Consider the following 115,343-nt stretch of genomic DNA (forward strand, 5'->3'; position numbering starts at 1 on the left):
TATTCCACTCTTCAATCGGGTCAGCAGGCTGAACATCATAGTGATTATAAAATAAAAGGGTCTTTTCACTATCACCCTCTGGTCCAGCTTCAAATAGAACGGAAAGAACAGGAAACCCGCGGTGCTCTGTTAATACTTCAACAGAAGCACCTGCCTGTTTAAACAACTGACTTAATAGATTGATTGCTTTATCTGAACCTTTATTTTGTGCAGCAATCGATGGGATCGCGATTAATTCTTGTAATTCTTGCAGCATATTCTCCCATTGCTTCTCTAATTCAGGTATTTGATCAAACATGTATAACATAACCCCACTCTCTTTACTGAGGACCTGTAACACTCCACTTATTTAAATCATAGTGCATTCCAAGAGGTCTTGGTCCTCCAAAAGTAACATCCTTGGAGACAGCCGCAAAATCAAAATCGGAATATAACGTAATAAATGGTAGCTCGTCCTGCCACACTTCTTGAAGTTCATTATAAATTTGAAGTCTATCCTCTGCATTATCTGCTAATCTACCTGCAACAAGTAAATCCTCTGATTTCGTACTATCATAATTCATAAAGTTATAAGGTCCTTCTACACCTAGTAAACTTGAATAATCAGGATCAAGAGTAAAAGTAAAGCCCATTAGCATTAAGTCAAAATCTCCTGCGTTTGCTCTTTGCATAATGGTTGAGAAATCGAATGTAGATATTTCTACCTCAAAGCCCGCTTCTCTTAAATTTTCTGCAACGATATTCGCTGATTGCTCACGAATTTGATTTCCTGTTGGAACAAGTAACTGAAGAGGGCGATCCCAGTCAGAGCTTTCTAATAAGCTTGCCGCTTCTTCTTTGTCATATCCGATTATGTCTAAGTCCTCATTAAAATACGGGTGAAACGAAGTATATGGACCATCTATAACCTCGCCTGTTCCTTGAAGTAGCTCATCTACTAAGTATTCTCGGTTAATCGCTTTAGCAATCGCTTGGCGAACATTAGGGTCTTCAACCGTATTATGATTGAACATCATGGTTTGGAAACCAAGATTCGGTTCTAAGCTCGTTTCAATATGATCAAGCCCTTCGATTCGACTATAATCCTGAACAGGTATTTTCCCAATACTAGCAGATGCATTCATTTGCACCTCACCTGATTCAATTCGTACAGCAAAGTTCGAACCAGACATTAACTCAATATATAAAGTAGCCAATTCTGGTGCTCCACGGTAATAGTCACTATTTGCGGAGAATTGAATATATTGATCTCTCTTGTAATCTTCGAAAGAAAATGGACCACTTGTAACTGTTGGATTTAACATAAAAGGATGTTCACTTAGCTCAGACTTCTCTACATCCTCTAAAATATGTTTTGGTAATAACATCACATTAACCCCAATTTGTTCTTTCACTAAGTTAGGATCAACGGGTTGCTTTGTTGTAAACGTAAAGGTGTGCTCATCCACTTTAACTAATGAAGGAATATCACTCTCTCCTTCTGGCAACTTTCCATTGTCATCGACGCCTTCTAAAACAGCTATATAAGAACCAATTTGTGATTCTACCTCTTTGTCAGCAGCTCGATTTAATGTAAACAAAAAGTCGTCTGAAGTAATTGGTGTGCCGTCTGACCATACAGCATCCTGATTCAAGCTAATGGTAAAAGTTTGATTATCTTCTGTTTCAAAAGAATCAGCTAGCTTAGGCAAAAACTCTAAAGGCTCCTGCATGTCTAATAATGAATCAAACATAAAAGCTTGAACGAACTTAGAAGCCGCATCTCCACCATTGATCGTATTAAAGGTTAAAGGTGGATTTACTTGAGCCATAACCATTTGACTATTATTACTATCTACACCAGAAGGTGATTCTTCCGTATTTGTATCATTACTACCGCAAGCCGCTAATAGTCCGACACTTGCAATTAACGCTATTATTTTACTAAAATAATGTTTTTTCATTTTTTTTCCTCTATTCTATTGTGAATTTTTTGGATCCATTGCATCTCTTATTCCATCACCGATAAAATTAATCGATAACACCACTATGACAATCATGATACCTGGAGGCAGCCATAACCAAGGCCTATCTGCTAATATAGAAATAGATTGCGCTTCTGATAACATATTCCCCCAGCTTGCAGTTGGAGGCTGAACACCCATTCCTAAAAAGCTTAGAGATGCCTCTGTTAATATAGCGAATGCAACTCCAAACGTTGCGTTTACTAGAATTGGTGCAATAGAATTAGGTAAAATATGATTAAATAATAACCTCCATTTTGAAAAACCTAATGCTATTCCACTTCTCACAAACTCACTATTTTTTAGGGAAAGAACATTTCCTCGTACAAGTCGTGCAACTCCTGGCCACCCTAAAATCCCTAATACTAATATAATATTCGAAAGATTAGGTCCTACAATACTGACTAAAACAAGAATGACCATTAAATAGGGGAAGGATAAAAAAACATCTGTAATTCTCATCACAAGCATATCGAGCCAGCCTCCAAAAAAACCGGCAAGTGCCCCTAATATCGTTCCGATAATAATATAAATAAAGACCGTGCCCACTCCGACAATTAAAGAAATCCTCGAAGCGTATAACAAGCGACTAAACACATCTCTTCCACTTTGATCGGTCCCCAACCAATGCTCACTACCTGGAGGTAAATAAGAGCTATAAATAGTAAAAGGGTGATGGGGTGCAATGAAAGGTGCAATAAGAGCGATTATAATAATAGCTAAAAAAGAAATGCAGCCTACTAAAGCTAAACGGTGCCTCAAAAACCTTTTCAACATTGTACGGCGGTATGAATTCCCTTTTTCAACGCCTTTAGAAGGTAGCGATACTGTCTCCATTTGATTTCCTTTCTTTTAATTGTATTTTATTCTCGGATCGACAACGGCATAAAGCATATCAGTTATGGTATTTACGGAAAGAACGACAACAGCAATTAAAAGATTTAAGGCCATAAGCGTAGAGTAATCTCTCGACCCTATGGATTGAATCATCAGCTGTCCCATTCCCGGCCATTGAAATACTTGCTCTGTTATGACAGCCCCTCCAAACAGCACAGGAATATCTAACCCGATAATCGTTATGATTGGAATTAAGCCATTTCTTAAGGCATGCTTCACAATCACAACCCATTCGTGCAAGCCTTTCGCTCTAGCCGTTCTTAAATAATCCTGACCCAAAACCTCTAATATACTAGACCGCACATAACGAACCATGTTTCCTGCTATGGCTGTCCCTAAAACAGAGGCCGGTAAAATAATATGCTTCAGTAGTTCCCCAAAGCCTTGATTGGACCCTAAGCTATACATCCCTCCTGTAGGGAGTATTTGAAAAGTTAAAGCAAAAACGAATATTCCCATAATTCCTAAGAAAAAGTTAGGAATAGATACTCCTAAAAAAGAAAAAGATGTAAAGAAATAATCCATCCACGAATATTGCTTAACAGCACTAATGACCCCTATTGGAATAGCAATGCTATACGCAATAATGAGAGAAGCAAACATAAGCAAAAGGGTTGGACCAATCCGTTCAGCTACTACCTCAATCACCGGTTGGTAACTGGCTAAGGAATACCCAAAATCAAATTGTATGATGGCCAAAAGCCAACGAAAATACTGTACCCAAAAAGGATCATTTAACCCCATACTCTCCATCCGCATATCAATATCGCCTTGAGACAAGGAAGGATTTATATACATCTCTGCTGGATTACCAGGGGCGAGATTAATGATAAAAAAATTAAATATCGTAATACCGAATAATACAGGAATCGCAATGAACAATCTCTTCATGACAAAGTGAGTCATATTCTTAGGTCACCTCCCTCTCATCTAAGTTCAGTATTGGATAATGGCAAGCTGCTGATTGTCCCTCTGAGCAATTAACCAGCTCAGGCTGCTCTAGCTTACATTTCTCCTGAACATTTGGACACCTGCTCTGAAAGCTACAGCCTTTAGGTAAATGAATAGGATCTGGTAAATCGCCGTCAATCAGTGGGGGCGAGTCCTTCCGTTTACTAGGATGTGCAGGCGGATAAGAGTCTAATAATGCTTTCGTGTAAGGATGGGATGGAGTGTTAAACACTTGCTCGGCCTTACCGATCTCAACGATTCTACCTAAATACATAACTGCTATACGATCGCTGACATATTTAACTGCACCGAGGCCATGTCCAATGAAAATAAGCGTTAGATTAAATTGCTCCTTTAAATCTAGTAGTAAATTTAGAATTTGGGCTTGAACCGACACATCGAGTGCAGACACTGGTTCATCACAAACGATCATGGAAGGATTTAGCGATAAAGCACGTGCAATTCCAATCCTTTGTCTCTGACCTCCGGAAAACTCATGAGGGTATTTACGCTTGTGTTCACTATTTAAGCCTACTAGCTCCAAAAGCTCATCGACCCTCTTATCTAAGCCACCCTCTGGGCTCATTTTATGTACATACATCGGCTCTTTCAAAGTTTCTCCAATAGGTTTTCTTGGATTTAAACTAGAATAAGGGTCTTGGAAAATAATCTGAAGCTGCTTACGCACATCAAACATTTCCTTGGCATGAAGGCTCTCTATTTTTTTATTATTGAAAATCACTTCGCCACTTGTTGGTTTCTCAAGATTCGTTATTAATCTTCCTAATGTTGATTTCCCACATCCTGATTCCCCAATAATTCCCAAGGTTTCCCCTTTTTTCACCTCTAAACTAACATCGCGAACAGCATGAACGACCTCTTTACTTTTAGAAAAAAGCTTCCTTTTCGCACCATAATTTTTAGATAAACCACTAAGCTTCAGTAGGATTTCTTGATGATTACCCATTTTCTAAGCTTCCTTCCTGAACATATTCTTGATCATCAAGTAACCAACAACGAACTTGATGGCCAGTTGTATATTCTCTCAGCTGAGGTTGAATTTTACATTGTTCCATTGCATAAGGACAACGATTTGAAAAGCTACACCCTTCCGGAAGCTTATCGATTGGAGGAACATTTCCTTTTATCGATTTCAATCTAGTCTTAGAGCTAGAATGAAGATGCGGGATGCACTCCATCAGTCCCTTTGTGTATGGATGCTTTGGCCGATCAAATAATGAGTAAACATCCGTTGATTCCACCACTTCACCTGCATACATGACAATGACGCGGTCAGCCATTTCAGCAACAACATTCATATCATGAGTAATTAAAATAATTCCTGCTTCATACTCCTGCTTTAAATTTTTTAATAGATTAAGAATTTGGGCTTGAATCGTTACATCTAAGGCAGTAGTTGGCTCATCGGCAATCAATAGCTTAGGATTACAGGACAAAGCAATGGCTATCATTACTCTTTGTAACATTCCACCTGATAAGGCAGAAGGATACTCATCTAATATCGCTTCGGCCCTCGAAATTCCGACTTTTTTTAGCATCAAAACAGCATAATCTCTCGCCTTTTTTCCTCTCAGACCTAGATGTAATTTAATAGGCTCTAATAATTGATTACCAATTGTATAAACAGGATTTAAAGAGCTCATTGGCTCCTGAAATATCATTGAAATTTCTTTCCCCCTTAATAACCTTTTGTTTTTCGGAGAAAGCTTCATCAAATCTTGTCCATCAAAATGTATATCCCCTTTTGCCACTCTTCCATTTTTGGCAAGCAAGCCCAAAATAGATAATGAGGTCACACTTTTTCCAGACCCCGACTCTCCGACTATAGCAAGTGTTTCTCCCTTCTTCACATGAAAGCTTACATCTCTAACAGTCACAAGGTCTTTTTTATCCCTTTGGAAAACGGTTTGTAATGAATGGACCTCTAATAAGTTCCCCACTTTGCTTGCCTCCTCTCAATTGTAACTAATACTATATATCATATCGTATAAGTCGGTTTAATTAACTAAAGTTACTGAGTATAAGAGAAGAAGCCCTGTGATTGATGTTTGAGATACACACCATAAATAACAATCACGAGACTAGTTTTAAAAAGGCTTCTAGCAATCTCATTCTCCTTTTAACAGACCTCAGTTACTGTTCAATATACTGAAAGTCATTTTACACATTCACACTATCTTCACTCATTTTTTGATAAAAAAATCAAATTCATACAAAACAAATAGAATCGATCAGATATTAGTCAGATAATATTTCAGAATTTTTTATTTGTCAATAACTGAATTTTTATTATTTTGCTGTTTGCTGAGAAATATGAATGAACATTTTAGCGGCTGGTGATAGATGCCTCATGCGCTTATGAGCGATCCCTACTTCTCGAATATATGAGCTAGACAATTTTTTTTGGACGAGTGGTTTTGGAGCATGAACTAATAAGGAGCTCGGTAAAATAGAAATACCTAAACCCTCGTTTACCATCGTTAATATGACTTGGTCTACTGCAATTTCGTAAACGATATTCGGCACGATTTGAGCATCTGATAAAATTTTTGAAACATCACGGTCCGTTTTTCGACTTGGCATAATCCATCTTTCGTTTTTTAACAAGCTCAATTGTAATTCAGATTTTTGGGTTAAAGGGTGATTAGATGACATGATACAAACTAGCTCGTCTGTAAAAACAGAATGGAATTCTAGTGTTTTAGTATTAGGCTTAGTAATAAACCCAAGATCAATCATATCTCGATCAATCCATTCCTCAATTTGATCATAGTCCCCTTCCATTAGTCGAATATCTAATTCTGGATGATGCTCTTCAAAATAAGCTAACACCTTAGGAAGCAATACTAAGGATACACTAGGTAAAGTACCAATAATAATCGTGCCACCAATGACTTTCTTTAAGTTGGCTACCTCTGAATACAATTGCTCTTGTTGCTGTAGAATGTTTTGAATATATTGATAAACAACTTCTCCTTCATTCGTTAGCTTAATATTATTACGACTTCTGATAATAAGTGACAACCCTAAATCTTCCTCAAGTTTATTAATACTATGACTAATCGATGATTGAGTAAGATTTAATTTAAGCCCTGTTTCGGTGAAATTACCGGTCTCAATCAACGTATGAAATGCTAAATACTGTGAAATAGACATCATAAACTCCCCTTAATATGAATTTAATTCATAATAACTATCTATAATATTCATTTGATTTATTATAACATGAAACTTTATAATTAATTCCAAGTAAATCAATGAGCATTAGAAAGAGAGGCCATAAAATGACACAAGAAAAATTAATCATGAAGGCCTTTTCCATGGATGTTATTACAGCCAAAATGTTTAATGAACTTCACCTTTCCATTACGAAAACCTTTAACACGCAGGGAAAGTCTTTAATTTTAAAGGGCTTAGAGCAATTCGGGATTAAAGATGCAGAAAGTATCGCAAAAAAAGCAACTGCTGAAGGTGAAAATCATTATTTTTATGATTACCTTCCAGCTCATATACAAGACATAGAACAGCATGCAGAGCTTACTCCTTTTGCTCGTTTTTCAAAATTGTTTGCTGAAATTACCAAACAAGTAGTCGATACGTTTGGAGAAGAAGGTGAACAAGTCGTAATGAAGGCTGTTGCAAACTTTGGAGAAAACCGTGGGAGAGGCATTGCCCAAAGAGCTTTTGCCAATGGCTTAGAAAACAGCGCAGAAAATTATTTAAGTAATTACGATATGGGTCGTAGTGATTTGTTTGAATATGAAACGATTCAAAAAGAAAATGAAATTGAACAAACCTTCACCAAGTGCCCTTTAGGACAGCAATGGGCAGATGATAACATGGGTAAATACGGTATTCTTTATTGCAGGATGATCGATCCATCTATTGCAAAAGGTTATAATCCAAAATTTGAAGTGGAGCATGATCAATATGTTCTTAAAGAAGGACAATGTCATTTTCAATTCAAAATGAAAGAGTGAGCGTACATGAATGATAATCATTCCTCTTTTGCTAAATCCCTTATCAATGAAGGGCGGTTGATGAATCACCTTGATGAATTAAGTCGAATTGGACTAAACCCAAAAACAGGAGGAATTAATCGTTTTTCTTTTACAAAAGAAGAAGAAGAGGCCAACTCTCTAATTAAGAAATACATGGAAGAGGCTGGGATGACTGTCTCTATTGACGGAATTGGAAATGTTATTGGAAGCTATGGTCAAGGAGATGAGGTTATCATGCTTGGGTCTCATATTGATACCGTTCCAGAAGGCGGGAAATACGATGGAGCTCTCGGTGTTATCACGGCTATTGAAATTGTCCACTCTCTTCACGAACAGCAGATTACCCCTAGCGTAAGAATTGAAGTCGTTTCTTTTAAAGATGAAGAAGGAACTCGATTCGGTTTTGGTCTTATTGGCAGTAAGGCAATGGCTGGCTTATTGACTGACGAGCAATTAAATAATTTTGACGAAAAGGGAAACAGCATAAAAAGCATGCTTCCAAATCACGCTTTTCCACTCAATAAATGGAAAAGAACTAATATTAAAGCTTACCTAGAAATGCATATTGAACAAGGTCGTGTACTAGAAAATCAACATTTACCAGTTGGTGTTGTAACGGGTATCGCTGCACCAATTTGGCAGGAAATTACCTTAAATGGAAGAAGCGAGCATGCCGGAGCTACCCCTATGAATGTTCGCAGTGATGCTTTAACAGCTGCTGCTGAAATGATATTAAAGGTAGAAGAGCTTTTAAATAAATCAGATTCAGCTGCAGTTGGAACGGTTGGGAAGCTGCATGTCACTCCAAATGGCGTTAATGTGATACCAGGCCAAGTGACATTCAGCATTGATTTACGCGACATTGACGAAGAACAACTAGAGCTTTTAAATGGACATATACTTGAGGAATTAAATAAAATCGCCACTAAAAGAGAAATATCCTTCTCCTCTAAGCTTTTACAACGAGTGACTCCTGTTAAAACCGATTATTATTTACAGAAGCTTTTGGAGAGTAGTATTAAAAAACATCATATTGAGCCTTTTTCTTTAATAAGTGGGGCAGGTCACGATGCCATGAACATCGCCCAAATTGCACCTGTCGTTATGCTATTCGTCCGTTCAAAGGACGGTATAAGCCATAACCCACTTGAATATAGCTCACGAGAAGATATTCTTACGGCTACCCATGTTCTTTATGACACCGTTCTTGAATTAATCAATTAATATGAATACAAAAGAACTTTTTTTAATCTAAAATTATTTAAACAATATCTTGTAATATATATCCCCTTTAGTTACCTTAGCCTTACTTTCCCTTTGAAACTGCCGATAAATAACTGGTGTGTTTTTTGGTGAAACGCTAAGATTAGAAGAGAGAGTTTTACGATAAAATTCTATTTCTAAAGGAGAGTTCAAGGATGACACAACCAATACAAACGCCATCAGCACCATTATTCAGAGACCCCATTTTTGACGGAGCAGCAGATCCCACTCTTATATGGAACACCGTTGAAAAGCAGTGGTGGATCATCTATACGAACCGCCGTGCCAACATTAAGTGTGAAGGAGTATCCTGGGTTCATGGAACCGATTTAGGAATTGCCTCTTCATCCGACCATGGTCAAACTTGGACTTATCGCGGAACTATTGAAGGGTTGGATTTTGAACGAGGTAGAAATACCTTTTGGGCTCCAGAGGTTTTTTACCATAATGGACTTTATCATATGTATGTAAGCTATATCCAAGGAGTACCTAATCAATGGAGTGGACACAAGCGCCAAATTGTCCATTATACAAGTGGAAATTTATGGGACTGGAGCTTTCAATCAATATTAAAGTTAAGCAGTGAATTTGTGATAGATGCGTGTGTGCACCCTTTAGAAAACGGGAAATTTCGAATGTGGTATAAAGATGAAAAACATCACTCTCACACTTATGCAGCCGATAGTAACGATTTGTACGATTGGGAAGTCGTTGGACCTGTTATTACGGACTTTCCACACGAAGGTGCAAATGTATTTCGTTTTGAGGGTTCCTATTGGATGGTAGTAGATAAATGGGCCGGACAAGCAGTCTACCAATCTAATGATTTAGAGACATGGACCTATAACAACTCGGTATTTGCTGATGTAGGAATGCGAGAAGATGATCAAACGATTGGACTACATGCAGATGTTCATATTAGTGACGATGCGGCCTATATCATTTACTTTACTCACCCACAAAGGTCAGAAGAAGTTGATCCACAATCTTATGAATCAAAACGAACCTCTATCCAAGTAGCCAAGCTAGAAATGAAGGACCATCTATTAATTTGTAATCGAAATAAGCCATTTTCCTTTTATTTAACATAAAAAAAGTGAAAGTTTCACTAGGACAAAGCTGATTTTTAAATCATCCCATATGAAATTTTAACTGCTGGTATGGAATAGGCTTACACACGAACAGGCCCTTTCTTCTTTTAATAAGAAGGGGGCCTGTCGCATTTAAAGAGGCTCTATGTGATAACGTGAAGTTTAGAACCTTGTTTAATCAAAAAGGTGAAAACCATATTAATTTAATGACTTTGACTTTTCTCTTGCACACTTTATAAGGCTACTTTTAGCTCTAATACACTTCCCTTTTGAAAGCTTGCTAGCTTAGAAACGAATACATCTAATCTATCGAATTCCGTTGTTAGATAGAAATTAGCTTGCAGTTTTTCCGGTACTTCAAGTTTATTGTCTGCACTTACTTCTATCCCAATAACTCCTACCTTGTTCTGTAAAAAGAAACGTAAAGAAAGGAGAGGAGTGTCTTCTGTAAATTCTAGTCTCCAAATAAATTCTTCTTTACCGAATGATTCAATAAAATCCTTCACTCCATCTATTAGTTTCGAAATTTCACTCTCATCTAAATAAGAATCCATGATAATACTACTGTTCTGACCAACAATATTGAAGTTGGCTTCAAAAAAACGCTCATCTTCCCATGTTTTTTTTAATGCAAATAAAGACTCCATCATCATCTTCCTTCCAAATTCAATCCTATTATATTTTATCGTATAAAAAGATAAATTTGTTTATTTGAATCATTTTCATCCTTCCTATCTTCTAATGAAAACGGGACGATTTGGTTTTTGATTTTCACTTTAGGTAGATGCTTTCCCAAGGGCTTGTCTTCAGCTAACTCTGACTACGCTGAGCTTCGTCAGAGTGGATCTTCAGACTGCGCTCTTCCTTTAGGAGTCACTACCTACCGTTTCAATCATCGAGTTAATTCAGAAACATTCGTCTTTTAATAAAGACCGACCAATTAGGGTTTTGATTTTCACTTTTGGTAGTTGCTTTCCCAAGGGCTTGTCTTCAGCTAACTCCGACTACGCTGAGCTTCGTCAGAGTGGATCTTCAGACTGCGCTCTTCCTTTAGGAGTCACTACCTACCGTTTCAATCAACGAGTTAATTCACTTATAGAGCCATTATGAAATTCACTAATTTAATAAAACAAAGCAAAAAAGAGGATGAGACAATACTCATGAACAAACGTTTCCTCCCATGTTAGGTGCCCGGCTGTCCGCTAGCTTACGCCTTTCACAGAGAATCTACCCTATCAAAAAAACCCTCCTTGTTTCACAGTAAGGAGGGTTCGTGATTAGTTCTTAATGTTTGCATCCATTAAACATCATTTCAATTTTTTCTCATGTGGTGATTTTAAAACAGGTTTTGTCCTGGTATCTTTCTCATCAGTTCTTACATTAAAATTTTTCTCTCAATTTTCTATTATAGTAAAATACGGCAGATAGACTAAGTAAGATTAAACCTAACAATATAAATAGATAAGATGATGTAGCGGTTTTCGGTAAAAGAGAATTCGTTTCCTCATTAGGATTTTTATCTGCTACCGGCTCTTCGCCTTCGACTGGCTCTTCTCCCTCAACTGGCTCTTCGCCTTCGACTGGTTCTTCTCCCTCTACCGGCTCTTCGCCTTCGACTGGTTCTTCTCCCTCAACTGGCTCTTCGCCTTCGACTGGTTCTTCGCCTTCGATTGGCTCCTGTTCAAACGCACCATCTTCATATAATTGACTATATAGCTCGTGATCCTTTAAAACCTGCGCATAATACTTTAAAGAAACTTCTGCGAATTCCATTGAAAATTCTGGAATTGCGGTTTCGAGTTCAGCTACTAATTCATTCGCAAAAGCTTGGTTTCCTAAATGATTTGCAGCTCGTACATGAGCATACGCCGTTGCTTCTGCACTTGCTCGTATAAAGTTGTCTAAATCCTCTTTACCACTAAAATCTGATGCCCCCACTTCATCTTTATAAGGAGATCGTTCTTTTACTAAAAAGGATTGTTCACCTTTTTCTAAAACACCCCAATGGATGTCGGGGTAGTTATGCATCGCAAAAACACCCTCAATGGTTCTATATGCATTAGGTCCCATCTCAGATCCATTAAACAAGTCTGAATACTCTACAGCAGAGCGACCTTGAGCTTTAATATCTAAAATAATGTCATCATCTGTAGAATCTGTTTCACCTTCAATTAACACATAATACCGATCATAGCCAAGACTCCCTAACCCAGCCCCTGTTCGACGGGCGATATCCTTAATCGTGAAATATTCCACACCGACCTCATCCAATATATCTTGAGAAAGATTCTCCAAGTAGGTAGACCAGCTTTCTTCTATTTCTTGATATTCAGCTTCTGTAACGGATGCCAATCGATTATTCGTTAAATCAAACCTTCTACCATCCTGAAGAGTTGTCCAACTTATTAATTGATTATTTAAAGGCTCTGCTTGAACGGATGTCGCAAAATCCCCAATAAAACCAGAAAGATTTTCACTAGTAAAATAATGCTCTCGAACTGATACTTCACCAGCTACTACATTTTCCAAAGCACTCTGATAATATTGTGCATAATTTTGAACGATTTCCATAATGTCAGTATCATCTAATTGAAGCCTTGGCCCCACATCATTCAATAAATACAAGCTAGTTCCAAAGTTAATTAAATCCGTATAAAATGGAGCGATTCCTACCTCATCAAAGTCATTTAATTCAAAAACAACCTCTTTAAAACGATTTCCGTAAAAACCTATATTTTCGATATGTAAATCTCCTGTTACCCATGTACGAAAACGAGAAAGACTTGTCCATGACTCTGGTAAATCAACTACTTTATTTTTAATATCAAGGAAAAATAACGAAGCGGTTCCACGATAAAAAGCAAAAGGATTGAAAGCTAACTGCTGTAGCTTTGAATCACGAACGGACACATCATTAATATGCGTATTCGTCTCTATCAAATGTTCGAGCAACGTTTTCATTCGTCCTTCTCCCGCTACAGGATTTAACTCACCAAGATCGATTCCTGGCTTACCAGGCAGGACAAAATCAACATCCTCAATAGCATCATAATAAGAAGCAACAGGTGAGAAATCAGCAATATTATTTCCATCTAAATTAAGCCTTATTAGAAGATTTTCTAGATTAGCAAGTGGACTAATATCAACAATTAGATTATCTCGAATGTTTAAATCTTCTAGAAGTGTCATATTTGCAAGTACTGAAATATCTTCAATTTGATTTCGTCTTACGATTAATGATTTTATTTTAGTTACATTCTCAAGCGGAGACAGGTCTTTAACTTGATTAGAATGTAAGTTAAGATTGATTAACTCTGTCAACTCTTCTAACGCCGTTATGTCTGCAATAGCGTTCTCACGAGCATTAAAATCTTTTAATTGATACAAGCTTTTTAAAGGTGTAAGATCTACAACCCGGTTATCTCGAATATCAAGGTTTTCTAAGCTTGCTAAAGACTGTACTGATTCAATCGATTCAATAGAATTACCTCTTACATCTAAAGTGACTAAATTCACCAAATTCTCTATACCTATTAAGTTTGTCAGGTTATTCTCCCTTAAATCCACTTTTTCTAATAGAGTAAGCGTTGATAATGGTATAAGATCTGATATTTCGTTTGAACGCAATTCAAGCTCCGTTAAATTCGTTAATAGCTCAATCCCTTTTAAGCTAGAGATTCCCTCATTACGTATTTTTTCAAGCTTGGTTACTTGCTCAAGCGCTTCTTTCGTTAACTCTGTATAACCCTCGTTTTCGATGCTACTAATGACCGCTTCTAACAAAGCTGCATCCTCAAATTGGGAAGCTAATTCCTCCTCAGCAGCATCTTCTTCAGCTAACTCCTCAGCTAATCCTTGACTTTGTACATAAAAAGATAAAAAGATCATGACCATTAAAATCAATAAATAATTGCGTTTGAATTTCATCTAGCTCCCTCCTCCTTTATTCCTTGTCCAATATAGCAGTTTTGAAGAATTCGAAGGGGAGATTTACAGATTGTTAATAGAAAGCTTACAAAATTAATAGTCTATTAAAACTACTCAACCAGTATTATAATTTCTTAGAAATATAAGGAAGATAGTTGTTATAAATATTTCATATTTTCCTAGTTTCTTCCTATTATAATAAGTAAAAAAAAGAAGCAGAATCAAAAGTATCCTTAAACTCATGGGAAACCTTCACTTTCATAACAAAATCTCCCCCCTACCTTTGTAAAAAATGGGGCATTACACAAAGATTCTGGCATTATACCTTCATCACTAATTTGGTCATAATTACAAAAAAGTCGCTTTCCCTTGGGCGCGCTTGTTTCAATTTCACCTTCTTTTTCAACTAGAATGCTTTCATTTAACCAACTAAATCGATGCATTTTTTTGCAACTCATATATACGTTTATATAAAGATAATAGTTAGAAAGGATGCGCTGCCAATATAATATTCCTTATTTATCTATATTACTCAAGCTCTTCCACTAATAATTGTTATAACAGACGAAAAATGTAGTAATCCACTCCATACGATTCGTCAAACTTGAATTTAAATTTTATTTTTATATAATAAAATCATCTCAATACGGAAGGGAATGAACGATGCACAGAAATCAATAGCTTAAACTCAGAGTATTTTCAAATACGGAGGTAAGTATATTGATGACAAAAATTGTAACAGAACGATTACTGCTAAAAGAAATGGATAATTCCCATTCCACTAGTCTTTTTAAAATTTGGAGTGACCCTGCCGTCACTAAGTTTATGAATATTGAACGTTTTACAAGTGAAGAGCAGGCCGTTCAAATGATTGAACTACTAAAACAGCTATCTAAAGAAAAAAAAGCGATTCGCTATTCTATTTTCCTCTCCAAAACCAACCAAATCATTGGTTCATGTGGCTTTAATTCTCTCGATTTTGAACACTTAAAAGCCGAAATAGGATATGATTTGGGTAAAGATTTTTGGGGTAAAGGATACGCTGCAGAAGCTCTTGAAAGCTTATTGAATTATGCGTTTCATTCTTTAAATATCCAGCGAATCGAAGCCAAAATTGAGCCTGGAAATACGCCTTCTATAAAATTAGTTGAAAGATTAAATTTTCAATTCGAAGGGACATTAAGACAAGCCGAAAAATCAAAAGGAACATTTATTGATTTAAACATGTATTCAAAACTAAAAACCGATTAAGCTATTTTTAAAGTAGATGGAGTGTGCACCTTACGATGATGACTAAACTAAAAAACTTATCACTGATAAAAAAAATCCTTCTATTATTGCTCCTCATATTGTTCATTTGTGTATCGGGATTTTTAATATGGGCTTCATTAACATTCGATGCTACTTCTGAATTAAAGGAGCAGGTTAATATCGAAGAAATTCATCAAGAAGATAGCTGGATGATATTTGCGAAAGACACATATACCCAGCAAGAAGGAATCATCATTTATCCTGGAGCTAAGGTAGAGCCAGAAGCTTATAGTTATCTTGGGCAAGAATTAGCCAACCAAGGATACTTAGTTGCGATTCCTTCCGTAACATTAAACCTTAGTATTTTTAATTTAAATAAGGCAGAGGAAATCATCTCTGAATATCCTAACCTTGAATGGTATATAGGAGGCCATTCTATGGGTGGTGCAGCGGCTGCCATGTTTGCCGATGAACATCTAGACCTTATAGAAGGATTATTTTTCCTTGGCTCCTACCCTGGAGGTAGTGTAGATTTGTCACAGGAATCTCTACCTGTTCTTTCAATTTATGGTGAGCTTGATGGATTAAGCACGCCGGAAAAAGTAGATGCTGCCGCGCCTTTATTGCCACCTGATACCTTCTATGAAGAAATAATTGGTGGAAATCATGCTCAGTTTGGATGGTATGGTGAACAAAAGGGAGATAACCCAGCTCAAATATCTACGATAGAACAGCAGGATCAAATTATAGATGCCCTCCTTTCTTGGTTAGAAAGCTTAGAAAATGAATAGGATACAAATCGAGAAGCTTACACTTCTCGATTTTTTATTTACTTAAGATTTCCCCTATGACCATTTATTATAAAGGGCATACTTTTCGCTTTCAAAGGTTTGGAAAAGTACCGTTCCTTTCATTAGGGCTCTGGCTTTTGACTCTTCCTCGTTTCACCACGGCTTTTCCTTCCGATCAGACTTTGCTTTTCACTCTTTTCTTGCTCGGAGCTTTTTCTGTCCAATTATTCTAAATGCTGAACATTAAAGAGTCTTTCTTCTTAATCTTTAAGAATGGGTATAAGTAAACTTTATGTTTCTTAAGATTTTCTTTTCTCTTATCTTATTTTTGATATCTATACTTCTTTTTATAAAGGAGTGAATTCAATGTCTAATAAATTATTATTTCTTACTATACCATTTACTATGATCCTTTCTATTTCCATAATTAACGTCACACAAGTGGAAGATGATTTTATTCATCTTCTATTAGATATGAATACAAATACAATTGTAGTCGAGCATCATATTGATTAAGCTGTTCCTATCGCTAGTCTTTCTAAGCTAATGGTTGAATATATTTTGCTAGAGCACATAGAGCTAGGTGCTGTAAATTGGAATGACGATGTTCAAATTAGTTCTCATGCGGTTCGACAAGAAGGTGTGAAGATAGAATTAATCGAAGGAGACTTTGTTTCATTAAAGGATTTATACATGGCTATGCGTTTACCTTCAGCTAACAATGCAACCGTAGCTATAGCAGAGCATATTAGTGGTTCTGAGGAAAGCTTTACCATACTAATGAATGAGAAAGCTCAGGAATTAGGTTTGTCGAGTACACAATTTGTTAACGCAACTGGACTTACTGGTCATGAAAAAAGCAATACAATGAGTGCTAGAGATATTTCTACTTTGGCATCAAAGCTCATTACAAAATATCCAAGTGTGTTAGAGTCCTCTTCTATTCCCTTTTACACGTTAGAATATTTGGACCAGGAAATTGAAACGACTAATCATATGCTAACGAAAAATAGCCTCATGTTTGATGGGTTAGATGGGCTAAAAACAGGATATACAAATGAATCAGGCTTCAGCTTTATTGGAACAGCACAACAAAATGGACAGCGTTATGTGACCGTCGTTTTAGGAACTCCTCATTATGATTCACGTTTTATAGAAACAAAAAAGCTTCTCTCGGACGCTTTTGAAGAAAAATACGTACCTTCTATTGAATCTATTATTGTTTTTTTACAGGAGATAAAAGCAAAATTATGGCTAAACTAAATAGACTTTTTCAAAAAATAAAAAAAAATTTCGTAGGTATATACAGGCGCTTAAAGCATGACCTTTTAGTTAATATGATAGGTAGATCCTTCTTAACGACTAGAAGCGTAAGAAAATTAGTCTATCGACTAGCAGGGATGCAAATCAAAACGAATGAAATTCGTCCTAACTGTACGATAATAGGAAATCAATTAACTCTCCAAAAAGGTGTCTTAATTAATTATAATGTATTTATTGACTGTAAAGAATTAGTCAAAATTGGAGAAAGAACATTCATCGCATTTGGTGTTCATATATGTACGTCTACACATAAAATCGGCCACTCTGAAAAAAGAGCAGGTGATGCAACGAACAATCCTGTATGGATAGGAAAAGGGTGCTGGATTGGAGCAAATGCAACTATTCTGCCTGGTTCTCATATTGGTGATGGTTGTGTCATTGCAGCGGGTTCTTTAGTGAAGGGTAAATGCTTACCAAATCATTTATACGCAGGGGTTCCAGCAAAGCCTATAAAAAAATTACCATAAGGAGATTTTTATGAATCATAAATATAGAAAGTACATGTATAAAATTTTGATCGCATTCGCTGTCTCAGGTGCCGTGACAGGAATCATCATGTCGTTTATTTATTTTCTTTTTCGATTTGGTTATAAAAGTCTAAGTATAAATGCCTTCCTTTACAGTATTGTTGAAAGTATTCAGTTTTTCTCCGACACTTACTTAAATACCGTAACGGTGATTAGTTTTATATTATTTATTTTGATTATGCTCGTTATTCTTCATAAGCACATTTTATATTTAGTAAAAATAGAAGAAGGCTTAGAGAAGATGGCCAGTGGTCAATTAAAAGAAAAAATTGAGATAGTTGAGGATAGTGACTTAGCTCGAATTGCCGAGAAAACAAACCAGCTTTCAGACAAATTAGAACAAACGATAAAAGAAGAAAGATTAGCAGAAGAAGCAAAAACCGAGCTAATAACAAATGTGTCACACGATCTAAGAACACCGCTCACCTCAATATTAGGGTATTTAGAATTAATAGAGCGAGATCAATATAAAGACGAGGTAACTCTTCGATATTATACGGATATAGCATTCCGCAAAACAAAGCAAGTTCATGCTATGGTTAACGATCTATTTGAATATATTCGCACAAAAAATCCAAGCTTAGTTTTAGATAAAAAAGTCATTGATTTGAAAGAATTAATCAAACAATCGACTGAACAGCTAACGATTCAATTTAACAAAGAAGAAATGACATGCAGAATAGAGCTACCAGAACAAGAATCCAAAATAAATATTGATCCCGAAAAAATATCTCGTGTTTTCGAAAACATACTAGGTAATGCCTTAAAATACGGAAAGGAAGGCAAATATGTCGACATCAATTTCCAACAATCTCTTGATGAGGTTAAGATTGAAATTAAAAATTATGGAGATCCTATTTCTAAAATGGATATTCCCTATTTATTTGATCGATTTTATCGGATCGAAAAATCCCGTTCGAAGGATACAGGCGGATCTGGTTTAGGCTTAGCGATAGCTAAAAATATTGTTGAGCTTCATAATGGTAAAATCAAGGTAACTAGTGACCAAACTGGAACAGCCTTTACCATTCAATTACCTAAATCCATTGTGCCTGTTCAATAAAACCAACTTTAATCACATTGAAAAGTTTAAGGATTTAGAGATAAAATGGCATGCTCGAGCCGAAATCCACCACTTCCCACTGTAGTTACGCTTACGTCTTTCACAGGAAATTTACCCATTCAATAGAGCCCTCCTTCTTTCACAAGAAGGAAGGTTCTTAGTTCGTTATTAGTGTCTGCATCCATTACACAACATTATAAAGTTTTGCTTTATGAGACGAAAAAGACTGTGTCCCACCCTTTTTTAAATATAAATTACTTAGACAAGCAACTACTTTGTGTGAAGTTCTTCATTCATGCGCAATATACAAGCTGCTTTTTTAATTATCATCCAGTTTTTCTACAGTTACCTTTTCCCTTTCGTTTATGTAGCCATTTTTATGTTCTTAAGGTTTCTTTAATTTTTCTTTCTTTTTTCTTTAATCTAGTTATGTAAATTAAAGATATTAAAATGACATTAGGAGAGAAACGCTATGAACAAAAAAAATATTGCGGTAATCTTTGGTGGAGTATCATCTGAGCATCAAGTTTCTATTACATCAGCAACTGCTATTATGGAGGGTCTTCCTTCCGATAAATATGACATAACACCGATTATCATTAGTCAAAAAGGAAGCTGGTACTTATTCGATCAACCTTTAAATGAGTTAGCAAATGATGATTGGGAAACTCGACTTTCTTTAAAGAGAGTGCTCATTAGTACAGACCACCAAAAACCTGGATTAATTATTTTTGATAAAGAGCGTCTTCAATATGTATCAATTGATTGCTATTTTCCTGTACTTCACGGAAAAAATGGAGAAGATGGAACTATTCAAGGTCTACTTGATTTAACGAATATTCCTTATGTAGGCTGCGGAACATTAAGCTCAGCTTTATCGATGGACAAAGTATTTGCTTATCAAATCGTAAAGGAATTAAAAGTTAAGATTCCTGAATTTATTTCCTTTCATCAGCAGCAATATAATGATGAGCTACTAGCACAAAAAATAAAAGAAACTTTAGGTTACCCTTTATTTGTGAAGCCTGTAAACTCAGGGTCTTCCTTTGGGATTACGAAGGTATATCAAGAGGATGAGCTCAAAAAAGCAATTGAACATGCGTTCCTTCATGATCAGAAAGTCATTTGTGAAAAAGCCATAGTAGGAACAGAGGTAGGCTGTGCCGTTTATGGAAATGAGAAGCCTGAAACAGGATTGGTTGGGGAAATTTCAGCAAGTCAGGACTATTTGGATTTTAATGATAAATATATTTATGGTCAAATTAAACAATATGTGCCAGCTCGAGTCGATCACGATATACTAAAGCTCGTCCAACAAAAGGCGATTGATATTTATCAAACATTAGGTTGCAGTGGATTAGCTAGAGTCGACTTTTTTATCAAAGAAAATGGAGAAATCATCTTTAACGAGATTAACACAATGCCAGGGTTTACTCCTTCTAGTAGATATCCTAAAATGCTTGAAGCATCAGGGATACAATACTCAGATTTGTTAGATGAACTGATTGAATTAGCTTTGAGCAAAAAGGAGATTGAATATGAGAAATGCTAGAGCTTGGGCACCGGTCTCCTTGTCTAACTTGAAGCATAATCTATCCATCATTCAAGAAATCATTCCTTCACAAACCCAAATCATGGCTGTCATTAAAGCCGATGCTTATGGTCATGGAATAAAAGAAGTCTCTGAACAATTATATCTCTTAGGAGTTAAAGCTTTTGCCGTTGCTACTCTTGATGAAGGAATGGAGGTTCGTAAGACGTTATTACTTCATGACGATATCGAAATTTTAATTTTAGGAAGAACTGATTGTTTCGATGCCAATTTATTAGAAAAATATCGATTAACGCAAACCTTATCCTCTCACTCATACGCTTTGGAATTAGAAAGGTATGCAACCGAGCACTCCTTGACGATTGATGCTCATCTAAAAATTGATACAGGAATGCATCGATTAGGCTATGACTGGGACCAAATCGATATCATCAAACAGACTTTTTATTTAAAACATATAAAAATTAAGGGCATTTATAGCCATTTATCTAGAGCTGATAGCTTTACTCAGGAAGATGTAGATTGGACTCATCAACAGATTGACCGCTTTAACGATTGTCTTGTTGAATTAAAAGATTATCCATACGGGAAAACACATTTACAAAATAGTGGTGGAATCATTAATTATTCTCATCTACAATATGATTATGTAAGACCAGGGATTATGCTGTACGGTTCACCATCAGGAGAAACACATTCGATCGGCTTAAAGCCTACTGTACAGTTAAAAGCAACGATAGCTTCTATAAAGCAGGTCAATGTAAATCAATCGATCGGTTATGGAAGAAGCTATATTTCGAAAAAACCTATGAAAATCGCATCCGTTACGATCGGCTATGCAGATGGATACCCCCGCAGCTTATCGGGGCAAAATGCACCTGTGCTCGTAAATGGGCAAATGGCTTCCCTCATTGGGAACGTTTGTATGGACCAGATTATCATTGATGTTACTCATATTAAATCAGTAAACGAAGGAGATATTGTCACGTTGATTGGTGAGGATCAGCAGCAATCGATTTCTATAGCAGACCTTGCGAATTTAGCTCAAACGATAACCAATGATTTATTGTGTCAATTTTCACTTCGGGTACAGAGGTTATATACTTCAGACAGCTGGAAGGATGTGCAAAGATTTGCCCAAGAAAATTTTAATTGTTGATGATGATTTTGAAATCGCTCAATTAATCAAAATTTCATTAGAAAATGATGGCTTTATTACTAAAAGAGCTGAAAACGGATTAGAGGCTCTTTCTTTGATTACTGAGGAAGAGTTTGATTTAATTGTCCTAGATATTATGATGCCTAAAATGGATGGACTTGAGTTTTGTCAGGAAATCCGTAAAACCAAAACGATTCCGATCTTAATGATTAGTGCCAAGTCTGAGGATATGGATAGAATTAAAGGCATTATGACAGGCGCTGACGACTATATGGTCAAGCCCTTTAATATTCTGGAGTTATTAGTAAGAATAAAAGCCTTAATAAGAAGAGCCTATTACTTTAGACAAAATGATCAAAATGATGGAATCATTGAATTAGGACCGCTTTTGATTAACAAGTTAAAGTACACAGTAACAGTAGGTGAAGTAGAAATTAAATTGACCTCCAAAGAATTCGATATTCTCTATCTATTAGCGAGTCATCCTAAACAGGTCTTCGATTCAGAATCGATTTTTAAGCATGTTTGGAAGGAAAAATATTTTGATTCCAACAATACCGTCATGGTACATATTAGTAATTTAAGAGACAAGCTAGAAAGAATAGTTGGCTATAAAGTCATTCAAACCGTTTGGGGCGTTGGATATAAAATTGAAATATAATGAGATCAACAAAACTACTCATAAACCATCATGAGTAGTTTTTTCTATTTATCGAATCGGATCTTCAAAATTCCAATTTGTAAAAATAGCATCTGCCTTCACTGGGTTTTCATTAGGATTTTCGGCAAATCCTCCAATCAAATTACCTTCTCTAAAAGTTGGTTCAAATAACTGTTCATCCTTTGGTCCAGCAGTCGGTCCATCGATTCCTAATTTAGTCTCTTCGGTCACCACAACCTGCATACCATTATCTAAGGTAAAGCTCAATCCATCCTCGCTCACTTCTGTAATATATCCTTCGATATTAAGCATGACGCTAGCAGCTGGTGCATTAGGATCTACTTCAATCCGATCGGTTAAATCTAAGGCTACCTCATTATTAGCATTATTAAAGAAAATAACAAACGCCAAAATGGCACAAGCAACAAAACTTCCACCCAAAATGCTTACTTTTTTCATAGAGAACCTCTTTTCACTTGGTTTATAGTCGGACATTTCCTTTTTCATCTTCGTCTTAAATTCCTCTGACGCTTTAATTTGCCTCATCGCTTTTTTATAAGCGCTCATTTCTTTAACTCCCTTCCTCTAATATAAATCTCAATTTCATCCGTAATCTTCTTAATTTCGAGCTAACGGTATTCACTTTCATTTCTAAAAGGTTGGCAATTTCAGCAATTTTATAGCCTTCATAATAATGTAAGTAGACTATAGTTGTTTCCTCGAGCTCTAGCTCGAATATTTCAGGCAATATACTTTGTTCTTCTTTTGCCATAAAAGTCATCTCTTCTGTGATCGGGATATTTTTTCTAACACGAGATAATTTAAAATAGTCTTTGCATTTATTGTAAGTCACTTTAATAAGCCAACCCTTTAAATGGGCTTCATCGTCAAAGAAATCCCTTTGTTTCATAAGTGACATATAAACTTCTTGGACAATGTCCTCAGCTTCAGACATATTTTTAGTCTGCTGGATAGCAATGCGAATGAGAGTATCACTGAAATTTTCTACAATATCATGGATACGTAAGCCGGCGAACGTTTTCATATCCAACCTCCTTCACTTATAATACGAATTACGAAAGGAAAATCGTGCAATTCGTCTAAAAAAAAGAGAAAGTGCTTACCTCTTTCAAGGTAAGATCTCTCTCTAAGGATATATTGTACATCGTGCATTGTAATCTTCTTTAGCAATTGAAGTTTTATTTTCTTGCCACATACAACGTCCATCTATCTTTTTCAATGATTTTATCCATATTAGGCAATGACTCGTCTATATAATCCATTAATTGGGCAAGTTCCATGTCAGAAAGCTCGTGAAGTATACTTCTGCCCTTTCTCTTTTTTATATCCTCCAAAAGAGCTTGTTTTTCTTCGTAAACCTTTCTCGTTTCCCATATTTTTAATTCTGATATCACAGTAAATCCTGATTCAGAAAAACTTTTATGAATATCTTTGCTTGTAAACCTCCGTTTGCTCTCTAGCTGCTTTAGCCTTGGAAAACAATCAAAAAAATACCCTCGAATATGTTGATGCGAGCCTTTTACAAAACAGTCCTCTGGTGTTCGATCTTGGATAATCAAGTATCCATCTTGTTTTAATATTCTATGTGCTTCTGCAAAAGCTGGATTAAGTTGATCTAGATGATGAATGAGTGCTCTTTGTAGAACGAGTTCACAACTACTTATTGGTAATGTCGTATTTTTTGCCGTACCAAAACGAAAGGAGATCGTATCATCAGGTTGACAGGTTTCTTTTGCACCTTCCAAATTAGACTTCGAAAAATCTATACCTATCGTTTTTTTAACTCCAATATCAGAAAGAGCTTTACAATAAATCCCACCACCACAGCCAACATCAACAGCGGTTTTCACCATTTTTTCACCGAGAATTCCACTTACGGTTTTTTTCCATTCTGCGTCAACATTTCTAGTTGTATAACTATACTTATGTTCGTTGCTATGAAAATTGATACTCATCCTTCCCCCTCCTCTATACCTATCATTTTATGTCTTAACCAATTAGTTAGTCTAATACAGAAAGGTGATAGCAGAGGATAACAAAGGCTTATATAGATTGTATAATTTTTCAATTTTTAGCAACTACATTCATATGTTTATGAATCCTTATTCCTTATACATTCTTATTTTTTATCGATTTTCCTCATTTCGTAAATCTTTAGCCCAACTATACCTCTTCTTCATTTTATCTTTATTTTGTTTCGATACTCTTTACATGTACAAAATTTTAAATGGAATTGAGGAAGAAGGAATGAAAAAACACTACCAGATTCTAATCCTTTTCTGTTTGATCCTAATGTCCGGATGTCAGCAGAATCATTATGAAAAGGAAATAAGCGAAGAGACCTTACTTTCACAATCAATAACCCTTGATGAAAATAAGGAGAAGGAAGAGCTTACTCATACTGAAGAGAAAATTGAAAATGAAGCAACTAGCGAAGATACAGAAGAATTAATAGATATTGATACTGAGGACAATGTCGTCTATTTAACCTTTGATGACGGACCTAATTTAGCCACTTCTACTATATTAGAAGTTTTACAGGAATATGATGCAGAAGCGACCTTTTTTTTGATGGAGCCTTTAATGAGGGAATACCCACAGCTTGTACAAAACATCTTAGACGAAAACCATGCCATAGGATTACACGGAGTTACTCATAACAAAGATAAATTTTATGAATCCGAACAATCAGCTTTAAATGAAATGCTTCAAGGACAGGAGACATTAAAGGATCTTACAGGTGTTCACACAAACTTAATCCGTACTCCATATGGAAGCATTCCTTATTTAACAGAATCTTATCGAGAATTATTTCAGGAGAACAACTTTAAAATTTGGGATTGGAATGTAGATAGTAGTGATTGGTCATTAACTGGTCAGCAATATGTAGACTCTGTCATTAACCAAATAGAAAAGCTTGATCAGGCAAATATCACACCTATCATTTTATTACATGATACAGCTGAAACCGCCGAGCACCTTCCAACTCTTTTAACCTATTTAAAAAATAATCATTTTACAATGAAGAAACTAACGGACCAATTAAAACCTTATCAATTCAGCTGCCATGAGCGCTGTTATCGATTAAACTCTGGACAGTAAAAAAGTAAATTTTCAAAGGATGAGCGCGATGAAAAAACGTTGGTATATCATCATTTCGACAATCATACTATTAATCTCTTTAATCCCCATTTATAAATGGTATAATGGATCTCTTTTTGAAAACATACCAGACGTTAACATGGAATGGACCAATGAACAAATAAGTGAAAGAACTTTTGAGGAAGAGCATATTGAATATAAGTATAAAGTAGTGATTGATCCTGGTCATGGTGGCTCTGATCCTGGAGCTATAGGATTTAGTGGATCATATGAAAAAGATTTTACATTAAGTTTATCAACCAAAGTGTTTAAATTATTAACAGAAAAATATCAAATAGGCGCTACTATGACAAGAGAAGGGGATCAGCATCTTTCATCGAAAACAAAAGATAGACCGAATATCGCTAATCATTTAGAAGCTGATTTATTTATTTCGATACATGCTAATATTTTTGAAGATTCAACCGTAACAGGTACAGAGACTTTTTATTATGATGAAGATTCGAAATCACTTGCTGATATTATTCATAAACATGTCATAGAGGCAACAGGGTATCATGATAGAGGTGTTAAAGTTGGGAATTTCTTTGTTCTAAAAGATACTGAGATGCCGGCAGCCTTATTAGAATTAGGTTATTTAACAAACCAAGAACAGGAAGAGGACATGCTTTCAGAATCATTTCAAAATCGAGTTGCACTAGCTATCGTAGAAGGAATTATCGAGTATTTAGAGCAATAAAGAGTTCGATTAAGAAAATCGAACTCTTTTTTCTTTTAACTATTAGCTTTTTTTATTATGGACTTGTAAATAAAAATAAAACCTAACTCCAGTCTTTGTATTTTCGACTCCATATTGACTATGATGAAGCTCGAGAATATTTCTTGATATCGCCAAACCTAAGCCAGTTTCATTTTGCGATCTTTCTCGTGATAAATCCCCCCGGTAAAAACGGTCCCAAACTTTTTTGAGCTGCTCATCTTTAATAGAATCTCCTGTATTTTCTACGCTCACCTTTACTAAAGGACCTTCAGCACTCGTTGAAATGGTTATTTTCCCCTTGTTATCTGTGTGACGGATAGCGTTTGTTAAGAAGTTAGTAAGTACTTGCTCAATACGATATTCATTAGCCATTACTTCTAAAGTGAGTAATTCTTTGCCTAGCTGTATTTCCTTTTGATTCATTTCGTAATTAAGAGAGGCAGATATTCTCTCAATTAATTCATTGATAAAGAATGGCTCCATTTCCATTTGATAGGTGCCCGACTCGTACTTAGCTAAATCAAGCATATCTATAATTAAACGATTCATTTTTTCAACCTCTTGTTCTAAAGCCTGAAAATAATAGTCTTTTTTATGCTTAGCTACATCATCCTTTAAAATTGAAATTGTACTTTTCATAATACTTAAAGGTGTTTTAAGTTCATGAGAAACACCGGAAATAAATTCTTTTCGAGTATTCTCTAGCTGTTTTTCCTTTTCAATATCATCCTGAAGCTGATTAATATGCTTATGCAGCGTATTAGAAAGGACATTTATATTTTTCGACAACGTCCCTAACTCATCCTTTGATTTAACCTCCACTCGCTCTGTGAAATCCAAATGAGCAATTTTCTTCGTCGTCTCATTTAACTTTATTAATGGAGTGGTAATGATTTTTGAATAGTAAAAAGAAGCTATGATTACAAGCAGCATCACTAAGATAATTAAATATACATAATAATCTTGTACAATTTGCATCGCTTCATCAACAGGCTGCAATGACGTCATTGCTAATAAATATAACGGCTCATCATTTACAGTTATTGATTTTGATATTAATTTATACTGAATATCATTATGATTAAAATCGCTAATTTGCACCTCAGATTCATTGCCTATCAAATAGCCTTCTTCTATGAGCGATGCTTGGAATTCCTTCATTTTATTTAAAAATAACGTATTGTTCATAATAGAGACATCATTTTGATTAGGAATGTGTACATTTACAACCATCCCCTCCTTAAAAATAATATCTCCATCTTTAGAGTCAACTTCTCTCTCTCTTCTTTCAATTGGTAGTACTTCATCCTCCATCGATTCTGTTGGTACAAATTCATCTTCATATAAGAGATAATGATCATACTCGTACTGTTCACTTAAGAATTCATCCATAAAATTTTTCAGATAATCATTCTCCCAGTAAGATAAATTTTCTCGAGCGTCAAAATACTTTAACTCCGTAGAATAAAGCTTCGCTAGCTGAATCGCTTCAATAGTTCCAGAATAACCTATCAAAGATGGTAGGAAAGTTTTGTTGTAATTTATACCAAATAGTTCAATACCATCATATTCTTGAAAGTTAAAGTCTTCCGATAGTGCATCCTCAAGTGAAATTAAGTAGTGTAAAGGAATGTTTATCGCAAGACTTTCATCTACCGTTTCTGACCATTCGTACAGTATATCAATAGAAAAATCTTCGGCATTTTTTGGATTTCCAATTCCATCTAAAGTCGTAATCCAAGTGCTATGTTTTTGATAAAAATCCTCTTCCAGCTTTCTCTGTGCATCCTTATCTGGGTTAGCTCTTTTATAATCCTCACCGTATTGGTGAAAAGCAGTTTGTATTTCCTCCATTTTTTGATACACATAATAGTGTTTAAAAATAACAGCATGTCCAATAAAAACCGTTGCGAGAATAAATATACAAAGTAAGGTTGTTAAAGTAAATAATTTTATGACAATTCGACTTCTCATGATAAATCCTCAAATTTATAGCCTTGGCGAACCATGGTCTTAATCATCCCCGCCTTCTCCCCTAATTTAGAGCGTAAATTACGTATATGTGTATTAATCGTTCGATCATCTCCTATATATTCGTGACCCCATATCTTAATAATCAATTGTTCTCTTGTAATAACAATGCCGATATTTTGAACGAGATAAGACAATATTTCAAATTCCGTGTTCGTCAGTTTAACAATGGTATCTTCTACCTTCACCTCTCTAGCTGCAAAATCGATGCTTAATCCATTCATTGATACTAGCTGTTCATGTCCAGCACCTTTTTGATTATAATTTTGTAATAATCGCTTGGCACGAGCTAATAATATTGGTGGACTGTAAGGCTTAGTTACATAATCATCTGCTCCTAACTCAAAGCCTAATAATGTATCCTCCTCATCAGAACGAGCGGTCAACATAATAATTGGAACAGCTCCATGTTTCCTTATTCTCCTACAAACAGACCAGCCATCTAACTTCGGTAACATAATATCTAATATAATTAAATCAACTTTATGCTCATCAAATAATTCAAGAGCTCGCTTTCCATCCTTTGCTTCTAGAACATTAAAATTCTCATTTAGAAAATAGTCTACGAGCACTTCTCTTAGTATTTGTTCATCTTCTACTATTAGAATAGTTTCTTTCATAAAAAGGCTCCTCAATTTACTTTATTTGCAGTATAACAAGAAAATGTAAAGATTATGTCAAGATTAGAAGAATGAACAAAAAAACACCAACGACAACCTATAAATGGTGTCGCTGATGCTCTGTCATTGTTTCGTTTAAGCTTCTGCTTTTTCATGCTTATAATGTACGATAATCACAATCGCTAAGCCTATAATGAGTAAAAGAGCTCCAAGGGCAAAAGCTGTAAAATTTTGCGTGGCTGTGCTCGGCAGAAGTTGGTCTGATTCAGTTCCTTTATCATGATCCTGATTGTCTGAATGGTTTTGGTCGTTAGTATGGTTTCCTCCACCACTATTATTCGAACCACTGTCTCCACCATCGGTAGAATCATCGTTCGTGATATCCTCTAAATCTTCATCATCATCTTCCACTGGATTCGGATTTGGATTCGGCTCTGGTTCTGGTTCTGGTTCTGGTTCTGGTGTTGGCTCTGGTTTTTCTTCATCAATTACTCCCATTGTGTCAACGATTCTTCCTTCAAGAACCGGATTAACCACTCCGTTTAAATAAGTTGGAGCTACCAGATAATCTAAAAGCTGCTGCCAATCGATCTGACCAAGATCTCTTACTCTTCCTTCTTCATAGGCTCTTGCGAAGACATCAAATCCATCTCCGCCTTTTGCAGTAAAATTATTGGTCGTAATTAAGTAGGTTTGAGTATCTTGAATTTCTTCGTAAACACCATCATTATCTACTAAAGCTGAAACAATACGGGAGCCTGGCTCCTTCGTACTATCGTAAGTAAATGTCATCCCTGCTACATGAAGAAAAGCACCACTTTCTTCAGGAGCTAAACGAACACTGTGTTCAAGAGCTTCTCTAATTTCCGCACCAGAAAGCTCTACAACGGTCGGGTCGTTACCAAATGGTAAAACTGCAATAATATCACCAACCCTAATCGGCCCTTCTTCAATTGCAGCACGAATTCCTCCACCGTTTTGCATCGCTATTTGTACCTCTGGAACCTGCTCTTTTGCTTTAGCAAGCATAGCATCAGTAATTAAGTTTCCTAATTCGGTTTCGTTTGCTCGGACACTCACTTCACTATCACTAAGGCGTGGGTTGTTTAATCTTTTCTGAGCAATTGCTCCTGTTTCCTGATTAGCTAAAGCTTCGATTTCTTCTTTAAAGGGCTGTAAAATCGTTTGCGCTTCTTGATTTGGCTCTCTTTCATTTGTATCTAAAAGCTGACCGCTATATTCTTTAATAATGCCATCACCGTCAAATGACACCTGTAAATCACCTAAAAAGTTCCCATATTGATACGCTTGTACGATTAAAGTCGGGTCCTTTTCATTACCCTGTAAATCTCTTTCAATCATTACGGGCTCAGATAATCTTGTGTGAGAGTGTCCACCAACAATAACATCAATCTCGTCGACCTGCTGAGCAAGCAATATATCATTACCTACCTGAGGATTACTATCAAAGCCAAGATGTGTTACCGCTATAATTTTGTTAACACCAAGCTCTTTAAAAGAATCTACTGCTCGTTGTGCTTCTTCAATATAATCAGAAAAGGTTACGTTAACTGGACTAGCAATATCAGCCGTTTCTTCTGTTGTTAATCCAAAAATACCAACCTGCTCTCCATCAATCTCTTGAATGATTCCGTCGTAAGCTTGTCCAGCTTCTGGTGCAGCAGTAAAGGTTTTTTGTGCCTTACTACTCATAAAAGCATCTCTTGAAAAATCAATGTTTGTTCCTAGAAAAGGAAAATTAGCACCTTCAACAAACTTAGCTAAAGATTGTTGACCGTTTTCTGAAGAACCTAAATCAAATTCATGATTACCAAAAACCATGGCATCAATATTCATCAAGTTCATTAGAGCGAGGTCAGCCTGTCCCTTAAATTGATTAAAATAAAGAGTTCCCGAAAAAACATCTCCACCATGTAATAATAGAGAATCAGGCCTTTCGTTACGCACCTCTTGTATGGTTGATATTAAACTTGGAAGCTGTTCAACATGTGCATGAGTATCGTTCATATGTAATATGGTTAAAGTAAAATCTTCACTTTCTTTCTCTGCTGCATAACTATTTAATGGAACCAAAAAACTTATTAAAATGAGTAAACCTAACAAATAGGTTATAAAAACTGAATTGAAGTCATTAGTTATTTTCATTAAATGATTACCTCCATTTATCAATTTTTTGTTATCGGCTTCATTCTAAATGAATTTCTTTAACGTAATATTAAGCTATTGTGAAGATATAGTGGGTATTATCAGATTATATAATAGGAAGCCCTATGATAATAGGCAATTAATTAGCTCCCTCATACTGAAATCAAATTTGTCATGGCTACTCGAAAACATTCGTTTGGATTTCTTTCTCCTTTAGAAAGTCCTCGATTTTTTGCTGTTCGCGACCATTTAATATTTCGGGAACATTAGCTAACGACTCAAGTTGCTCAATCGTCATCTCACCATCTGATAACTCATTAAATACTTGGTCTAATTGAATAAGATATTGATTATGAGCAGTTATATAGTGACTGATATGCTCTGTTTCTTCTGCAAAATCTTCAGGTAAAGTATTTTTGGATATAAAATCAGAGAAATTATGATCATTCTGTTCTAATAGAGCATTAATTTTTTCAAGCTTTTCAAGCTCACTTGTATCTAGACTATGCTCTATATCTAAGAAATTTTCAAAGTGAATTCGTAATTCATATAAGTTCGCACTACTATCTAAATAGGTTTGTAGACTTTGCTTCATTTCCTCTTCACTAATAGAAGCATCGGTTTTTTCAGATTGGAAAACCGTATCAGGAATGGTTATTTCCGCTAAATCCACCACCTCATTCGTAGTGTTCTCTTCAGGTTGTGACCCTTGTTGATAGCAGCCAGCTAAAATAAAAATAGCGATTAAGCCCATATACCATTTTCTCATGCTATCTCCCCCTACTCTGTCATCATCATCTATATAATTATTCCTTTTTACCTTTTATGGATTATACTGGATAGCATTATTTTTTCATACCCCTAAATGCAAAGACGCCGCTTATTTAGTAGTTATTACATAAATGATTCGTTTTGCAGGTAGGTATATAGAAGGAGCATGTATAAAAAATAACCACCTTCACTAAAGACTACATAGAAAGTAGAGCTTTGAAGGTGGTTTTGTTCCATTTTTTTATTCTAAATTAGCATGCTTACCATACATTTGCTTTGTGTTCAGCTCTCTCTTCTCCATAAAGCGCAAAATCACTGCATCATAAAAAAGAAGGGAGGTTTGCTCAAAAAGAGAGCCCATTGGTTGAATGGTTTCATATTGGTTACCTTCTTCTCTGTCTTTAGGTGCTCCTGGTAGAATAACCTTCAAATCCGCAAGCTTTCCAATCGTTGAATCCGGAGAAAGAGTTACTGCAGCCACTGTACCGCCAAGGCTCTTCGCTTTTTCAACAATTGGAATTAAGGTTTTCGTCTCTCCTGAGCCTGTCCCGACAATCAATAAATCATTTTCTTCAAGGTTTGCTGTTACCGTTTCTCCGACTGCATAAGCATCAATACCCATATGCATCATGCGCATCACAAATGATTTCCCCATGAATCCAGAACGCCCCGCCCCAGCTACAAAGACTTTTTTCGCTGCTAAAATAGCTTCAACTAGATGGTTCGCTTCATCCTCGGAGATACTGTGCACAGTACCATGCAATTCCTGAATAATCGTCTCAAGATATTGAGTTGTGTTCATTTATTAGCCTTTGTTGATAAGGGCTTTAATTTCTTGTGCAGCTGTTTTCTTATCGTCTTTAGATGTAATTCCTCCACCAACAATTACTAGGTCTGGTTGAGCCTTGATTACTTCTGGAAGTGTTTCAAGCTTGATACCACCTGCGATAGCCGTTTTAGCATTTTTAACAACCGATTTAATTTTTCTTAAGTCCTCGAAAGAATCCTTACCTTCTGCTTGAAGGTCATAACCAGTGTGTACGCAGATGTAGTCTGCTCCTAGCTGGTCAAGCTCTTTTGCACGCGTTTCAATATCTTTTACTGCAATCATATCTACTAAAATTTCTTTACCTTCTTTTTTAGCGGCTTCGACCGCACCACGAATGGAGCTATCTTCAGCAGCACCAAGAATCGTTACGATATCTGCTCCAGCAGCTGAAGCTTGTTGCACTTCATAACCAGCAGCATCCATAATTTTCACATCTGCTAATACTGTTAGATTTGGATAAGCTTTTTTCACTGCACGAACCGCTTCGTGACCTAAGCTATTAATGATAGGTGTTCCTATTTCGACAATATCAATGGAATCTTGAACTTCAGAGACAAGCTCAATCGCTTCCGGTATATTTACAAGATCTAACGCTAATTGTAATTTCATTTGAAAAACTCCTTTATAATCAATTAACAGCTAGCGATACTTTACTAACTGTCTGGATGCAATTATACTAAGTACATTATCATTATGGAAGTACGCACATTTTCCACATATAGTGTAAAAAAGTATACTATGGAGTGCACAATCAAGAAAAGGATGGTTTGATATGCCTAATTTTAAAGACCGAACGTTTAACTGTGAAAAAGAGCTAACATTATCTGTTATCGGTGGGAAGTGGAAGATGCTGATACTTTGGCATTTAGGCAAGGAAGGTACGAAACGGTTTGGTGAATTAAAAGCACTCATGCCAGGTATTACGCAGAGAATGCTCGTCAATCAACTACGAGAATTAGAGGATCATCATATATTACATCGCGAAGTATATCCCGTCGTTCCTCCAAAGGTCGAATACTCTTTAACAGAGCATGGAGAAAATTTATTGCCCATTCTTGATGCTATGTATGAGTGGGGCAAGGATTATATTAAAAATGTTTTAGAGACGGAATAGAACAAAAAGAGTTCATCTACAAAGAGTTATATCTTAGTAGGTGGACTCTTTTTTTATAGTTACTTAAAAAGAAGTTAGTATACATCTAGGCACTATATGCAAAAAAAGTGCGTACTTACTAGAAATGTATATAGGGACTATACTATGTTGGCAGCAGAAAGTAAGTAGATTTTCTAGAAAAAGGATGAGTTTGTTAATGGAGAACATGTCATTTATCTTGTTTGGAGCAACAGGTGATTTAGCTAGAAGAAAAATTTTCCCAGCTCTTTTTAATCTATACAGAAATCAAAAGCTACCAAAAGCTTTTTCTATTATCGGAATTGGCAAAGAGGAACTGTCTAATAAGCAATTTCAAGAATTGGTGATCGATTCCCTTTATGAATATTCAAGGCACTCTGTTAATGATAAAGCTCAGAAAGCGGAGTTTGTAAAAAGTATTACCTATATAAGCTTAGATATAACAAAAGAAACGAGCTATCAAAAATTACTTACATTAGTAAAAAAGGTTGAACGTGAGCATAACCTTCAAGAAAATCGAATCTTTTACTTATCCGTATCTCCGAAGCTTTTTAATGTGATTACCACAAACATTAAGAAGAGTAATTTAAGCAATACTAGTGGATGGAAGAGAGTGATAATCGAAAAGCCTTTCGGTAACGACTTGAAAACGGCTCAGCAGTTAAATGATATCGTTCAAAATGCTTTTCAAGAGGATGAAATCTTTAGAATCGATCATTACTTAGGAAAACCAATGGTCAAAAATTTACTAACGTTTGTTTCAGCCAACCCTATGCTACAACCTCTTTGGAATAAACATATGATCGCAAATATCCAAATTACCGCTAATGAAGAAGTCGGCGTAGGCTCAAGAGCTTCTTATTATGAGCAAGCTGGTGCCGTGAGAGATATGTTTCAAAATCATATGCTTCAACTGATCATGATGACTGCAGTCACTATGTTAGATGAGAGAAACGCTATAAAACTAAGAGCCGAAAAAGTTCAATTAATGGAAACTATTCGAGTAGAGAATCAGCATGATGTGGTTCGTGGTCAGTATACAAAAGCTCCCTGTATTAAAGGCTATAAAGATGAATTGGGGGTTGATTCAAGTTCAAATATTGAAACGTTTTTCGCTGCCTCACTCTTTATTGAAAATCCATTATGGGAGGGAGTTCCTTTTTTCGTTCGTACAGGAAAAAGATTAAATAAAAAAGAGACGAAGATCGTCATAGAATTCAAAAACGTATTAAATAATCATGAAAAAAAGACTAATTCAAAACCAAATTTATTAACCATTCATATAAACCCTGATTACGGGATATCGCTTCAGCTAAATAGCAAAAATCCGATAACTGGTGAACTAGAAACGATTACAATGAATTTTTCATCTAATGATAAAGACATCCCAGAGGCTTATGAATATTTATTAGCTGATGCCATTCAGGGTGATTTATCCTATTTTACACATTGGGATGAAGTCGAGTTAGCATGGAAATCGGTTCAACCGATTATAGAGAACTTCCATACGAATAAGATACCCCTTAATTTTTATCAAGCTGGCTCTAACGGACCAAAAGAAGCTGATGACTTAGTAAATAAACATGGATATAAATGGTGGTAAATTTACTTAAAAAAGGAGAAATGAACATGAATATAGGATTAATAGGTCTAGGGAAAATGGGCATGAATCTTGGTAAAAACTTGATTGACCAAAACTATACAATAACAGCAACTGATGTAAATAAAGAGGCAATACAACAGCTAAAAAGCTACGGAGCTAAAGAAGCGCTGACGATAAAAGACTTAGTGAAATCATTATCTGCACCAAGGGTCATATGGCTAATGGTTCCACATTCCGTTGTTGATTCCATTTTAACTGAGCTACGCCCTTTATTGAGTAAAGGAGATATTTTAATAGAAGCTGGAAACTCTCATTATAAAGAATCGATTCGTCGATATAGTGAGCTAAAAGAGCAAGGAATTCATTTTATGGATGTTGGAACCTCTGGAGGAATGAGTGGAGCTAGAAATGGAGCATGCTACATGGTTGGAGGAGATCCAATCGCTTGGCAAATGGTCGAGCCTATTTTTAAAGATACATCCGTTGAAAATGGATATTTATATGCTGGAAAAGCTGGTAGCGGCCACTTTTTAAAAATGGTCCATAATGGCATTGAATATGGGATGATGGCAGCTATCGGCGAAGGGTTTGAAATTCTAGAAAAAAGTGAGTTTGATTTTTCATATGAAAAAGTGGCAGGAGTTTGGAATCACGGCTCTGTCATTCGTTCATGGTTAATGGAGCTAACAGAAAAAGCCTTTCAAGCTGATGAACATTTGGAAGAAATCCAAGGAATCATGCATTCTTCGGGTGAGGGTAAATGGACCGTGGAAACAGCACTTGAGTTACAAACGGCTACACCTGTCATCGCCATGTCTTTACTTATGCGCTATCGCTCCTTAAATCAAGATACATTCTCAGGAAAGGTCGTTGCCGCACTAAGAAATGAATTTGGAGGACATAGAGTAGAAAAAGCGAACCATAGCCTATAAAAGCCTTTTTAACCTGATGCATATTACTATTTCATTATAACTTCAATTAAGGACCTTCAATTTATTTCAATAAAATAAACTTTGATAAGAAGCTCTTTAAAGCAAAACTTATTTTGGTATGTAATGGTAGCAAACATGAAAACAAACTAAGAATCCTCCATCTTGAAAGAGGGTTCTTTTGAATGAGTAAATTCCCTCTGCAAGAGTAAGATAGCGGTCTCAAGGCACGGAGACTCCAGTGGGAAGTAGTGGCAATGCCGAACCAAACACGAAGTGTCTTGAGGGAGCGAACATCTGAGTACTTTACAACTATTAATTCCTTAATCTAGTGTCTAGTCTCGTCCTTTTCAAAGATCATTATATTAGAATCATAATAACAAAGAATATTGTTACAGTAAGGTTTTCAATATATGCAATAATAAAAGGAAAAAAATGTTTTAAAAAAAGGATAAAAAAACATTTGACGTCGCTTACATATGATGATAAATTAAAGTCATCAATTAAATAATTGGATTGTTACTGATTCGATCAGGCATTACCATGTTAAAAATACGGATTGTCATTTCTTGATTGTTCTTGAAAAGACACCTTTGTATTTTTAAGATGGATTTTTTTGTTTTAAGAGATGGGGGAAGTAAGGTGAGGTATATTAAAGCCTTTAATAATAACGTGGCTTTAGTTATAGATCTCTCTGGACTTGAATGGGTGGTGATGGGAAAAGGCGTAGGCTATCAAAAGAATCAAGGTGACCAGATTGATGAAAATGACATCGATCGCAAGTTTGTAGCAGAGCCTTCAATAGCTCGAAGACCGTTAATGGAGGTCTTAGATAGTATAGACCCTGATGTTTTAGATGTCTCCGTACAAGTGGTTAAAAATGCTGAATTATCAATCGGCAGTACATTTGAGAATAATATTTATTTAACCATGGCTGATCATCTTAATTTCGCTATTAAACGAGCGAATGAACAACTTGATTATATTTCTACAAACCGTTGGGAAGTAAAGAATCTTTATCCAAAAGAATATAAAGCGGCTAAAGAGGCAATTACCCTTGTTTTTGATACTCTAGATGTGCTGTTGCCCAAAAGTGAAGAAACTTTTTTGACTTACCATTTTGTGAATGGCCAGCAGGCGAAAAAGACCAAGATTGAAGAAACACTAAAAATGACAGAGGTCATTAACCGCATTATTGAAATTATTCAATATCATTATCAAATGAAGTTAGATGAAGAATCTTTAAATTATATTCGTTTTATTTCTCATTTACGTCATTTCTTCATCCGGCAATTTCAAGCAAATCAGATAGATGACCAAGAAGTGGATGCAACGATTTTGGATATTGCACAAAAAAAGTATCCGCGCTCTTATGAAGCCGTCGATAAAATTGCGAAATTTCTTGAACAAAAGTACGGTTGGATATTAACGCCAAATGAGAAACTATATCTTGCTCTTCATATTTGGCGTTTAACTAATCAAAACAAAAGTTAATACATGGATTCATTGTGGATTGTTACTGATTTTATAATCAGGCATTACCCAAGCAAAAAGGAGCATACAAGCTCTGTTTGTTTGGGTATTTTTTTTTCAAAAGAGAGGAGAGTTTCGATGAAAGCTCATAAAGATTTAGCCAAACAAATTGTTGAACGACTTGGCGGTAAAAATAATGTAGACCAAGCTTGGCACTGCGTCACTCGCTTACGATTCATTCTAAATGATAAAGACAAAGTAAACATGGAAGAAATTAAAAATTTACAGGGTGTTATGGGTGCTCAGTTCTCAGGTGACCAATTCCAGATCATTATTGGTAATAAAGTAGCTGATGTATTCCTAGAGGTAGAGCCTCTTGTTGAAACGAGTGGTAATAATGAATCAACAGGTGAGAAAAAAGGTCCTGTATCTAGCGTTTTTGATTTTATTTCCGGTGTGTTTACGCCATTAATTCCAGCTCTTGCTGGAGCAGGTTTATTGAAAGGTTTTTTAGCTTTATTTGTAACCGTAGGTTGGTTAGATAATACTGGTGAAGTCTATCAAGTTTTCAATATGATTGGAGATGGACTGTTCTACTTCTTACCATTCTTCCTTGCCGTTTCAACGGCTCGTAAAATAAAAACAAATGAGTATGTAGCCCTTGCTCTTGCCGCGCCATTATTATACCCAACGATGGTAAACGCGGTTGCAGGCGGAGAAATTACGCATTTTACACTTTTTGCAGGCGTTTCAATACCAGTTATTAACTATTCATCTTCTGTTATACCGATCATTATAGGTGTTATTTTACTCAAGTACGTGAGTAATTTTATCAAGTCTTGGATGCCAGGACCTGTTACTCTTATGTTTACACCATTACTTTCGTTAGTCATCACAGCTCCGATTACACTGTGGCTCATTGGACCAGCAGGAACGTTTGTTGGTAATGGAATTGCAGACGGCTTAATTTGGTTATTTGATGTAGCTGGACCTGTTGCAGGATTTTTAATTGCTGGATTTATGGCTCTTTTAATTATGACAGGTATGCATTATGCCCTTGTTCCAATAGCTTTACAAAACTTTGCAACTTTTGGATTTGATCCGATTGTAACTCCTATGATGCTTATTAATAACATAGCACAGTCTGGTGCTGCATTAGGTGTTGCTGTTAAAACGAAAAACTCGAATATGAAGCAATTAGGATTTTCATCTAGTTTATCCGCTTTATGTGGAATCACCGAGCCCGCTATGTATGGGGTTAATATGAAATTAAAAAGACCACTATACTATGCAATGATTGTCTCAGGTATTCTAGGTGCCGTTGGTGCAGGTCTTGGTCTGAAGAAATTCGTAATGGGTGGTCTACCAGGTATATTCGTCATCCCAACCTTTGCGAATCCTTCTGGTGAAGCTTTTAACTTAATACTTGTTTGTATTCTATTTGTTGCTGCTCTTGCTGGAGCGTTTCTACTAGTCGTTTTATTGGGCTTTAAAGACCTTCCTGCAGATGGAAATGAAGCGACTAACAACAAGCAAACAGAATCTACTGAATCAAAAAATACTAATGCAACAACCACATCTACAGATAGCCAAAAAACAGATATTCTTTCACCAATGAAAGGACAGCTTGTACCATTAAAAGAAGTATCTGATCCTACCTTCTCTGGTGAAATTATGGGTAAAGGAATAGCAATAGAGCCTGATGAAGATCGTATTGTTGCACCAATTAATGGAGAAGTAACGGTTTTACCAGATTCTAACCATGCCATTGGAATTAAAGGTGCTAACGGTGAAGAAGTGTTAATCCATATTGGAATTGATACGGTATCACTTAAAGGCAAGCACTTTAAATCTCTCGTAAACGTATCTGAACAAATTAAAGTAGGCCAGCCATTAATTGAGTTCGATCGAAAAGCGATTCGTGAAGCAGGGATACAAACGGTAACGATGATTATTATTACAAATACAAATGAATATTTAGATGTTCTGAATATTACTGAATCTGGTCCTATCTTTGAGGGAGAGCATTTATTAACGCTCATTAAATAAATTTTTCTAGCTTTAGTTAATAAATGAGGTGCGCTTCATTGCGCACCCTCATTTAAAAATGTAATAAAAGGAGTGCAATCGTAATGAACAAGAATATGAATGGATTTCCAGCTAACTTTTTATGGGGTGGTGCTACAGCAGCTAACCAAGTCGAGGGTGCCTATAATATTGGAGGAAAAGGACTTACGACAGCCGATATGGTCCCTTATGTCCCTAAAAGTGAAAGAGGTTTGAATTTCGCCATTGATGTGGATTCAAATTATATCGAGAAAGTATTAAAGGGAGAAATTCAAGATACATACCCTAAACGATATGGTGTTGACTTCTATCATCGTTACAAGGAGGATATTGCTTTATTAGCTGAATTAGGTCTTAAAGCGTTTAGACTTTCTATCAACTGGGCAAGAATCTTTCCAAATGGTGACGATGCAGAACCAAACGCGGAAGGACTACAGTTCTATGATAATGTGTTTGATGAATTAAAAAAATATGACATCGAACCTATTGTTACTCTATCTCACTATGAAACACCTCTTTCATTAACTCTAAAATATAATGGCTGGTATAGCCGTGAAGTGATCGGTTTCTTTACGAAATATGCAGAAACAGTATTCAACCGCTATAGTGATAAAGTGAAATATTGGATTACCTTTAATGAAATTAATATGATCGGACACTCTCCATATACTGGAGGAGGAGTACTGATTGATAAAGTTCCAAATAAAACGAAAGCTCAAATTTCCTATCAAGCAGCACATCATCAGTTTGTAGCGAGTGCACTTGCTACAAAAATAGCCCACGAAATTAATCCTGAAATGAAGATAGGCTGCATGCTTGCTAGAACTCAAACGTATCCAGTTACCAATAACCCAGATGATGTTCAGCTTGCATTACACCAGAACGATTTAAATCTTTTCTATACAGATGTACATGCTACTGGTGAGTACCCGGTTTACATGAATCGTTATTTTGCTGAAAATAACATTGTCATTGAAAAGGAAGTTGGCGATGATGAAATTCTTAAGCAATACCCAGTGGATTACATTTCATTAAGCTATTATATGTCCAAATCAGTTGCTGTGGACCCTGAAAAGCATGAAGTAGTTGCTGGTAATTTAGTATCCAATGCGGTCAAAAACCAATATTTAGATACATCCGATTGGGGCTGGCAAATTGACCCTAAGGGTTTACGTATTACTCTACGTGATATGCACAATCGCTATAAAAAACCACTATTCATTGTAGAAAATGGATTAGGAGCTTATGATAAAGTAGAAGAAGATGGTTCCATTCATGACACTTATCGTATTGACTACTTACAAAAACATATTCAGCAAATGAAGGAAGCTATTAAAGATGGTGTTGATTTAATTGGTTATACATCGTGGGGTCCTATCGATTTGATTTCCATGTCTACATCTGAAATGTCAAAAAGATACGGCTTCATTTATGTTGACCAAGACGATGAAGGAAATGGAACATTAAACAGAAGTAGAAAAGATTCCTTCTACTGGTATCAAGGTGTCATCGCAACGAATGGTTCAGAGCTGTAAGTATATATGAAGGAAGCTAGTGGGAAAAACCACTAGCTTTTTTTTGTACATTTCAACCTAACTTCTCCAAAAGCTTTTTTAATATCTGATCTTCATCGGAAAGGACATCTTCTCTGGTTCTTTCTATTAGAATATCTGGATATAATGCATCTATATGCTCAGGATATGTTTTGGGCATTATGAACTCTTTATGGGAGAGGTAGACCTGAGCGTGAGAATGAGGCAATTCGTACATTAATAAATCACCAAACTGACTATTCCCTCCTTGACCTGCGGGTGATCCCACTATCGTTACCTGCTTAAGATTACTTAAAATTTCTGCAAATAGATAACCAGAACTAAACGTATGCGAGTTAATTAAAACGATGATATCACCGCCATAAAGAGAATCTACTTTCTTATTATTAATAATCATAACTGGACCGTCATTATGCTCATTCTCAATTTCTATAGAATAACCTCTTTGTAATTTTGCTAGTTCCGAGTATTTCACTTTTTGTTAAAAAAAGGATACTCTTCAATATCGAGATATGTGATGAATTCATTAATAACTCGAGAATCTCCACCCCCATTATCCCTTAAATCTAGTATAATCCGTTCAATTGATTGATTATCAACTTCTTTAAAAAAAGATGCTAATTCGTTTCTATATTCATCATTCCATAAACACTGATTTAATTTAAAATATCCGTATCTTATATCATCGTGACTTAACAATTTCCAATCAAACGATTTATTTTGTTTCATAACAAGATTCTGAAAAGTTTCAAATTCTATCAATTCAACTTCAATATCGAGAAATTCTCCTTCTCTTTCTACTCGCACTGCAACTTTCCCATTTTTTAATACTTTTAAATAATCCAAGACAAATTCAAAATTAAGTAAATTACCAATCATCACTTGCTTCCAATATTGATTTTCTGCTGCAACAATTTTCTCCATATGATTAGTCAATTGTTCTAACTCAAGGTCACCTATATTAACAATAAGGTCACCTTTTTTTAGTTGATGATCGAAAGTATCAGAAACAACTAGACCTTCCTTTAACATTTCAATCTTAACAGGGAATATCTTTTCATCATGAATCTCTTTTGGTAGCAAATAGGTATGAGCATCACCTATATTCTGTATAAATGACATTAGTTCTATCATAAATTCGTCTTTTGTTCTAGGTTCTTTTATGCTATCCTGCAAATCTTTTACTAACCTATTCCACTCGGAATCTCCAATATTTCGTTTAGGATCTGGATGAACCTCAATAAGAATATTAATTAATTCTTGCAAATCCTCCTTCTTATCATTTACAGATAAATATTCTACAGATTGTCCCTCATCACGACAGCCTATTAATGAGAAAATAAAAATGCAAAAAAATGCCAATTCTTTTTTTCTCACGAAACTCTACTTCCTTTCTTATAGAATTTAATATTTCAGGAGAAACGTCCCAAAAAGAGTTCTCAATATGCACATCATTATTAATACCTAATATGGTAATATCACTAAATATCGCTTTAAACTGGACTTTTAAGTGATTCAACTAGTCTTTCTAAAAATAGATTAATTATTTCTATTGAGCTTTTTATATATTTATACCTAAGTCCTTTGATTCACTCTTTTTAATTTTAAAAAATGACACGAAAACTTCTCATAAGGTTATAGATTGATTAAATCTTTAAAATTGATCTAAAATTATATACAGTTATTTATTGGTACTTTTTAGGTAATTATAACATTTTTTATAAAATAACAAATTCTTATAATGAAAACGGAACGATTAGGTTTTTGATTTCCACTTTAGGTAGATGCTTTCCCAAGGGCTTGTCTTCAGCTAACTCTGACTACGCAGAGCTTCGTCAGAGTGGATCTTCACACTGTCCTTTGGGAGTCACTACCTACCGTTTCAATCAAGAAGTTAATTCGCAAACGTTTAAATCATATTTTATAAGAAACGTTCGGTTTTATTCGTTTATAGAGCAATGATGAAATTCACTCAATTACCAAAAAACAAGTCTTATTTTAATTTTTTAGAACTGTAAGGAGGATTTTAAAATGAATCATAATGAGCAACCTTCTAAGCTTAAAGTTATTTCATTTGATAAAGAGCAAAATAAAATGGTTGAACTTGAACAAAAACTAGAAACGTTTGCAGATATTGGTGGACTAGAAGAGGTAAAGAAAAAAGTTAAACTAGATTTTATCCTACCGATTCAATCACCGGAAGTTTTTAAAGCCTATGGAAAGGAGTTAAGTGGAGGGTTACTTTTTTATGGTCCTCCTGGGTGTGGAAAAACTTTTTTGGCTCGGGCGATTGCCGGCGAAATTCATGCACATTTCCTACATTTAGATTTACCTTCCATTCTATCAAAATGGTCCGGTGAAGCAGAACAAAATTTACATGAATTCTTTGAGGATGCCAGAAGAAAAACTCCTTGTGTATTATTTATAGATGAGCTAGATGCGGTTGGTGGTAATCGACAAGCGATGAACAGTCATCACGAGCGAACTCTTGTTAATCAATTATTAATGGAACTAGACGGAACCAAATCTAATAACGAAGGGATGTATGTAATCGGAGCTACAAATACTCCTTGGTATCTAGATCCTGCCTTAAGAAGGCCTGGTCGTTTTAACTCTCTCATCTTCCTGCCTCCACCAAACCTAGATGGACGAAAAGAAATATTATCTATAAAAACTGATGGCAAACCACAGGAAGACCTTCAATTAGATTTAATTGCTAAATATACAGAGCACTTTTCAGGTGCAGACTTAGAATATGTCATAAAAGATGCGATAGATTTAGCGATAGCAAAAGCCTTTGAAACAGGTGAAATTCAACCATTAACTAATCAAGACCTGTTAACCTCAATGAAAAAGAGACAACCAACGACGCTCGATTGGTTTGCTACTGCAAAAAATTATGCCGTTTTCAGTGATGCCAACCATGAGTATCGCGATGTGTTAGATTATATATCCGTTCACAATCTACTAAAAGGATGAGTTAAATGTCTTCTGATTACAGTTATTCGTATCGAGGTAAAGTGAATCTAATAAAGTTATATCATTCAAGAGGGGAAAGTGATAGAGCAAAAGCCGAAGCAGAAGAAGTGATTCGTGACACCCCAGAAAGTCCAATTGGATATGCTTTGATGACCTTTCACTATCAACACTTAAATCAAGAAGAGGAGATATTCTATTGGTTACATGAGTCATTAAGGGTAGGACCAGAAAGTGATATTTCAATTGGGCTAGCTCTTAAAATTTATAGACTTTATCAATATAATGTTCAAGCTAGAAAAGAATTACTAGATATTGCATTACGATTATATCCGAATGAGCATGATTTTCACATAGAAGCCGCTTATCTATATATCTTTTTACTAGATTTTAAAAAGGCTGATATGCATTTTGAAGAAGCTATAAAACTCCAACCTCACAATGCTGAGTATTTAGGGTTTTACACAGTCTTTTTGCATTACCATCTAAAGGACAAACAAAAAGCTAGGACTTATGAACAGTTAGCTTTTCAAGCAGATCCAAATCACAATTTACTTAGATTTGCCGAATTAGCCTATGAAGAAAACAAATTTAATAAAGCTAGATTGTTTGTTGAAAATGCGATGGAGATAAATCCTGAGGACGAGAACGTTCGGTATTCTTATGAAAAAATTTACCCTACTATAAATCGCTTTGTTCGGTTTAAACATCGGTTAAACCGTTTCCTAATTCCAGTTGTTAGGATACCTAGTAGCTGGATATTTAAGCTCTCAAAAGGAAAGTGGAATATTCCTATGATTGTCTTGCTTATAGAGATTATTAGCATGTATCTCATCTTCAAAAATCATTTTTTAGTTATTTTCGGATTATTTTTGTTACTATCTATAGCCAGTATGACTATTTCACAAAAAGTTTTAAAGAAGGCTGGCTTCTCTAAGCATGATAAAAGGGATATGGAATCTAAAACAGATCTTGAGAGAAGATCAAAGTTTAGAGAAATTGAACGGACTTTATCTAATAAGGAAAGTGACAATCGAGATAAAAGTGAGCTAGTCAAAAAAGAAAAACCAAAATCTTTAACTCCTGAAGAGCTTGAAGCTCAACTAGCAGAAATTTGGAATTCAGACAATCTTAACGATATTAAAGAAAGTACTCAGCAAAAATTAAAAGATATAGCACCTGATACATCCGTTGATACCTTCGAAGTTACTAACTTGAGTGAAGAGGATACAAGTAGTAAGGAAATAGGAGAGATTACTAACTCGCCTGACTCAGATTCAAAAGTTTTCTCAAGCAATGAAGAAGCAGTTATTTCAGTTGAAAAAAATGAAACTCAACAAAAGTCAAACTCTACCATAATGGAATACCCTAAAGAGTCTAGCAACTGGCCTGTCTATTTATTAATGATTGGTATAAGTCTAGCATTAATCGCTCGTTTTGTACCGACATTCACTGAACAAATTAATCGACCCCAACCCGTTTCATCTGAATTAGTAGAATCTATTCAAGAAAGTAGAGAGCAGATTAATCAAGAAGAGCAGCTTTCCACAATGGAAGCACATTCAGAAACGATCGAGCAATTTATGGCTGCTTTAGAAGCTAGTGACTTAGAGCGAGCTCTACAATATGTAACAGCAGAATACCAAGATGTTATTTTAGCGAAGAGTGAACATCCACTTTTAGAGAGACTAGCCGATTCTCAAATAAGTGTCATTAGCCAACAAGAAATGGGTCTTCCCATTTTTAACTTCTTATTAGTAAATGATACGGAGAATGTAAACATCATCCTTGAGGTGTTTAACGGAAAAATCATGAACATGCATGCTGAGGAATGGAGTGAGACAGAGGAAGAATTATCAGAATACCAAGATCGTTTAGAGCAAATCCAAGATTAGGAGCCTTATACTATGTCAAAAGATAACTTTTTCGTTCATACTGACCCGAGCTTCAAAGAGCCTGATATTAGTCGCTGGGTATGGTGCTTAGAAGATATACGCAACGAGCTAATCAAACAAATAAGCCCTTTAAATCAACATCAACTCGATCAACCTATGGAACAAGAAAGTACAATTGGCTCTTTGTTATATCATATAGCCTTAGTTGAAGCAGATTGGCTATTTGTTGAGGTTCTGGAGCAAGAAAATTTTGATTCTGACCTATTAGAGCTCTTTCCATACCCTTTTCACGGCGAGGATAAAAAGCTTTCCATGGTAACGGGTGACTCGATTGAATTTCATTTATTAAGACTTCGAAAAGTGAGAGAAAGGTTGCATATAGTCTTTCAACAAATGTCACTAGCTGAATATCGCCGCCCACGGACATTCGACACATACAACGTTACACCTGAATGGGTGATTTATCACCTAATCGAACATGAAGCCAATCACCGAGGTCAGATTTTTTCAATGATTCGCCAGATAAAAAATTCTTAATTATATAGCATTTTGCTGCGAAAAAATCTGATTTAAAACATCACTTTAGAGAAATTCGAAAAAATGTGTAATGGATGCAAACATCAATAATGAACTATGATCCCTCCTTTTTTGGAAAAAGGAGGTTTTTTTGAACGGATAGATTCCCTATGAAAGACGTAAGCTAGCGGACACAAGACACGGAGACTCCAGTGAGAAGTAGTGGCCATGCCGAAATCCACTTTTTTAAAAAATGTTAGTTCGGCGCCACCCCACCGGACGCGAAGTGTATTGGGTAAGCGAACAGGCGGGGACCTAGAATAGTATAATTATTTATTAGTGAGTTTTGTCCCGGCCTCATTTGCCCTTAAATATCGTTTTGAGACCTTTGATTTGACGATGCCATTCTCTATAACCTAAAAACCCCACGAGCTAGATTTTCTCTAACTAGTGGGGCAAAATACTTTTGTTTTTCATATTACTTTTAATCCTTCGTATCAAACAACGATTGACCATTGGTTGAAATGACGTCTTTATACCAGTAAAATGATTTTTTCGGATAACGATTCATCGTTCCGTTACCATCTTTATCACGATCAACATAAACAAAGCCGTAACGCTTTTCCATTTGTGCAGAAGCTGCACTAATTAGGTCAATACATCCCCATGAGGTGTATCCAAATACATCGACTCCGTCCTGAATCGCTTTTCCGACCTCTATTAAATGACTTTTATGGAAGTCAATTCGATAATTATCATCGACCGTCAAAGTACCATTTTCTTCAATAGGATGATCGATCGCTCCCATTCCATTTTCTGAAACAAACATCGGAAGCTCGTAGCGTTCATAATAGAAATTTAAAATATATCGCAAACCTTGTGGATCAATAGGATAATTCCATTCTGAGTACTCAAGGTAAGGGTTTCGTAAACCTCGATAAAGATTTCCCTGTGCTAATTCATATTTAGACGGATCCTTTGCCACTGTTTTACTATTATAATAGCTAAACGAAATGAAATCGACCGTATGCTTTAGATGCTGCTTATCTTCTTCCGTTATCTCTAATGTAATGTCTTCTTGTTCAAATAATCGCTTTGTATAGTAAGGGTACTCACCTTTGGCATGAACATGTACAAATAAAGTCAGCTCCTGTTGCTCTTCCATCGCATAAGTGACATCATCCGGATGACAAGTCATAGGGTACCGTGGAGCCGAAGCTACCATACAACCAATCTTAAATTCTGGATTAATATCTTTACCTATTTTGGTCACTAATCCACTTGCGACCAGCTGATGATGAGCAGCCTGATACATATCTTGCTTAGTCAATTGGTCTCTTGGTGTAAGCACCCCCCCACCTAGTAAAGGAATATGTGAGGTGACATTGATTTCATTAAAGGTTACCCAGTATTTTACGCTGTCTTTGTAACGTCTAAAAACTGTTTTTGCATATTTAGCAAACAAATCAATGAGTTTTCTACTTCTCCATCCATCATAGGCTTTACTTAAATATAGAGGAGATTCGTAATGAGATAACGTAACTAATGGTTCAATCTTGTACTTTCGGCATGTATCAAAAACACGGTCATAAAATGCCAAGCCTTCTTCATTTGGCAATTCCTCTTCCCCTGTTGGGAATATTCTAGTCCAAGCAATCGACATCCTAAATACCTTAAAGCCCATCTCGGCAAGCAGCTTAATATCTTCTTCATACCTATGATAAAAATCAATCGCGTCTAGCTTGAGATTATCCTTTGTTGGACCATCTGTAATCGGCCCAAATATTCCGCCAGGTAACACATCCTGAACAGATAATCCTTTTCCCCCCTTATTATAGGCTCCTTCACATTGATTGGCGGCTGTTGCACCACCCCATAAAAAATCTTTTGGAAAGACAGTCATATAAAAAATCCTTTCTAAAATTATTTAACGGCTGTATACAAAACCGTATCATTCGTTACTGTATCTATGTCACCTTCTACCACATCTAAATACTGACCAGTATTCGTGACAATGATAGGTGTCGTCAAATCAAAACCTGCTTCTGCAATCTTTTCGGTATCAAAGCTTAATAGGGTATCCCCTTTTTTAATAAGGTCACCTTCTTGAACATGAGTTGTAAAGAATTGCCCATCCAGCTTCACTGTGTCAATTCCAACGTGAATTAAAAGCTCTAATCCATCATCACTTATTAACCCAATAGCATGCTTAGTTTTAAATACCATAGCAACTTTGCCATCAAATGGTGCGAACACACTACCTTCAGTTGGTGATACGGCCATACCTTTCCCCATCGCCTCCGTCGCAAAAGCATCATCATTTACATCTGATAACGGAACGGTACTTCCAATTAAAGGACTGTAGACTTCTGTCTTTTTATTCATATTTTCATTCAGCTTCACACTCGAATGACTTTCATTTTGTTTCTCTCCATCTTGGTCACCTTTTTGCTCATCCTCTTTAAATAAAACTAATGAAGCAATAAAACCAACAACGATAGCAATAATCAGTGTGATAATTGCATTATAGAAATTCCACATTGTATCTCCACCCATGTAAATGGGTAGAGAGAATATATTGGAGGTTCCTGCCGAATAGGTTTTAATTCCTGTAATCCCTGCATACAAACCAGCTACCCCAGCTCCAATCATTGTTGATGCTAATGTTCTCTTATGCTGTAAGGTAATACCATAAAGAGCTGGTTCCGTTATTCCCATAAAACAAGATAAACCTGTTGATGTAGCTAATGTTTTTAGCTTTTTGTTTTTCGTTCTTACAGCGAAGGCAATCACCGCACCACCTTGTGCCATATTATAAGACAAAGTCGCTGGTGTAAGTATTGATCCATACCCTACCGCTGCACGCTGTGTTGCTTGCACAGCACCTAAGCTGTAATGCATCCCTGTCATAACAATAAATGGTGCAAAGGTCGCCACTAAAAATGGTACTAACCAGCTTGCTCTTTCATCTAAAAACGTAAAGCCTTGTGCTAAATATTCCCCGATAATTGCGCCTATTGGTCCTAATACGATTAATCCAATTGGTCCTACAATAAGGATAACAACCATCGGCACAACAAAGATTTTGACAACATTTGGCGTGTATTTTTGCATAAATCTTTCTACATACGATTGAAGCAATACAATTAAAATAATCGGAATAACAGATGATGAGTAAACAGCTAATTTAATTGGTATTCCTAAAAATGAAGCTTCCAAGCCTTCTGTTCTAAGAGCCGTTAAGTCAGGATGGAGTAGAATTCCTGCGAACACTAACGCTAGCAATGGACTAGTATTAAATTTCTTCGCTGCTGTAGTGGCAATTAAGAACGGTAGAAAATAAAAGACGGCATCGCCCATCAGGTTTAAGATATAGTAGGTTTGAGATTCAGTCGTCATCCAGCCAAAGTTTGTGCTTAACGCTAAAATCGCCTTAACCATCCCAGAGCCAGCTAATGCCCCAACAATCGGGATAAAGATGGCCGCTATAATATCTAATACCTTAGCAAAGCCTTTCTTATCATCCTTCTCGGGCTTTTCACCACTATTCATATTTCCAAGCTTATTAACCTCATCAAACACATCCTTCACGTGAGGTCCTATAATCACTTGAACTTGTCCACCTTTATTGACACTTCCAACTACACCATCAATTTGCTTGATTTTCTCTAAATCAGCCAGCTGGTCATTTTTTAAATTAAATCGTAAACGTGTCACGCAATGAGCTAGATTCGATACGTTTTTTTCCCCACCAACCTGCTCAAGAATCTCTTTAGCGAGTTCTGTATATTTCATGGTTCTTCCCTCCAGTTTTTGGTCATTAAAAAACACCTAGAACGAGCAAGCATGAAGAAAGCATGACAATACAAGCTTCTTTCATACAAGATCATTTTAGGTGTTGCCTGCCTAGCAGTTACAATCCGTTATGAGATCTTATTTGATTTTCCCTATTTGTTAAACGATTAATATGAAGAATAAAATATAATTGCTCCTCGGTAGTCATGGAAACATTCATCTTTGATTGAAAATAGGCATCTATTTTTAATATACACTGATAAGTATCTGTATATTTAGCTTTTACTTGCTTAAACAATTGATTATCATCTGAATCATATCGTACTTGCCCATTAATTCTTTCTAGAAAAAATCTTAAATGAGTCACAAATCGGCTATAATTAATGGAATCTTCTTCTATCTCCATTTTAAAATGGAATTTAATAATATTTAGGATATCTAAAATAACGGCATTTTCCCTATTACCTTTTATATCGATATCTGATTCTACATTTTGACCATTAACAAAGTGTAGGGCGATAAAGCTTGCCTCATGCTCTGTTAACTTAATCTTTTCATAATAATAAATGGTTTCGAGTGCATGAAGAGCAACCTTGTATTCTTGAGGATAAAACTTTTTGATTTCCCATAAAAACGCATTTCGTATATGCTCCCCTTGTTTGTGGCGGAAGAGAGCATAATTAATATGGTCCGTTAAACCAATATAGATACTATCATTAAATGTTGTATTTAATTGTTTTTCAGCTTCTTTAATAATAATATTTGTTAGCTCAAAATGCTTTATCGGAATTTCATGAACTAAATTAACAAAGCTATCAACTAATTCTTTCGTCTCTAAGGTAAATATCTTCTCCACTTTCTCCTCGGTAACCTCATCCCCCTCTTTCTTTCCAAAGCCAATTCCTTTGCCTAACAAAATCTTTTCAACTGATTTTTCATCGTGAGCCAAAATAATGTTATTATTATAAATTTTCTTTATACGCACGATGCTCCCTCCTAAAAATAAAAAAACACCCAAATAACCAAATAAGTATAAAGTACACTTATTTAACGGTTATTTAGGTGTTGCCTGCCCAATGCAGTTACAATCCCAAAATATTATTATTTGATGATATTGTAAACGCTACAAAATCGTTTGTCAATAACCAATCAACCTAATAAATAAGCGTCATCTCAATGAATTTATCCCATAAAACCAAATATTTTCCTAATTAGCATATTGGAAACTTCCAATACAACCCGTTTAGCTAATCTCATTTTGTCCTTTTATTTGCAACTTTATGTTAAGGAATTCACTTCATACTCTTATTTACCTAGATCCTTACAGTCTCCATGCTATTAATTGGTGCTTTTCTAAATCACTATTGGCGTAAAGAGACTTTAAATCGAAAATCAATGAAGAATCGGTTCTAAGCATCTTTTTCAATTGATTAGGTGGACATTCTTCTTTGAAGATATCGTGTGCCACTGCAATGACGACTGTATCTAGTTCCTTTAATTGTGATTTCTCGACCAAATCGATCCCATACGATTTCTTCACTTCTTTTCGTTCAGCGATTGGATCGTATACGAGTACTTCGACACCATATTCCTGAAGTTCCTCGACTACATCGATGACTCTTGTATTACGTGAATCGGGGCAATTTTCCTTAAAGGTCATTCCTAATACGCCAATTTTCTTTAAAGAATGATTTCCTGTTTTGAGCAATTCTTTGACGATATTTTTTACGATAAAAGAGCTCATCGAATTATTAATTCGTCTTCCTGCCGTCATTATTTGCGAATGATAGCCTAATTGCTCAGCTTTATATATAAAATAATACGGATCTACCCCTATACAGTGCCCGCCAACTAACCCTGGATAAAATTTTAGAAAGTTCCATTTAGTAGACGCTGCCTCAATGACTTGGGACGTATCAATATCCATACTATTAAAAATCATCGATAGCTCATTCATAAAGGCGATATTAATATCTCTTTGGGCATTTTCGATAATTTTAGCGGCTTCTGCTACTTTTATAGAGGAGACTCGATGAGTTCCTGCATCAATAATAGAGGAGTAAATCCCATCTACTCTTTCTAATGCTTCCTCATCCGATCCAGATACCACCTTTACAATGTCACGTATACTATATTTTTGGTCTCCAGGATTGACTCGTTCGGGTGAATATCCTACTTGAAAATCCTTCCCTAGCGTTAATCCCGACAGCTCCTGAAGAAGCGGGATACAAATTTCCTCCGTTGTGCCAGGGTAAACAGTTGATTCTAAAATAACTAAATCTCCTACTTTTAAGACTGAAGCTACCATCTCACAAGCACTTTTTACAGGCTCTAAATCAGGCGTTTTATCTGAATGTATCGGCGTAGGTACAGCAATAATATATACATTGCAGACCTTAATATCTTCTAAATGATACGTGAATACCATCGATGTACTTCTTAACCGTTGACTTCCTACTTCCTTCGTCACATCAATACCTGCCTGAAGCATTTGAACTTTTTCCTGAGATATATCAAAGCCTTTTACTTTATATTCTTTAGCTAATTCGATTGCTAAAGGAATCCCCACATAGCCTAACCCAATGACGGCAATATGAGCGGGTTGCTTTATTGTCATTTTCGTTTCTCCTTCATAACATCCTCGTTTAAATTTGCTAGGTGATTTAATGTACTTTCTGCTAATTGACCTGCACGCCAAAAGGAAAAATCACGATAATCATCCAGCTCCATTAAATACTCTACCCACGATTTAAGGGTAATGCCATCTGCATACCATACCTCAACTAGTTGATGATTCTCTATAAAAGTAAAGGTCATTGCACCGCTATTTGGATCTCGCGTTGGGGTCAATTCATGCTTACTAATTAATGCTAAAGCGTCCTGTTCAGACAAAGCTTGTACATGGTCCCCTTGCCAGCTAAACCCTCCTGTCGCTAACGCCATTCCGATATTTCCTAAATCATTAGGAAATCTCTTTGATAAAACTTCAAGAAATTCATAGCTTGCCTTAGGACCCGGTTCACTATGAAAACCGTATAGATTGTATGCCATCACTACATAATCGATGCTCTCCTGTAATTCATTTTCTTCAGGTAAAAATCCAGGCTCTAAAACCACTCTTAGAGAAAGGTTAAGAGGCTGAAGCGCTTGTCCTAACTCCTCTGTAAATAGAAAAAAATCTGTTTTGTACTCAGTAGGAATTTTTTCATAATCCATTTCAATTCCATCAATAGGTTTATCATGAACAAATGATAGTATTTGCTCGATATGTTCTTTTCTACTGTAATCTGTCTCTAAAATATTCACTAATAAATCTGGGTTTTTCTGAATAATCGTCCCATCATCCATAAATTGGTCGTTCACAAAAGAAAGATACACTGATGATTGATGTTCTTTTTCCGTTAGAACCGTTTCTACCATTTCTTCTGCTGAATCAGGCTGGTAAAAATCGCCATTTTCATCGAAATAGGTGCCAAATAAAATAAGGTTATGAAGGGAATGACTAATGGTCTCTGCATCCTGTAAACTTTCCTCACTCTGCCAGTCAACGACCCACAAACTAGTAGTCAAGTGGAGAGCCTCCTGCAATTCTTTCTTATCATTCATGCTGCTATGATCATTAGCTTGGCAACTAGCAAGTATCAAGCTACAAAGACCAATCAGTAAGAAATGGCGAGCTGACATCTAATTCCTCCCTTTTAAAACTCTTGAACAAAGAAATCAATTAACTTTGAAAACCATTGTGATATCTTATGTTGATAAAAGGAGGTTTTCGATTTTGTCGGTTCAATATATTGAACATTTTCTCCTGCTTCCATCTCAATCTGTTCAAATATGGAATCATAAATCGTATCCACATATTGCTCAGAAGAGGTTTCTTGCTGTATAAACTCTCCACCAAGTGATAATGTATATCCTTTAGTTGAAGAGGAGAATTCACCTTCATATAACGGAATAGCATCCATTTTTATTTGAAGCTGATCCTCATCCATTTTTAGAGTGATTTTCCGGTTGTTCATCAAAGTACTTGGATAATCATCTTGATTGATTCTTGACCCTGCTTGGGTTTCGATATAGTCATAATGTGTTGCTTTATGGAATGAATAATCTTCTCCACTCCAAGCTATTTCATCAAGACTTTCTTCAAATAGCAATTGCTCCGTTCCTTTAGCGCTTAAGTAGCCATATATTTTATTTTGTTGCAAAATGACCGTTAGTTCCGTTTTCTCATCTAAAGATTGAAGGGAAACCATTTGTTTGCCTACAACGGCTCCACTTAATTGAAGAGAGATGTTGAAGGTATTAGGTAAGGGAGATTCTAGAGTTGCTTTTACCTCTTCGTTTGGCTCAGAGGTTAATATCATTTTTTGATACTGAAATTCCCCAACCCCATTCTCGACCTGCCACATATCAGCGACTTCTTCAGTTCCTCTTTCAAAATTTAAAGAGAAGAAAGAGCTTGAATCATATTTCATTTTCATGAGTAGATGATTAACCGGCCAATGTGGCGCTACTTGAAGTCGATTTAAATTGTATATATCCTCTTCGGAATTATTAAAAGCATGCACATCACGGTTAAAATGAAGAGCATACAACTTCTCTATCATCTCTTCATTAATGGCTTCAACGGAAGAATCCATGTTATTGTACATGGAATTTGCATGCATAATCGCATAGGACTTAGGCATTTCACCAAAATACTGCAGATAGCTTTCTTCCATGCTTTCATAATCGGCTTTGATTCGTTGTTCCATTTCATGACGAGTTTCTTTGCTAATACTATATTCATCTCTTAGGTAATCCATTAAATAATGATTGTAGTATTCTATTAAGGTTTTATTTGGCCATGCATTTTCTTCCATTTCACCGTAATACTGCCCCTCTTTATCAAAGATATTTATATACTCTAAACGATGTCCATTCGACCCGAGCTCCCAATATCCACTTTTCATCATACTTTTTAAATGAGAGGGCTTTAGGAACTTACTATCCTTTGTTTGTAGCTTTTCGGTATAAGTAAACATTGTTGCTTGATAATTGAGCTTTTCTAGAATTTTTTGAGTGAATATACTAGAGTCAGTTCGTCCATCCTCAAACGAGAGAAACAGTGCCTTTTCTGGCAACGGCTTCCTTTTTTGATAAAAATCAATGACTTGCTGTTGTGAAATCGTTTCAAAACCTTGCTCCTTCAGCAGTGTTAAATGTCTGTTCAATTCATCATTTGATATATGATTCGTTGAACCTGTTCGATCAACGCCAAAATAGGATAAAGAGATAAACCCCTCTGTATTGGTAAACTCACCCTCTGATAATGCTTCATACGAGCTTAAAATAAAAATGGACCGGGCTATCATGACGAACATAAAAGAGATGACAAGGAGTTGAAGCACCACCTTAACCTTTTTCCTGCGATTTTTACGTTTCCAATTATAAGGTTTATCTGCTGTTTTTGGTGGCATTTATTTACGCCCCCTCTTTCATCTTTTCGGTCTGTTTTCTATCTTTTTTCCTTTGTTTTTTTTGCTGCTCTAGTACATCTTGAGGGGTATCTCGCGTTCCCCATGTTGACTTCCAAAAAGTTACCCAAGCAACAGGCATTTGCCATAATAAAACAAATTCATAATATAGAACAAAAACAAGTCCGAAGAGCCATAATTTACTTTTCTTAAACATTAAGTGAGCAAAGCTTAAAAGTAAGGCCATTAATAATAAGCCCACTAAAAAAGTAGTCGGAAATATGCCGTGAATAAACGGAACATATAATAAGTTATAGGTCACTACAATAGGTGCAGCAATTGGAACAATTAAACCAACAAAGAAAAAAAGAAACATGAAGGGTTCTTTTTTATACATAAATGAGAAGGCACGCAATGATTCTCTCAGCCATGACCGCTTCCAACGCATTTGCTGCTTCAGAAATATACGAAAGCTAGAAGGAACAATCGTTGAACAAACCGCTTGGTCCTGATAGCCAGTTCGATGACTTTTAAGAATATAATTAGTCATACTCCTGTCATCACCAAATGTTGCTGGATGTCCTAAAAATCGCTGATTTAACCAAGCGTCTGAATGCTCGATAACTAAGCTCTTTCGATAGCAAGATAATGGACCAGACAAACATGTAACCGCATCAAAGGTCGCTTCTGCCGCTTTCATAATTCGAAAGGCAATATAATAACGAACCGTTTGGAGCTTAGTCAAGGTATTGGTAAACTTATTTTCTACCTCCGTACGACCAGCGACCCCACCCATTTGTGGGTCCTGAAAAGGTTGAACAATATTGCAAATCGCGTTCGGCTCCAAGAAGCTGTCTGAGTCAACAAACACCACTAAATCATGCTTCGCCCTCTTCACGCCCTCTACTAGCGCCTCACGTTTTCCTGAATTTTTTTCTAATACATACAGTGTTAAGCGTTCACTTGTGCGAAATAGCTTTCCTTCTTGATTAATTTGAGCAATGGCCTCTCGAGCTTTTGCGACAGACTGATCGCTTGAACAATCGTCTACGACAATAACTTCTAATTTATCAATAGGATAGCTCTGATCGATACAGCTATGAATCGTTCTGTGAATCCATTTTTCTTCGTTAAAAACAGGAATAATAATTGAAACCCCTGGCTCAAAGCTTTTGTTCACCGGTATATTTCGATACATTAACCCAAAAATATATCGACTTAATAAAAAAATAGCCGCCATGATACTGTAGAAATATAATATTTTATTAAATTTAAAATAAATCACACTTTCTGCTCTCATTAAAAGAACAAGGAGCATGATAAACAATAGAAATAAGCTCGCTGCAAAAATAGACAATCCCCATCTGCGCTTTTTTAAATAATTTGAAAGAGATTGTTCAAATTCTAAGGCGACGAAATAACACTCTTTTTCATCAATTATTTCTGTGTACTGCCTGACCACTTTTGCTTCAATAGATACCTTAGACTCAAATCCTTCTGGCATAACGCCGTCAGGAATTTCAAATTTCAGTTTCATTTTTCCTTCTAATTCATTTCCGTCAAAAAAATGATCGTTCTCTAATTTTAATAAAATCCCTGTGCTCGAAATATCGACACAGATTGAAGAATGACTTTGTTTTTTTGTTATTTGTTTTAGAGATACTGGAAATTCTGCATAATATCGCTGTCCAGCATAACGTTTTTGATATGCTTGGTTTACACCCTCAGCTTGCTTTCCATTAGAAAAGAAACCCCTTCGGTCGTATCCATTTCTAGAAGGATCAGGAATGTTAGAGAGCAGCCTTCGATCCTTTTTAGGATTGCTCAGTATTTCTTTAATGATCATATAGTACCTCCGTAACCGCTCTATCATCGTTCATCATTTCCGAAATACGCCTCATTTGATAGCCTTCATTTTGGAAGTATTCGATGACCTGAGGAAGAATAGAGACGGTATGAGCTCCATCTAATATATGAAGTCCGACAATGCTTCCAGGCTCTGCTCTTGTTGTAATTCTTTCAATGATTTCCTCTTCTGATCGTGACAGGTCCCAGTCTAACGAAGCGACATCATACAGTACAATATATTCGATACCCGTAGCAGCAATCGCATTTGCTGTTTCTTCATCGATTAACCCTTGTGCGGGTCGGAAGTAATTTAATGGTTTTTCTTGTAGAGCATTCGTTAAGATTTGATCATTCAAAACCAAATCCTCTTGCAGGTCTTCGATTTCCATTTCCGTAATCACTTGATGGTGATAAGAATGACTCGCAACCTCATGTCCTCTATCGATAATCAATCTTGCAAGCTGAGGACTAGCCTCTACCCCTTTACCGATTAAAAAAAAGGTTGATTTTACTTGATATTCATCTAAAATGTCTAAAATAGCTTCGAGCGTTTCATCACTTGCCCAATCATCAAATGTTAAGGCTATTTCCTTTTCATTCGTTTCAAACCTTTTAATAATAGTAGGTTTGGTTTCAACTGTATTTGAATGGAGTGTAAGAGAGTTCGTTTCAACTGGCTCACTCTTCATATAACTCCCGAGCTCCATTTCTTCCAAGCTTGTCAGCTCATAACCTGATTCAACGGCATCATGATAAATCAATTCGATCGCATCAATAACCTCCGGGTTCAAGTACGTATTTAAAGAGATAATCGAACCTCTTTTTGAAAATCGTTTTACATATTCAGCAATCTCTTCTGCTGACTGCATTTGACTATCACGAGGATTAATTGTGCTAGTGACTACCTCCATATTTAATGAAGTCGCTGCCTCTTCAAACTCAAGGCTTGTTTCATTAGAACGGCTTCTTACATAGGTTGGCTCTATATTTATTTTTTCCTTCAAAACTCGATTCGCTAGCTTCATCTCAAGAAATGCCGTTTCATAATTCAGTCCTTCGACCATAACATGATTTAATGTATTATTTTGAATCGTACTTCCTTGGTCAAGAATCCTTTGAGCTAATTCTGGATTTTCAGCTACAGCATGTCCATTTAGGAAAAAGGTAGCTTTGATTTGTAAAGTGTTTAATTTCTCTAATAATTGCTCCATCGTTTGCTCATCAGCTAATCCATTAAAGGTGAGAGCCATCTGCTTTTTTGTGGTGATAATTTGCTCAATAGGTGCTCTCGCCTCTTGATTTAATATTGGAATTTCAATGTTAGGAGTAATAGGCTCTGGTGCATCTGCATGACGACTAAAACAGCCTGCTAAAAGAAACAGACCCAAACATATAAAAAATAAAACAAGCCTCTTCATTCCTCATCCTCTTTCAGTTTTAAGTTAAATGAATGGAAAAAAACCATTCTAACACAAGATTTCTTTATCTCTCTATTTTTTAATTATCATGAAAATGTGAAAAATTCAGTATGGTCATTCTCGTTAATTATGATAAACTGAGGGGAAACTCAATGAGTCTTTTTAACTGCTATTAAGCTATCATTCTACTTCCTTGTTCTGTACAAATTCTGTACAAAAAATGGATGGAAAATAGGGGGAGCTTCATTGAAGCGGTCGTCAAAATATTTTGTCATATTCACATTCATAAGTGTTGTTTTAATCATAGGTTTACGCATTTTTTGGTATGATTACCACTCAAATTCAGTGGAGCAAGTAGAGGTAAAAAACGGAGTCGCGGATTTAACTCAAATTCATTTAACGGGTAAATATCTAAACCTAACTGGAGACTGGTCTTTTTATCCTAATGAACTGGTTGATCCGAACCAAAATCATACGACCGAAGAAACGATTACGGTGCCAAGTAATTGGAATGGATTAATCGATTCTACGAATTCTATCAATCAAGGTACTTATCAGCTTCAAATAGAATTGCCAGAATCCTTTAATCAACATTTAGCTTTACGGTTTTACAGCATTTTTTCTGCAGCTGAAGTTTTTGTTAATGGAGAGTCAATATATAAACATAATGAGTTACATCATGGTTTGAATGATAGAGGGTTTATACGGGGGCCCTTCCATGTACATATTCCGGCTGAGAAAGAGAGCATTGAGCTACTTATTCATGTAACGAATCAGCAATTCCCTATTCGTGGAGGTCTTGCAAACAACGTCTATTTAGGTAGCCAAGAAGTAATAGAAGAACAGACTACCTTTGCTTATGCTATGCAGCTAATTGTTAGTATAACCTTCTTACTGCATGCAATTTATTCTCTAGTCATTTACTTTATTTTGAAGGATATTAGGAAGAAAAACTTCCTACTGTTTGCTATGATGCTACTTTTATTTGGAGCTAGTATTATCCTTGATGATGAGGTAATTCTTCAACTACCTATTTCTATAGCTGATGCAAATCGATTATTGCTGTTACTATTAATTGCTACCTTGTTCGTTATGGTGAAATTATGCAGTAGTATATTTCAGGTTTCCTTTAAAAAATGGAATCATCCTAATCTGCTTTTTTATCCATTATTAATAGCTTCTATCTTCATTCCCATTGAATATATACATTATTGGACCATGCTTCAATTTTTGATTTTTTTATTAACGATTATTTTTATGCTTTTTTTATCGATCAAAGCTATTTTTAAAGGCAATTATAATGGATATTTCATCTTTTTATTTATTTGTTCTTATCTATCTAATTTCATTTGGGGTGCATTACTTAAATCTAATGTCATTCAAATGCCGTTTTATCCCCTCGACTATCTTTTATCCATGATTTTTATCATGATTTTATTTTTTAAGCAGCATGCAGATACAGTAGAGGAGAATAAAAAACAGACGGAAATTATTCTTGAGAACGAAAAAAAGAAGGACCAATTTTTAGCAAGTACAGCGCATGAGCTTCGCAACCCCTTACATGCTGTAATCGTTGTATTGGAGAAAGTACTTGCTGATGAAAAGAAACCTCTCTCTTCCAAAACAAGAAGTGAGCTTACATTAGCTTTAGACGTCTCCCATCATATGAAATATACATTAAACGACTTACAAGATATGTCACGTTTAAAGGACCATAATATTTCGTTAGACATAAAACCAACCTATCTATATAGTTTGAGTAATAATATTGTTGAAGTACTTCAGCTATACGCACAAGGAAAAGCTATAAAAATCCTTAATCAGATACCAAGAGACTTCCCAGCTGTAAACGCCGATCCGCAAAGGTTATTTCAAGTGTTATTTAACCTTGTAGAAAATGCACTTAAGTACACAAGAGAGGGAACTATTTTTATTAAAGCTATTCAAAGAGACAACAAAGCGATTATTACAATAGAAGATACTGGTATAGGTATACCAGCCAAGGATTTGGAAAGAATAAGCCATCCCTATACACGCGGATCCAATATATCCGATTATGACGATCATGGTGGAGTCGGCCTTGGTTTAAGTATTTCACAGGAATTCATCGCTTTGCACAAAGGTACGTTCTCGATCGAATCGCAAGTGAATAAAGGAACAAAAATAACCTTCAGCTTAACGATTAGTGAAAAACAAAATCAAAACATTGATTCTAGCTCCTATTCATTACCGAATCATTTTATTGAGTCCATTCCTTTTACACATTCGGATACATCGAAGGAAAAAATTATTGTGGTAGATGATAACCCCATTAATTTGCAAACAATTCGAATCGCATTATCAGAGCAATACGATGTAACCACCTTTGACAATCCAGAGAATGTTTTAAAATTGAAGAATCTCTATGATTACTCTTTAATCATAACCGATATTATGATGCCTCAAATGTCGGGCTATACGTTAACGAAAAAAATAAGAGAGCACTTCACTGTTACAGATTTACCGATATTACTTTTAACCGCATTAAATCATCCAAGTGATATCGCAACAGGGTTTCAAAGCGGGGCGAATGATTATCTATGTAAACCAGTTGAGCGTCATGAATTAACAGCACGAGTTAGTACGTTAATCCAATTACAGCATGCGATTAAAGATAAGGTGGCAAAAGAATCTGCTTGGCTCCAAGCACAAATCAAGCCCCACTTTTTATACAACACGCTCAATTCTATTGCTTCACTAGGTCACTCTAACCAAGATGCCATGGTTGAATTATTATTTGAATTTGGAAATTATCTCAATCGTAGTTTTGATTCTAACAATACTAAACAGCTGGTGCCTTTAGAACATGAAATTGAACTAGTAAACTCGTATTTAAGCATCCAATCGATTCGTTTTCCTGCTCAGTTTGAGGTTCATTGGCATATGAAGACGAGCCGTACGGCATTCATTCCACCGTTAGTATTACAAACACTTGTGGAAAATGCCTTACATCATGGCGTTTTAAAAAATCGTCAACAAGATGGACGCATTGATATTAAATTAGAGGAAATAAAGAAGCAGCTCAGATTATCTATACAAGATAACGGGGTCGGTATCGATTTATTAAAAGTCTATAAAATCCTTGCTTCAGAAAACCCAAAAGAGGTTGGTATCTATAATGCGCACAAGCGATTAAAAAGATTTAATAAAGCGGGGTTAGAAATTTCTACAGCGAAACCGAACGGTACTCTCATTTCTTTTATTTTACCAACGTCAAGCGAGGATACCGGTAACTGATTCATCTAAGTTTTTGTTGGATTTTTTGAGTACCAGAAGAGAAAAATCAATCATACTCGTATGAAACGATTACCGTATTTTTGAGGAGGGATTACTCTATGAATATCGTATTATTTGATGATGAACCATTAGCTCTAGACTATTTAGAGCATCAATTACGTTTAATCAAAGATATTAATATTATAGGTAAGTATACGTTTTTTGATCCCGAGAATATACAGCAGCAAATCAAAAATGCAGATGTCATTTTTTCAGATATTGAAATGGTTTCGGTAAATGGCTTAGACCTAGCTGAGATTATTTTGAAAGAAAAAAGAAATATCCCTATTATATTCGTAACAGGCTTCGAGCAATATGCCGTTAAAGCATTTGAAATTAATGCCTTAGATTACTTATTAAAGCCTGTAACCGGAAGTAGGCTCAAAAAAACCTTTGAAAGAATTGAAGGATATTTTAAAGCAAGCAATAGAGATATAGCTCCTACTAAGCATCCATTACACATATCAGTTCTTGGAGATTTTTCCTTTCAATTACAGGATCAGCCTTCAGAGGTGATTAGTTGGCGCACCCACAACGCATGTCAGCTATTTTTATACTTATTGCACCATCACAATCAGGTTGTGACAAAGGACTATTTAATAGAGCTACTTTTCCCACATCTAGAGCTAGAGAAAGCTAAATCTCAAATATATGTGACGATTTATCAATTAAGACAAGCGATATCGAAATACAAAGAATATATTGAAATTTCTAGTATTCAAAGTGGTTATATACTCAAATTAAAAAACACTACGATTGATAAGGTTGTGTGGCAATCAAGATTAGAAAATGCCCCTGCGATTGAACCCCATACCATTACTCAGCATGAAGAAATTGCTGCTTTATATAAAGGGGATTACTTAAAAAGTATGGACTATGTTTGGGTAGACCAAGAGAGAATACATTTAGAGAAAAAATGGTTAACACATATTTCTAAAATAGCCGCTTATCATTTAGAAAACAATCTTGACCAAGCAGAATTCTGGTTTTTAATGATTTTACAAATCAATCCAGAGAACGAAGAGGCTCGCTTCACACTAATGAAAATATTTGCCCAAAAAAAGAATACAATGCTTCTTGATCAACAATATTATCAATATGTAAAAGCGATGAGTGATTTGGAATTACCGATTAATCCTGAAATAGAGCAATGGTACAACCGTTATAAAAATAGCCCTTTTATATATTAATGACAAAAAAGAAGAACGTTCCTTAAGAGGCACGTTCTTCTTTTGTTTTTTAGTAGGTGAGCTACTGGAGAACCGGAAGACTTCAACGTATGGAATCCCATTAACTTTCCAAGCCCCACTTTTTAAGATAGTGTTTTAATGACTTTTTCTGGTTCTTCTTTTAATGTTCAGCAAAGCAAATCCAATTCCTACAATAAGCAATCCAATTAATAGATAATTAAACGAATGGGTTGCCGTATTTGGTAGGTTACCCTTTGGTTCATTTTTATTATTTTGAACGGCCTCCTGCTGATTATTTTCTGCTTTTTCTTCCTCTTGCTCTTCATCCTCCGTTACTGGGTTATACGTATTAATCAAATCAAATCCATTAACGGTCGTTGTATAATCTGCAACTGAAACCTCATCAATAGAATATTCTATGAAAACACCGCTCTGGTCATAAGCTGGTAAATGTTCAAACTGATAATTCCAATCTGAAGCCTCTGTTACGGTTTGTGTTGCTACCTCATCCCCATTTGCATAAAGCTCAACAATAATAGAGTCTGGGCGTACTTCTTCATGATCATTTACCCACGTTTTTGTGCCTTCAACACTTGTTGTACCGACTCGTAGGTTCGTAATGTCATAGCCATTAATAATCGTTTCGTAGCCTTCAACAGGCTCCTCTTCAATCGTGTACGTGTACGCCTGACCTTCCTCATCGTAAGCTTCTAATTCTTCAAAGATGTACTGCCAATTTCCTTTCTCTGTTAACTGTGCTTCATCAAAACGTTCTCCATTTTGAAGTAAGTGCACGGTAATTGATTCTGGACGGTCGGCTGATTCATCGTCTAACCACGCCTTTGTTACCGGTACAGTTGTTTGTTCCGAGCGTGTATTCGTTAAATCATAACCCTCGACATCTGAGCGATAACCTGGTACTCCATGCTCGCTAATACGATAATCATAAAGAATTCCTTGCTCATCGTATTGGTCTAAATTCTCAAACTGATAACTCCAATCCGTATCAGATGTTACCATTTCGGTTGCAATGACGACCCCGTTTTGAAGGAGATTAACGATAATACTTTCCGGTCGGTCCGCTTCACGGTCATCTTTCCATGTTTTGTTTCCTTCTACATGGATAGTACCAACTCGTAGATTGGTAATGTCATAGCCATTAATGATTGCTTCGTATCCTGCTACCGGTGCTTCTTCTACCGTATATTCATAAGCGACCCCTTGCTCATCATATTGAGCTAAGTTTTCAAATTGGTATGACCAATCGTTCTCGACCGATACGGTTTCAGTTCCGATTACCTCTCCATTTTGCAATACGTTAATCACAATGCTTTCTGGACGGTCTTCTGACTCATCATCCCACCACGTTTTTGTGCCTTCAACACTTGTTGTGCCGATTCGTAAATTCGTAATGTCATAGCCATTGATCGTTGTTTCATAGCCTTCAACAGGCTCCTCTTCGATACTGTAGGTATACGCCTGACCTTCTTCATCATAAGCTTCTAGCTCATCAAAGGTGTACTGCCAGTTTCCGGCTTCGGATAGCTCGCCTTGGTCAAAGCGGTCTCCGTTTTGTAGCAAGTATACCGTAATCGACTCTGGGCGTTCGGCTGATTCATCGTCTAACCAACCCTTTGTTACTGGTACCGCTGTTTGTTCCGAGCGTGTATTCGTTAAGTCATAACCCTCGACCTCTGAGCGATAGCCTGGTACGCCATGCTCGCTAATACGATAATCATAAAGAATTCCTTGCTCATCGTATTGGTTTAAGTTCTCAAACTGATAACTCCAATCTCTTTCAGCGGTTACTTCTTGTGTATCAATCACGACCCCGTTTTGAAGAAGATTAATCATAATACTTTCCGGTCGGTCCGCTTCACGATCATCTTTCCATGTTTTACTTCCGTCTACACGAGTAGTGCCAACTCGTAGATTGGTAATGTCATAGCCATTGATCGTCGCTTCATATCCTGCTACCGGTGCTTCTTCTACCGAATATAAATATGCGACCCCTTGCTCATCATATTGAGCTAAGTTTTCAAATTGGTACGTCCAATCGGTATCAACTGTTACTTCCTGTGTATCAATCACGACTCCATTTTGAAGGAGGTTAACCTCGATTGACTCTGGGCGCTCTTCCGACTCATTGTCCCACCACGTTTTTGTGCCTTCAACACTTGTTGTGCCAACTCGTAAATTCGTAATGTCATAGCCATTGATTGTCGTTTCATAGCCTTCTACTGGCTCTTCTTCAATACTGTAGGTGTAAACCTGACCTTCTTCATCGTAAGCTTCTAGCTCCTCAAAGGTATACTGCCAGTTTCCTGTCTCTGTTAGCTCTGCTTCATCAAAGCGGTCTCCGTTTTGAAGCAAATGTACGGTAATCGACTCTGGGCGCTCGGCTGATTCATCGTCTAACCAACCCTTTGTTACTGGTACCGCTATTTGTTCGGAGCGTATATTCGTTAAATCATAGCCCTCGACCTCAGTGCGATAACCTGGTACGCCATGCTCGCTTACACGATAATCATAAGAAACTCCAAGCTCATCGTATTGATTTAAATTCTCAAATTGATAACTCCAATCCGTATCAGCTGTTACTTCTTGTGTATTAATCACCACTTCGTTTTGAAGGAGATTAACGAAAATGCTTTCCGGGCGGTCTGCTTCACGGTCATCTTTCCAAGTTTTACTTCCTTCTACAATAGTAGTGCCAACTCGTAAATTGGTGATATCATATCCGTCGATGGTCGCTTCATATCCTGTAACAGGTACTTCCTCCACTGTATATAGATAAGCGGCTCCTTGCTCATCATACTGAGCTAAATTTTCAAATTGGTACGTCCAATCGGTATCAACTGTTACTTCCTGTGTATCAATCACGACTCCATTTTGAAGGAGATTAACCTCGATAGACTCTGGTCGGTCTTCCGACTCATCATCCCACCACGTTTTTGTACCTTCAACACTTGTTATGCCGACTCGTAGATTTGTAATGTCATAGCCATTGATCGTCGTTTCATAGCCTTGAACAGGCTCCTCTTCGATCGTGTATGTGTAAGCCTGACCTTCTTCATCGTAAGCTTCTAACTCATCAAAGGTATATTGCCAGTTTCCAATCTCTGTGATCTCAGCTTCATCAAAGCGATCTCCGTTTTGAAGTAAGTGTACGGTAATCGACTCTGGGCGGTCTGCTGATTCATCATCTAACCACGACTTCGTTACCGGTACAGATGTTTCTCCAGTACGAATATTCGTCACTGTATAGGTATTGTCTATTTTGGATATTTCATTTTTATACCCATCTATTTGTTCCTCTATTAGTTCATATTCTAACTCATTTCCATCAATATCTGTTTCATCGACTGGCTGAAAGGAAGCTTGCCAATCATTTGCTTCATTTAACGTAAGCGTCTCTATTTCATCGTCACCTAGCATAAGAATGACAGTCACACTATCCTCAGAAGATCCCTTCCATATCTTTTCTACATTAAATATCACTTGATCTGGAATATACGTATTCGTTACTTCAAACGTAAGATCCTCTCTCACAATAGTAGAAGCATAGGAGGTCATATCTTCTTCAACCAGTGTATACTCTAAATCATTTAGATACTTATCCGTTTTATCGACTGGACTAAAAGAAGCATGCCAATCATTCCCCTCTGTTAATGTCACAGATTCTACTTCATCACCATCTAACATAAGTGAGAGAGTTACGGAATCCGCACGTTTACCAATCCAGTTTTTCTCTACATCAAAAGTAATCAGCTCTGGAATATATGTGTTGGTAACTGTAAACGAATTTTCATCTCTTGTAATAACACTTTCATAATTCTCTATTTCTTCTTCTTCCAAAACATAAAGATATGGCTCATCATTTTCATCTAGCTCATCGACATCCTGGAAAACATATTTCCAGTCATTCTCTTCATTCAATATTGCCGTTTCCAAAATCGTACCATCCAACGTTAAATGAACGGTCGCTTCCTCCTGTGAAACACCATCCCAAACTTTTTCTACATCAAAACGGACCATTCCAGCTTCTACAGGCCCTCTTCTATTCTCTACTTCGACTAATTGATAGCCGTGCTCTGGATTAATTTGATTTCTTTCAAGAGTAAATCGAACATCACCTGGATTTTGATAGCCGGGTAATGGAACTTCCTGTAAAACGTACGTTCCTTCAGCTATCGGAAAGCCCATATCCCAAGTTCCTTCATCATCCGTTACCCCTGAAATTAAAGCTCGACTACGATTGTTTTCGTTATATAGTGTAAAAGCTACACCAGGTAATAGAATATTAGATTCTTCATCTGTTTTCATCACCTTAAAGTTAACCTTTGCGGCTGAGCCTTGATTTCCATGGCGGAAATTGGCTAAATAAAAACCAGCTTGCCCTTGTGTTCCTTCCGTGCTCCAATAAGACATCGTCACATCATTTTTTAGCTCAGCACCATTTTCACCGAAGAAATACGTATCATAGACAATTAAATAAGCACTGTCAATTTCGTCTTGATTAATGGTCAGGACAAAGGTTCCTTCCTTATTATCCACATCCAAAGTATAAAACGAAGGATCAACTAGTTCCCTACTTTCCGTAGGTGTAGTACCTGTACCAGTTAAGGTAACTTCATACACCCTAAAAGAATCTTCTACATACATTTGGTTAGGATAATCTTCATCATCTTTTCCTACTACATCTGTAATGACAACATTTCTTAATACTGACTGGCCATAATTTAACTTCAATTCCCATTCAATATTTCTAGAATTACTTGGGAAATTCGGGTCTCTTACACCTTTTTCAATTCTAGTTTCGGTATAAGCAACGGTAACGGTTCTTTCCCATTCTGCAACCATTGTTTCATTATTTAAAAGCTGTGCCTTGTTTGTAATTCGCACATTGTCAGGTGTCATCGCAAATGTAAGGTCAGCATCTTCGGTCGTATAAGTAATTCGATAGGCTTCATCTATTTCACCTAAAGTTACTCTAATTTCATGATCCTCGGTAGCCTCATTAGCAACTTGTTCCTTTTCACCATCACCCGTAACCGTTCCATTTGGATGAATGATTAATTTTTCTTTATAAATCTCTAACACTTTTTGTGATTCTGGAAGCGTGTCAATAAAGACCGCATTCTCTAAAGAGTTCAGATTATAATTAATTCCTACTTCCCAATGAAAGGTTTTCGTTCCGTAATTATAATGACCATTTTTATAGCCACTGTTTCTCTGTTCTTCTCGTACTCTCACTGTGCTACTATCACTTGGATTAATAGGAAGTCCTGAATCAATAATGTTTATTTGATTATGATATTCACGATTGTTATTTCCAACATCCCTTATATCATAATCCGTGATATAGGTTACTTCTATGCGCTCACTCACTTCATTCAATAATTCAATTCGAAAACCAGACTTATCTAGGTTAGTTAAACGATAGTCAATGTCCTCTTCTAACTCGTCTCCACCTACTGCTACAACCAATGTTTCTGGTCGTAACGTTAAATTGCTATGTGTGAATACATCATCGAGTACGGTCCCGGCATCAAGCGTATAACCCGCTTGATTCGCTACAATACGCCAAGAAATCGTTTTATCCTGATAATTAATGCCATTATTCGTTTTATTTAACATAAAGTTATTTTTTGAATAAGTAGCCGTTTCGTTTACAGAATTATCTGGTCTATCCTCACGTGTAACCGTATTATGAATTCTCATCGTATCTGTAATATACGTATCTGGCCCCGGCTCAGTACTATAAGTAATCACATAAGGCTTCGTAACATCCTGATTAAATTGGATGGTAAAGCCATTTGCAGTTGTTGTAACTTGATATTGATTGGAATCAACAACCGTTGTTCCATCTTCCTCATATACAGTAATACCGTTTACACCATTTACTAGTACATGCTGTGCCGTTCCACTACTACTTCCCCCTGAAACCGTCCACTGATCGGTAAGAATCGCTTGAGCCTGTGGAATATTTCGGTTATTAAAGTTATAACGAATCGTCCAATCTGTTGTAAGATCGTTATTTACATGATGCTGTTTCGTTAATGGATCACCATATTGCGAGCGCACCGTTTCTGTGACGGTCCTCCCACTTCCACTCGCTTCATTCACAAATTCCGCCCAATTTTCATCACCCGGATCGGTAATTTCCGTTTTATAACGAATCTCATACGCTCTCCTTGGATTATTAGGAAGGTCTAGCGACAGGGATAAACCGTCAGCAGCAATCGTCGGTGTGACGGAAACGATATCTCCCAGTGTTCTTTCACCTGTTGGGGTAACGATGACTTCCTGCACCACAATAGAATCTGAAAGAAATTGATGATTATTTTCCTGGAGTGTATCTACAAAATGCAACGTATCATTAGAATCACCTAAATTGGTATTCATTCTGACAGTCCAATCAATTTCCTGGCTATCTCTACCATCACGATCAGGTGTACCGACTTTTTCTAGTGCTGACCCACCCTTAGGTCTAAATGTTAAGGAAATCATATCTCCACCAGGTAAAGCCACATCCTCGACCCAATCCTTTCCTGCTGCAGAAAGTGTCGCTCCAATATCGAAATAAGAGCCTGGATCAATCGCTACCCCTTGCCCTAATTCATCACGAATTTGATCATTAAAGGTAACGATTAACTCATGATTTTCATTCATCGATAATGTACCTAGTTCTCCAAAGTCGATACCATTTGGAAAGGTCACATTCTGAAACACATCTGGTAAAGGCAAGACCAATGTCGTACCAGGACCGTAATAATGCCCAGCTGGTAAATCAAGCTGAAAACGTAGAGAAACATCATCTCCATCCTCAGCCTCGGCCTCGTTTTCTACTACGACGCCATTTATTCTAAATGTCACTTGATGAATAACATCTTCACTCATCACTGGTTCAAACTCTTCTGTTGAGAATGTAGTAATAGAGCCCTCTTCTTCGGTTTCTATAATTTCTAATTCTCTATCCGAAGTAGGATTAGTCTCTTCATCCACCAATTCCTCTAACGTTTCTTCTGACTCCTCATCTATTAGCTCCTCTGAAGCTTCCCCTTTAGCTTCTTCTTGAGCTGTTTCTTCTGCTTGCTCTGATTCTTCATCCTCAGCACTTACTGGACGATCGATTACAGCAGAGAAAACAAAATGGGAGGATTCCTCTATGTTTTCATCTTGTGCGACAAGCTCCACTTTAAGGGTTCCATTGCTGTTGACATAATAATGACCTAAAGTTTTCTCGCCGCTTGAATCAGTAATAGCATTTGATAAATTCTCAACACTCAGCTGTTCAGGTAATGAAATGGTTTGTTGATAACCATCCGACAAATCGATTCCATCTGTCGACCCATGCACTTGAACAGAAACTTCTTCTAAATCTGTTGATAACAAATCTACATTCTGACCAGCACCATCTACGATTTTTATCGTATCAATAAAACCTTGAGTATAATCTTCAGCAGAAATTCTCATGGGCTGTACATATGTAGCTATTGTCTGAAAAATAAGCAAAAACACTAACACCATACTTAATTTCCGACTATTCATCACTTTCCACCTTTCTTTTTACAATCTTTCATACAAGAAACCATTAAACTAAAAAGTCCTATACAAATTCTGTACAAAATAGTGAAAATAATGGATAAATAGGTCGATTTATTTTTTAATCGAATAAAAAAGAGCGATTTACCGCTCTAAAAAATGAAAAAAACACTCAAAAAACCGAGTGTTTAAAGGATTTACTATAAAATTTGTTCATTCCTAAAAAACTTCATAAAAATTTCTTTTCTAAATTTAATCACCGACAGATGTGCAAGCTAAATACTTTTCAATCGTTTCACTTCATCCTCTAAACCAAGCTTCAGCATTTCCTTTACTATATATCACTTACTATCTATTAATTCTTATAATTTAAATATAAAATGATTGAATCAATTTCCTTATAATGAAAACCGAATGATTTGGTTTGATTTTCACTTTAGGTAGATGCTTTCCCAAGGGCTTGTCTTCAGCTAACTCTAACTCCGCAGTGCTTCGTCAGAGTGGATCTTCAGACTGCGCTCATCCTTAGGGCTTGTCTTCAGCTAACTCTAACTCCGCAGTGCTTCGTCAGAGTGGATCTTCAGACTGCGCTCATCCTTTGGGAGTCACTACCTACCGTTACAATCAAAAAGTAAATTCACAAGCATTCAAGACATATTTATAATGAATGGTCGTATTATTCACTTAACCCCACTTCACCATTCCCATCTTTTAATGAAAACCGAACGATTTGGTTTTTGATTTTCACTTTAGGTAGATGCTTTCCCAAGGGCTTTCCCAAGGGCTTGTCTTCAGCTAACTCTAACTCCGCAGTGCTTCGTCAGAGTGGATCTTCAGACTGCGCTCATCCTTTGGGAGTCACTACCTACCGTTACAATCACCGAGTGAATTCACAAGCATTCAAAACATATATTATAAGATACGTTCGTTTTTCATTCACTTATTAGCTTCTTTTTTATAAACAACCCTCGTTACAAGAGACTGCTCAACAAATTTTATTGAACGGAAAAATCTTTTTAAGGTTTGTTGAATACCAAAAAAGGGAAATCCTCCCTACAATAGGAGGGGAAGCGATTTGAGTATTCACCTTAAAAATATAAGCACTATTGGTTTAGGAATATTGATTATAATGAGCGTTATGTCGCTATATGGACATAACGTAAAAGCAGAAAATACTTATGATCTTGACGGGCATGAGATTTATTTACCCGATATTTATGAAAATACCGTCATTTACAATGGCACGACTATGCCTTATGTAAATTTAACACTTTATCATGAGGGAGAATATGACGGCATAGCTACCTCCGTTGATGAACAGCAGCCGTTCATTAATCAAGCAGGTCAATTTTCATTTGCCATTTACGTCCATGATGAGTTACAAGCGGGTGACATCGTAACCTTTATGTTTAGCGGACCACAGCTAAGTAGCTCAAAAGAGATCGAATTGGTCGTGCAAGAAGAACAAGAAGGGATGGAGATCATTGAACAAAAAGAATCGTCACCAGATTTAGAGGAGGCCATTCAAAATGAAACCTCTATTGATTATTCCGATCTTGATCATGAAGCGGTTTCCTTTGAAGTGACAACCGTTGGAGATGTGGACCAATTATACGGAAGAAGACAGGGTGAAACTCTTCATCAAGAATATAATCGCTTAGAGCATAATGCTGGGGATATATTCCAGCTATTTTTTACTGATGTTGAACCAGGTGAAACCTTTGAATTTTATATTTTAGCATCGGGTATTACGACTAAAATAGAAAAGCAAGTAGAAGGTGAAGAGGAAAACGAAGAGGAAACAGAAACAGAGCAAATCGAAGAGACAGAAAATGACCAGGAAGCGACTTCAAATGATAACGATAATAACGAAGAGGAAATCAATGAGATTGAGACTGAGATGTCAACAGAATCAACAAATGAAGGCGCTGTTGCCAATGAGCAGAACCAATCTCCACCATCAATGACAACAATGGTCATTATTAGTTTAATAGGTGTGAGTTTAATAATTGGAATTATTTTCTTAATAAGAAAAATTTGGAGCACGAAAAGTTCTTAAAAATAAACACGAGTCCGATGATAGGTTCGGACTCGTGTTTTTAGGTTGAGAATAAAAATGATTTAGCAGACGAAAGCAAGTGAAGAGCAAAACTATCCACTTCTTTATGCACTAAAATTTAATTCAAGCACTTCTGTCCATTATTTCGCTAAAATTTGATCGATTAGCGTAAGTTCGTCCTGACTAAATTCTAGATGATCTAACGCTTTAACATTCTCTTCAATTTGAGAAACACGACTAGCCCCAATTAATGCAGACGTAACTTTACCTTCGCGTAAGACCCAAGCTAAAGCCATTTGTGCGAGGCTTTGACCTCTTTCTTTAGCAAGCTCACTAAGCTTTTCTACCTTTGCTATTTTTTCAGGGGTAATTCCAGCTTCAGATAAGAATGGGGAATGCTCACTTGCTGCTCTGGAATTCCCAGGAATACCACCTAAATATTTATTCGTTAGTAGCCCTTGCTCTAATGGACAAAAAGCAATAGAGCCGACTCCACTTTCAGATAAAACATCTTGTAACCCATTTTCAATCCAACGATCAAACATTGAATATCTTGGTTGATGAATTAAAAGAGGCGTCCCCAAATCATTCAAAATTCTTACCGCTTCCTTTGTTTGCTCTGGGCTATAGCTTGAAATACCAACATATAAAGCTTTACCTTGTCTAACAATAAGGTCTAATGCTGCCATTGTTTCTTCTAAAGGTGTATTCGGATCTGGTCGATGGGAATAGAAAATATCAACATAATCTAAGTCCATTCTCTTTAAGCTTTGATCCAGACTTGATACTAAATATTTTTTAGAACCCCATTCACCATATGGACCTTCCCACATATAGTAGCCAGCCTTTGTAGAGACTACTAATTCATCGCGGTAAGGAGCTAAGTCTGTTTTCATGATCTTTCCAAACATTTCTTCTGATGATCCTGGTGGCGGACCATAATTATTAGCCAGGTCAAAATGAGTAATTCCTAAATCAAAGGCACGACGTAGCATGCTACGACCATTTTCGTAAGAATCTACTCCACCAAAATTATGCCATAAACCTAATGATAAGGCTGGTAATAATAATCCTGAGTTACCTGTTCGATTATATTTCATAGATTGATATCGATTATTAGCTGCTTGATAGCTCATTTTTTTACCTCTCTTTTCAAATAGAATGAGTGCGTTTCCAATAATCACAGCATAACCCCTCAAGTTAACTCTAGGTCAATAGATATGTTAAAATTATTTCAATAAAAATTCTAAAGGGGATTGAATCGATATGAACTATCTCATAAGTGAAGTTGCCAAAAAGCTTGATATTACCATACATACGCTACGTTATTATGATAAGGAAGGACTTCTCCCTTTCGTAGAGCGTTCTCAAAATGGTGTTCGTAAATTTAGAGAATCGGATGTTGAAGCGATTAAAATTATTCAATGCTTAAAGGTCACAGGTATGCCGATAAAGGAAATTAAAGAATTTATAGCATGGAGTCTAGAGGGCGATTCAACCTTAAAAGAAAGATATAATATGTTTTTAGAACGAAAAGCAGCCGTCAAAGCTCAGCTAGAGGAATTAAATCGAACCATGGAAGTTATTCATTATAAATGTGAGTATTTCGAAAAAGCAGTGAAAGCAGGAACAGAGGAAATTTATCATGATAAAAAATTAATTAATTTTAATTAACGGCTCAATAAACAATTATATGTGAGGTGCAATTATGCACCTCTATTTTTTCCTTTTCCATATGACATGTAATCCTAGCCTACAGCTTTATGCTCAGCCTTAAGAAAAGCCTTTTTAGAGGTTAATTGGAAAAAGAGGAATAAGCTTGTCATCCCTATCCAACTAATGATTATCGTTAAAATGACCGGCGAAAACCAGTTACTCATCATTAAAAAAACTCCCGCAACACTTACACCACCCATAACGGCTATTGAGTATAAAGCCATATATGTACTACGAGCGTAATCGGGAACGATATTGGCTAAAATGGTCTGCTGAATAGGAATATACATCATTTCTCCTATCGACGCGATTAGCATAGCAATTAGTAAAAGCAAGGGACTAGTAGAAAAGCTTATCACGCTATATCCAACAAAAAATAAAAACAGTCCTGTCATAAGCGTAAAGCGTTCATTCCAGCTTTTGATGATTTTCATTAATAACAAAGTAAAACATACAATGATAATCGTATTTTCAGTTTTTAATATTCCTAATAAGTTAATCCCATCTACTTCAAAAGAAACTATGTTCGTTATCGAAACTGGCTCAGGTATTTCATTTGCCAGACGAACTCCAATATAATTGGTTAATTGCTCTTCCACCATTATAATCATTGAACTAGACAGCAGGAAAATAGCGAAAAAGCGATGTTTCAATATGTGAAGATATTCCTTACCTATACTAAAAGGCTGATTTGCCTTTGATTTCGTTTGTTTAGCTGAGGGACGATAGGTTTCTTTAATAAAAAGTAGTGTGATGAGTAAGGATAGCATCGTCGTAAAAGCAACACCTATTAATAAAAGAAAAAGATGATTCATAAAGAGAAAAGCACCAACTATACTACCTATCGCAACTCCTAAATTACGTAACCAATACGAATAGGTATAAATGGTTTTTCTTTCATTAGGTGAGCTAACATCAATAACTAAAGCCTGATAAACAGGGTTCACCATCCCGTTACTAAACTGGATGACGATAAAAAATACGAAGGTTACATAAGGAAATGTCCCCCATGTATAGTTAGCTAATGCTGCACCCGTATACCCTAATACAATAAATAATTCAGCTAAAACGATAATTTTCTTCCTTCCTATTCGATCCGAAACATAGCCTCCTAATATAGAGCCTAAAACATTGGAGAACATCACACAGATAAATAAAATACCTGTGATCATATTTCCTAATTGTCCTGAAAAATAAATAATTAAATAAGGAAGTACAGCCATTGTTGAAAGTGAAGAAATAAATTGAAGAAACAAACGAATACGTATGGTTGGATGAAAATGTCTCATAAAATCCCCCTTTAACGATTGATTAATCAATCGTTATTAATGGTCAAAAGAGAACCTATTTTATAATAGGTCCGAATATATTTAAAGTTGATAAAGCTACCTTTTCAGAAATGTCACTATATCTTTTATCTGTAGAATTTAATCGAAAGCCAATTAAAAGACTCGTATATAAAGTCGCGACAATTAATGAATCTTGTTTTTCTAACAGTCCTTTCTGCTGACCGTTTTTAACTAATACACTAACCTTGCCTCTAAACTCATCATGAAAGGCATCTAATTTTTCAAAGCTTTCCCGAAAGCGCTCATGCTGACCTATATCCTGAACGACTAATTGCAAATAATGATTGATTTCAGAAAAAATCTTTATATGATTTGTAATCATTCTTTTTAACTCATCTAATGGATTTTCGGCATGCTCATCAAAAGCTAACATTTGCTTTGAAAAATCTTCTAAAGGCTCGACTACCACCGTATAAAAAAGCTCCTCTTTATCCTTAAAATAGGTAAATACGCTACCAAAACTAACCGTTGCCGCTTCTGATACTTTCTTAATCGTCGTTCCCCCATAGCCTTCTGTGGCAAATAAATAAGTAGCTGCCTCTAGAATTTTCTTTCTCTTTACCTTCATATTCAGTATTTGTTGCTCGGAAAGTGGCACAATATCCCCTCTTTTCACGATTGATTAATCAATCACTTGTAAAATATCATATAATGTATCCTTCCGTTTGTAAAGTGTATTGACCAAATCTCCAACTCACTTTAACCGCCCATTTTCTATTTTAATTAAAAATATTAAAATGAACAGTTGCCAAATTCCTCCAAGGGGTGTATTATTTACTTACCGGTAAGTAAATAAATAAAGGAGGCGTTAAAATGCGTAACAAAGAACAAACGTATAAACAAATTATGGAGACAGCCTTTACGATGTTTTCCGAAAAAGGCTTTGACCAAACCAGCTTGACTCATATTGCCTCAGAAATCGGCATTTCAAAGCCAGCCATTTATTATTATTTCAAATCAAAGGATGAATTAATTAAGACGCTTTTTGAAATGATTGTTGCAGAAATTCAGTCCATTACTTTTATAGACCTAGAAGAGCTAGATGCTAAAAATGTGAAATCAATCTTATATCAAGTTGGAGAGAGTGCTATTTTAAGGCAGGAAAAGGATTTGAAATTTAACCAATTATTTAATCATTATGTTCTTCTTTCCACTCGCGATGATTATTATTCAGAACAGCTTACAAAGATACAAAAAGACTTTCTAAACATCTTTGAAAACATCCTGACGAAAGCTGTTCACCTGAATGCTATTAAAGAAGAGAATATTGTGATCAAGTCACAATTATTGGCACTCGTTTTTGACAACATTACTACCTTTATACTGACCGATATAAAATTAGACTATAAGAAGATATGGCGTGAAGCTGTAGATAGTGTTCTCAAAGGGATTGAGCATGATGAGCAATAGTATAAATAGCAGCCGTATCGAGGGGTTAGACTTTGCACGGGCGCTTGCTATGTTTGGGATGCTGGTCATGAATTTTATGGTTGTAACAGGCGCACAAGGAAATGGAGCACCATTATTAGTTTGGTTTACAAACTTATTTGAAGGTAGAGCTGCAGCAACGTTTGTTCTTTTAGCAGGTATTGGGATTTCTCTAATGACCAAACGAGCTCGACTATCCTCCGAAAAGACGGTCATTCGAAATACTAGAGTTTCTTTATTTAAGCGTTCTATCTTTTTATTTATATTAGGAATGCTTTTATATGCAGTAGGGTGGGATGGCGACATTTTACACTACTATGGTGTTTACATGACTATTGCAGCGCTATTAATCCTTGCATCACCCAAAATTATTACTCTGTTCATCATCGTTTTTGCTTCCCTAGCTCAACTTTACCAAGTGACCTTCAATTATATGAGTGGCTGGAGTCCGACAAAGCCATTTTTAGAATATCTAGACTTTTGGACATTAACTGGATTTCTAAGAAATTTATTTTTAAATGGCTATCATCCTATCTTGCCATGGATTTGTTTCTTATTAATCGGAATGCTGATAGGAAGATTGAATTTAACAGATATTGGAATACGGAAAACCCTGTTTATTTTTAGTAGTGTAACGCTCATCATGACTGAGCTTCTATCGAAAATTTTGGTCGTTTCATTAGACTCAATTTTAGACGTAGAGAGTGCTAAGTTTTTATTCGAGACTGGACCGATTCCACCAAACATCTTCTACTTAGTTTCTAACACAGCCTCAGCTATACTCATCATCCTTTTATGCATCTATCTAGATGAAAAATTCCCTACAAACTGGCTGATACGCTCCTTGATTTATACAGGTCAGCTAACGCTAACTCACTATGTCAGTCATGTCCTTATAGGGATTGGAATTCTATTACTCTCTAATAAAGTAATTCTTTTTAATGGGTTCGTGGAGCAACCTCTTTCCTTCACCTTTTCATACGCATGCCTGTTTTTCATCGCAAGTATTATTTTCTCTGTACTATGGAGATTAAAATTTAAAAGAGGTCCTATAGAGCTGTTGATGAGAAAATACTCATAGTCTTATACATTAAAAACTGGTGAGACCTCCTCACCAGTTTCACACTGAATAACCCTCTATAATGAGGGATGACCTTTCCTTTGTTTAAGGATTATAAAATTTTTGAGTATATAACCATTGTAGTAGGTATGGATAGCAATAAAAAGGAAGTAAGGATGATTAAGACTTGCTGCGCATCCCAATTAAAATGGCTAAATCCTGATACTAAAAATAAAATAGCGATCGTACCGAATAAGACGAAATAATTTGCAAACATTGATTTTCCTAAAATCATTTTTGAGCGCTCATCTCTTTGAAATAAATGTGGGGATAGATAAGCCATTAATAAATGGTTCATTCCTAATGCTAGAAGCATTATAGCATTTGGAAAGTGACCCTTTATGACATCATCAATATTTATATAAATGGAAATAATCGTTACAATTAAGCCCGAAATTAAAAATAGACGTTTACTTTCCTTTGCTTTTTTGTTCATGCTTTAGTCCTCCTCATAGAAAAAGATATCTTCAATTTGACAATGGAAAATACGTGCAAGCTTAAAAGCAAGAGTAATAGATGGATTATAACGTTCTTTTTCTAAAGAAATAATCGTTTGTCTGGACACACCTAATTTCTCAGCCAGTTCATCTTGGGTTAAGTCATATTTTGCACGTAATTCCTTTATATTGTTCTTCATTTATATACCACCATTCTTGTAAAGCGAACTTTACATTGAAATCATATTAATGTCAAATGAACTTTACATTTAAACCCAAAACATGCCTTATCATATTTGCAAAGCACATTTTTTAAAACATCTACTCACTTTGCTTATCTAAACGGCGACGAAAAACTAAAGCCGAAACAGTGAATATAACAAAAGCTGTTGCCGATGCAGCCGTAACGATTTTCAAGACATTTCCTATCGGGGGGTTAAACAACAGAGAAACCGAGATGATTAAAACCGCACTCGATAATCCCATCCCTAAAATCGACATTGCCAAAACCTTATTCATCCAATCACCTCCAAGTAGATTAAAAAAAGCTATCGCTAAAATCAAGAAAGGGTCCTACTTTCTTTCCCAACCATTACTTTCTATTTTATATTTGGTCACCAACATACAAAGCTACATAGTCATTTACTTCTTTTTTCTTTGATTAGTAACACATAAGCAATAAATAAATAAGGGAGAAGAATAATCAAAATTATAACTACAGCTCCAAAGGTTCGAGAGTCCAAATAAATTTGGTTAAATATAAACAAACTAAGAATAAATAAAGCCATAAGGGAATACGATTTCCAATATTTCTTCACATAATAATTCTTGGGAACATCGTTTTCTGACATTATAAACCACCGCCTTAAGAATCTATAACTAGCGTTTTCAATTATAAACGAGTTCATGAAATGGGATCTTATGTAAATATTCTAACAGATCCCTCTAACATTAGACTACACATAAACAGAAAAAAGACCCCTTGTCCTTTTAGGGGTCTTATATGATTATATCCTATCTTCTTTTTTCTCTAATTCGAATTGAAGTGAGAGCTCCTGCAATTCCTCTGCCATTTGTGAAAGCATGCTGACGGCTGCTGAGATTTCCTCCATCGATGCTAGCTGTTCTTCGGTTGAGGCTGTGACGTTTTCTGAGTTGCCAGCCGTTAATTCAGCAATTGTTGAAATTTCTTTAAAGGTTACAATAAATTGCTTAGCACCTGAATCCAAATGCTTCGCTTCTTCATACACATCATTAATTTCCTGGGAGACGCCTTCAATAAATTGTTTTACTACACCGAATGTGTCTCCTGCATTATTGACGACTTTAATTCCCTTCTCCACCTGCTCTGTGCTTTCTTGCATTTTGACCGTCGTTTGATTCGTTTCCTGTTGAATGGATTGAAGAATTGTTTTAATGACGTTAGTTGATTGAGCTGATTGTTCGGCAAGACGGCGGACTTCATCAGCTACCACGGCAAAGCCTTTACCCTGCTCGCCAGCTCTAGCGGCCTCGATAGCAGCATTTAAGGCTAATAAATTAGTCTGTTCCGCAATACCATTAATTTCATCAATAACCTTGTTAACCTCCGTTGCTCTTTGACCAAGACCTGTTACACTATTTGACAGCTCTTCTACCGTTTGTTTAACTTGCTGCATCTGATGAATACTATCAGTTATCGCGGCATTTCCTTCTTCCACTGCATCTGTAGCTTGAATGGTATTATTTAAAACGAGTTGAGAGCGTTCTGTCACCGAAGTAACACTTTCGGTCATCTTTTTAGTCGCTTTATTTCCCTGTTCGATAAGCTCTTTTTGGCGGTCAACCTTTTCTGCCATCTCCTGAACATCCTCAGAAATTTGCTCCGTCGCTCTAGTATTTTCATCAGCACTAGCTGCGAGCTCCTCGGACGAAGAAGCAACATACTGAGATTTATCCTGCACATTGGATATCATCATCGCTAAGGAGCTTCTCATTTTTTCAAAAGCCTTACTTAAGCGATTAATCTCATCCTTTTCATTAGAAGAGATATTAAAATTCACACTCAAATCTCCACTACTCATTTGTTCTGCTGATGAAGTTAACGCTGCCAGTGGACGAGTAATAGAACGTATTAGAATTAACACAAGGACCATCCCAATAATAATGGCGGCAATGGTTACAATCGCAGAGGTGATGAGAATTGGTTGTGCTGCTTCTCTAACCTCTTTATTCATAGAAACGCTGACAATTTTCCAGCCTGTTTCAGGATTAGAAACATAATTTAAAGTCGTATCTTCGCCATTATAAATATAGTCAAGTCTACCACTATCGGTTCCTTGAAAAGCTAGAAATGAGTCACTTGCTTTCACTCCCACCTCTTCAAATGGATGCGAAATATAATGATTTTCATCATCCAATAAAAATACGAATCCTTCGTTTCCAATATTAATTTCAGATAGCATATCAGTAAGCGAATTTAAAGTAATATTTATTCCTATGGCTCCAAGTCCATCATCGGTCGTTTTCGCGACCGTCGTTACAATCGATCCGGTGGAGGCTGAAGGATATGGAGCTGTAATAACCACCTCTCCTGGATGCTTCTGTGCTAATTCATACCATGGACGAACTCGAGGATCATAATCGGGTTCTGATGGTGGTTCTGATGGTGATTTCATAAAATGACCTTCCACTGTCCCAACATACGATAGCTCTACATTCGTTCTAGAATTTTGAAAATCATCTAATAATACTTGCTGACTTGGAGAATCTTCCTCCAAGAAACTAGCCACATCACTTGTAGCTGCCAAATAATTAGCATTCTCTTTATGACCTATCATAAAAGTATTAATTGTGTTGTTAGTAATATTGAGACTTTCTTTTGCAGCATTTTCTAGCTGTTGCTTCACATTTTGACTCGCACTCATAAATGAAATGCTCGCAATCAAAATACTCGGTACAATTAAAACGAGTAAAAAAGAAAGAATGAGCTTTGTTTTCAAAGAAGTCTTTATAAATGAGAACGATTTACGATGTCTGATGTTATGCATGCTTATTTCCCCTGTCCTTTAGTTTTCAGAAAGTTATGTGTACTTAGGCCGAAAGTAACACTTACTTTCTTAATTTTCTATCGGTAGCGAAACTCTCTTTTTAAATAGACTTTACAATGATTTTAAAAAAATATTTTTGATGATGATTTTTTCCTTTGTTTGTTTGTTTATTCCATTTGAGAATAGTGAGCTTATTAAGTCCTTTCATTCACTTTTAAAGAATGGCTATGGGTCTTCTTAATCCTGGCTTTATGCTTTAGGAATCTGAAAGCCTATTTAAAATTCCCCCTTATGTTACAACAATAAAATGTCGAGCATTTTGCACATAACAAGAACAAAAAGTGAAATACTATAATTAACTTTTTTTGGGGGGATATTAATGAATTTACAATCTGGTACCTATTATTGGCCACTCACTTTTCCAAGTGCTCCGACCTACCCTGCACTGGAAGAGAATTTATCCTGTGATGTGGTCATTATTGGTGGTGGAAGCTCTGCCGCTCAGTGCGCCTATTACCTTTCAGAATCTGATTTAGATGTAGTTGTTATGGAGAAGAACCAAATTGGTGGTGGTAGCACTAGTTCAAATACGGCACTTCTTCAGTATTCAGGAGAAAAAATGTTTACCGATATGGTTCACACCTTTGGCCTCGATTATATGAAAAAGCATGTACAATTATTAAAACAAGCGATCGATGATATTGAAGTAGCCTCAAAAAAGGTATCGATTGATTGTGAATTTATGAGAAGAGATACTCTTTATTCCGCTAGCTGTTCAGAGGATGTAGAGCATTTAAGAAAGGAATACGATTTTTTAAAGAAGCAAAACTGCGAGCTAGATTTTTTATCAAAGGATGAGATTGAATCAAAATACCCATTCAGTAGGGAAGCCGCTATCTACTCTTATAACGATGCCGAAATCAACCCCTTTAGATATACTCATGCACTAATTGATTATGCTTCTAAAAAGGGTGTTTCTATTTACGAAAAAACGGAAATGAATGGTCACCATTATGATCAAGAGCAAGACAAGATGGTGATATCGACAAAGAATGGTCATTCTATCCAAGCTCAATTTGTCATTTTTGCCACTGGTTACGAGGGTATGGAAATCAATAAAGAAAAGAAAATCTCTTTTGTTAGTACCTATACGGTCACGACCGAGCCTGTAGAGGATTTATCAGCGTGGTATAACAGAACGCTCCTTTGGGAAACGGCTCGCCCTTATTTATTTATGCGAACGACAAAAGACAATCGAATTATTTTAGGTGGCTTAGATGAGAATACGACCAAGCCAGAAGACCGTGATAGTAAGCTTATTCATAAAAGAGATAAGCTAATTGAAGAGTTTCAGTATATGTTTCCTACCATCAAAGTCAAACCGCAATTTAGCTTGGCAGCGTTTTACGGAGGTAGCGTTGATGGAGTTCCGATAATTGGTCAGTATGAGAAATATCCAAATAGCTATTTTCTCTTTGCCTTTGGTGACAATGGGACCGTTTATAGCCAATTGCTATCAAAATTGATAGCAATTGACATAATAGAAGGTGAAAGTCCTGATATGCTTCTCTATTTGCAGGACCGACCCCTGCTACAAAAGTAGGTGGAAAGGATTTGCACACCGCTGCAGTCCCTTTTAACAAAAAAGAACACTCCTTTTTCTGGGAATGTTCTTCTTTTTAATGGAGCGAGTAATCTATCCAAAAATTTGCGCGGCAACCGCGAATAATGTCTGGTTTCTCACTGGCATCGTAACAGAATTCACCATAATAGGTGGTTGATTTTGCTTAACAAATCCACTTTTTTCTAATATTCTCATGAACTGTTCATGACCGGATATCACATCAATACGTAAATTCCCCTGATACTTGGCAGATAATTGTTGTACTAGTAATAATGCGATTTCGGAGTTTGGTGCTACAATAGGACCTAATACAAGATTAACTGGTCCCAAGATAGAAAGTCCGTACCCTAAAATGTTTCCTTGTTTATCCTTCGCGACAAAACACTTTTCTGACTGCCTTATTCTATTCATAAGAAAACGACTTCTATTCCCTCCAAAGGCAGCCTCATCTAGAGTGATAATCTCAGTAAGATGCTCGTCACTAAACTCATCAATGATGAACTCATTGTCATTAACCGGTTTTGGAAGAGCCGTATAATCCGTACATATAAATTTATAAATAGAATCAACCGATTGAAAGCCTAATTTTTTGTAGATAGGTATTCCTTCCTCTGTTGCAATGAGCATAATAGTCGTGTCTGTAGAAACCTCGCCTATACACTTTTTAATAACCTCGTTTCCTAATCCCATCCCTCTAAATCGTTGATCAACTATAACCATACCAATCGAAGCTAGAGAAGAATCGTAAGGAATAACAGCCGCACTAGAGACAACTTTCCCTTCTACATTTTTATGCCCGAATATTTTCCCTGAAGACAGAATGGTCTTTATTTCATTTTCGTTATAATCCCATTTAATTGAAGATGACAGTGCAATTAGTCCTGATACATCGCGCTCTTTCAATTGAACTAATTCAACTATTGGTTTATCGTTTATGGACATTAAGATTTCTCCTTCTTTAAAGCCATCATTTGAATCTCTTATGTAAAATAATACCACATCCGCTTTTGCAATCGAGGCAAACAAAAAAGGAGCTTAAAAAGTCCCTTTTTCAAGTACGACGCTACTTTTGCCTTATTAAAACTGAAAATGAAGGTAATCACTTGAATTCCTTGCTCTTTGATAAACATGCCATGCAGCAATCAAATCTAGAAAAGGTAACCCCACCATTCCATACACGGTAATTTGTTCTGAATGATTTCTACCTAAGCTCGGGTCGTAAAGCACTTCGCCTAATTCTGCATGAATGTCCTCTTCTCCTAAACCAACACCGCCAATCGCTCCCATACTGATGGCTATCTCTTTATCATCTGCAATAAAAAACGATTTTTTGATCAATTCGGCACTGACCTCTGCTTTATTTTTCTCATCAGGCCCTAAAGTCGTAATATGTGTACCTGGTTTTACCATATTCGAGAAAAGAAATGGTGCTTTAGACCATGTGGCAGTTATAATTATGTCCGCCTCATGTACAGCATCTTGTAGGTCGTCTGAAATCCTTATTTCGAAATCGTAAGAATGAAAGATTTTTGCAAAAGCATTGGCTTTGTTTAGGTCATAATCATAAATCGTGACATGAGAGACGTCTCTGAACTTAAGTAAAGAACGAAGTTGAATTTCCCCTTGTACTCCTGCCCCAATAATTACTACTTTCTCAGCACTTTTACTCGCCAATAGATGTGTACCTAATGCCCCTGCAATACCTGTGCGAATTTTTGTTATATATCGAGAATCCATTACACTAAGTAGCTGACCATCATTTCGGTCGAATAAATGAATGATGCCTTTAATGGCCTGACTGCTTTCAGGGAATTTCGAGTGATTTTTTATTGTAAATGCTGGAATCGGCTCACTATAACCAGGGAATAACACCATAGCCGTTCCATTTCTGTCAGGAAGTTTAGAATACACTCTTTTTCCTTTAAGATTTCCTTTATTGATGAATGGTTGAATAAAAGCTTCTCTAATTTCTTCTATCAAAACATCATGATTAATTAATTCCTTGATATCACTATCAGATAAAATAATGGTCAAAAATTTCACTCCTTTAAAAACGTCGATATTTTTAAGAAGAATGATAGAAAAATTCTTTTTGGTTATTTACTCCTATCACTCTCCGCTGATTTAATTTTATTTCTAATGGAAAGATTTTTGATTGCTTTTTGGAGAATAGCCATTTTTTTCCTTCACCCACTAAAATTAAAAATACCCCGTTTTGATTAATGCTAATGTTTTTAGTTTTTTTAAAATTATAAACCAATTATTAACATGATTCGTGTTCTATATAAGATTTTTATGGTAATCTTTAGTAATAGATGGAAGATTAGGAGGAACTTTATGAGATTAGGATTAGATGAATTAAGAAAGATAAGATTACTAACCATCATTGCTTTATTTTCTGATGATGATTTAATGGAAAATCTAGTTTTAAAGGGCGGTAATGCCTTAGAAATTGGATATGGATTAAATTCACGTGCATCAATAGATATTGACGTATCTATGATTAATGAATTTGAAATAATTGGCCTTTATAATACTGATGCAATAATAAAAAAACTAGATTATGTTCTAAATAAGGCATTTGAGCCTGAAGGTTATAAAATTTTTGATGTGAACGTGAAACTTAAGCCTAAAAAGCACAGAGAAGAAGTCGGTGATTTTTGGGGTGGATATGAAGCAAATTTCAAAATAATAGAATCTGATTTATTTCAGATACATAAGGGTAACGAAGTTGCATTGAGTGCCAAAGCACTTGCTACGAACCAAAATAAAAAAAATGTAAAAATAGATTTCGGTAGATTTGAATATTGTGGTTCTACTATTAATAAAGAATTAGATGGATTCGATATACAGATTTATACCCCTGAACTAATACTTTATGAAAAACTGAGAGCTTTATGTCAACAAATGCCTTCTTACCTTATATCTATAAAGAAAGATGCAAAATTCGGAAGACCTAGACCTAGAGATTTTTATGATATTCATACAATTCTAACAAGTAATCAAATTCCTAATTTAGATTTTAAAAGCGCTGAAAGCCTAGAGCACTTTGAAAAGTGTTTTGAAGCTAAGAAAGTCCCTCTTTATCTTATAGGTGAGATAAAAAATACACGTGAATTTCACAAACAAGATGAAGCTAAGCTTAGAGATTCAATATTAAATAAAGAAGGGTTTAAGGGATTTGATTTTTATTTTGAGTTCGTATTAAAAGCTCTAGGAGAAGAAATATCACTTCCTCAGAAACTCACTAATTAAATACTATAAAGAAGGTCACAAATACAGTACCTTCTTTATATATTTTTTGGATGATGTAGTTTCCAATTTTCGTTATAGCTTGATCCCGTCATATCATATGTAAGATAAAAATCATTTTTAATTGGAAATTTATTTTTGAAAGAAGTTATGCTTTTTTCTTTGTAGTTAGCTCTTTCCAAGAAAAATCCAATGGATTGATGGTAAGGATATTTTAAGTTCATTTTTTTTAAATAAGCAGCTAATCTATTTAGTGATAATTGATCACGTGCATTTTTAAATATTTCAAGAACTTCATAAACACCTCCAGAATATTGAGGCCTTACCGTAATATCTATAAGTGTTCTTTCCAAATCAGTTACAAAAAGATTTTGTCTATGAATAACTCCTAATTTATTTGTATATTGTCCATTTAGAAAATATATTCGTTGACTATTATAATCTAAATAGTTATTAGTAAGTCTCATGGGTTTAGAGAAAGCTAAGAAAATATCCTTTTGGTGAATATCTTTATCAAGATTATTTGATTTTTTTGGTGATTGTTCGTGCGTAACATAAATAGACTTATTTATTTCATCTGTTAAATCATGAAATGTAACAGCAGAGTAATGACTTAAATAAGAGTTAGAATAAAGATTTATTGCTAAAACATCGGTTTCTACATTGTTCTTTTTAAAGATATATCTAGTTTCAATTCTACTCATTGGACCAAATTGTATTGAAGTTAAAATTTCTTTCTTAGATGTAAGGTAATTAATAAATTCAGATCTAGTAGTATTATTAGGTAATTTCCAAATAAAACGATTTTCAGAGAGTACCTCTTCAATTTGAGATTTCTTTAGTGAATATTTATTTTTTGTTTTCAATGCACTGGTTATTTCTTCTACATATAAGTCCATTATTTGAAACTTATTAAGTCGTGCCAAATTTAAAACCACCTTAATGAATAGAAAGTATAATCATTGGGTAAAATGAAGTGTATACACTTCATTTTACATCATAAATCTCCTTTTTTCAAGTGCCAAATATGCTAAATCGCTTTAAAATACACGTTTTGTGACGAAATATTAAATGTATATTTTTATTCTTTTTTGGTATAATGAAGTGTATACACTTCATTATACAGGTAAAAAAACTTTGTTCAAGGGATTATAGTACTATTTTAGTTGGAATTTCTCAATACCATGACTAGGTAACTGAAACCTTTTAAATTATGATAAATAATCTATATACAAAGGATAGATAGATTGAGTAATAAAAAAAATAATAGCTATCTTCTATAAGTGAGAACCCTAATTGTTTGTCATAAAACTTTTTCATCTCTTCTAGCTTAGTCGTTTGTAATGTCAATTCTTGGATTTCCATATTCATCATCTCCTATCTCTGATTTCCGATTTCATTTTCTATAAACAAAATATAACGAAAATATCGATAAAAAAACTCAGTCCATAAGAGAATGTCCTCTACAACTTTAGTAGTATTCTACTCTAAATACCATTCATCAACTACCATTTAATAATCAAGTGGCATTCATTCCTCATCGACTAAAACACCTGGCGAGCGCAGTATTTTATGACTACCTAAAAATTAACACTTGAAAAATCATGACATTGCTTGTAAACTATTCTAGGTGTTGAGCGACTAGCAATTAAATATGAACCTGTATAACCTCAGAATATGGCTGAGGGTCTCTACCAGGAACCTTAAAATCCTGATTACAGAAAATGAATCTCATTTTTTGTAATCAGGATTTTTTTATTACGTAAAGAAAGGATGTTAAAAAATGAACTTTAAAGTATTGATACTAGCATTATCAACCGTAGCCGTTGGTTTAGTTGAATTAATTATTGGTGGAATTTTACCAACGATTGCCGATGATTTAAATGTTTCATATAGCTCAGCGGGTCAACTTATTACTATTTTCGCCTTGGTTTATGCGATTTCAGGCCCGATATTACTCGTTTTAACGAGCAAAATAGAACGAAAGAAATTATATCTTATTTCTCTATTGATATTTCTAATCAGTAATATACTGACTTATTATAGCCCAACATTTACGTTTATGATGGGTGCCAGAGTATTAGGAGCGATGAGTACTTCTTTAATTGTCGTATTATCGTTAACAATTGCCGCTAAAATTGTTACACCTAAACACCGCGCAAAGTCGCTTGGTCTTATTTATATGGGAATTAGCTCCTCACTCGTGATGGGCGTCCCACTTGGAATACTCATATCCGATCTGTTTAATTGGCGTTTCATATTTCTAGGAATTGCCCTGTTGTCGGTCGGTTCCTTTGTACTAATCTCTATCTTTTTAGAGAAAATACCAGGAGAAAAAGCTGTGCCACTTTCCAAGCAATTAAAGGCTGTGGCAAGTTTAAAATTAGGAAGTGCTCATTTAGCCACTCTATTTATGCTAGCCGGGCATTATACACTGTATGCTTATTTCACTCCATTCTTAGAGACTGAACTAGCGTTGAGCTCTAATTGGATTAGCCTTTTTTACTTGTTATTTGGAATAGCAGCTGTTAGTGGTGGAGCATTCGGAGGAATACTATCAGACAATATTGGAACTCAAAAGAGCATCATTGCTGTCATTATTTCATTTGCAATTGTGCTTGTTCTTTTACCATTCACCACTTTCTCACTCGTTCTTTTCATTCCGATGATGATGGTATGGGCAGCTCTTAGCTGGAGTCTTGCACCGCCACAGCAAAGCTATTTAATTGAAACCGATCCTGTGACATCTGACATTCAACAAAGCTTTAATAACTCAGCTCTGCAAATCGGTATCTCTTTCGGTTCCGCATTCGGTGGCCTCGTCCTTAATCAGACAGGTACGGTCTCTTATATGTCTTGGTTCGGCGCCATTCTCGTCGTAGTTGCCTTATTATGTGCGATTTTTTCGATTACGAGAAAACCAAAAGAAGAGGAAAATCAATCTCTCGCCGCTTAGATAAAAAAACAGCACTCTTTCATGTGAACTGCTCCCTATAAATTAGACAGGTTTAAAAAAATCTTATATATCTAGTAGATGGCCTCGGTACTGTTCCCGGGCCATTTGTTTTTTTCCCATTGGTAACGACCTGAATGATAATACCGAATAAACTCTTCGACATTTTACCCTCAACTCAATGAGAGTCTTGCATTTACTAGCACCCTTATAATGTTTAATGATTCCATAGAGGCATTGTATAAGCAGTTACCTATTGAAACCTATACTGTGTAAATCCTAGTTGCGTTACGACTGTGATACGTAGGATGCTTATAATGGATTGCCTTGATTTGAATGAAGAATGGCACCTAAATAAATCTGTCCATCTAGTATAAAAAGGAATTTTATTTTTTTATTTGAACACAAAATTTAACCATTTATTACCGTATTTTCAAACAAAGAAAATTACATATAAATTGGTTATCAAGAAGATAATTAGGGTAGTATATGTAAGTTAGAAATATTAACATATTTTTAGTATAAGGATGTGAATTCTTAGTTTTTTTTGACTAAGTTTATTTATGAAGAATCTTAATCTATCTGTAGTATTTTGGGCATCATTAATCGTCGCAAGTATCTTTATCTTATGGGGCTCACTGGCTCCAGCAAACGTGGAAAATGTTCTCGGAGCAATTGATAGCTTTTTATCCAATTACTTTGGTTGGGTGTATATAATTGCGACAACATTATTTGTGCTACTAGCCATTTTTCTTATTTTTGGACCTTTTGGTCGTATTCGTTTAGGGAAACCTGATGAAAAACCTGAATATAGCTATTTTACATGGTTTGCCTTTTTATTTACGGCAGGTATGGGTGTTGGACTTGTATTCTTTGGTGTTTCTGAACCACTGACTCATTACTATAGCCCGCCTTCAGCTGAACCTTTATCAGCTGCAGCTGCTGAACAATCTGCCATTTATACCCTATTCCACTGGGGGTTTCATCCATGGGCTACGTACGCTATAGTCGCTTTAACTTTAGCTTACTTTAAATTTAGACATCAAGCACCTGCATTACTGAGTTCGGCGTTAACACCCATCTTAGGGAAACGTACAACGGGGCCATTGGGACAAAGTGTAGATGTATTAGCGGCATTTGTGACCATTTTTGGAGTTGCCACTTCATTAGGTCTTGGAGCCTCACAAGTTACAGCAGGATTAAACTATACGACTGGTATTGAAAATAATATGGTTTCCACCATAATTGTCATTGTAGTATTCACAATATTATTTTTAATATCAGCTGTAAGTGGTTTAGATAAAGGGATTCGTTATTTAAGTTGGAGTAATGTCATTATTGCAATTGCTCTGATGTTATTTATCTTGGTGTTTAGTTCCCCTGTTCGAATCTTTGAAGGTTTTACAACGACAATAGGACTCTACATTCAGAACTTACCGAGTATGACATTAGGTATGAATGCCTTCCAAGGAGAAAGAGAATTCTTAAATGATTGGACTTTATTTTATTGGTCTTGGTGGATTGGATGGTCTACATTTGTAGGTACATTCATAGCAAGGGTATCAAGAGGAAGAACGATTCGCGAATTCGTTTTAGGCGTGATGGTGGTTCCAGCAATATTTAGTGCTTTGTGGTTCTCTGTTTTTGGTATTGCTGGTATAGACTTGGACAATGCATCTATGGGCGCGCTTTATGATATCATTCAGCAGCAAGGGAATGAATATGCACTTTTTGCTTTTCTTGAGCAATATCCTTTTGCTCCAGTTCTATTAGGAGTAGCTATTCTTTTAATTGCTTCTTTCTTTGTTACTTCAGCTGATTCAGCAACATTAGTATTAGGTATGTTAACAACTGGTGGGCATTTAAACCCTACAACTAAAGTTAAAGTAACCTGGGGTTTGGTATTATCAGGAACAGCTATAGTCCTTTTAGTCTCAGGAGGGCTTGAAGCTCTTGAGATGGCCATGTTAATCGCAGCGTTTCCTTTTACTATTGTCGTCATTCTCATGATGTATTCATTATTAAAAGCTTTAAGTAGTGAGTACGATATATTAAAACTCGAACTCAAACAAAAAGAATGGGAAAAATCATATCAAGCAGAGTCTAAAATCGAGCTAAAAGAGATGAGGGAAGAATTCGAACAGAGTATGCCAGATGAACTTTCTGATGAAGGAGTAACTATTAAAATAAATAATGAAAAAGAATAGTTCAAAAATATATAGCAATGGTGGTGAATGATTCTCACTACTATTGCTATTTTAGCTTGTTTCTTCATGGAAAGCTGTCACCATAAGGTATCTTATAATAAAGTTCCCGTAATCTCATAACCCACTCCAAAACCTATATATTGTGATATAATCATATTGTTTAATACTATATATAGAATTGTAGGAGCTGATTGTTTTGGATGCAAAGACGTTTCAGAGCTGGATAGAGAATTACTATACGGAGAGAGGCTGGCATAATTTAGATATCTTTATTCGAATTGGTTTTTTGGCAGAAGAGACTGGAGAGGTTGCGAGAGCCATTCGAGCGCTCGAGATTGGTAGAGACCGTCCTGATGAAGTCGACGGTTCCTATGAAGAAAATAAGCAGTTACTAACAGAGGAGCTAGGAGATGTGCTAGGAAACATAGTCGTTATTGCTAACAAATATGAGATTGATTTAGAGGATATTTTTTCAATGCATCAAAAAAAGCTGGCAGACAGATATCAAGAAGCGGATGAACAGAAATAGCTACTAAAACATCGTGTCAGTAACACTTTAAGACAGAATTCATTTGATAGAACTCATTATTTGCAATCTATTCTAGTTACATAATAATAATAAAACTCACCCATTATAATGATCGATGTGAACGAAGTTTTCAGAAGAATATACAAGAAAAGACTAGACTTATTGCGCTAGCTGTCCGCTTCCAAAAGGCACTTCATAAAGAATCTACAAATTAAACAGGTCCCTTCTCTAAGAAGAAGGGACCTGTTCGTTATTTGTGTATGCATGTATGACACACCATTTTAGTTTCTCTACATAACATCTTCTAAAAATAAATTATGTCCCATCCTTTTCTTATACGGTTATTTAACAAAGTTCTATTTAATATTTAAATTTACTCACATTATCTTGCATATTTTGAGCTAGTTTTGCCAGCTCCTCACTTGCTTTTGAAATCTCATCAATGGATACGGTTTGTTCTTCAACAGATGCTGAACTCTCTTCCGTAGCGGCTGCATTTTCCTCTGAGATAGCGGATAAGTTTTCTACCATTTCAATTAATTGTTTTTTCTTTGCTTCCATGTCATTACCACTTTGACTAATTTTTATCATGACCTCACTCATTTGTTCAATGGCTGTAGCTATTCCTTCGAATTTATTATTAGTGTGAGTAACACTTACTGTTTGTTGTTCAACAATTTGACTCACTTCTTCCATCGTGTGAACCGTTTGATTTGTTTTGTTAGTTAAATCATGAACAACGTTCGAAATCTCCTCTGCAAACTCACTAGAGCTTTCCGCTAACTTTTTTACTTCATCGGCTACAATAGCGAAGCCTCTCCCATGTTCACCAGCTCTTGCCGCTTCAATGGCTGCATTTAAAGCTAATAAATTCGTTTGTTCGGTAATACCTTTAATCATTTGACTCGCAACAGCTATTTTTTCAACACTTTCACCCGTATTTTTTATCGTATCGTGAATTACTTTTGTAGCGTTATTGATTTCATTGGTTTTCTCAACAAGTTTCTGTAGGATTAAAAACCCTTCGTCTTTTTCATGACTAACTTTTTGAGCAGATACATTAGCTTCATGTAAGTGCCTATGATTATTCTCTATCAAAACACCTAGCTCGCTAATATGTCTGACCCCTTCTTCCACATCGCTCGCTTGATTGGTAGCTCCTGTAGCAATTTCTTCAATCGCTTTAGCCACTTCATTGGCTAGCTGGTGTGTATCTTGACTAGTGGCGGTTAGTTCTTCTGAGGAAGCAGCTACCTGCTCAGATGTGATGCTAATATTTTTAATCATCTCTTTTGTATTTAATTTCATCTTATCTAATGCTACTGCCATTTCACCAAATTCGTCATTTTTATAGAGAATTTTTTCTGGAATTTCATAAGTTAAATCCCCAGAAGACATGACTCCTAATATTTCTTTAAATCGATGAATGAATTTTGCCGTTCCATTAGATATGACCCAAAGTACAATACTAAGTATAATAAAGGTAATCACACCTACTATGGCAATAACGACTATGTTTTTGATAATAGAAGCATTCACTTCTTCCATCGAGAGCCCTAAGTTTAAAGACGCAACATACTGATGATCCTCATACATCGGTAATGTTACAGAATAAACGTTTATTTGCTCATCTTCGTTAAAGTGTTCAGCCGTTTTCATTTCTTCTTGTTTAACGGCTTCTTCTATAAGCTTGTCTTCGTTAACCAAACCAACGAGCTCCTCATTATTATGAGCGATGATTTCAGCATCCGTGTTCAATACAGAAGCATACACAATATTATGTTCTTCCCCTAATTGTCTAACAAGCTCTTGATAACTAAAGGATTGCGTTAATAATTCAACTTCATTGGCATCAATACCGATTTGAGCAAAGTGCCCATCACTATGACGTAAATAGCCAAACTTATAATACACACCAGATACTGTGTCTTCTCGAATTTCTTCCATTAAATCTATAGATCCACTAAGTCTAAATTGATCTACAGGATGATCTGATGGAGGAACCCAACCTAAATAGGAATCGACTGTTGAGTAGATAACTTCTCCATCTGGTGAATACCAATAAATCTCAGTTACCCCCGTGTCTTCCATTACCTGACTCAAGAATTCATTAGACAACTGATCCTCGTTAGAAATAAGAACATTGCCTGCTACTGTGATTTTATCCTCTAGCATCTCATTTATTTTGACTAAAGATATACGATTATCCTCAGAACGATCGCTGACCTGCTGTGCTAAAGATATACCATTTTCCCTCATTTGAGTTAACAAACTATCTCTCACAAAAAACGATGAAACGGCACTAATAGCAATAATCGCTAAAAATATAATGAATAATGGTAAATAAACGAGCTTGACTTTAATTGAGGTTTTCCTCTTTCGTGTTTGTTTGTTTTTTATCATTCATGTTTCTCTCCTTTAAATACATCATCTCATGAGTATAAAAGAATAGGATTCTCAATAGTCAATTCACTGTATGGAGTCCATCTAAAAAGTCTGTAAATTCAGTCTTTAATATCACGACCTTCAATTAGTATTCGGACCATAGTTGAGAGTATGCACTAGCTTTTATTCACCATTTCTTATATTGAAATCCTATTAAACTAGATTGTATTTTTAGTAGAGTGTTGATCATATAAATCGAATCCACCGACTAATCTAATTTAAAAGGAGAATTTTTAGTATCAAATAACAAATAATAGTTCTTTATACCTACTAATTTCGCCGTTTTTTCACTTAGTTTGGAATCGCTTCAAAAACCCCCTAAAATACTATAGAATAAGCATAAAATAGACATAGGTACTTTTTAAAAACTCTTTTTATAGTACATAAGTAACAGATATCTGTTACTTAAATATATATTTATTTTTCGCAGCAGTCAATTTAAATTTTTGATAAAAAAGAGAAGTAGTTGATTTCACTAGAGGAGCGTATTGGGTGCTTAGTGAAACATCTGTTGAATGGAATGTCCTACGTTTTTTTAATACGGTTAAACGGTAGTTGAACATGCAGAGGATATCGAAGCCCTCTGCGAAACCGTATGTGAAATGGATAACGGGAGTTTAGTGAGAGTGGTTTAATCGAAACGATTATGGTTAAATCTATATACAACCTATTCTAAGGGAGTGAATTCATTGGATCCTATCAACCTTATTACATCCCTTCATTCTGTCAATCGCTCTATAAAAACTGCCGAGAAGGATGAAAAAGATGTTCGCCATGTTACTTTAGAGCGTTCTTTTTCTGTCCCGGTCGAAGAGCTTTGGGATGCCGTTACCAATCCTGAACGCTTGTCGCGTTATTTTGGTTATGTTAATGGTGAATTAAAAGAAAATGGCCGTTTTCAAGTTAAAGACAATGCGGAAGGTACAATTACAGAATGCGTTCGACCTCAATTTTTTGCCGTAACTTGGGAATTTGCTGGAGGATTAAGCTGGATCGAGGTTCAGTTTGCACCCGTTAGCACGGCTGAAACTTCATTAAAATTAACCCATATTTGTCCCGTAGACGAGCACTGGATGAATTATGGACCTGGAGCAGGAGGCGTTGGATGGGATTTGGTTTTAATCGGTTTAGAGGCTCACCTTTTAGATAAAAACTTTAATCTCACTGATGGCGAAGCCTTGCTAACCACCAAAGAAGGAATGAATTTTATAATCGGTTCGAGCGAGGACTGGGGCAAAGCAGCCATTGCAGCGGGTGAAAATCCCGAACAAGCCAAAGCAGCAGCTAAACGAACCACTGCTTTCTACACCGGTACCGCCGAATAGCGATTAGAAAAAGGAACTGGTCCACCCCTTATCTGGGTGTCAGTACCTTTTTTATAGGATATCCATTTTTGTGCGACGCTCCTAGTTATTTCAATACAAATTCCATATTTCTACTTTTTGTTTTCATCCCCATTGACTTATAAAAGTCGATGGGGTATTTTGCGATATAGCTTTCAAAGAACTTAAAATTTATTAATGGTCTAAATCGTCATCTAAAAAGCTTTTTTTACTTTTTATATTATTTTCATTAAATTTTCTAGTGAAATAAATACCGAGATTTGATTTATTAATACCATTAATGACTGCTAACTCAATAACTTTGTATAATATTAGTAATCCAATGATGTATACAATAATTGAAATAATAGTTGACATTTCAATCTCCTTTAGTTTTAATAAGTATATTGAGCATAAGATGGTTGGTATTCCATATGTAAAAGAATACAAGAATTCATTACTAATGTTTTTTTAAAAGTGAGAGTAGTTTCCATAAGCGTTTAACCTTTTGATTGCTTTCTCCAAGTTCCGCTATTTTTTGAAAAACGGCTTAAAAAACCCAAATATTTCAAAATATTGCTGTCAGTATTATATCAAACAGTTTAATATTTTGTATATATAATGTGTAATTATTAGCTATTTATTGCATTTATATAAATTACATGTCGTAATAACTCTAATTAACTGTAAATAACTCCTTATTACTCTTAATTTCTAATAGTTAAATTCCTTTAGATAATGATTATGTTTTCAAAAACAAAAACCAGAAAGGGACATTTTTTCCTGTGTCCACTTTCTGGAATATTAATAATACTGTTCTTATCTTTTACTATTTAAACATTACCTACTTTATTCTTCATTCTCTTCTTCTAGCTCATCGATTATGTCATTCATTTCCTCATCTAGATGCTCTTCTGTGTCACGTTCTTCAATATCTATATCTTCAGGCATAACATCTTCTAATAGGAAGAATGCTTCATCATAATCAATATTATGCTCATACTCGATGACATCAAGTGTTATTCGGAATGGGTTTTGCTCGTCTTCATTTTCCATTCTAATGACTTCATACGTTTCTTGGTCAAACCAATAATGAAGAACTTCCTCCTCACCAGTAAAGCTAACATGGTAAGTCGTATATCCGTTTACCTCTTCTTCACCTTCAAGAACTACATCATAATTTTCCAAGTATTGTTCAAATTGATTATTCATTGGATGGATATCAGCTGGATCACCTTCTACATCAAACATCTCCACACGGTAAGCAATATCTTCACCTTCAGTATATTGGAGACTATATTCACTATCATCAGCTGTGTATTCAGTCGGTTGACCTTCTACTATACGCTCTGTCCTTGTACTAACCGAACCATCTTCATGAACATAAGTGTATTCCAAAATTTCTTCCTCTTGGGCTACTCCCTCTTCTTCCTCTGTTATATTTTCATCTACATCTGCATCAATTCCCATAGTCATTACATTATGTCTAAAGGCACTTTGTAAATTCGCTTCCGCTTCCATAGCAGCTTTAACAATATCTTCAACTGCCAAAAAATCATTTTCTGCTTCTTCAGTCTCATCATTATTCACTTCCGTCTCAACCTGCTCATCCGTTTCTTCCGCCTCGACAGTATCATCATTATTTCCGTTATCTTCACCACAGGCCACCATAACCACCATTAAACTAGAAATCGCTAAAAATTGAGTAAACTTCTTCATATAGTTCTCCCTCTCTTTATCTATTTATTTACTTATTTGTTATGTATACCCAACTTTTATTTACTATAACATTACTAATAAACTTCATACCCCATTTCAAAACTACCTATAGGTGATTATTTCCTTCAAAAATAGAGTTTTCCATATTTTTACCTCCTAATCAATCTCCATTCTTTACCCTATTTTTAAAACAGTCACACGTTTTACCTTAAGTGTATTTTTTCCAAAAAAAAGATCCAAGGCACTTGCCTTGAATCGTCAGTCTGGACATTATAATTTTTTAGCCTTTTGTTCCGCCAGCTGCTAGGCCTGATATGAGGAAGCGTTGGAGGAATAAATAGACGGTTGCGATCGGTAATGCGATTAAGACCGAACCAGCAGCAAATCTTGTAAAGTTATTAGAAAACTGATCATTAATAAAGTTAAATAGTCCGACAGCTAATGTGTAATTTTCTTTACTTGAAAGCACAATCGATGGAAGGAGGAAGTCAAACATCGGTGCCATAAAATTAAACAGGGCGACTACTGCTAAAATCGGTTTTGCTAATGGTAAAATGATACTCCAGAACACTCTTAAATGCCCTGCTCCATCAATACGTGCTGCCTGATCGAGCTCACGAGGAATCGTATCTAAATATCCTTTTACGAGCCAAGCATTAAACGGAATTTGTCCACCAAGGTAGATTAAGATTAAACCTGTAAGTGTGTCTAATAAACCGAGCATGTTTAAAAAGATATAGAGAGCAACCATCGCCATCATGACGGGAAACATTTGGAGAAGTAAAAAGATATATAAGCCATTTTTCTTTCCGACAAAATTGTATCTCGAAAATGCGTAAGCGACTAGAGAGGTTAGTATCACACTACCTACAGCATTCGCAACCGAGACAATCAGTGAATTTTTATACCAAAGTAAATAATCACTGCTTTCACTAAATAACCATTTATAATGATCTAGTGAAAAATTTTGCGGAATGATAGAAGAAGAGTATAAACTAGTGCTTTGATTGAATGACATACCAACCGTCCATACTAAAGGGTAGAATATAATAACCGCTACGAACGCTATAATGACGTAGATGATGGTTACTTCAATTCTTGACTTTATTTTTCTATTCACTAGATTTCCCCCTCTTCTTTAAAAGCTCTTGTTTTCCTGAATTGATAAAAGGCAAAGCCTGAAACAATTAATCCCATGATGATCGAAATGACTGCTGCCATCGCATAATTATTCGTATCAAAGGTTAGCTTGTATACCCAGGAAATTAATATATCCGTACCTCCAGCATTTTGCCCCCGTACCGGCGGACCACCTTCATTAAATAGATAAATAATATTAAAATTATTAAAGTTCGATGCGTATTGCATGATTAATAAAGGAGCTGTGGCAAACATAACATGCGGAAAGGTGATGTTTCGAAATTTTTGGAAACGACTAGCACCATCCATATCGGCTGCCTCGTACCAATCACTCGAAATACTTTGCAGAATTCCTGTTATTAATGCAAAGATAAATGGAAAGCCAAGCCAGGTTTGGATCAGAATAATCGCAATTCTAGCGTATAACGGATCACTCAGCCAGGCGATACCTTCGCCACCAATAAGCGGAATAATCAGATCTCTATTAATCGTTCCGAAATCATCGTTAAACATAGCTGCGAATATTAAAATCGTCACAAAGGATGGGACGGCCCAAGGAAGAATTAAAATCGTACGTATCAATCTTTTAAATTTCACTCTCGTATCATTAACCAAAACAGCTAAAAAGAAGCCAACTGAGATTTGCAGCGTTGTCGCTACCACTGTCCATACGACCGTCCACGAGAACACACTAAAAAACGTATTCTGCCATATTGGAACCGTTACTAAGCTCTTAAAATTATCTAACCCGACCCAATCAACGAGATTACGCGGAGGTGAATTGTATAAATCATAATTCGTAAACGCTAATAAAATAGAGAATAGTAGTGGAAAAATCACGACAAAAATCATTAATAATAGTCCTGGTAGCGTCATTAAATACGGAAAGGCATAGTTATAAACCTCTCGAGCGGTCTCTTTGAACTTTAGAGGCTTCCAGCCTTGCTGTATTTTGATTGCCTGCTTTCTAGCATCTATCACATTAAATATATAAAGAGTAATGGCAATAACCGTTACTATTAAGGACAGCACCCCTAAGACGAGCAAGCGAATTGAATGATCCGTTCCAGGAATAGTACCTAATGTACGAAGTCCCCACAATCCAAAATTAATCGAATCTAAGCTCGTAATCAAAAACGACAATTGGATGATGATAAATATAGAGCCTTTCAAATATCTTCGGTTATATAGCTGCCCTAACCCAGCAAATAGAATCGATAATATCATCGCTATCCTTGGATTATGTTGTTTAAGGCGAGGTTTCTTCTCATTCTTTTTATTTACAGGATGTTCCATTGTTGGAGTAGTCAAGCCCTTACCCTCCTCCTATTATTTCAATATAATTAAAAAGGGAAGAGGCTCTTCCCTTTTTATTGTTTTAGTTTCCAGCACTCATCTCAATATTCATCTGTATTTGCTCAACTGCTTCGTCAAGAACCTCTCCTACCTCTTCACCTTCAGCTAAAAACTGTAATGCATCATTCATTGGTCCCCAAACCTGCGCCATTTGAGGCGTACTTGGCATTGGCACACCATATTCAATCTGCTCGGCAAAAGCAGCATAAATCGGATCGTCTAAATTATTTAATACGTCTGTATTTGGAGGTAGCTCTCCTGCCACTTCAAAGTAATGAGCGAGATTCTCTTCATTCGTCATAAATAACGCTAAATCCTGCGCCCAATCCTTATTCTCTGAGTAGTAAGAAACCATCCATGATTTTACCCCAACAAATGTCGCACTAGCTTCACCATTAATTTTTGGAAATGGCGCAAACCCTAAATTTTCTCCAATCGCTTGCTCATAAACAGGGATGCTCCAAGGCCCATTAATGACAGCCCCTACCTTACCTTCTGTAAATAATCCATCAATAACATCGACGGTTGTAGAAGCAGGAATTAGTCCTGAACCAAAGAAGGATTGATAGAGCTCGCCACCTTCGTAAGCGCCTTCATTATTTAAACCAATATCCTCCGTATCATATTCCCCTACATCACCACCAAAAATATAGGCACCGTAATTTTTGAGGAAAGGAAAAGCAAAATAGAGATCATTAGGTCTCATCAGAAATCCATATTGATCAGCTGATGCATCCGTATTTTCTTCAAGAATCGCTCTTAAATCTTCGATCGTCTCTGGTGCTTCTGGTACAATTTCTTTATTGTAGAAAATTCCATATGTTTCGATAACAGCTGGAACTCCATAAATATCCGTTTCTCCTTCGAACTCATAGGTGACCGCATCTATAGAGGAACTAGCATAATTGCTTAACTCATCATCTGATAGAGTAAGAGGATCAGCTAATCCTTGTGCCACAATATTTCCGATCTGGTCATGTGGCTGGAAAAATAAATCGGGACCATTCCCTTCTGGACCTGCTAATGACAATTCCTGCAATTGGTCCATCATCGGCTTTGTCTCAACCTTCACGTTAATTCCCGTTTGCTCTGTATAATCGTTTGCTATTTTTTCAATCGCCTCTAACTGCTCTTCTCTATCATTTGCCCAGATGGTTAATTCTTCAGGTTGATCCGCTTCCCCACCATTTGTATCCGTGGTTACTGCCTCTTCTTCCCGTTCAGGTGCACATGCCGCTAAGAGAATAATCATTAAAAACATGGTAATCAGTGATAATAATGAAAAACCTTTTTTCATTTCATTTCCCCCCTGAAAAAATTATATTAATCTAGTAAATATTGAGCTACCTCTATTATTAAGGAAAGTAACGCAAACGTTTGCACTAGATTAGATACAACAATCATACATGGCAATTCAAATTTTTGCAATCGTTTACAGTAAAGAATTTTTTGAATTTTTATTTAGTTACAATTACCTATTTACAAATGAAATGTCTATGAGATAAAAATAAATTAACAACTATGAATGTTCATATTCTCAATACGAGGGCAATGCTTTTGTTTTTCACAAACAACCCCGTCTTTTATTCCATTAAAAGGCGGGGTTATTTTATTGGATAAGGAGGGTTGTATTGCTTGTTCATACGATTCATTTTTAATGTATAGGGGGAGTATTTTTGAAAAATCTAACGGTTTTATTGAAAACGATTCCATTAGCTCTGTTACTTTTCATCCTTCTTTCTTTACCAACAGCGGCTCAGGCTGACGTTACAAATAAGGTTAATTATACAAGAGATGTTATTTATCAAATTGTGACCGACCGTTTTTCTGATGGAGATCCATCCAACAACCCAACGGGGGCGATTTATAGTCAGGATTGTAGCGACCTTCATAAATATTGTGGGGGCGACTGGCAAGGAATTATCGACAAAATCAATGACGGGTATTTAACCGATTTAGGAATTACAGCGATTTGGATTTCACAGCCTGTAGAAAATGTCTATGCTCTTCATCCGAGTGGTTATACCTCTTATCACGGGTATTGGGCAAGAGATTATAAAAGAACGAACCCTTTTTATGGCGATTTCTCTGACTTTGACCGGTTAATGGATACTGCACATAGTAATGGCATTAAGGTAATCATGGACTTTACGCCCAACCATTCATCACCAGCTCTTGAAACCGATCCAAACTATGCCGAGAACGGAGCGGTTTATAATGATGGCGTATTAATAGGCAATTATTCTAACGACCCTAACAACCTCTTTCACCATAATGGTGGGACAGATTTTTCATCCTATGAAGATAGCATTTATCGAAATCTATATGATTTAGCCGACTATGATTTAAACAATACTGTAATGGACCAATATTTAAAAGAAAGTATAAAGCTTTGGTTAGATAAAGGAATTGATGGGATTCGAGTCGATGCGGTCAAACATATGTCCGAGGGCTGGCAAACCTCCTTAATGAGTGATATATATGCACACGAGCCTGTCTTTACATTTGGCGAATGGTTTTTAGGATCAGGGGAAGTCGACCCACAAAATCATCACTTTGCCAATGAAAGTGGTATGAGCTTACTAGACTTTCAGTTTGGTCAAACGATTAGAGATGTATTAATGGACGGTAGCAGCAATTGGTATGACTTTAATGAGATGATTGCAAGCACCGAAGAGGATTATGACGAAGTGATTGATCAAGTTACGTTTATTGATAATCATGACATGAGCCGTTTTTCCTTTGAACAATCTTCAAACCGCCATACAGACATTGCTTTAGCTGTCCTGTTAACCTCTCGTGGAGTTCCGACTATATATTACGGTACAGAGCAATATTTAACAGGAGGCAACGACCCTGAAAACCGCAAGCCGATGAGCGATTTTGACCGTACGACAAATTCTTATCAAATTATTAGTACGCTTGCTTCCTTAAGACAAAGCAACCCGGCATTAGGCTATGGAAATACAAGCGAACGATGGATTAACTCCGACGTTTATATTTATGAACGAGCCTTCGGAGACAGTGTCGTGCTTACTGCTGTTAACAGTGGCGATACTAGTTACACGATTAATAACTTAAATACCTCGTTGCCTCAAGGTCAATATACAGATGAGCTTCAGCAGCTTTTGGATGGAAATGAGATTACAGTCAATAGCAATGGAGCTGTAGACTCGTTCCAGCTAAGTGCAAATGGAGTATCCGTGTGGCAAATAACCGAAGAGCATGCTTCTCCTCTAATCGGCCATGTAGGACCAATGATGGGTAAACACGGAAATACCGTCACTATAACGGGAGAAGGCTTTGGTGACAATGAGGGAAGTGTTCTCTTTGATTCTGATTTCTCTGATGTCCTTTCTTGGTCTGACACGAAAATAGAAGTAAGCGTTCCGGATGTAACAGCTGGTCACTATGATATTAGCGTTGTAAATGCTGGAGACAGCCAAAGTCCAACGTATGATAAGTTTGAAGTATTAACCGGTGACCAAGTTAGTATCCGTTTTGCTGTTAATAATGCTACCACTAGCCTTGGTACCAATCTGTATATTGTTGGAAATGTGAATGAGCTTGGAAATTGGGACCCAGATCAAGCGATTGGACCGATGTTTAATCAAGTGATGTATCAATACCCAACCTGGTACTATGATATAAGTGTTCCTGCCGAGGAAAATCTTGAATATAAATTTATTAAAAAGGACAGCAGCGGAAACGTCGTTTGGGAAAGTGGAAATAACCATACGTATACAACACCTGCAACTGGAACCGATACAGTCCTCGTCGACTGGCAATAACACAAAAAAAACATCAACTTAAGGGCTATGCATTGTGATCATACACAACAACCCCATTTTCCAAGATTGGAAATAGGGGTTGTTTTATAATGAAAGGGGAATTTACCTATGTTAAAAGAAGCGATTTATCACCGACCAAAAAATAATTATGCGTACGCCTATTCAAAGGATACGCTACACATTCGTCTACGCACCAAAAAGAATGATCTCACGCAAGTCGAGCTTCTCTATGCCGATCCTTACAATTGGAATGAAGATGGTTGGCTCTATGAGCAAAAAGCGATGCGTTTAGAGGCATCTGACCACTTATTTGACTATTGGATGATTGATGTTACCGTCCCATACCGTCGACTCCGCTATGGCTTTAAGCTTACAAGTGATGATGAAACGTTATATTATACGGAAAAAGGCTTTTATGAAACAGCACCTACCGATGATACGGCTTACTATTTTTGTTTTCCCTTTATCAATCCTGTTGATATCTTTCAAGCTCCTGAATGGGTCAAAAAGACCGTTTGGTATCAAATCTTCCCGGAGCGTTTTGCCAATGGTGACTCGAGCATTAATCCAGCCTCAACCCTCCCTTGGGGAAGTACAGAAGCTACACCAACTAATTTTTTCGGTGGAGATTTCGAGGGAATACTTAATCATTTAGATTATTTAGTTGATTTAGGCATTAATGGCATTTACTTTACTCCGATTTTTAAAGCTAAATCAAACCATAAGTACGATACGATTGATTATATGGAAATCGATCCACAGTTTGGAGATAAAGAAACCTTCCGGAAGCTCGTTAATGCCTGTCATGAAAAAGGGATAAAAATCATGCTTGATGCTGTATTTAATCATAGTGGCTATTATTTCGAAGCGTTTCAGGATGTCCTGAAGCATCAGGAGCAATCGAAGTATAAAGATTGGTTTCATATACGCGACTTTCCAGTCACTCCTGGTCCTAAGCCTAATTATGATACATTTGGGTTTGTTGAATATATGCCGAAGTTAAATACAGAAAACCAAGAGGTGAAGGATTATTTATTAAAAGTGGCGCGCTACTGGATCGAGGAATTTAATATTGATGGCTGGCGTCTTGATGTCGCCAATGAAGTCGACCATCAATTTTGGAGAGATTTTAGAAGAGAAGTAAAAGCGATTAACCCCGATGTTTATATCTTAGGTGAAATATGGCATGACTCGATGCCGTGGCTGCAGGGTGATCAGTTCGATGCCGTCATGAATTACCCTTTTACGGTAGCGGCTCTCGATTATATTGCGAAGGATAAGATTAATGCCGAAGAGTTTGCTCATCAGCTGACCGATGTTCTTTGCTCGTATCCAGCCAATATTCATGAAGTGACCTTTAACCTGCTTGGCAGTCATGACACGGCACGAGTCCTGACCGTATGTAAGGACAACAAAGAAAAAACGAAGCTACTTTATTTACTCTTGTTATCATCTAAAGGAAGTCCTTGCATTTTTTATGGCGAGGAAATCGGCATGGCCGGTGAAAACGATCCAGGCTGCAGAGACTGCATGATTTGGGAGGAAGACCAACAAGACCTCGAATTCAAAGCCTTTATGAAAAAATGCATAGAGCTCCGTAAAACAGAGCCCGCATTTAGCAGCGAGGCAAGCTTTGAAATTGTCGAAGCCAATACCGAAAGCAATCACCTTATTTATGTGAGGGAAATGGATGGAGAGCGAATCTATTTTGTTATAAATCCAACCGAACAACCCATTACTGTCTCGCTTCCTATCGAGCCTACAGGACAACAAATCAAAGACGCCTGGACGGACAAAAGCATTGAAGCGGCAGACAATAAAGTAACGATGGACATCTCGGCAACAGGATTTGGTATTGTGAAAGTAATCTAGCTTTTCATTCAATCGTCGTTCGAAAGCAAACTGACTACATATAAATCAGTTTGCTTTTTTGATTTTTTAATCTTCCATCTCTTTTACCTTTAATCCTTTAATGCTCTTAATTCTGGATGCTTCTTCATCTTTTGGATAAAAAGAACACTCTTTTTCATGAGAGGAGGTAGCCATCCAAACCTCTCCATTTTTAAAGAAAGATAAGTCTTCAGGTAAAGACGGCATGAGCCAATCATATAAAGATCTCGATTTACTTTTTATAATTTCTTTAGCATGTTCATCCGTTTTGAAGTAATAAACATCTGCTGTCGCTCCATCGCCTAAGATTGTACTTGCCCACTCAGATTCCTTCTTCATGATTTTGAACGAATCATTAAATACCTTTAAAGTATCTGGCAAATCACCTATAAAGCCCATATCAGTTCTAATGACCAGGTGAAACTCATCACAAACCTCGAAGCATAAATCTATTAATGCGTCATACACCTTATTTTTTGGGTTTCTTTCAATACTTAACATGACTTCCTCCGTATTTATGAATAGTAGATTATTATTTCTGCAGCTAGTATCTTTGTTCTTTATTGCAAAAACATTGCGAATTCTGGGGCTCTCCAAAGTTTAGAATCAATTGGAATTTTATCATCGCATGGTTTTATCCTAAAAGAATAAGAGATTAGCCCAAATATAGCTAATCTCCTTTAGATACCACTCAATCATCCATTCTACTATTTTGATAAGTGTTCTATTTGATGAAATTCTTTATCTTGACCTCAATGATATTCTATTTCTATTGTTATTTTTACATACTGCGTTGGTATTTAACTACTCCCTTATAAGCTCATATGTATTCTCGCCATTAATTGGAGCAGTGTTAAAATAACTCGTTCCATTGATGTCATACCTAACTGCATAGGTAATTCCGCCACCACCGTCTCTGATTCCCTTTATCTGAACCGTACCAACAGCTGGAACAGTGAATTCTTTTGGCTTATGTTTAATCATAAATGAGTCTGATATCGGAGTCCCATTTACAATAATCTGCACATAATCTCCGTCCTCTGCTGCATAGTCCCAAACCCAAATTTTCGTTTCATCTTCTGCTGAGTTATGAACAATATTGTGATCCATAGTGGTGAGTTCTTCATCATTTCTCAATAATAATGTACCTGCGGCGAGTTCAGCAGAAACTTGATCGGTAAGCGCATTTTCAGCAGCTGTTGATGTATCAACGGTGGACAAATCTGTGAAAAAGATAAAACCACAAATACTTATACCGAGTGTTAAGCCACCAAACATCTTTAATAACTTCTTGGAACGTAACGGAGCTTTATTAGTAGATGGAGAAGGTACTCCCGAAATATCCATTTGATCTCTTTCGGAGGTATCTAAGCCAGTTTCTCTATAATCCTGCTCATCAGTCCCATTACCTATTTGAAAATGGTTTTGTTTATGTTTGTCCTGATATCGCTTGTTATCTCTCGTAATAATGTCCTTCCTCCCTTCCAATGTTTACTGGTTTCTTCCAAAAGTAAAAACTCATTGCAAGTCTCCCTACAATAATAAAAGCAATCATTAAGATATAAAATATCGTATGCCTTGTTGGATTATTAATTTCATATCCATAATTTAGAATAACAGTACCCAAATGTAAAATAACATAACTTACAAAAAATATTTTTATAAACGGATATAGCCATGGAAAAACATCATATACTTTCCTTAAAACGGGCACAAGAAGAGATATGCCTATAAACAAACCGGCTATAGAAATTAGCACTATCCCGTCGTTAGGACCAGCAAAGCCCGATGTACGTGTAACACTTACATCACTCATAAACAGCATAGGTGTAATGACGAGTAGAAGGATTACAAAACCCATTGGAAAGATAAAATATAGGGTAGCAAATGTGAATCCAAATATTTTTTTTAAAATTCGCATATAGTCACACCCTTTCAATATCTTCTGCAGTAATTTCTGTTAAATCAGCTTCTGTAAGTTGTTCATTATTACTCAGGCGACTAGCCTGTAAATTTAACGATTTTTCATAAACATTTCTAACGTAGCGTCCATTGCCAAAGTTGTTATTAGTACTACTCTCCATAAATACTTCCTCTAATTTTGCCTCTGCTCCCAATGTCAGTTTAAACCCATGGTCATAGTAGAATTTCCTAGCGATCTCCATCAATTCCACCAATTCATAATTAGGAAACTCAATGATAGTTGGAAATCTGGATTTTAATCCAGAATTTACAGACAAGAAATGCTCCATATCTTCAGTGTATCCAGCCAGGATGACAACAAGGCGATCCCGGTGATCATCCATCATCTTCACAAGCGTATCGATGGCTTCTTTCCCAAAATCATTAGCCCCACCCTGTGCAAGTGCGTATGCTTCATCGATAAATAGAACACCATCCATTGCTTCTTCGATAACCTCTCTAGTTTTAATGCTAGTCTGACCAACAAAGCCTGCAACCAGCCCAGACCGATCGGTTTCAACAAGTTTATTTGCCTTGATGATTCCCAAGCTGTAAAGAACATTTGCGATAATTCTTGCCATCATCGTCTTTCCTGTACCAGGATTTCCGGTAAATATCATATGCAAGGTTTTGTTTTCATCTACAGGCAAGCCAAGCTTTTTCCTCTTTGCTTGGATACGCAAAAGGGCATGTAAGCTGCGGACGTGATTTTTCACCTCTTCTAAGCCAGCAATGCTTGCTAGTGCTGTTTCCAAATCGAAGTTTTTTAGAACACTTTCAGTCGGCTTAATATCCTGTGGAAGAATTCGGTTCATTTCCTCAACTGGAACATCATTCATTGCAATCCTCAAAGATTGATTTCTCGTAATTTCTTCTAAATAATTACGTACCATTCTTCCATTTCCAGAGTGGCTACTTGACTGTTTATGAAGTATAGCAATTTGTTCCTGGAGAACGCTTTCTGATTCTTGAGTCATGAAAAAGCCTTTGGAAGAAATTATAATTTTTGCAATTTCAAAAAGTTCATTCTCTGTATAGTCAGGAAAACTTACATTAAGTGGGAATCTAGATTCTAACCCACTATTAGATTTCAAAAACTCTTTCATCTCTTTGTTATAGCCGGCAAGAATAACCACGATATCTTCCCTGTGATCTTCCATCAGCTTAACAAGAGTATTAACCGCTTCTTGTCCATAGCTTGAATTGGATGTGAGACCATATGCTTCATCAATGAACAAAACCCCGCCAAGAGCTGAACGGAATATTTCCTCCGTTTTTTTCGCTGTTTGGCCTACATGTTCTCCTGTCAAACCTCCACTGTCCACTTCTACAAAGTTTCCAGATTTCAATAGCCCCATCTCTTTAAACATACTAGCCATAATTCTCGCAACGGTTGTTTTTCCAGTCCCTGGATTCCCACTGAAAATCATATGCAGTGACTGAGTGGCATCTACCTTTAATCCTGCTTCACGGCGTTTTTTCTCCGCAATAAGGAGGTTTTGCTGGGTACGGATAAGTTGTTTCACGTTTTCCAGACCGACTACCTGGGAAAGTTTAGTCTCAAGATCAAATTTACTGTTATCTTCAAACTCAAAATCTTCGAAAGCTAGCTCATCCATCGGTGCATTTATCTCATGAACTAGACGGCTCGATTGTTTAAGAATTGCTGCTTCAATGACATTTCGAACTAGTCGTCCATTTCCACTATCGTTCTTTCCTTTAATTTGGCTTTTTTCAAATAGCTTGAGCATAGCATCTTGGCAGCTGTCTGTAATTCGGTATCCCTTTTGTTTACTGATAATGCGTGAAATTTCCCACATCTCTTCCGGCGTATAATCTTCAAAATGAACAATATTTGGAAAACGAGATCTCAACCCAGGATTGGTATTAAGAAACTGCTTCATTTCCTCACTATATCCAGCGAGAATCACGACGAGTTCATCCCGGTAATCTTCCATCCCTTTCACAAGGGTGTCTATTGCTTCAATTCCAAAGGTGTCATGATCATTCCGAGACAGCGTGTACGCTTCATCAATAAAAAGTACACCGCCAAGTGCAGATTTAATAACATCGTTTGTAAGTCTAGCTGTTTGTCCGACATATTCACCGACTAGGTCAGCACGGGTCACTTCCCTTAATTGGCCAGTGGACAACACTCCGATTGCTTTTAGATACTTTGCCACAATACGTGCAATCGTCGTTTTTCCTGTTCCCGGATTACCTGTAAAGACCATGTGCATAGATATGTTTGTCTTACTGAATCCTTTGCTTTCTCTTAGCTGTTGGACTTTCAAATTATCTTCTATTTTCAGGATATAGTCTTTCACACTTTTAATCCCGACAATCTGTTCCAGTTCTTTTTTAATATCCTCAATGCTTGATTCTTTCATGCCCCGTAAGTAGTCTTCCAGTAGCAATGACTCCGTTTTGGAAATCGCTACATATTTTTCAGATTCTATTTTTATATGAACATATTCATTCAGCTTTTCTGGACTTTTGAGTCTCGCCTCTGAAAGCGGATGATACATTTGTTGTTCAGCTATCTCATTTAGTCCGCTAATGCCATTTACTGTCTTAAATTGCTTTGCAAGGAATAGAGAAACCTCTGGATTATAAGATAAAGTAATACTCAAATCGGTAGCACATTTTGCCTTTAGGTTCTCTAGTATACGAGTAGCAATTTGTTGAATTTCTTCTTCCGTAAAAGGATCTGTGTAAACCAAATCACCAATAGCATCCATAAAATCACTGCCAAACATATGGTACACATCTTTTTCCTTACGCTCGGAAAGGAAAACGAAGTACTTTTGATTGGCATGAATTTCACTTATTGTCTGCTGATCTAATACCCCTGTCGCATCCATTAATCGATTTTCTTGCTGTGTGTAGCGAGCCGATAATGTATATGTACCGTTCTTTGTCAATTGAGCAATAGTATTAACCACATTAGACGGAGCCTTTTCGATATTTTCAAATAATACAATGTCCGATTTAGCATATAAAGATTTATAAAGGTCAGAAAGAAAAAGCTGATACTCAGTGGCTGTTGTATAAGATGCGAGATCTATCCTTGAAACCGTCTCATAATGAATAAACTTTTTTTCCTTAAGGAAACCGGCCATTCTCGTTACACTGGATTTTCTTCCAGCTCCTTGGTGCCCAAAGATAAAAATCGAATTTTTAGGTTTTACTGGATGCATTCCGGTTACAAAAGGACGCTTAAAGGCAATACTCAACTGTTCTAAATAACTCCTCTGACCAATCCATTCGTTATCAAGTAATTCATTTATATGCTGAAAGATTGCATCAATATTTTCCTTTGGAATTCTATTTGTTTTCTTAGATACTTCGTTACGAATAGGAGTTTCGTAAGGTGTCCTACTATTTCTTTGACTACCGGAATTCCCCATTGGTTGATTTACTGAAGCAATTGGCGAGTGTGAGCTTCCAGAGGAGTGAGGAATACGGTTCTGATTGTTCGAAGTTCTCTTTCTAGACTTTTTTGAGATGAAACCATGATTTTGATAATCATCATATATTTGCCATTCCGGCAAAAGGAATTTTAAAAGGCCAACAACTTTTTTTTTCATTAATGTCTCCCTTTCATTGAAAAGCTCATCTTTATAGTATATCGGTATTTAAAGGGGTATTATTCACTAGAAAAATAGATTAAAAACCCTTCCAACGTTCATAAAGTATGGGATTATTTTACCATATTAAAGAACAGAATTATATGGAAAGTTAAAGGATAGGAGTTTTTTTAGAAGTTAGTTTTTGGGAGCCAATGGGGGAAGTCTATTTAAATAGGAGTCATTTGCTTCAAATATTCTATATATTACTTGTTAAAGAGTAAATAGATAACCAAGAAACAGAGTACCATTGAGGCACTCTGTTTCATTTTGTGAGGAAAAAGCATTGGAAAAGTGACTAACTAAGTAGTTATATAACCGTCCCCTCTTCACCTACATACCGATCTATCAAATTAGTAGCTTGTCCAATTCATATGTTGGATAAAGACTTAAATCTACAATGTCAAAGCCTATAAACTCATTAAAATCCTCATCAGCAAAACAAAATTCAATACCAGCAATTTTATATATATTTGCTACTTCCTCATTAGAAAGTCGAAAAGAATATTTATTATCTGCATAGATATATAGATTAGTTTTCGACACTTCTTTTAATTTTTTAGCGGGGTTTTCAAATAATTCGATTCCAACAATTCTACCAATTGTATCTAAATCTATGTTTATTAAAGGATTGACTTCAAGTTCTTCCGTTTTTTCAAATTCATAGTCGAATTCTGATGAAAACAAATGAATGAATCCCAAATGATGTTCCTGGTCGTAAGATATTCTATCTTTCATTGCCATTATAGTCATAGTGTAATCGATAAACTTCTCGTATTGTTCATTATACAAAACTTTAAAAGACCATTTAAACAACTTAGTTATGATAGAATAATAAGCATTTTTGGGTATAAGAATGGCTTCTACTTTAAATAAAGTTCCATCACTTTCTTCAGATAGACTATATTTGGTAGTACTCATTCCTTCTTTTGTACTGGTTTTTACCTCTGCATAGTAGGGGGGATTAAAAGCGCTATACTCAGCTTCGAGCTCAATGACCTTTTTACCAATCTTCTGTTTTGTAATAAAGGTGGACCCCTCTTTTAGCTCACTCTCATCTCCTTCATAAATATGCTCCACTATATAGTCATTCCACTCTAAAACATGCTCATCTTCGTTTAAACATGAAAACACAGTATCTATTGGTGCATTAATGTGCCTCTCAAATGTGAAACAGATAATTTCTTTCATTTCATACCTCTCTCTTTTACAGTAAATAGGATACTCATTTCTATTAAATGAACGATTATCATTTATATTATATATTTAGTCCGTATAAATGGATATATTTGTTTATCATGCATGGTATTAATTAAAAACAGATACTCTTATGGTAATAATTGTACTTTCACAGAATAGTGGAGAAGCTATTAAAAGTAGATAAACCAAAAGTTTGCCTCTATTATGGTAAAGCTGAGCGAATATTATATAAGAACCTAGTTGAGTGCGAACAAATAAAGACCACTTCATCGTGTGAGAAGTGGTCTTTGTGCTTACACCCATTTTTTTCATACTTAAATACTACTTAATGTGGTATTTTCACATAAATAGATTCAAACTCAACTGGCTGTTTAGAATCTCCTTCAAATTCCATCTGGCTTAATTCACCATTTTCGTCAGTTTCTACTCCTCCCCCATCTGATGGAAGTGCTAAATATGGAGTAATGGTCACTTCAGTAACAGTTGAATCAATTGGATCAAATTGCTTATTGCTATTAAACACCATTTTGTCTTTTAAGATTTCTCCTGTTACTCCACCTGAATGACTCGTAATTTCCTTTCCATTTTGATCAACCAGCAGGAATTCTATATCGCCAGCCCGACTTTTCTCAAAGTCCGATGCTTCTTCTGAACTCTCATATGAAATGGTTACACCCGTTTTACTTAATGATAAATCTGTTACAGTAAGGTCAATACCATCAACATTTTGTGAATGCTGAACAGGAATTTTATTAATATCTACAATTTTTTCAACCGGAGTTGAGAAATACCATGTTTCCCCATTCTCACCATGTAAAATTAGTCCAAGCTCAAAAGCCTCTGGCATATCCTTGGTTACGGTTATATCTTGAATTGCAGTCCGAGTTGTTGCCGATTGAACACTTTCCTTGTATCCACCTGATGATGAATACGGAAAATCACCATTAATGGTAAATTCCATACCCGTACCAAAATACTGTTCTCCCAGCTCTTTTTCTGAATCTATTATATAACCAATCGTAATATTGTTTTGATCATATAAAATTTCTTCAAGAGTAATAGATATCCCATTGTTCGTCTGAGTTTCTCCAACTTCACTTGTTAAACCATTTTTTTGAGCTTGTTGTAAACCGATTAAATCAGAGTCACCAAACACTGAGCCAATAACTGGTATTTTAGACAAACTACTCGCTAAAGCTGGAGAGTAATAAGATGAACCAACCAATATCCCGAAAGCAGCCGCGGCACTAAACATACCGTATAATATTTTCCGTTTTCCATTGTTATTTCTGTTACTATGAATGGTATTTGTCTTGTTATTAACTTGTTCTTCCGCCTGAATCATTCCTGCTTGGATAGCTGAACGCACTTGTTCTCTTGGAAACTCATTTAACTGATCATGTGACTTTTTCATTTAATTTATAGCTCCTTTCCAACTCACTCTTTAATTTTTTCTTCGCTCTACGTAAATAAGTTTTTACGGTGCCAACTGGTTTTTCCATAATCTCAGAAATATCTTGAATGGACAGATCATGATAGTAAAATAAAATGATAGATGCTTGATAAGTTGAATTAAGATTGGATAACGCCTCGCTCAAATGAAAAGACTCAATCTCTTTGTCCTGTCTCCTATTTAATCTCTCAAATAATTCGTTTTCCTCATATGGAATCATTTTTTCTCGCTTTTTTAG

At 36.1% G+C, this 115,343-nt stretch carries 89 protein-coding genes, 2 pseudogenes and 1 riboswitch (2 of these 92 only partly in view); of the genes and pseudogenes, 37 read left to right on the plus strand and 54 right to left on the minus strand.

From position 1 onward, the window contains the following. The 7 genes from AZF04_RS14350 to AZF04_RS14380 form a co-directional block, all read right to left on the minus strand. Positions 1-307 carry the 5' portion of a M20/M25/M40 family metallo-hydrolase gene (locus AZF04_RS14350; RefSeq protein ID WP_061949321.1) on the minus strand. Its footprint begins 1,073 nt before the window's first position, so only the first 307 of its 1,380 coding nucleotides appear in the window; its start codon is at positions 305-307; its stop codon lies off the left edge, out of view. Between the two features lie 13 nt (positions 308-320). Beyond that, a complete protein-coding gene (locus tag AZF04_RS14355; protein ID WP_061949322.1) occupies positions 321-1,943 on the minus strand; it encodes an ABC transporter substrate-binding protein in 1,623 nt (540 codons plus the stop codon). Between the two features lie 15 nt (positions 1,944-1,958). Next, the gene (opp4C, locus tag AZF04_RS14360) at positions 1,959-2,840 is read right to left on the minus strand and encodes an oligopeptide ABC transporter permease (RefSeq protein WP_061949323.1); all 882 of its coding nucleotides are present in this window, start codon (positions 2,838-2,840) and stop codon (positions 1,959-1,961) included. A 15-nt stretch (positions 2,841-2,855) separates the two neighbouring features. Further along, complete coding sequence (locus AZF04_RS14365) at positions 2,856-3,806, minus strand: ABC transporter permease (protein WP_061949324.1); 951 nt, start codon at positions 3,804-3,806, stop codon at positions 2,856-2,858. 4 nt (positions 3,807-3,810) lie between these two features. Continuing rightward, complete coding sequence (locus tag AZF04_RS14370; RefSeq protein WP_061949325.1) at positions 3,811-4,818, minus strand: ABC transporter ATP-binding protein; 1,008 nt, start codon at positions 4,816-4,818, stop codon at positions 3,811-3,813. Further along, positions 4,811-5,812: an ABC transporter ATP-binding protein gene (locus AZF04_RS14375; protein WP_061949326.1), complete on the minus strand. Its 1,002-nt coding sequence runs from the start codon at positions 5,810-5,812 to the stop codon at positions 4,811-4,813. The genes AZF04_RS14370 and AZF04_RS14375 overlap by 8 nt, the downstream gene beginning before the upstream one ends. 349 nt (positions 5,813-6,161) lie before the next feature. Next, on the minus strand, positions 6,162-7,028 hold the full coding sequence (locus tag AZF04_RS14380; protein ID WP_235599995.1) for a LysR family transcriptional regulator: 867 nt from the start codon (positions 7,026-7,028) through the stop codon (positions 6,162-6,164). A 128-nt stretch (positions 7,029-7,156) separates the two neighbouring features. Between AZF04_RS14380 and AZF04_RS14385 the strand changes: the two genes are divergently transcribed. From AZF04_RS14385 to AZF04_RS14395, 3 genes are all read left to right on the plus strand, one after another. Then, positions 7,157-7,852, plus strand: a complete 696-nt coding sequence (locus AZF04_RS14385; RefSeq protein ID WP_061949328.1) for an L-2-amino-thiazoline-4-carboxylic acid hydrolase — start codon at positions 7,157-7,159, stop codon at positions 7,850-7,852. A gap of 6 nt (positions 7,853-7,858) precedes the next feature. Then, positions 7,859-9,097 (plus strand): Zn-dependent hydrolase, encoded by a 1,239-nt coding sequence (locus tag AZF04_RS14390; protein ID WP_061949329.1) that lies wholly within the window; start codon positions 7,859-7,861, stop codon positions 9,095-9,097. A 194-nt stretch (positions 9,098-9,291) separates the two neighbouring features. After that, positions 9,292-10,227: a glycoside hydrolase family protein gene (locus tag AZF04_RS14395; RefSeq protein WP_061949330.1), complete on the plus strand. Its 936-nt coding sequence runs from the start codon at positions 9,292-9,294 to the stop codon at positions 10,225-10,227. 233 nt (positions 10,228-10,460) lie between these two features. Here AZF04_RS14395 and AZF04_RS20745 read toward each other — a convergent pair whose 3' ends face one another. Together AZF04_RS20745 and AZF04_RS14405 are read right to left on the minus strand one after the other, a co-directional pair. Next, the gene (locus AZF04_RS20745) at positions 10,461-10,874 is read right to left on the minus strand and encodes a hypothetical protein (RefSeq protein ID WP_061949331.1); all 414 of its coding nucleotides are present in this window, start codon (positions 10,872-10,874) and stop codon (positions 10,461-10,463) included. Positions 10,875-11,607: 733 nt separating this feature from the next. Continuing rightward, entirely contained in the window at positions 11,608-14,154 is a 2,547-nt protein-coding gene (locus AZF04_RS14405) for a DUF2252 family protein (protein ID WP_061949332.1), read from the minus strand. 723 nt (positions 14,155-14,877) lie between these two features. Between AZF04_RS14405 and AZF04_RS14415 the strand changes: the two genes are divergently transcribed. From AZF04_RS14415 to AZF04_RS14450, 9 genes are all read left to right on the plus strand, one after another. Further along, entirely contained in the window at positions 14,878-15,405 is a 528-nt protein-coding gene (locus tag AZF04_RS14415; protein ID WP_412459213.1) for a GNAT family N-acetyltransferase, read from the plus strand. A 35-nt stretch (positions 15,406-15,440) separates the two neighbouring features. Next, positions 15,441-16,196, plus strand: a complete 756-nt coding sequence (locus AZF04_RS14420; RefSeq protein WP_235599996.1) for an alpha/beta hydrolase — start codon at positions 15,441-15,443, stop codon at positions 16,194-16,196. Positions 16,197-16,562: 366 nt separating this feature from the next. Then, the gene (locus AZF04_RS21240) at positions 16,563-16,712 is read left to right on the plus strand and encodes a hypothetical protein (RefSeq protein ID WP_156479552.1); all 150 of its coding nucleotides are present in this window, start codon (positions 16,563-16,565) and stop codon (positions 16,710-16,712) included. Positions 16,713-16,721: 9 nt separating this feature from the next. Further along, the gene (locus AZF04_RS14425) at positions 16,722-17,459 is read left to right on the plus strand and encodes a D-alanyl-D-alanine carboxypeptidase family protein (RefSeq protein WP_268753425.1); all 738 of its coding nucleotides are present in this window, start codon (positions 16,722-16,724) and stop codon (positions 17,457-17,459) included. Next, positions 17,447-17,986: an acyltransferase gene (locus tag AZF04_RS14430; protein ID WP_061949336.1), complete on the plus strand. Its 540-nt coding sequence runs from the start codon at positions 17,447-17,449 to the stop codon at positions 17,984-17,986. Before AZF04_RS14425 ends, AZF04_RS14430 begins: the two co-directional genes overlap by 13 nt. 10 nt (positions 17,987-17,996) lie before the next feature. After that, the gene (locus AZF04_RS14435; RefSeq protein ID WP_061949337.1) at positions 17,997-19,109 is read left to right on the plus strand and encodes a sensor histidine kinase; all 1,113 of its coding nucleotides are present in this window, start codon (positions 17,997-17,999) and stop codon (positions 19,107-19,109) included. Between the two features lie 472 nt (positions 19,110-19,581). Beyond that, the gene (locus tag AZF04_RS14440; RefSeq protein ID WP_061949338.1) at positions 19,582-20,661 is read left to right on the plus strand and encodes a D-alanine--D-alanine ligase family protein; all 1,080 of its coding nucleotides are present in this window, start codon (positions 19,582-19,584) and stop codon (positions 20,659-20,661) included. Further along, a complete protein-coding gene (gene alr / locus AZF04_RS14445; protein WP_061949339.1) occupies positions 20,648-21,820 on the plus strand; it encodes an alanine racemase in 1,173 nt (390 codons plus the stop codon). Before AZF04_RS14440 ends, alr begins: the two co-directional genes overlap by 14 nt. Then, complete coding sequence (locus AZF04_RS14450) at positions 21,795-22,481, plus strand: response regulator transcription factor (protein ID WP_064504174.1); 687 nt, start codon at positions 21,795-21,797, stop codon at positions 22,479-22,481. Before alr ends, AZF04_RS14450 begins: the two co-directional genes overlap by 26 nt. Before the next feature lie 48 nt (positions 22,482-22,529). On the opposite strand, the gene AZF04_RS14455 is transcribed toward AZF04_RS14450, so the two are convergent. The 3 genes from AZF04_RS14455 to AZF04_RS14465 all read right to left on the minus strand — a co-directional run bounded on the left by AZF04_RS14455 (position 22,530) and on the right by AZF04_RS14465 (position 24,457). Then, positions 22,530-23,048, minus strand: coding sequence for a hypothetical protein (locus AZF04_RS14455; RefSeq protein WP_061949340.1), 519 nt, complete (start codon positions 23,046-23,048; stop codon positions 22,530-22,532). A 4-nt stretch (positions 23,049-23,052) separates the two neighbouring features. Next, the gene (locus AZF04_RS14460) at positions 23,053-23,526 is read right to left on the minus strand and encodes an RNA polymerase sigma factor (protein ID WP_061949341.1); all 474 of its coding nucleotides are present in this window, start codon (positions 23,524-23,526) and stop codon (positions 23,053-23,055) included. Positions 23,527-23,680: 154 nt separating this feature from the next. Continuing rightward, the gene (locus tag AZF04_RS14465) at positions 23,681-24,457 is read right to left on the minus strand and encodes a class I SAM-dependent methyltransferase (protein WP_061949342.1); all 777 of its coding nucleotides are present in this window, start codon (positions 24,455-24,457) and stop codon (positions 23,681-23,683) included. 292 nt (positions 24,458-24,749) lie between these two features. On the opposite strand from AZF04_RS14465, the gene AZF04_RS14470 reads away from it, so the two are divergent. Both AZF04_RS14470 and AZF04_RS14475 read left to right on the plus strand, forming a co-directional pair. Beyond that, a complete protein-coding gene (locus AZF04_RS14470; RefSeq protein ID WP_061949343.1) occupies positions 24,750-25,604 on the plus strand; it encodes a polysaccharide deacetylase family protein in 855 nt (284 codons plus the stop codon). A 28-nt stretch (positions 25,605-25,632) separates the two neighbouring features. Further along, a complete protein-coding gene (locus AZF04_RS14475; protein WP_082795369.1) occupies positions 25,633-26,343 on the plus strand; it encodes an N-acetylmuramoyl-L-alanine amidase family protein in 711 nt (236 codons plus the stop codon). Positions 26,344-26,385: 42 nt separating this feature from the next. On the opposite strand, the gene AZF04_RS14480 is transcribed toward AZF04_RS14475, so the two are convergent. The 7 genes and pseudogenes from AZF04_RS14480 to hxlA all read right to left on the minus strand — a co-directional run bounded on the left by AZF04_RS14480 (position 26,386) and on the right by hxlA (position 33,390). Further along, the gene (locus tag AZF04_RS14480; RefSeq protein ID WP_061949344.1) at positions 26,386-28,338 is read right to left on the minus strand and encodes a sensor histidine kinase; all 1,953 of its coding nucleotides are present in this window, start codon (positions 28,336-28,338) and stop codon (positions 26,386-26,388) included. Next, positions 28,335-28,592: pseudogene (locus tag AZF04_RS22080) on the minus strand (winged helix-turn-helix domain-containing protein); the annotation flags it as partial. The pseudogene AZF04_RS22080 and the gene AZF04_RS14480, both read right to left, overlap by 4 nt. Before the next feature lie 68 nt (positions 28,593-28,660). After that, positions 28,661-29,015 (minus strand): annotated as a pseudogene (locus AZF04_RS22085) (response regulator); the annotation flags it as partial. A 135-nt stretch (positions 29,016-29,150) separates the two neighbouring features. Continuing rightward, positions 29,151-31,181 (minus strand): bifunctional metallophosphatase/5'-nucleotidase, encoded by a 2,031-nt coding sequence (locus tag AZF04_RS14490; protein ID WP_153017268.1) that lies wholly within the window; start codon positions 31,179-31,181, stop codon positions 29,151-29,153. A 178-nt stretch (positions 31,182-31,359) separates the two neighbouring features. Next, positions 31,360-31,950 (minus strand): NDxxF motif lipoprotein, encoded by a 591-nt coding sequence (locus AZF04_RS14495; protein WP_061949346.1) that lies wholly within the window; start codon positions 31,948-31,950, stop codon positions 31,360-31,362. Between the two features lie 243 nt (positions 31,951-32,193). Beyond that, a complete protein-coding gene (gene hxlB, locus AZF04_RS14500; RefSeq protein WP_061949347.1) occupies positions 32,194-32,754 on the minus strand; it encodes a 6-phospho-3-hexuloisomerase in 561 nt (186 codons plus the stop codon). A gap of 3 nt (positions 32,755-32,757) precedes the next feature. After that, a complete protein-coding gene (gene hxlA / locus AZF04_RS14505) occupies positions 32,758-33,390 on the minus strand; it encodes a 3-hexulose-6-phosphate synthase (protein ID WP_061949348.1) in 633 nt (210 codons plus the stop codon). Between the two features lie 163 nt (positions 33,391-33,553). Here hxlA and AZF04_RS14510 point away from each other — a divergent pair, with 163 nt between their 5' ends. The 6 genes from AZF04_RS14510 to AZF04_RS14535 all read left to right on the plus strand — a co-directional run bounded on the left by AZF04_RS14510 (position 33,554) and on the right by AZF04_RS14535 (position 41,520). Next, positions 33,554-33,895 carry a winged helix-turn-helix transcriptional regulator gene (locus tag AZF04_RS14510; protein ID WP_061949349.1) on the plus strand — a complete coding sequence of 114 codons (342 nt, stop codon included), beginning with the start codon at positions 33,554-33,556 and terminating at the stop codon, positions 33,893-33,895. Between the two features lie 196 nt (positions 33,896-34,091). Further along, positions 34,092-35,516, plus strand: coding sequence for a glucose-6-phosphate dehydrogenase (zwf, locus tag AZF04_RS14515; protein ID WP_061949350.1), 1,425 nt, complete (start codon positions 34,092-34,094; stop codon positions 35,514-35,516). Positions 35,517-35,542: 26 nt separating this feature from the next. Beyond that, positions 35,543-36,448 carry a phosphogluconate dehydrogenase (NAD(+)-dependent, decarboxylating) gene (gene gnd, locus AZF04_RS14520; RefSeq protein WP_061949351.1) on the plus strand — a complete coding sequence of 302 codons (906 nt, stop codon included), beginning with the start codon at positions 35,543-35,545 and terminating at the stop codon, positions 36,446-36,448. Between the two features lie 639 nt (positions 36,449-37,087). Continuing rightward, positions 37,088-37,939 (plus strand): PRD domain-containing protein, encoded by an 852-nt coding sequence (locus AZF04_RS14525; protein WP_061949352.1) that lies wholly within the window; start codon positions 37,088-37,090, stop codon positions 37,937-37,939. A 117-nt stretch (positions 37,940-38,056) separates the two neighbouring features. Beyond that, positions 38,057-39,967 carry a beta-glucoside-specific PTS transporter subunit IIABC gene (locus tag AZF04_RS14530; protein ID WP_061949353.1) on the plus strand — a complete coding sequence of 637 codons (1,911 nt, stop codon included), beginning with the start codon at positions 38,057-38,059 and terminating at the stop codon, positions 39,965-39,967. A gap of 83 nt (positions 39,968-40,050) precedes the next feature. Beyond that, complete coding sequence (locus tag AZF04_RS14535) at positions 40,051-41,520, plus strand: glycoside hydrolase family 1 protein (protein ID WP_061949354.1); 1,470 nt, start codon at positions 40,051-40,053, stop codon at positions 41,518-41,520. 52 nt (positions 41,521-41,572) lie between these two features. Here AZF04_RS14535 and AZF04_RS21810 read toward each other — a convergent pair whose 3' ends face one another. Together AZF04_RS21810 and AZF04_RS21815 are read right to left on the minus strand one after the other, a co-directional pair. Further along, on the minus strand, positions 41,573-41,935 hold the full coding sequence (locus AZF04_RS21810; protein ID WP_153017269.1) for a S41 family peptidase: 363 nt from the start codon (positions 41,933-41,935) through the stop codon (positions 41,573-41,575). Positions 41,936-42,009: 74 nt separating this feature from the next. Further along, positions 42,010-42,915: a S41 family peptidase gene (locus tag AZF04_RS21815; RefSeq protein ID WP_061949356.1), complete on the minus strand. Its 906-nt coding sequence runs from the start codon at positions 42,913-42,915 to the stop codon at positions 42,010-42,012. 654 nt (positions 42,916-43,569) lie between these two features. Here AZF04_RS21815 and AZF04_RS14550 point away from each other — a divergent pair. The 3 genes from AZF04_RS14550 to AZF04_RS14560 are packed head-to-tail and all read left to right on the plus strand — an operon-like array spanning position 43,570 to position 46,946. Further along, the gene (locus AZF04_RS14550) at positions 43,570-44,517 is read left to right on the plus strand and encodes an ATP-binding protein (RefSeq protein WP_061949357.1); all 948 of its coding nucleotides are present in this window, start codon (positions 43,570-43,572) and stop codon (positions 44,515-44,517) included. Positions 44,518-44,522: 5 nt separating this feature from the next. Beyond that, a complete protein-coding gene (locus tag AZF04_RS14555; protein ID WP_061949358.1) occupies positions 44,523-46,409 on the plus strand; it encodes a tetratricopeptide repeat protein in 1,887 nt (628 codons plus the stop codon). 12 nt (positions 46,410-46,421) lie between these two features. Then, entirely contained in the window at positions 46,422-46,946 is a 525-nt protein-coding gene (locus tag AZF04_RS14560; protein ID WP_061949359.1) for a DinB family protein, read from the plus strand. Positions 46,947-47,409: 463 nt separating this feature from the next. On the opposite strand, the gene AZF04_RS14565 is transcribed toward AZF04_RS14560, so the two are convergent. From AZF04_RS14565 to AZF04_RS14600, 8 genes are all read right to left on the minus strand, one after another. Continuing rightward, entirely contained in the window at positions 47,410-48,828 is a 1,419-nt protein-coding gene (locus tag AZF04_RS14565) for a glycoside hydrolase family 1 protein (RefSeq protein WP_061949360.1), read from the minus strand. 20 nt (positions 48,829-48,848) lie between these two features. Further along, entirely contained in the window at positions 48,849-50,720 is a 1,872-nt protein-coding gene (locus tag AZF04_RS14570; RefSeq protein ID WP_061949361.1) for a beta-glucoside-specific PTS transporter subunit IIABC, read from the minus strand. Between the two features lie 118 nt (positions 50,721-50,838). Further along, entirely contained in the window at positions 50,839-51,705 is an 867-nt protein-coding gene (gene licT / locus AZF04_RS14575) for a BglG family transcription antiterminator LicT (protein ID WP_064504152.1), read from the minus strand. A gap of 336 nt (positions 51,706-52,041) precedes the next feature. Continuing rightward, positions 52,042-53,337 (minus strand): nucleotide sugar dehydrogenase, encoded by a 1,296-nt coding sequence (locus tag AZF04_RS14580; RefSeq protein WP_061949362.1) that lies wholly within the window; start codon positions 53,335-53,337, stop codon positions 52,042-52,044. Beyond that, positions 53,334-54,290 carry a glycosyl hydrolase family 18 protein gene (locus tag AZF04_RS14585; RefSeq protein ID WP_061949363.1) on the minus strand — a complete coding sequence of 319 codons (957 nt, stop codon included), beginning with the start codon at positions 54,288-54,290 and terminating at the stop codon, positions 53,334-53,336. Before AZF04_RS14585 ends, AZF04_RS14580 begins: the two co-directional genes overlap by 4 nt. Before the next feature lie 128 nt (positions 54,291-54,418). Then, complete coding sequence (locus AZF04_RS14590) at positions 54,419-56,179, minus strand: polysaccharide deacetylase family protein (RefSeq protein WP_061949364.1); 1,761 nt, start codon at positions 56,177-56,179, stop codon at positions 54,419-54,421. A gap of 4 nt (positions 56,180-56,183) precedes the next feature. Next, positions 56,184-58,022 (minus strand): glycosyltransferase, encoded by a 1,839-nt coding sequence (locus AZF04_RS14595; RefSeq protein WP_061949365.1) that lies wholly within the window; start codon positions 58,020-58,022, stop codon positions 56,184-56,186. Then, a complete protein-coding gene (locus AZF04_RS14600; RefSeq protein ID WP_061949366.1) occupies positions 58,012-59,442 on the minus strand; it encodes a polysaccharide deacetylase family protein in 1,431 nt (476 codons plus the stop codon). The genes AZF04_RS14595 and AZF04_RS14600 overlap by 11 nt, the downstream gene beginning before the upstream one ends. Positions 59,443-59,688: 246 nt before the next feature. On the opposite strand from AZF04_RS14600, the gene AZF04_RS14605 reads away from it, so the two are divergent. Together AZF04_RS14605 and AZF04_RS14610 are read left to right on the plus strand one after the other, a co-directional pair. Further along, on the plus strand, positions 59,689-62,718 hold the full coding sequence (locus tag AZF04_RS14605; RefSeq protein ID WP_061949367.1) for a hybrid sensor histidine kinase/response regulator: 3,030 nt from the start codon (positions 59,689-59,691) through the stop codon (positions 62,716-62,718). A 98-nt stretch (positions 62,719-62,816) separates the two neighbouring features. After that, on the plus strand, positions 62,817-63,947 hold the full coding sequence (locus AZF04_RS14610) for a response regulator (protein WP_061949368.1): 1,131 nt from the start codon (positions 62,817-62,819) through the stop codon (positions 63,945-63,947). Positions 63,948-64,082: 135 nt separating this feature from the next. On the opposite strand, the gene AZF04_RS14615 is transcribed toward AZF04_RS14610, so the two are convergent. After that, on the minus strand, positions 64,083-71,501 hold the full coding sequence (locus tag AZF04_RS14615; protein WP_061949369.1) for a Cna B-type domain-containing protein: 7,419 nt from the start codon (positions 71,499-71,501) through the stop codon (positions 64,083-64,085). 1,069 nt (positions 71,502-72,570) lie between these two features. On the opposite strand from AZF04_RS14615, the gene AZF04_RS14620 reads away from it, so the two are divergent. Further along, positions 72,571-73,554 carry a cbb3-type cytochrome oxidase assembly protein gene (locus AZF04_RS14620; protein ID WP_061949370.1) on the plus strand — a complete coding sequence of 328 codons (984 nt, stop codon included), beginning with the start codon at positions 72,571-72,573 and terminating at the stop codon, positions 73,552-73,554. A gap of 140 nt (positions 73,555-73,694) precedes the next feature. Here the strand turns inward: AZF04_RS14620 and mgrA are convergent, their stop codons facing one another. Next, positions 73,695-74,690 carry an L-glyceraldehyde 3-phosphate reductase gene (gene mgrA / locus AZF04_RS14625; protein WP_061949471.1) on the minus strand — a complete coding sequence of 332 codons (996 nt, stop codon included), beginning with the start codon at positions 74,688-74,690 and terminating at the stop codon, positions 73,695-73,697. Positions 74,691-74,820: 130 nt separating this feature from the next. Between mgrA and AZF04_RS14630 the strand changes: the two genes are divergently transcribed. After that, positions 74,821-75,228 carry a MerR family transcriptional regulator gene (locus tag AZF04_RS14630; RefSeq protein ID WP_061949371.1) on the plus strand — a complete coding sequence of 136 codons (408 nt, stop codon included), beginning with the start codon at positions 74,821-74,823 and terminating at the stop codon, positions 75,226-75,228. Positions 75,229-75,302: 74 nt separating this feature from the next. On the opposite strand, the gene AZF04_RS14635 is transcribed toward AZF04_RS14630, so the two are convergent. Then, a complete protein-coding gene (locus AZF04_RS14635; protein ID WP_061949372.1) occupies positions 75,303-76,559 on the minus strand; it encodes an MFS transporter in 1,257 nt (418 codons plus the stop codon). Positions 76,560-76,614: 55 nt separating this feature from the next. Further along, a complete protein-coding gene (locus tag AZF04_RS14640) occupies positions 76,615-77,217 on the minus strand; it encodes a TetR/AcrR family transcriptional regulator (RefSeq protein WP_061949373.1) in 603 nt (200 codons plus the stop codon). 215 nt (positions 77,218-77,432) lie between these two features. On the opposite strand from AZF04_RS14640, the gene AZF04_RS14645 reads away from it, so the two are divergent. Both AZF04_RS14645 and AZF04_RS14650 read left to right on the plus strand, forming a co-directional pair. Beyond that, positions 77,433-78,029 (plus strand): TetR/AcrR family transcriptional regulator, encoded by a 597-nt coding sequence (locus AZF04_RS14645; protein ID WP_061949374.1) that lies wholly within the window; start codon positions 77,433-77,435, stop codon positions 78,027-78,029. Beyond that, a complete protein-coding gene (locus tag AZF04_RS14650) occupies positions 78,019-79,128 on the plus strand; it encodes a DUF418 domain-containing protein (protein ID WP_412459209.1) in 1,110 nt (369 codons plus the stop codon). Before AZF04_RS14645 ends, AZF04_RS14650 begins: the two co-directional genes overlap by 11 nt. 91 nt (positions 79,129-79,219) lie before the next feature. Here the strand turns inward: AZF04_RS14650 and AZF04_RS14655 are convergent, their stop codons facing one another. From AZF04_RS14655 to AZF04_RS14675, 4 genes are all read right to left on the minus strand, one after another. Next, complete coding sequence (locus tag AZF04_RS14655) at positions 79,220-79,603, minus strand: hypothetical protein (protein WP_061949375.1); 384 nt, start codon at positions 79,601-79,603, stop codon at positions 79,220-79,222. Positions 79,604-79,606: 3 nt separating this feature from the next. Continuing rightward, complete coding sequence (locus AZF04_RS14660; protein WP_061949376.1) at positions 79,607-79,804, minus strand: helix-turn-helix transcriptional regulator; 198 nt, start codon at positions 79,802-79,804, stop codon at positions 79,607-79,609. Positions 79,805-79,925: 121 nt separating this feature from the next. Continuing rightward, positions 79,926-80,123, minus strand: coding sequence for a hypothetical protein (locus AZF04_RS14665; protein WP_061949473.1), 198 nt, complete (start codon positions 80,121-80,123; stop codon positions 79,926-79,928). A gap of 488 nt (positions 80,124-80,611) precedes the next feature. Beyond that, entirely contained in the window at positions 80,612-82,633 is a 2,022-nt protein-coding gene (locus AZF04_RS14675; RefSeq protein WP_061949378.1) for a methyl-accepting chemotaxis protein, read from the minus strand. Between the two features lie 379 nt (positions 82,634-83,012). On the opposite strand from AZF04_RS14675, the gene AZF04_RS14680 reads away from it, so the two are divergent. Continuing rightward, positions 83,013-84,236 carry an NAD(P)/FAD-dependent oxidoreductase gene (locus tag AZF04_RS14680; protein WP_061949379.1) on the plus strand — a complete coding sequence of 408 codons (1,224 nt, stop codon included), beginning with the start codon at positions 83,013-83,015 and terminating at the stop codon, positions 84,234-84,236. Positions 84,237-84,329: 93 nt separating this feature from the next. Here the strand turns inward: AZF04_RS14680 and AZF04_RS14685 are convergent, their stop codons facing one another. Together AZF04_RS14685 and AZF04_RS14690 are read right to left on the minus strand one after the other, a co-directional pair. Further along, positions 84,330-85,199 carry a GNAT family N-acetyltransferase gene (locus AZF04_RS14685; RefSeq protein ID WP_061949380.1) on the minus strand — a complete coding sequence of 290 codons (870 nt, stop codon included), beginning with the start codon at positions 85,197-85,199 and terminating at the stop codon, positions 84,330-84,332. Positions 85,200-85,334: 135 nt separating this feature from the next. Further along, positions 85,335-86,291: an ornithine cyclodeaminase family protein gene (locus AZF04_RS14690; protein WP_061949381.1), complete on the minus strand. Its 957-nt coding sequence runs from the start codon at positions 86,289-86,291 to the stop codon at positions 85,335-85,337. Positions 86,292-86,594: 303 nt separating this feature from the next. Here AZF04_RS14690 and AZF04_RS14695 point away from each other — a divergent pair, with 303 nt between their 5' ends. Next, on the plus strand, positions 86,595-87,512 hold the full coding sequence (locus AZF04_RS14695; protein ID WP_061949382.1) for a nucleotidyl transferase AbiEii/AbiGii toxin family protein: 918 nt from the start codon (positions 86,595-86,597) through the stop codon (positions 87,510-87,512). Positions 87,513-87,547: 35 nt separating this feature from the next. Here AZF04_RS14695 and AZF04_RS14700 read toward each other — a convergent pair whose 3' ends face one another. After that, a complete protein-coding gene (locus AZF04_RS14700) occupies positions 87,548-88,435 on the minus strand; it encodes a type IV toxin-antitoxin system AbiEi family antitoxin domain-containing protein (RefSeq protein WP_061949383.1) in 888 nt (295 codons plus the stop codon). 280 nt (positions 88,436-88,715) lie between these two features. Then, positions 88,716-88,874: a VOC family protein gene (locus tag AZF04_RS21245; protein WP_156479513.1), complete on the minus strand. Its 159-nt coding sequence runs from the start codon at positions 88,872-88,874 to the stop codon at positions 88,716-88,718. 275 nt (positions 88,875-89,149) lie between these two features. Next, positions 89,150-89,247, plus strand: a riboswitch (purine riboswitch). 45 nt (positions 89,248-89,292) lie between these two features. Between AZF04_RS21245 and AZF04_RS14705 the strand changes: the two genes are divergently transcribed. From AZF04_RS14705 to AZF04_RS14715, 3 genes are all read left to right on the plus strand, one after another. After that, the gene (locus AZF04_RS14705; protein WP_061949384.1) at positions 89,293-90,465 is read left to right on the plus strand and encodes an MFS transporter; all 1,173 of its coding nucleotides are present in this window, start codon (positions 89,293-89,295) and stop codon (positions 90,463-90,465) included. A 560-nt stretch (positions 90,466-91,025) separates the two neighbouring features. Then, complete coding sequence (locus AZF04_RS14710) at positions 91,026-92,669, plus strand: BCCT family transporter (protein WP_061949385.1); 1,644 nt, start codon at positions 91,026-91,028, stop codon at positions 92,667-92,669. Between the two features lie 196 nt (positions 92,670-92,865). After that, on the plus strand, positions 92,866-93,198 hold the full coding sequence (locus tag AZF04_RS14715) for a MazG nucleotide pyrophosphohydrolase domain-containing protein (RefSeq protein WP_061949386.1): 333 nt from the start codon (positions 92,866-92,868) through the stop codon (positions 93,196-93,198). A gap of 360 nt (positions 93,199-93,558) precedes the next feature. On the opposite strand, the gene AZF04_RS14720 is transcribed toward AZF04_RS14715, so the two are convergent. After that, positions 93,559-95,601 (minus strand): methyl-accepting chemotaxis protein, encoded by a 2,043-nt coding sequence (locus tag AZF04_RS14720; RefSeq protein ID WP_061949387.1) that lies wholly within the window; start codon positions 95,599-95,601, stop codon positions 93,559-93,561. 731 nt (positions 95,602-96,332) lie between these two features. On the opposite strand from AZF04_RS14720, the gene AZF04_RS14725 reads away from it, so the two are divergent. Beyond that, positions 96,333-96,968 carry an SRPBCC domain-containing protein gene (locus AZF04_RS14725; RefSeq protein WP_061949388.1) on the plus strand — a complete coding sequence of 212 codons (636 nt, stop codon included), beginning with the start codon at positions 96,333-96,335 and terminating at the stop codon, positions 96,966-96,968. A gap of 192 nt (positions 96,969-97,160) precedes the next feature. Here the strand turns inward: AZF04_RS14725 and AZF04_RS14730 are convergent, their stop codons facing one another. The 5 genes from AZF04_RS14730 to AZF04_RS14750 all read right to left on the minus strand — a co-directional run bounded on the left by AZF04_RS14730 (position 97,161) and on the right by AZF04_RS14750 (position 102,477). Beyond that, positions 97,161-97,343: a hypothetical protein gene (locus AZF04_RS14730; protein WP_061949389.1), complete on the minus strand. Its 183-nt coding sequence runs from the start codon at positions 97,341-97,343 to the stop codon at positions 97,161-97,163. A 471-nt stretch (positions 97,344-97,814) separates the two neighbouring features. Further along, the gene (locus AZF04_RS14735) at positions 97,815-98,684 is read right to left on the minus strand and encodes a hypothetical protein (protein WP_061949390.1); all 870 of its coding nucleotides are present in this window, start codon (positions 98,682-98,684) and stop codon (positions 97,815-97,817) included. Positions 98,685-98,964: 280 nt separating this feature from the next. Continuing rightward, a complete protein-coding gene (locus AZF04_RS14740) occupies positions 98,965-99,804 on the minus strand; it encodes a sugar ABC transporter permease (RefSeq protein WP_061949391.1) in 840 nt (279 codons plus the stop codon). After that, positions 99,804-101,120, minus strand: a complete 1,317-nt coding sequence (locus tag AZF04_RS14745; protein ID WP_061949474.1) for a carbohydrate ABC transporter permease — start codon at positions 101,118-101,120, stop codon at positions 99,804-99,806. Before AZF04_RS14745 ends, AZF04_RS14740 begins: the two co-directional genes overlap by 1 nt. 82 nt (positions 101,121-101,202) lie before the next feature. Next, a complete protein-coding gene (locus AZF04_RS14750; protein ID WP_061949392.1) occupies positions 101,203-102,477 on the minus strand; it encodes a sugar ABC transporter substrate-binding protein in 1,275 nt (424 codons plus the stop codon). Positions 102,478-102,856: 379 nt separating this feature from the next. Between AZF04_RS14750 and AZF04_RS14755 the strand changes: the two genes are divergently transcribed. Then, positions 102,857-104,971, plus strand: a complete 2,115-nt coding sequence (locus AZF04_RS14755; RefSeq protein ID WP_061949393.1) for an alpha-amylase family glycosyl hydrolase — start codon at positions 102,857-102,859, stop codon at positions 104,969-104,971. A gap of 108 nt (positions 104,972-105,079) precedes the next feature. Continuing rightward, positions 105,080-106,843 (plus strand): alpha-glycosidase, encoded by a 1,764-nt coding sequence (locus tag AZF04_RS14760; RefSeq protein ID WP_061949394.1) that lies wholly within the window; start codon positions 105,080-105,082, stop codon positions 106,841-106,843. A 66-nt stretch (positions 106,844-106,909) separates the two neighbouring features. Here the strand turns inward: AZF04_RS14760 and AZF04_RS14765 are convergent, their stop codons facing one another. The 7 genes from AZF04_RS14765 to AZF04_RS14795 form a co-directional block, all read right to left on the minus strand. Next, positions 106,910-107,362: a hypothetical protein gene (locus tag AZF04_RS14765; protein WP_061949395.1), complete on the minus strand. Its 453-nt coding sequence runs from the start codon at positions 107,360-107,362 to the stop codon at positions 106,910-106,912. A 303-nt stretch (positions 107,363-107,665) separates the two neighbouring features. Next, entirely contained in the window at positions 107,666-108,349 is a 684-nt protein-coding gene (locus AZF04_RS14770) for a hypothetical protein (RefSeq protein ID WP_061949396.1), read from the minus strand. Then, complete coding sequence (locus AZF04_RS14775; RefSeq protein WP_061949397.1) at positions 108,315-108,782, minus strand: hypothetical protein; 468 nt, start codon at positions 108,780-108,782, stop codon at positions 108,315-108,317. Before AZF04_RS14775 ends, AZF04_RS14770 begins: the two co-directional genes overlap by 35 nt. A gap of 4 nt (positions 108,783-108,786) precedes the next feature. After that, a complete protein-coding gene (locus tag AZF04_RS14780; RefSeq protein ID WP_061949398.1) occupies positions 108,787-112,413 on the minus strand; it encodes an AAA family ATPase in 3,627 nt (1,208 codons plus the stop codon). A gap of 387 nt (positions 112,414-112,800) precedes the next feature. Next, the gene (locus AZF04_RS20750; RefSeq protein WP_061949399.1) at positions 112,801-113,643 is read right to left on the minus strand and encodes an SRPBCC family protein; all 843 of its coding nucleotides are present in this window, start codon (positions 113,641-113,643) and stop codon (positions 112,801-112,803) included. Between the two features lie 334 nt (positions 113,644-113,977). Continuing rightward, the gene (locus AZF04_RS14790) at positions 113,978-115,066 is read right to left on the minus strand and encodes a DUF4179 domain-containing protein (protein WP_061949400.1); all 1,089 of its coding nucleotides are present in this window, start codon (positions 115,064-115,066) and stop codon (positions 113,978-113,980) included. After that, a protein-coding gene (locus AZF04_RS14795) for a sigma-70 family RNA polymerase sigma factor (RefSeq protein ID WP_061949401.1) crosses the window boundary here: on the minus strand, positions 115,050-115,343 show its 3' portion. It continues 249 nt past the right edge of the window; only the last 294 of its 543 coding nucleotides appear in the window; its start codon lies off the right edge, out of view; its stop codon occupies positions 115,050-115,052. Before AZF04_RS14795 ends, AZF04_RS14790 begins: the two co-directional genes overlap by 17 nt.

This window comes from Alkalihalobacillus trypoxylicola, assembly GCF_001590785.1.
Lineage (GTDB): Bacteria > Bacillota > Bacilli > Bacillales > Bacillaceae_D > Alkalihalobacillus > Alkalihalobacillus trypoxylicola.

Excerpts from the sequence above, each read along its gene's own strand:
- AZF04_RS14495 (WP_061949346.1), bottom strand. The coding sequence starts at position 31,950 with ATGAGAAAATGGTATATGGGCTTAATCGCTATTTTTATTTTAGCTGGC.
- AZF04_RS20745 (WP_061949331.1), bottom strand. The coding sequence starts at position 10,874 with ATGGAGTCTTTATTTGCATTAAAAAAAACATGGGAAGATGAGCGTTTT.
- AZF04_RS14420 (WP_235599996.1), top strand. The coding sequence starts at position 15,441 with ATGATGACTAAACTAAAAAACTTATCACTGATAAAAAAAATCCTTCTA.
- AZF04_RS14630 (WP_061949371.1), top strand. The coding sequence starts at position 74,821 with ATGAACTATCTCATAAGTGAAGTTGCCAAAAAGCTTGATATTACCATA.
- AZF04_RS14705 (WP_061949384.1), top strand. The coding sequence starts at position 89,293 with ATGAACTTTAAAGTATTGATACTAGCATTATCAACCGTAGCCGTTGGT.
- AZF04_RS14745 (WP_061949474.1), bottom strand. The coding sequence starts at position 101,120 with ATGGAACATCCTGTAAATAAAAAGAATGAGAAGAAACCTCGCCTTAAA.
- zwf (WP_061949350.1), top strand. The coding sequence starts at position 34,092 with ATGGAGAACATGTCATTTATCTTGTTTGGAGCAACAGGTGATTTAGCT.
- AZF04_RS14560 (WP_061949359.1), top strand. The coding sequence starts at position 46,422 with ATGTCAAAAGATAACTTTTTCGTTCATACTGACCCGAGCTTCAAAGAG.
- AZF04_RS14395 (WP_061949330.1), top strand. The coding sequence starts at position 9,292 with ATGACACAACCAATACAAACGCCATCAGCACCATTATTCAGAGACCCC.
- AZF04_RS14580 (WP_061949362.1), bottom strand. The coding sequence starts at position 53,337 with ATGACAATAAAGCAACCCGCTCATATTGCCGTCATTGGGTTAGGCTAT.
- alr (WP_061949339.1), top strand. The coding sequence starts at position 20,648 with ATGAGAAATGCTAGAGCTTGGGCACCGGTCTCCTTGTCTAACTTGAAG.
- AZF04_RS14655 (WP_061949375.1), bottom strand. The coding sequence starts at position 79,603 with ATGAACAAAAAAGCAAAGGAAAGTAAACGTCTATTTTTAATTTCGGGC.
- AZF04_RS14595 (WP_061949365.1), bottom strand. The coding sequence starts at position 58,022 with ATGATCATTAAAGAAATACTGAGCAATCCTAAAAAGGATCGAAGGCTG.
- AZF04_RS14530 (WP_061949353.1), top strand. The coding sequence starts at position 38,057 with ATGAAAGCTCATAAAGATTTAGCCAAACAAATTGTTGAACGACTTGGC.
- AZF04_RS14590 (WP_061949364.1), bottom strand. The coding sequence starts at position 56,179 with ATGCCACCAAAAACAGCAGATAAACCTTATAATTGGAAACGTAAAAAT.
- AZF04_RS14665 (WP_061949473.1), bottom strand. The coding sequence starts at position 80,123 with ATGAATAAGGTTTTGGCAATGTCGATTTTAGGGATGGGATTATCGAGT.
- AZF04_RS14385 (WP_061949328.1), top strand. The coding sequence starts at position 7,157 with ATGACACAAGAAAAATTAATCATGAAGGCCTTTTCCATGGATGTTATT.
- AZF04_RS14465 (WP_061949342.1), bottom strand. The coding sequence starts at position 24,457 with ATGAGTATCAATTTTCATAGCAACGAACATAAGTATAGTTATACAACT.
- AZF04_RS14535 (WP_061949354.1), top strand. The coding sequence starts at position 40,051 with ATGAACAAGAATATGAATGGATTTCCAGCTAACTTTTTATGGGGTGGT.
- gnd (WP_061949351.1), top strand. The coding sequence starts at position 35,543 with ATGAATATAGGATTAATAGGTCTAGGGAAAATGGGCATGAATCTTGGT.
- AZF04_RS14430 (WP_061949336.1), top strand. The coding sequence starts at position 17,447 with ATGGCTAAACTAAATAGACTTTTTCAAAAAATAAAAAAAAATTTCGTA.
- AZF04_RS14415 (WP_412459213.1), top strand. The coding sequence starts at position 14,878 with ATGACAAAAATTGTAACAGAACGATTACTGCTAAAAGAAATGGATAAT.
- hxlB (WP_061949347.1), bottom strand. The coding sequence starts at position 32,754 with ATGAACACAACTCAATATCTTGAGACGATTATTCAGGAATTGCATGGT.
- AZF04_RS14460 (WP_061949341.1), bottom strand. The coding sequence starts at position 23,526 with ATGAAAACGTTCGCCGGCTTACGTATCCATGATATTGTAGAAAATTTC.
- AZF04_RS14565 (WP_061949360.1), bottom strand. The coding sequence starts at position 48,828 with ATGACTGTCTTTCCAAAAGATTTTTTATGGGGTGGTGCAACAGCCGCC.
- AZF04_RS14370 (WP_061949325.1), bottom strand. The coding sequence starts at position 4,818 with ATGGGTAATCATCAAGAAATCCTACTGAAGCTTAGTGGTTTATCTAAA.
- AZF04_RS14710 (WP_061949385.1), top strand. The coding sequence starts at position 91,026 with ATGAAGAATCTTAATCTATCTGTAGTATTTTGGGCATCATTAATCGTC.
- AZF04_RS14550 (WP_061949357.1), top strand. The coding sequence starts at position 43,570 with ATGAATCATAATGAGCAACCTTCTAAGCTTAAAGTTATTTCATTTGAT.
- AZF04_RS14470 (WP_061949343.1), top strand. The coding sequence starts at position 24,750 with ATGAAAAAACACTACCAGATTCTAATCCTTTTCTGTTTGATCCTAATG.
- AZF04_RS14775 (WP_061949397.1), bottom strand. The coding sequence starts at position 108,782 with ATGCGAATTTTAAAAAAAATATTTGGATTCACATTTGCTACCCTATAT.
- AZF04_RS14435 (WP_061949337.1), top strand. The coding sequence starts at position 17,997 with ATGAATCATAAATATAGAAAGTACATGTATAAAATTTTGATCGCATTC.
- AZF04_RS14635 (WP_061949372.1), bottom strand. The coding sequence starts at position 76,559 with ATGAGACATTTTCATCCAACCATACGTATTCGTTTGTTTCTTCAATTT.
- AZF04_RS14405 (WP_061949332.1), bottom strand. The coding sequence starts at position 14,154 with ATGAAATTCAAACGCAATTATTTATTGATTTTAATGGTCATGATCTTT.
- AZF04_RS14455 (WP_061949340.1), bottom strand. The coding sequence starts at position 23,048 with ATGAGCGCTTATAAAAAAGCGATGAGGCAAATTAAAGCGTCAGAGGAA.
- AZF04_RS14555 (WP_061949358.1), top strand. The coding sequence starts at position 44,523 with ATGTCTTCTGATTACAGTTATTCGTATCGAGGTAAAGTGAATCTAATA.
- AZF04_RS20750 (WP_061949399.1), bottom strand. The coding sequence starts at position 113,643 with ATGAAAGAAATTATCTGTTTCACATTTGAGAGGCACATTAATGCACCA.
- mgrA (WP_061949471.1), bottom strand. The coding sequence starts at position 74,690 with ATGAGCTATCAAGCAGCTAATAATCGATATCAATCTATGAAATATAAT.
- AZF04_RS14720 (WP_061949387.1), bottom strand. The coding sequence starts at position 95,601 with ATGATAAAAAACAAACAAACACGAAAGAGGAAAACCTCAATTAAAGTC.
- AZF04_RS14750 (WP_061949392.1), bottom strand. The coding sequence starts at position 102,477 with ATGAAAAAAGGTTTTTCATTATTATCACTGATTACCATGTTTTTAATG.
- AZF04_RS14780 (WP_061949398.1), bottom strand. The coding sequence starts at position 112,413 with ATGAAAAAAAAAGTTGTTGGCCTTTTAAAATTCCTTTTGCCGGAATGG.
- AZF04_RS14475 (WP_082795369.1), top strand. The coding sequence starts at position 25,633 with ATGAAAAAACGTTGGTATATCATCATTTCGACAATCATACTATTAATC.
- AZF04_RS14510 (WP_061949349.1), top strand. The coding sequence starts at position 33,554 with ATGCCTAATTTTAAAGACCGAACGTTTAACTGTGAAAAAGAGCTAACA.
- AZF04_RS14600 (WP_061949366.1), bottom strand. The coding sequence starts at position 59,442 with ATGAAGAGGCTTGTTTTATTTTTTATATGTTTGGGTCTGTTTCTTTTA.
- AZF04_RS14570 (WP_061949361.1), bottom strand. The coding sequence starts at position 50,720 with ATGAAATATACAGAACTCGCTAAAGAGATTCTTGAGCAGGTTGGTGGG.
- AZF04_RS14730 (WP_061949389.1), bottom strand. The coding sequence starts at position 97,343 with ATGTCAACTATTATTTCAATTATTGTATACATCATTGGATTACTAATA.
- AZF04_RS14680 (WP_061949379.1), top strand. The coding sequence starts at position 83,013 with ATGAATTTACAATCTGGTACCTATTATTGGCCACTCACTTTTCCAAGT.
- AZF04_RS14765 (WP_061949395.1), bottom strand. The coding sequence starts at position 107,362 with ATGTTAAGTATTGAAAGAAACCCAAAAAATAAGGTGTATGACGCATTA.
- AZF04_RS14660 (WP_061949376.1), bottom strand. The coding sequence starts at position 79,804 with ATGAAGAACAATATAAAGGAATTACGTGCAAAATATGACTTAACCCAA.
- AZF04_RS14790 (WP_061949400.1), bottom strand. The coding sequence starts at position 115,066 with ATGAAAAAGTCACATGATCAGTTAAATGAGTTTCCAAGAGAACAAGTG.
- AZF04_RS14650 (WP_412459209.1), top strand. The coding sequence starts at position 78,019 with ATGAGCAATAGTATAAATAGCAGCCGTATCGAGGGGTTAGACTTTGCA.
- AZF04_RS14390 (WP_061949329.1), top strand. The coding sequence starts at position 7,859 with ATGAATGATAATCATTCCTCTTTTGCTAAATCCCTTATCAATGAAGGG.
- AZF04_RS14735 (WP_061949390.1), bottom strand. The coding sequence starts at position 98,684 with ATGAAGAAGTTTACTCAATTTTTAGCGATTTCTAGTTTAATGGTGGTT.
- AZF04_RS14645 (WP_061949374.1), top strand. The coding sequence starts at position 77,433 with ATGCGTAACAAAGAACAAACGTATAAACAAATTATGGAGACAGCCTTT.
- AZF04_RS14685 (WP_061949380.1), bottom strand. The coding sequence starts at position 85,199 with ATGTCCATAAACGATAAACCAATAGTTGAATTAGTTCAATTGAAAGAG.
- AZF04_RS21810 (WP_153017269.1), bottom strand. The coding sequence starts at position 41,935 with ATGATTATTAATAATAAGAAAGTAGATTCTCTTTATGGCGGTGATATC.
- AZF04_RS14695 (WP_061949382.1), top strand. The coding sequence starts at position 86,595 with ATGAGATTAGGATTAGATGAATTAAGAAAGATAAGATTACTAACCATC.
- AZF04_RS14490 (WP_153017268.1), bottom strand. The coding sequence starts at position 31,181 with ATGAAAATAACTAATGACTTCAATTCAGTTTTTATAACCTATTTGTTA.
- hxlA (WP_061949348.1), bottom strand. The coding sequence starts at position 33,390 with ATGAAATTACAATTAGCGTTAGATCTTGTAAATATACCGGAAGCGATT.
- AZF04_RS14675 (WP_061949378.1), bottom strand. The coding sequence starts at position 82,633 with ATGCATAACATCAGACATCGTAAATCGTTCTCATTTATAAAGACTTCT.
- AZF04_RS14610 (WP_061949368.1), top strand. The coding sequence starts at position 62,817 with ATGAATATCGTATTATTTGATGATGAACCATTAGCTCTAGACTATTTA.
- AZF04_RS14380 (WP_235599995.1), bottom strand. The coding sequence starts at position 7,028 with ATGTCTATTTCACAGTATTTAGCATTTCATACGTTGATTGAGACCGGT.
- AZF04_RS14355 (WP_061949322.1), bottom strand. The coding sequence starts at position 1,943 with ATGAAAAAACATTATTTTAGTAAAATAATAGCGTTAATTGCAAGTGTC.
- opp4C (WP_061949323.1), bottom strand. The coding sequence starts at position 2,840 with ATGGAGACAGTATCGCTACCTTCTAAAGGCGTTGAAAAAGGGAATTCA.
- AZF04_RS21245 (WP_156479513.1), bottom strand. The coding sequence starts at position 88,874 with ATGGAAATCCAAGAATTGACATTACAAACGACTAAGCTAGAAGAGATG.
- AZF04_RS14365 (WP_061949324.1), bottom strand. The coding sequence starts at position 3,806 with ATGACTCACTTTGTCATGAAGAGATTGTTCATTGCGATTCCTGTATTA.
- AZF04_RS14615 (WP_061949369.1), bottom strand. The coding sequence starts at position 71,501 with ATGAATAGTCGGAAATTAAGTATGGTGTTAGTGTTTTTGCTTATTTTT.
- AZF04_RS14480 (WP_061949344.1), bottom strand. The coding sequence starts at position 28,338 with ATGAGAAGTCGAATTGTCATAAAATTATTTACTTTAACAACCTTACTT.
- AZF04_RS14760 (WP_061949394.1), top strand. The coding sequence starts at position 105,080 with ATGTTAAAAGAAGCGATTTATCACCGACCAAAAAATAATTATGCGTAC.
- AZF04_RS21240 (WP_156479552.1), top strand. The coding sequence starts at position 16,563 with ATGTCTAATAAATTATTATTTCTTACTATACCATTTACTATGATCCTT.
- AZF04_RS14440 (WP_061949338.1), top strand. The coding sequence starts at position 19,582 with ATGAACAAAAAAAATATTGCGGTAATCTTTGGTGGAGTATCATCTGAG.